Annotated in this window: 110 protein-coding genes, 1 pseudogene and 1 other annotated feature (2 of these 112 cut by a window edge); of the genes and pseudogenes, 87 read left to right on the forward strand and 24 right to left on the reverse strand. The window is 37.3% G+C overall.

Annotated features, from left to right (window positions below; genetic code table 11):
* From VCHSUH03_RS06425 to VCHSUH03_RS06630, 42 genes are all read left to right on the forward strand, one after another.
* A protein-coding gene (locus VCHSUH03_RS06425) for an LptA/OstA family protein (protein WP_105094434.1) crosses the window boundary here: on the forward strand, positions 1-37 show its end. The gene continues 1,517 nt to the left of window position 1, outside the view; 37 of the gene's 1,554 nt are visible here — the last part of the coding sequence; its start codon lies off the left edge, out of view; its stop codon occupies positions 35-37.
* Positions 38-50: 13 nt separating this feature from the next.
* Positions 51-914, forward strand: coding sequence for a UTP--glucose-1-phosphate uridylyltransferase GalU (gene galU, locus VCHSUH03_RS06430; protein ID WP_105094435.1), 864 nt, complete (start codon positions 51-53; stop codon positions 912-914).
* Between the two features lie 189 nt (positions 915-1,103).
* Positions 1,104-1,670: a hypothetical protein gene (locus tag VCHSUH03_RS06435; protein ID WP_105094436.1), complete on the forward strand. Its 567-nt coding sequence runs from the start codon at positions 1,104-1,106 to the stop codon at positions 1,668-1,670.
* 8 nt (positions 1,671-1,678) lie between these two features.
* Complete coding sequence (locus VCHSUH03_RS06440) at positions 1,679-2,191, forward strand: biotin transporter BioY (protein ID WP_105094437.1); 513 nt, start codon at positions 1,679-1,681, stop codon at positions 2,189-2,191.
* 66 nt (positions 2,192-2,257) lie between these two features.
* Positions 2,258-3,364 (forward strand): thiolase family protein, encoded by a 1,107-nt coding sequence (locus VCHSUH03_RS06445; RefSeq protein ID WP_105094438.1) that lies wholly within the window; start codon positions 2,258-2,260, stop codon positions 3,362-3,364.
* A gap of 1 nt (position 3,365) precedes the next feature.
* Positions 3,366-4,661, forward strand: a complete 1,296-nt coding sequence (locus VCHSUH03_RS06450; protein WP_105094439.1) for an AMP-binding protein — start codon at positions 3,366-3,368, stop codon at positions 4,659-4,661.
* A 27-nt stretch (positions 4,662-4,688) separates the two neighbouring features.
* Positions 4,689-5,687: a nucleoid-associated protein gene (locus tag VCHSUH03_RS06455; protein ID WP_105094440.1), complete on the forward strand. Its 999-nt coding sequence runs from the start codon at positions 4,689-4,691 to the stop codon at positions 5,685-5,687.
* 86 nt (positions 5,688-5,773) lie between these two features.
* The gene (gene ybaK, locus VCHSUH03_RS06460) at positions 5,774-6,265 is read left to right on the forward strand and encodes a Cys-tRNA(Pro) deacylase (RefSeq protein ID WP_105094441.1); all 492 of its coding nucleotides are present in this window, start codon (positions 5,774-5,776) and stop codon (positions 6,263-6,265) included.
* 9 nt (positions 6,266-6,274) lie between these two features.
* On the forward strand, positions 6,275-6,985 hold the full coding sequence (locus tag VCHSUH03_RS06465) for a ribonuclease H1 domain-containing protein (protein WP_105094442.1): 711 nt from the start codon (positions 6,275-6,277) through the stop codon (positions 6,983-6,985).
* A 20-nt stretch (positions 6,986-7,005) separates the two neighbouring features.
* Positions 7,006-7,929: an NAD-dependent epimerase/dehydratase family protein gene (locus VCHSUH03_RS06470; RefSeq protein WP_105085408.1), complete on the forward strand. Its 924-nt coding sequence runs from the start codon at positions 7,006-7,008 to the stop codon at positions 7,927-7,929.
* A 20-nt stretch (positions 7,930-7,949) separates the two neighbouring features.
* Positions 7,950-8,228 (forward strand): DUF1294 domain-containing protein, encoded by a 279-nt coding sequence (locus VCHSUH03_RS06475; RefSeq protein WP_105094443.1) that lies wholly within the window; start codon positions 7,950-7,952, stop codon positions 8,226-8,228.
* Positions 8,229-8,312: 84 nt separating this feature from the next.
* Positions 8,313-9,749, forward strand: a complete 1,437-nt coding sequence (locus VCHSUH03_RS06480) for a glucose-6-phosphate isomerase (RefSeq protein ID WP_105094444.1) — start codon at positions 8,313-8,315, stop codon at positions 9,747-9,749.
* A 9-nt stretch (positions 9,750-9,758) separates the two neighbouring features.
* Positions 9,759-10,748 carry a UDP-glucose 4-epimerase GalE gene (gene galE, locus VCHSUH03_RS06485; protein WP_105094445.1) on the forward strand — a complete coding sequence of 330 codons (990 nt, stop codon included), beginning with the start codon at positions 9,759-9,761 and terminating at the stop codon, positions 10,746-10,748.
* Positions 10,749-10,877: 129 nt separating this feature from the next.
* A complete protein-coding gene (locus VCHSUH03_RS06490) occupies positions 10,878-11,708 on the forward strand; it encodes a hypothetical protein (protein ID WP_105089000.1) in 831 nt (276 codons plus the stop codon).
* A gap of 89 nt (positions 11,709-11,797) precedes the next feature.
* On the forward strand, positions 11,798-13,078 hold the full coding sequence (locus tag VCHSUH03_RS06495) for a type II secretion system protein GspD (protein WP_105094541.1): 1,281 nt from the start codon (positions 11,798-11,800) through the stop codon (positions 13,076-13,078).
* Positions 13,079-13,105: 27 nt separating this feature from the next.
* Positions 13,106-15,025 carry an ABC-F family ATP-binding cassette domain-containing protein gene (locus VCHSUH03_RS06500; protein ID WP_105094446.1) on the forward strand — a complete coding sequence of 640 codons (1,920 nt, stop codon included), beginning with the start codon at positions 13,106-13,108 and terminating at the stop codon, positions 15,023-15,025.
* Positions 15,026-15,134: 109 nt separating this feature from the next.
* A complete protein-coding gene (locus VCHSUH03_RS06505; RefSeq protein ID WP_105085415.1) occupies positions 15,135-16,283 on the forward strand; it encodes an ABC transporter substrate-binding protein in 1,149 nt (382 codons plus the stop codon).
* A gap of 17 nt (positions 16,284-16,300) precedes the next feature.
* Positions 16,301-17,182, forward strand: a complete 882-nt coding sequence (locus tag VCHSUH03_RS06510; protein WP_105085416.1) for a branched-chain amino acid ABC transporter permease — start codon at positions 16,301-16,303, stop codon at positions 17,180-17,182.
* Entirely contained in the window at positions 17,182-18,195 is a 1,014-nt protein-coding gene (locus tag VCHSUH03_RS06515; protein ID WP_105094447.1) for a branched-chain amino acid ABC transporter permease, read from the forward strand. Before VCHSUH03_RS06510 ends, VCHSUH03_RS06515 begins: the two co-directional genes overlap by 1 nt.
* An 11-nt stretch (positions 18,196-18,206) precedes the next feature.
* Complete coding sequence (locus tag VCHSUH03_RS06520; protein ID WP_105085418.1) at positions 18,207-18,968, forward strand: ABC transporter ATP-binding protein; 762 nt, start codon at positions 18,207-18,209, stop codon at positions 18,966-18,968.
* 1 nt (position 18,969) lies between these two features.
* Positions 18,970-19,680, forward strand: coding sequence for an ABC transporter ATP-binding protein (locus VCHSUH03_RS06525; RefSeq protein WP_105085419.1), 711 nt, complete (start codon positions 18,970-18,972; stop codon positions 19,678-19,680).
* 420 nt (positions 19,681-20,100) lie between these two features.
* Entirely contained in the window at positions 20,101-20,844 is a 744-nt protein-coding gene (locus tag VCHSUH03_RS06530; protein WP_105094448.1) for a polysaccharide biosynthesis/export family protein, read from the forward strand.
* 36 nt (positions 20,845-20,880) lie between these two features.
* A complete protein-coding gene (locus VCHSUH03_RS06535; protein ID WP_105094449.1) occupies positions 20,881-22,707 on the forward strand; it encodes a polysaccharide biosynthesis protein in 1,827 nt (608 codons plus the stop codon).
* A gap of 120 nt (positions 22,708-22,827) precedes the next feature.
* Entirely contained in the window at positions 22,828-24,273 is a 1,446-nt protein-coding gene (locus VCHSUH03_RS06540; RefSeq protein ID WP_105094450.1) for a GumC family protein, read from the forward strand.
* A gap of 1 nt (position 24,274) precedes the next feature.
* Positions 24,275-24,886, forward strand: coding sequence for a CpsD/CapB family tyrosine-protein kinase (locus VCHSUH03_RS06545; RefSeq protein ID WP_105094451.1), 612 nt, complete (start codon positions 24,275-24,277; stop codon positions 24,884-24,886).
* Between the two features lie 69 nt (positions 24,887-24,955).
* On the forward strand, positions 24,956-26,161 hold the full coding sequence (locus VCHSUH03_RS06550) for a DegT/DnrJ/EryC1/StrS family aminotransferase (protein WP_338153070.1): 1,206 nt from the start codon (positions 24,956-24,958) through the stop codon (positions 26,159-26,161).
* Positions 26,155-26,841: a sugar transferase gene (locus VCHSUH03_RS06555; RefSeq protein ID WP_105094453.1), complete on the forward strand. Its 687-nt coding sequence runs from the start codon at positions 26,155-26,157 to the stop codon at positions 26,839-26,841. The genes VCHSUH03_RS06550 and VCHSUH03_RS06555 overlap by 7 nt, the downstream gene beginning before the upstream one ends.
* Positions 26,842-26,852: 11 nt before the next feature.
* Positions 26,853-27,719, forward strand: a complete 867-nt coding sequence (locus tag VCHSUH03_RS06560) for a LicD family protein (protein WP_105094454.1) — start codon at positions 26,853-26,855, stop codon at positions 27,717-27,719.
* Positions 27,720-27,728: 9 nt separating this feature from the next.
* Complete coding sequence (locus VCHSUH03_RS06565; protein WP_105094455.1) at positions 27,729-28,451, forward strand: IspD/TarI family cytidylyltransferase; 723 nt, start codon at positions 27,729-27,731, stop codon at positions 28,449-28,451.
* Entirely contained in the window at positions 28,444-29,493 is a 1,050-nt protein-coding gene (locus VCHSUH03_RS06570; protein WP_105089013.1) for an NAD-dependent epimerase/dehydratase family protein, read from the forward strand. Before VCHSUH03_RS06565 ends, VCHSUH03_RS06570 begins: the two co-directional genes overlap by 8 nt.
* The gene (locus VCHSUH03_RS06575) at positions 29,490-30,557 is read left to right on the forward strand and encodes a glycosyltransferase (protein WP_105089014.1); all 1,068 of its coding nucleotides are present in this window, start codon (positions 29,490-29,492) and stop codon (positions 30,555-30,557) included. The genes VCHSUH03_RS06570 and VCHSUH03_RS06575 overlap by 4 nt, the downstream gene beginning before the upstream one ends.
* Positions 30,558-30,576: 19 nt before the next feature.
* Complete coding sequence (locus VCHSUH03_RS06580; protein WP_105089015.1) at positions 30,577-31,818, forward strand: O-antigen ligase family protein; 1,242 nt, start codon at positions 30,577-30,579, stop codon at positions 31,816-31,818.
* A complete protein-coding gene (locus VCHSUH03_RS06585; RefSeq protein ID WP_105094456.1) occupies positions 31,796-32,728 on the forward strand; it encodes an ATP-grasp fold amidoligase family protein in 933 nt (310 codons plus the stop codon). The genes VCHSUH03_RS06580 and VCHSUH03_RS06585 overlap by 23 nt, the downstream gene beginning before the upstream one ends.
* A complete protein-coding gene (locus tag VCHSUH03_RS06590) occupies positions 32,706-33,845 on the forward strand; it encodes a CapA family protein (RefSeq protein WP_105094457.1) in 1,140 nt (379 codons plus the stop codon). Before VCHSUH03_RS06585 ends, VCHSUH03_RS06590 begins: the two co-directional genes overlap by 23 nt.
* On the forward strand, positions 33,845-35,296 hold the full coding sequence (locus VCHSUH03_RS06595; RefSeq protein WP_105094458.1) for a lipopolysaccharide biosynthesis protein: 1,452 nt from the start codon (positions 33,845-33,847) through the stop codon (positions 35,294-35,296). The genes VCHSUH03_RS06590 and VCHSUH03_RS06595 overlap by 1 nt, the downstream gene beginning before the upstream one ends.
* Before the next feature lie 26 nt (positions 35,297-35,322).
* Positions 35,323-36,420, forward strand: coding sequence for an NAD-dependent epimerase/dehydratase family protein (locus VCHSUH03_RS06600; RefSeq protein ID WP_105085434.1), 1,098 nt, complete (start codon positions 35,323-35,325; stop codon positions 36,418-36,420).
* Positions 36,421-37,587 carry a nucleotide sugar dehydrogenase gene (locus VCHSUH03_RS06605; RefSeq protein WP_105085435.1) on the forward strand — a complete coding sequence of 389 codons (1,167 nt, stop codon included), beginning with the start codon at positions 36,421-36,423 and terminating at the stop codon, positions 37,585-37,587. It abuts the gene before it with no gap.
* Between the two features lie 34 nt (positions 37,588-37,621).
* Complete coding sequence (locus VCHSUH03_RS06610) at positions 37,622-38,068, forward strand: VanZ family protein (protein ID WP_105085436.1); 447 nt, start codon at positions 37,622-37,624, stop codon at positions 38,066-38,068.
* A gap of 266 nt (positions 38,069-38,334) precedes the next feature.
* Positions 38,335-39,138, forward strand: a complete 804-nt coding sequence (locus VCHSUH03_RS06615) for a CpsB/CapC family capsule biosynthesis tyrosine phosphatase (protein ID WP_105085437.1) — start codon at positions 38,335-38,337, stop codon at positions 39,136-39,138.
* 243 nt (positions 39,139-39,381) lie between these two features.
* On the forward strand, positions 39,382-41,532 hold the full coding sequence (nrdD, locus tag VCHSUH03_RS06620; RefSeq protein WP_105085438.1) for an anaerobic ribonucleoside-triphosphate reductase: 2,151 nt from the start codon (positions 39,382-39,384) through the stop codon (positions 41,530-41,532).
* A gap of 144 nt (positions 41,533-41,676) precedes the next feature.
* Positions 41,677-42,174, forward strand: coding sequence for an anaerobic ribonucleoside-triphosphate reductase activating protein (nrdG, locus tag VCHSUH03_RS06625; RefSeq protein WP_105094459.1), 498 nt, complete (start codon positions 41,677-41,679; stop codon positions 42,172-42,174).
* Between the two features lie 2 nt (positions 42,175-42,176).
* Entirely contained in the window at positions 42,177-43,415 is a 1,239-nt protein-coding gene (locus tag VCHSUH03_RS06630) for a chloride channel protein (RefSeq protein WP_105085440.1), read from the forward strand.
* 167 nt (positions 43,416-43,582) lie between these two features.
* On the opposite strand, the gene VCHSUH03_RS06635 is transcribed toward VCHSUH03_RS06630, so the two are convergent.
* Positions 43,583-44,131 (reverse strand): gamma carbonic anhydrase family protein, encoded by a 549-nt coding sequence (locus VCHSUH03_RS06635; protein WP_060924757.1) that lies wholly within the window; start codon positions 44,129-44,131, stop codon positions 43,583-43,585.
* Between the two features lie 17 nt (positions 44,132-44,148).
* Positions 44,149-45,102, reverse strand: a complete 954-nt coding sequence (locus tag VCHSUH03_RS06640; protein ID WP_105085441.1) for a nitronate monooxygenase — start codon at positions 45,100-45,102, stop codon at positions 44,149-44,151.
* 532 nt (positions 45,103-45,634) lie between these two features.
* Here VCHSUH03_RS06640 and VCHSUH03_RS06645 point away from each other — a divergent pair.
* The 20 genes from VCHSUH03_RS06645 to uvrC all read left to right on the forward strand — a co-directional run bounded on the left by VCHSUH03_RS06645 (position 45,635) and on the right by uvrC (position 68,736).
* On the forward strand, positions 45,635-45,769 hold the full coding sequence (locus VCHSUH03_RS06645) for a rubredoxin (protein ID WP_004693422.1): 135 nt from the start codon (positions 45,635-45,637) through the stop codon (positions 45,767-45,769).
* A 101-nt stretch (positions 45,770-45,870) separates the two neighbouring features.
* Entirely contained in the window at positions 45,871-46,383 is a 513-nt protein-coding gene (locus VCHSUH03_RS06650) for a YceD family protein (RefSeq protein ID WP_105085442.1), read from the forward strand.
* A gap of 25 nt (positions 46,384-46,408) precedes the next feature.
* On the forward strand, positions 46,409-46,585 hold the full coding sequence (gene rpmF / locus VCHSUH03_RS06655) for a 50S ribosomal protein L32 (protein ID WP_004693428.1): 177 nt from the start codon (positions 46,409-46,411) through the stop codon (positions 46,583-46,585).
* 320 nt (positions 46,586-46,905) lie between these two features.
* Positions 46,906-47,466, forward strand: a complete 561-nt coding sequence (fapR, locus tag VCHSUH03_RS06660) for a transcription factor FapR (RefSeq protein ID WP_105085443.1) — start codon at positions 46,906-46,908, stop codon at positions 47,464-47,466.
* Positions 47,467-47,469: 3 nt separating this feature from the next.
* Complete coding sequence (gene plsX, locus VCHSUH03_RS06665; protein ID WP_105094460.1) at positions 47,470-48,498, forward strand: phosphate acyltransferase PlsX; 1,029 nt, start codon at positions 47,470-47,472, stop codon at positions 48,496-48,498.
* Entirely contained in the window at positions 48,482-49,477 is a 996-nt protein-coding gene (locus VCHSUH03_RS06670) for a beta-ketoacyl-ACP synthase III (RefSeq protein ID WP_060924752.1), read from the forward strand. The genes plsX and VCHSUH03_RS06670 overlap by 17 nt, the downstream gene beginning before the upstream one ends.
* 15 nt (positions 49,478-49,492) lie before the next feature.
* Positions 49,493-50,437 carry an enoyl-[acyl-carrier-protein] reductase FabK gene (gene fabK / locus VCHSUH03_RS06675; RefSeq protein ID WP_105094461.1) on the forward strand — a complete coding sequence of 315 codons (945 nt, stop codon included), beginning with the start codon at positions 49,493-49,495 and terminating at the stop codon, positions 50,435-50,437.
* A 10-nt stretch (positions 50,438-50,447) separates the two neighbouring features.
* Entirely contained in the window at positions 50,448-51,389 is a 942-nt protein-coding gene (fabD, locus tag VCHSUH03_RS06680) for an ACP S-malonyltransferase (protein WP_039969254.1), read from the forward strand.
* A gap of 1 nt (position 51,390) precedes the next feature.
* Positions 51,391-52,134, forward strand: coding sequence for a 3-oxoacyl-[acyl-carrier-protein] reductase (fabG, locus tag VCHSUH03_RS06685; RefSeq protein ID WP_105085447.1), 744 nt, complete (start codon positions 51,391-51,393; stop codon positions 52,132-52,134).
* A 51-nt stretch (positions 52,135-52,185) separates the two neighbouring features.
* Positions 52,186-52,416, forward strand: a complete 231-nt coding sequence (locus VCHSUH03_RS06690) for an acyl carrier protein (RefSeq protein ID WP_004693441.1) — start codon at positions 52,186-52,188, stop codon at positions 52,414-52,416.
* A gap of 77 nt (positions 52,417-52,493) precedes the next feature.
* Positions 52,494-53,450, forward strand: coding sequence for an NAD(P)H-dependent flavin oxidoreductase (locus VCHSUH03_RS06695; RefSeq protein ID WP_005386972.1), 957 nt, complete (start codon positions 52,494-52,496; stop codon positions 53,448-53,450).
* A 36-nt stretch (positions 53,451-53,486) separates the two neighbouring features.
* Positions 53,487-54,731 carry a beta-ketoacyl-ACP synthase II gene (gene fabF, locus VCHSUH03_RS06700; protein WP_024066702.1) on the forward strand — a complete coding sequence of 415 codons (1,245 nt, stop codon included), beginning with the start codon at positions 53,487-53,489 and terminating at the stop codon, positions 54,729-54,731.
* On the forward strand, positions 54,731-55,468 hold the full coding sequence (gene rnc / locus VCHSUH03_RS06705; protein WP_105094462.1) for a ribonuclease III: 738 nt from the start codon (positions 54,731-54,733) through the stop codon (positions 55,466-55,468). The genes fabF and rnc overlap by 1 nt, the downstream gene beginning before the upstream one ends.
* 203 nt (positions 55,469-55,671) lie before the next feature.
* On the forward strand, positions 55,672-56,814 hold the full coding sequence (locus tag VCHSUH03_RS06710) for an elongator complex protein 3 (RefSeq protein ID WP_105094463.1): 1,143 nt from the start codon (positions 55,672-55,674) through the stop codon (positions 56,812-56,814).
* Positions 56,815-56,859: 45 nt separating this feature from the next.
* Positions 56,860-60,414: a chromosome segregation protein SMC gene (smc, locus tag VCHSUH03_RS06715; RefSeq protein WP_105094464.1), complete on the forward strand. Its 3,555-nt coding sequence runs from the start codon at positions 56,860-56,862 to the stop codon at positions 60,412-60,414.
* On the forward strand, positions 60,414-61,349 hold the full coding sequence (ftsY, locus tag VCHSUH03_RS06720; RefSeq protein ID WP_024066706.1) for a signal recognition particle-docking protein FtsY: 936 nt from the start codon (positions 60,414-60,416) through the stop codon (positions 61,347-61,349). The genes smc and ftsY overlap by 1 nt, the downstream gene beginning before the upstream one ends.
* Positions 61,339-61,722, forward strand: a complete 384-nt coding sequence (locus VCHSUH03_RS06725; RefSeq protein ID WP_105094465.1) for a hypothetical protein — start codon at positions 61,339-61,341, stop codon at positions 61,720-61,722. The genes ftsY and VCHSUH03_RS06725 overlap by 11 nt, the downstream gene beginning before the upstream one ends.
* Entirely contained in the window at positions 61,722-63,896 is a 2,175-nt protein-coding gene (uvrB, locus tag VCHSUH03_RS06730) for an excinuclease ABC subunit UvrB (protein WP_105094466.1), read from the forward strand. Before VCHSUH03_RS06725 ends, uvrB begins: the two co-directional genes overlap by 1 nt.
* 117 nt (positions 63,897-64,013) lie before the next feature.
* Positions 64,014-66,866 carry an excinuclease ABC subunit UvrA gene (gene uvrA, locus VCHSUH03_RS06735; protein ID WP_105094467.1) on the forward strand — a complete coding sequence of 951 codons (2,853 nt, stop codon included), beginning with the start codon at positions 64,014-64,016 and terminating at the stop codon, positions 66,864-66,866.
* Positions 66,867-66,909: 43 nt separating this feature from the next.
* Positions 66,910-68,736, forward strand: a complete 1,827-nt coding sequence (gene uvrC / locus VCHSUH03_RS06740) for an excinuclease ABC subunit UvrC (RefSeq protein WP_105094468.1) — start codon at positions 66,910-66,912, stop codon at positions 68,734-68,736.
* A 54-nt stretch (positions 68,737-68,790) separates the two neighbouring features.
* Here the strand turns inward: uvrC and VCHSUH03_RS06745 are convergent, their stop codons facing one another.
* Complete coding sequence (locus VCHSUH03_RS06745; RefSeq protein ID WP_105094469.1) at positions 68,791-70,128, reverse strand: MATE family efflux transporter; 1,338 nt, start codon at positions 70,126-70,128, stop codon at positions 68,791-68,793.
* A gap of 290 nt (positions 70,129-70,418) precedes the next feature.
* On the opposite strand from VCHSUH03_RS06745, the gene VCHSUH03_RS06750 reads away from it, so the two are divergent.
* The 21 genes and pseudogenes from VCHSUH03_RS06750 to VCHSUH03_RS06850 all read left to right on the forward strand — a co-directional run bounded on the left by VCHSUH03_RS06750 (position 70,419) and on the right by VCHSUH03_RS06850 (position 90,686).
* The gene (locus VCHSUH03_RS06750) at positions 70,419-71,078 is read left to right on the forward strand and encodes a TerC family protein (protein WP_024066711.1); all 660 of its coding nucleotides are present in this window, start codon (positions 70,419-70,421) and stop codon (positions 71,076-71,078) included.
* Between the two features lie 146 nt (positions 71,079-71,224).
* Entirely contained in the window at positions 71,225-71,893 is a 669-nt protein-coding gene (locus tag VCHSUH03_RS06755; protein WP_105085458.1) for a TerC family protein, read from the forward strand.
* Complete coding sequence (rlmD, locus tag VCHSUH03_RS06760) at positions 71,893-73,377, forward strand: 23S rRNA (uracil(1939)-C(5))-methyltransferase RlmD (protein WP_105094470.1); 1,485 nt, start codon at positions 71,893-71,895, stop codon at positions 73,375-73,377. The genes VCHSUH03_RS06755 and rlmD (VCHSUH03_RS06760) overlap by 1 nt, the downstream gene beginning before the upstream one ends.
* Before the next feature lie 156 nt (positions 73,378-73,533).
* Positions 73,534-74,307, forward strand: coding sequence for a PhzF family phenazine biosynthesis protein (locus VCHSUH03_RS06765; protein WP_105094471.1), 774 nt, complete (start codon positions 73,534-73,536; stop codon positions 74,305-74,307).
* 99 nt (positions 74,308-74,406) lie between these two features.
* Positions 74,407-75,048, forward strand: a pseudogene (rlmD, locus tag VCHSUH03_RS06770) (23S rRNA (uracil(1939)-C(5))-methyltransferase RlmD); the annotation flags it as partial.
* A gap of 124 nt (positions 75,049-75,172) precedes the next feature.
* Complete coding sequence (locus tag VCHSUH03_RS06775; RefSeq protein WP_105094472.1) at positions 75,173-75,880, forward strand: hypothetical protein; 708 nt, start codon at positions 75,173-75,175, stop codon at positions 75,878-75,880.
* Positions 75,881-76,062: 182 nt separating this feature from the next.
* Positions 76,063-76,557, forward strand: a complete 495-nt coding sequence (locus VCHSUH03_RS06780; RefSeq protein WP_241567147.1) for a YadA-like family protein — start codon at positions 76,063-76,065, stop codon at positions 76,555-76,557.
* Between the two features lie 378 nt (positions 76,558-76,935).
* Positions 76,936-79,227 carry an AAA family ATPase gene (locus tag VCHSUH03_RS06785; protein ID WP_105094473.1) on the forward strand — a complete coding sequence of 764 codons (2,292 nt, stop codon included), beginning with the start codon at positions 76,936-76,938 and terminating at the stop codon, positions 79,225-79,227.
* A gap of 14 nt (positions 79,228-79,241) precedes the next feature.
* Positions 79,242-80,681 carry an LlaJI family restriction endonuclease gene (locus VCHSUH03_RS06790; protein ID WP_105094474.1) on the forward strand — a complete coding sequence of 480 codons (1,440 nt, stop codon included), beginning with the start codon at positions 79,242-79,244 and terminating at the stop codon, positions 80,679-80,681.
* A 227-nt stretch (positions 80,682-80,908) separates the two neighbouring features.
* Positions 80,909-81,610, forward strand: coding sequence for an ADP-ribosylglycohydrolase family protein (locus VCHSUH03_RS06795; protein ID WP_277620752.1), 702 nt, complete (start codon positions 80,909-80,911; stop codon positions 81,608-81,610).
* Between the two features lie 98 nt (positions 81,611-81,708).
* A complete protein-coding gene (locus VCHSUH03_RS06800) occupies positions 81,709-82,770 on the forward strand; it encodes an ankyrin repeat domain-containing protein (RefSeq protein ID WP_105094475.1) in 1,062 nt (353 codons plus the stop codon).
* A 28-nt stretch (positions 82,771-82,798) separates the two neighbouring features.
* Positions 82,799-83,218, forward strand: coding sequence for a bacteriocin (locus VCHSUH03_RS06805; protein WP_105094476.1), 420 nt, complete (start codon positions 82,799-82,801; stop codon positions 83,216-83,218).
* Positions 83,211-83,570, forward strand: a complete 360-nt coding sequence (locus tag VCHSUH03_RS06810; RefSeq protein WP_105094477.1) for a hypothetical protein — start codon at positions 83,211-83,213, stop codon at positions 83,568-83,570. Before VCHSUH03_RS06805 ends, VCHSUH03_RS06810 begins: the two co-directional genes overlap by 8 nt.
* Positions 83,571-83,617: 47 nt before the next feature.
* Positions 83,618-84,076 carry a glycosyl transferase family 4 gene (locus tag VCHSUH03_RS06815; protein ID WP_105094478.1) on the forward strand — a complete coding sequence of 153 codons (459 nt, stop codon included), beginning with the start codon at positions 83,618-83,620 and terminating at the stop codon, positions 84,074-84,076.
* A gap of 42 nt (positions 84,077-84,118) precedes the next feature.
* Positions 84,119-85,633 carry an SMI1/KNR4 family protein gene (locus tag VCHSUH03_RS06820; protein ID WP_105094479.1) on the forward strand — a complete coding sequence of 505 codons (1,515 nt, stop codon included), beginning with the start codon at positions 84,119-84,121 and terminating at the stop codon, positions 85,631-85,633.
* A 454-nt stretch (positions 85,634-86,087) separates the two neighbouring features.
* Positions 86,088-86,666: a hypothetical protein gene (locus tag VCHSUH03_RS06825; protein WP_105094480.1), complete on the forward strand. Its 579-nt coding sequence runs from the start codon at positions 86,088-86,090 to the stop codon at positions 86,664-86,666.
* A gap of 126 nt (positions 86,667-86,792) precedes the next feature.
* Positions 86,793-87,815 (forward strand): DMP19 family protein, encoded by a 1,023-nt coding sequence (locus VCHSUH03_RS06830; RefSeq protein WP_105094481.1) that lies wholly within the window; start codon positions 86,793-86,795, stop codon positions 87,813-87,815.
* Between the two features lie 78 nt (positions 87,816-87,893).
* On the forward strand, positions 87,894-88,379 hold the full coding sequence (locus tag VCHSUH03_RS06835) for a prolyl-tRNA synthetase associated domain-containing protein (RefSeq protein ID WP_105094482.1): 486 nt from the start codon (positions 87,894-87,896) through the stop codon (positions 88,377-88,379).
* 21 nt (positions 88,380-88,400) lie between these two features.
* On the forward strand, positions 88,401-89,168 hold the full coding sequence (locus tag VCHSUH03_RS06840; RefSeq protein ID WP_105094483.1) for an antibiotic biosynthesis monooxygenase: 768 nt from the start codon (positions 88,401-88,403) through the stop codon (positions 89,166-89,168).
* 135 nt (positions 89,169-89,303) lie between these two features.
* Positions 89,304-90,086, forward strand: coding sequence for a protein-ADP-ribose hydrolase (locus tag VCHSUH03_RS06845; protein ID WP_105094484.1), 783 nt, complete (start codon positions 89,304-89,306; stop codon positions 90,084-90,086).
* Between the two features lie 102 nt (positions 90,087-90,188).
* Positions 90,189-90,686 (forward strand): methylated-DNA--[protein]-cysteine S-methyltransferase, encoded by a 498-nt coding sequence (locus VCHSUH03_RS06850; RefSeq protein ID WP_105094485.1) that lies wholly within the window; start codon positions 90,189-90,191, stop codon positions 90,684-90,686.
* A 197-nt stretch (positions 90,687-90,883) separates the two neighbouring features.
* Here the strand turns inward: VCHSUH03_RS06850 and VCHSUH03_RS06855 are convergent, their stop codons facing one another.
* Positions 90,884-91,549 (reverse strand): fumarylacetoacetate hydrolase family protein, encoded by a 666-nt coding sequence (locus VCHSUH03_RS06855; RefSeq protein WP_105094486.1) that lies wholly within the window; start codon positions 91,547-91,549, stop codon positions 90,884-90,886.
* A gap of 158 nt (positions 91,550-91,707) precedes the next feature.
* Here VCHSUH03_RS06855 and VCHSUH03_RS06860 point away from each other — a divergent pair, with 158 nt between their 5' ends.
* Entirely contained in the window at positions 91,708-92,937 is a 1,230-nt protein-coding gene (locus tag VCHSUH03_RS06860; protein ID WP_105094487.1) for a hypothetical protein, read from the forward strand.
* Between the two features lie 140 nt (positions 92,938-93,077).
* Positions 93,078-94,100: a branched-chain amino acid aminotransferase gene (locus tag VCHSUH03_RS06865; protein ID WP_105094488.1), complete on the forward strand. Its 1,023-nt coding sequence runs from the start codon at positions 93,078-93,080 to the stop codon at positions 94,098-94,100.
* Positions 94,101-94,274: 174 nt separating this feature from the next.
* Here the strand turns inward: VCHSUH03_RS06865 and tnpA are convergent, their stop codons facing one another.
* Together tnpA and VCHSUH03_RS06875 are read right to left on the reverse strand one after the other, a co-directional pair.
* On the reverse strand, positions 94,275-94,736 hold the full coding sequence (gene tnpA, locus VCHSUH03_RS06870; protein WP_005380067.1) for an IS200/IS605 family transposase: 462 nt from the start codon (positions 94,734-94,736) through the stop codon (positions 94,275-94,277).
* Positions 94,737-94,952: 216 nt separating this feature from the next.
* Entirely contained in the window at positions 94,953-96,173 is a 1,221-nt protein-coding gene (locus tag VCHSUH03_RS06875) for a hypothetical protein (protein ID WP_105094489.1), read from the reverse strand.
* Positions 96,174-96,284: 111 nt separating this feature from the next.
* Here VCHSUH03_RS06875 and VCHSUH03_RS06880 point away from each other — a divergent pair, with 111 nt between their 5' ends.
* Positions 96,285-96,521: a hypothetical protein gene (locus tag VCHSUH03_RS06880; protein ID WP_105094490.1), complete on the forward strand. Its 237-nt coding sequence runs from the start codon at positions 96,285-96,287 to the stop codon at positions 96,519-96,521.
* A gap of 122 nt (positions 96,522-96,643) precedes the next feature.
* On the opposite strand, the gene VCHSUH03_RS06885 is transcribed toward VCHSUH03_RS06880, so the two are convergent.
* The 5 genes from VCHSUH03_RS06885 to infC all read right to left on the reverse strand — a co-directional run bounded on the left by VCHSUH03_RS06885 (position 96,644) and on the right by infC (position 99,235).
* Entirely contained in the window at positions 96,644-97,285 is a 642-nt protein-coding gene (locus tag VCHSUH03_RS06885; RefSeq protein ID WP_105094491.1) for a PdaC/SigV domain-containing protein, read from the reverse strand.
* A 142-nt stretch (positions 97,286-97,427) separates the two neighbouring features.
* Entirely contained in the window at positions 97,428-97,979 is a 552-nt protein-coding gene (locus VCHSUH03_RS06890; RefSeq protein ID WP_105094492.1) for a hypothetical protein, read from the reverse strand.
* Between the two features lie 121 nt (positions 97,980-98,100).
* Positions 98,101-98,451 (reverse strand): 50S ribosomal protein L20, encoded by a 351-nt coding sequence (rplT, locus tag VCHSUH03_RS06895; RefSeq protein WP_005376311.1) that lies wholly within the window; start codon positions 98,449-98,451, stop codon positions 98,101-98,103.
* 46 nt (positions 98,452-98,497) lie between these two features.
* The gene (rpmI, locus tag VCHSUH03_RS06900) at positions 98,498-98,695 is read right to left on the reverse strand and encodes a 50S ribosomal protein L35 (protein ID WP_004696338.1); all 198 of its coding nucleotides are present in this window, start codon (positions 98,693-98,695) and stop codon (positions 98,498-98,500) included.
* Positions 98,696-98,716: 21 nt separating this feature from the next.
* On the reverse strand, positions 98,717-99,235 hold the full coding sequence (gene infC, locus VCHSUH03_RS06905; protein ID WP_005386139.1) for a translation initiation factor IF-3: 519 nt from the start codon (positions 99,233-99,235) through the stop codon (positions 98,717-98,719).
* A gap of 486 nt (positions 99,236-99,721) precedes the next feature.
* Between infC and VCHSUH03_RS06910 the strand changes: the two genes are divergently transcribed.
* Positions 99,722-101,215, forward strand: a complete 1,494-nt coding sequence (locus tag VCHSUH03_RS06910; RefSeq protein WP_105094493.1) for a DASS family sodium-coupled anion symporter — start codon at positions 99,722-99,724, stop codon at positions 101,213-101,215.
* A 149-nt stretch (positions 101,216-101,364) separates the two neighbouring features.
* Here the strand turns inward: VCHSUH03_RS06910 and VCHSUH03_RS06915 are convergent, their stop codons facing one another.
* From VCHSUH03_RS06915 to VCHSUH03_RS06975, 13 genes are all read right to left on the reverse strand, one after another.
* Complete coding sequence (locus tag VCHSUH03_RS06915; protein WP_105085856.1) at positions 101,365-101,922, reverse strand: MarR family winged helix-turn-helix transcriptional regulator; 558 nt, start codon at positions 101,920-101,922, stop codon at positions 101,365-101,367.
* Positions 101,923-102,441: 519 nt separating this feature from the next.
* Positions 102,442-103,647, reverse strand: a complete 1,206-nt coding sequence (locus tag VCHSUH03_RS06920) for an MFS transporter (RefSeq protein ID WP_105085857.1) — start codon at positions 103,645-103,647, stop codon at positions 102,442-102,444.
* A gap of 115 nt (positions 103,648-103,762) precedes the next feature.
* Positions 103,763-105,673 carry a threonine--tRNA ligase gene (gene thrS / locus VCHSUH03_RS06925; RefSeq protein WP_105094494.1) on the reverse strand — a complete coding sequence of 637 codons (1,911 nt, stop codon included), beginning with the start codon at positions 105,671-105,673 and terminating at the stop codon, positions 103,763-103,765.
* Positions 105,674-105,747: 74 nt separating this feature from the next.
* Positions 105,748-105,980, reverse strand: a binding site (T-box leader).
* 113 nt (positions 105,981-106,093) lie between these two features.
* Positions 106,094-107,083 carry a hypothetical protein gene (locus VCHSUH03_RS06930; protein ID WP_105094495.1) on the reverse strand — a complete coding sequence of 330 codons (990 nt, stop codon included), beginning with the start codon at positions 107,081-107,083 and terminating at the stop codon, positions 106,094-106,096.
* A gap of 61 nt (positions 107,084-107,144) precedes the next feature.
* On the reverse strand, positions 107,145-107,420 hold the full coding sequence (locus tag VCHSUH03_RS06935) for a DUF4911 domain-containing protein (protein WP_060923942.1): 276 nt from the start codon (positions 107,418-107,420) through the stop codon (positions 107,145-107,147).
* 96 nt (positions 107,421-107,516) lie between these two features.
* A complete protein-coding gene (locus VCHSUH03_RS06940) occupies positions 107,517-108,758 on the reverse strand; it encodes a peptidase U32 family protein (protein ID WP_105085861.1) in 1,242 nt (413 codons plus the stop codon).
* On the reverse strand, positions 108,758-109,366 hold the full coding sequence (locus VCHSUH03_RS06945; RefSeq protein ID WP_105094496.1) for an O-methyltransferase: 609 nt from the start codon (positions 109,364-109,366) through the stop codon (positions 108,758-108,760). Before VCHSUH03_RS06945 ends, VCHSUH03_RS06940 begins: the two co-directional genes overlap by 1 nt.
* 23 nt (positions 109,367-109,389) lie before the next feature.
* The gene (mltG, locus tag VCHSUH03_RS06950) at positions 109,390-110,796 is read right to left on the reverse strand and encodes an endolytic transglycosylase MltG (RefSeq protein ID WP_105094497.1); all 1,407 of its coding nucleotides are present in this window, start codon (positions 110,794-110,796) and stop codon (positions 109,390-109,392) included.
* A 170-nt stretch (positions 110,797-110,966) separates the two neighbouring features.
* Complete coding sequence (locus tag VCHSUH03_RS06955) at positions 110,967-111,263, reverse strand: DUF1292 domain-containing protein (RefSeq protein WP_005386121.1); 297 nt, start codon at positions 111,261-111,263, stop codon at positions 110,967-110,969.
* Between the two features lie 28 nt (positions 111,264-111,291).
* A complete protein-coding gene (gene ruvX, locus VCHSUH03_RS06960) occupies positions 111,292-111,711 on the reverse strand; it encodes a Holliday junction resolvase RuvX (protein WP_005386119.1) in 420 nt (139 codons plus the stop codon).
* Positions 111,711-111,971, reverse strand: a complete 261-nt coding sequence (locus VCHSUH03_RS06965) for an IreB family regulatory phosphoprotein (protein WP_009351224.1) — start codon at positions 111,969-111,971, stop codon at positions 111,711-111,713. Before VCHSUH03_RS06965 ends, ruvX begins: the two co-directional genes overlap by 1 nt.
* Positions 111,972-112,125: 154 nt before the next feature.
* Entirely contained in the window at positions 112,126-114,741 is a 2,616-nt protein-coding gene (gene alaS, locus VCHSUH03_RS06970) for an alanine--tRNA ligase (RefSeq protein ID WP_105094498.1), read from the reverse strand.
* A 216-nt stretch (positions 114,742-114,957) separates the two neighbouring features.
* Positions 114,958-115,343 carry the 3' end of a C40 family peptidase gene (locus VCHSUH03_RS06975; RefSeq protein ID WP_105094499.1) on the reverse strand. 424 nt of this gene lie beyond the right edge of the window, so only the last 386 of its 810 coding nucleotides appear in the window; its start codon lies off the right edge, out of view; the stop codon is at positions 114,958-114,960.

Raw genomic sequence — 115,343 nt, forward strand, 5'->3', positions numbered from 1 at the left:
TCAATGGAAAATCAAATTTGTTGGCAAAGACTTTTAATTAGGAGATAATTATGCAACGTATTAGAAAGGCCGTTATTCCAGCAGCTGGCTTTGGTACACGGTTCTTACCAGCTACTAAAGCACAACCAAAGGAAATGCTTCCTATTGTAGATACACCAGCTATTCAATATATTGTAAAAGAAGCATTAGATTCTGGTATTGAAGAAATCCTAATCATTACAGGTCGTAATAAACGTGCTATTGAAGACCATTTCGATAGCAGTGTTGAATTAGAATTACTGTTACAAAGCCAAGGTAAAAATAAACAGTTGGCTATGATTAAGGATTTAGCAGATATTAAGGTTCACTTTATCCGCCAAAAGGCACCACGTGGTCTTGGTGATGCTGTACTATGTGCTAAAGCTTTTATTGGTGATGAACCATTTGCTGTGTTGCTTGGTGATGATATTGTATATAATCCTGAAAATCCATGCTTAAAACAGTTGATTGAGTGTTATGACGAACATCCTGGTATTATTCTAGGGGCTCAATTTGTACCGGAAGATAAAGTTAGCTCTTATGGTATCGTATCTGGTGAAGAATTGGCTGATAATTTATATCGCGTTCATAACTTGGTTGAAAAACCAAAAAAAGAAGATGCTCCATCTAGACTTGCTGTATTAGGTCGTTATATTTTAACGCCAGATATTTTCAATATTTTGGAAAATACAAAACCAGGCGTAGGTAATGAGGTTCAATTGACTGATGCGTTAGCAGCATCTAAAACTGACACGTATGCATTGGCCTATGAAGGCATTCGTTACGATACAGGTGATAAACTAGGTTACTTGAAAGCTACTGTTGAGTATGCATTGCGCAATGAAGAATTAGGTGAAAACTTCAAGGCATACTTAAAAGAGCTAGATCTTAAATAACAAATCTATAAGATTTAACCTTATGAAAGAACCTATGATATATCATAGGTTCTTTTCTTTTGGTAGTACATTTAGCTAATATAGATATATTATTTTATATTTGTTAACAAATGGATAATGACTTTTGTTGACGAATGAAAAGATGTTGATTATAATCAATTTATTGAATAAATAAAGGACTGTGATTATATGAGAACATTATTTAAAGCATTATGTAATAATGACTTAGATCTACCAGGACATAGTGTTATTAAGCATATGCATTATGATGCTTCAGGAAGTGATCAATCTATCTGTGGTATTTTATATCAAATCGCTAAAATTACTACTATCGGCATTATGGACAAATCCGGATTCTTGATGGTTGATTTACGGCCCGTGCCGAAACAATTTAACATTCGTACTACAATATATCAAGAGGAAATTAGTGGCGCTATATCGTTCTCTAAGAATGATATAGTACAATTCGTAAATGATATTAATGATACGAATCCAATTCATCGAGAGGACCCTTACGTTGTACCTGGGTGCATGATTCTTGAAACATTGTGGAATTATTGGAATATTAGTAAATCTGCGCTGCAAATGGCGATTTACTTTCATGCCCCTGTCATTGCAGAGGATATGGTGACCTTAGTGGAAGTTCCTGAGGATGCTCATGTAGAAGGATATGTAGGTGACACATTAGCATTTTCTGCTACTTTTTTTGGTGAAAATGAAGATTCTACATCTTTGAAACAAAAATTTATTAGTTAGAGGTAATTATGGAAGCAAGACGTTTAACAAAAATGGCTTTATTGACAGCCTTATTATGTATTTCAGCTTATATTTCGTTCCCATTGCCATTTAGTCCGGCAATGGTAACCGCATTGACTTTGGTGGCGACATTAACAGGCTTATTATTGCAACCAAAGGATGCTTTTATAGTATTTGTCGTGTATGTTCTGCTAGGCGCCGTTGGTCTACCTGTATTCGTTGGTGGCACAGCTGGTCTTGGTAAATTATTGGGACCTACGGGGGGATTTATTTTCTCTTGGCCAATAGCATATACTTTACTAAGTGTATTTAAAGGGCCTAAAAAGAGCTTTTTCTCTTATGCATGGCGCTCTCTTGTAATTACAATTCCTGTAGTATACCTATTTGGTGTGGCAGGCTTTATGATTGTTACCAAAACAGAACTTTGGGCGGCGTTGCCTGTAGTTATGTTCCCATTTATTCCTGGGGATATCGTAAAATGTCTCGTTGCATCCTGGCTAGCAACTAAAATTAAAATTTAGCATGTAATAATGAAAAGAGGCATTCCTTAGAGTGCCTCTTTTGTGCATTTTGTTATAGGAGCTTATATGTCAGTATATATTCATGGTGGGCTTAGAAGCCCTATAGGCGTGTTAAACAGCCAATATAAAAATACAAGACCTGAGATATTGGGTGCACAATTGATTAATGAATTAATTAAAGGATATAAAATTAACTCTGTAGATGGTATTTTTTGTGGTAATGCAGTTGGTACAGGTGGAAATATTGGACGATTAATGGGTTTAATGTCTAATTTATCGGTATCGACGCCTGCTGTAACAATTGATATGCAATGCGTTTCAGCATTGATGAGTATTGAAATGGCTTATACACATATTGCGTCAGGAGTGATGAATTCTGCTATTGCTGGTGGCATTGAAAGCTCTTCATTACAACCAGACCGAATCTATGCAACTGGAGATAATCGAGACGGTTTATATAAGGTGGCTCAATTTACTCCTCAAGATCGGTCTCCTTTAGCTATGTTAGAAGGGGCAGAAAGAACCATCCATAAGCACAATATAACTAAGGAAGAGTTATATCCATATATTATTGGAAGTCATCAGAGAGCTACTAAAGCTTTAGACAATTCATTTTTGCAATCTTATATAATGCCTTTTTCTATAGATGGAAAAGAGTGTGTAGACGAATGTATTAGGCCAAAGATGAATGAAAAACTTTTATCTAGGATGAAACCATTATTAGGTAAGGACTCTATTACAAATGCTGGCAATGCTTGTTTAACTCATGATGGTGCTGCTTTTGTATACATATCTAATGAAAAAGGGCCATTTAGAATTCATAGTATCATGCCTTGGGCTGGAAATCCTCAGTTTAGTCCAGAAGGTGCTCTTGAAAGTACTAAAGCTATTTTAAAACAGACAGATTTGACCATGGATGATATGGACGTGGTGGAATGGAATGAAGCCTTCGCCATTATTGATGCTCTCTTTGAGAAGTCCTACCCTGATCATATGGGAAAATATAATATGCTTGGTGGTGCATTAGCCTATGGGCATCCTTATGGTTGCTCTGGGGCTATTTTAGCTCTTCATTGCATGGCTGCCTTAGAATCCTGTAATGGTCGATACGGTTTGTGTGCTATTGCCGGCGCAGGCGGTACAGGAACTGCTTTAATTATGGAACGAATGTAAAATGACAATTATTGAACGTTTACGACAATATAAAGAATTAGATCCTCACAAGATTGCTCTAATTATAGATGATAAAAAGTATACATATGCTGATTTGTATGATGCTATTTTATCCATAGATATTAATGATACTAGTCGTATAGTAAATGTTGCTCAAACTAAAGAATCACCGAAATATATAGTTGCTTTAATTCAGAGTCAATCATTCGTGGAACAACTTGTACAGTGGTTGGGGGTATTGTATACAGGTTATATTCCTATGGTATGCCATAACGAGATGGATACAGAGTATGTAGAGGAATTGGCTCGTATTATAGCATATAAAGGGGTAGCGCCTTTAGCTGATTTTGGTGTACTTACCTCTGGAACTACTGGGCGTCCAAAACCTTTATGGCGTAGTGAGAGCTCGTGGAGAGAGTTCTTTGATATCCAAAATGATATTTTTCATATAAACAAAGATACAAAAATATTCTTACATGGTAGCTTTAGCTTCACTGGTGTTAGTAATATGGTTGTCGGTGTGCTGTGGGCTGGTGGAACAGTGATTACAACGAGTACGTTACGTCCAAATCGATGGATACAGCTGATTAAGAAATATCATGTGGACCATATATATGCATTACCAACAAAATTACGATTACTAGTACGTCATTGCAAAAGTAAACTAGACTCTATTAACTATATCATCGCAGGATCGCAAGTATTGGATCGACAGTTGATGAAACAGCTAGAACTAATATGTCCGAACATGGAGTTTATTCTCTATTATGGTGCATCTGAGCTTAACTATATAACATATTGTACAGGTAAAGAGTGGTTAGACAGAGAAGGTACTGTGGGAAGGCCGTTCCCATCTGTCAGAATTGCAGAGCAGAACGGCGTTATTTATGTGACCACAAAGTATCATATTGAAGGCATTCCCGATACATATACTGTAAATGATTGCGGATATATTGATAGTGATGGGTATCTCATGTTTAATGGGCGCCAAGGTGATGTCATCAATAAAGGAGGATATAAAATTTCTATTCCTGAAATGGAATCGTATTTACAATCCTTACAGGGCGTTTCTGAAGTCGCAGTTATTACGATTAATGATGATATACGTGGGGAAGACTTTGTTGCTTATATGGTATTAGAGGATAATGTTGAATTAAGTAAAATTATTGAACGTATTCATCACGAAAGACCTTCAATTGAATGGCCAAAAGCAGTTCTAGAAATTCCTATGTTACCTCTTACAGAATGCTCAAAAGTTGATAAACAAAAGCTAAAAGAGTGGTATAATAAAGGGTAATCGTTTTTTCTATAAAAAGGAGGCATCATGCAGATTAATAAGGCTGCGCTAGAGATTTTTGACTTTACGTCCTCTTTAGCCGTATATTCTGAACATGAACTAAAGGTTGGCGATCAAGCTATACAAGATTATATTGCAAATCATGTAGCTAAGGCTTTCAAAGACCCAGGAGCTAGAACAGGTACCTTACATGATGCAAGTCCATTTGGTAAACAGCTAGTGGAATATAAAAATGGAAACCTCAAGTTTATAGATTTATCTAAGAACTTAGGTGAAAGCTTGTTTACCTATATGAAGCAAGCAACGGATTCCGTTGTTATTGATACGATTATCTGTGAAACTATTACAGATGCATCTTATATTTGTATTCTTTTGTGCCAAGCGCATGATGCTTTTACACATCAACTATTTAGTGAGGATGATGGCAGTTTAGCCACAGAACTTGTTTCTCATAAGGCTGTGTTGCCGATGCCATCACAGAAATTACGAGCTTTTGCATCAATTAATTTACATGATTTTAGTGTTCGTATTTTTGAACCGAAAGGTGAGTTTGACGGTGAAGTATCCTATATCTTAGCCGATAAGGTATTACAATTAGGTACTAATCAATCCTCCCGAGATACAGTGAAAAAGGTAAAAGCTATTGTAGACAAGGTAGCTCAAGCACACGAGTCGGATGGTGTTGTTGAATTGACGACGGCAAAGTCTATGATTGCTAAAAATGCTGAAGTATCTGATACAGTAGATCCTGTTCGTATTGTGGAAGAGGTATTTAAGGCGAATCCCATTCAACAAGAGGCGGCTAAGAAAGAATTAGCTGATGCAGATATGATGCGGCCATTACCGGTGAACCGTGAGTTTGCTACAAAGGTTGGAGAACATCACAAGATTAAAACAGATACGGGCATTGAAATCTCTTTCCCTGTGGAATATATGAAAAATCGCGAATTCATTGAAATTAAAACTAATGATGATGGAACTTTACGCATTGAATTGAAAAATATTAATAAAATTGTAAATAAATAAGAATAAGGCTATTTCTATTGATATATAGAAATTTATTATATATTGATAAGATTTATTTGTTACGCTAATATATAAGGTGGAATATAGTGAGTAAAGAGAAACATAAAAAAACAAATGCATTACGTATTTTAGACACCCATAAGGTTCCTTATAGTATTAGTGAATATGAGTGGTCTGAAGAGCGGGCAGCTGGTCTTCATGTAGTGGACGCATTAGGGCTTGATGAAAAACAAGTTTTTAAAACATTAGTTGGTAAGGGTGACAAAACAGGATATGTAGTATTTTGCATTCCTGTTGCAGCTGAATTAGATATGAAACAAGCTGCTCGTGTCAGTCATAATAAGTCTGTAGAGCTTGTTCATGTCAAGGACCTGCTAGGTATTACTGGCTATCTACGAGGAGGATGTTCTCCAGTGGGAATGAAAAAATTATTTCCCACATATTTTGATGCTACTATGGAGCCTCAAGATTTTGTATATGTAAGTGCTGGTCTCCGAGGGATGCAAATGAAGGTAAATCCAAAAGATTTGGCATCTGTTGTAAATGCTGAATTTATAGCACTTACAATGGATCATTAAGAGGTACGTATGGCAAAGAAGTATTATGCAGTTCGTCAGGGTCGTGTACCAGGTGTATATACCACATGGGCTGACTGTGAGAAACAGGTAAAAGGCTTTGGTGGGGCTATCTACAAGTCTTTTCTTACGGAAGCAGAAGCTCGTGCCTTTGTAGAAGATTCAGGTTTATCCTTAAGTGCTTTTATGAGCGCTCATAAGAGTGAATCAAAATCTTTGCAAGGGATGAAGAAGATAACTACAAAGGTTAGTTCTGGCATTCAAAATAAGGTGTCCTCAGGTGAGGCAAAACTAGATTTTACTCACCGAAATCATGTAGTTGCTTATATTGATGGTAGTTATAATAAAGGGACTAATACTGTTGGCGCAGGTGGCGTTATCTTCTTGAATGGGAATAGGGAGACCTTTTCATTTCCATCTACGGATGAACGATATACATCATTTTGGAATGTAGCTGGTGAGCTATTAGCTGCTATGTATGTTATGAAATATGCTGTTGATCGCGGCGTTTCTGAATGTTCACTTTATTATGACTATATGGGCATTGAAATGTGGGCTACGAAGGGCTGGAAAAGAAATAATGCGCTTACTCAACAGTACGCAGCATTTTATGACTCTATAAAAGACCGTGTGCGCGTACACTTTCACAAGGTAGCTGCTCATACAGGCGATACATATAATGAAATGGCCGATGCACTAGCTAAACAAGGTGCAGGTATTTAGAAAAAAGAAGGGAGGGTACTATGAATATATGTGTTACAGGTGGGGCTGGATTTATTGGCTCTCATCTCGTTGATCGATTAATTGAATTAGGGCACAATGTGCTTGTTATAGATAATTTATCTACTGGTATGCGTTCTTTTGTACATGAAGCAGCTCAATTTATTGAGATGGATGTACGAGATCCAAAGCTAGTATCTATTTTTGAAGAGTTTAAGCCCTCTATTGTATTCCATGAGGCAGCGCAAACTATGGTTCAATCCTCTATGGAGAATCCTAGTTATGACTGTGATGTGAATCTATTGGGGCTTATTAATGTTTTAGATGCATGTCGTCAGGTGAAAGTTGAACAATTCTTAATGCCTTCGTCCGCTGCTGTTTATGGGGATTTAGCAGTATTGCCATTAACTGAGGAATTAAGTGGGATGCCTTCTTCCTTTTACGGACTAACAAAGCTTACTGCAGAAGGTTATTTACGTATTTATCGTGAAGCCTTTGGATTAAATACAGTGTGCTTTAGATATGCCAATGTATATGGACCACGTCAAGGTGATGGTGGTGAAGGTGGCGTTATCAGTGTCTTTAACCGTTTGATCGTTGAAGGTCAGCCTTTAACCGTATACGGTGATGGGGAACAAACTAGAGACTTCATTTATGTAGATGATGTGGTAGATGCTAATATTAAGGCTATGAGGAATAGTCAATGTACAGGTATTTATAATGTATCTACCAATAAGGGAACATCTGTTAATGAGTTGATTACGCGATTCCGTGCTATTAGTGGTGCAGACTTTATGGTGCACTATGAGGCTGAGCGGGTTGGGGATATCAAGCATTCTCGTTTAAGCAATGTCAAGGCGGAACGCGATTTTGGATTTGTAGCGTCCACAACATTAGATGAAGGCTTACAAAAAACATTAGAGTATTTTAAAGCTCATCATAAGTAAGGGATACAAGGTTTGGGGATATGAGTGATACACAATTTTGGGTAACTGTAGGTGTCTGGAATCTTATCGTATTTAGTATGTATGGATATGATAAATTATGTGCCATCAAGGGATATGGACGAATTTCAGAGTTTACTTTATTATTTTTAGCATTTGCCTTTGGTGGTGTAGGTGCTTTATTAGGCATGGTTCTGTGGCGCCATAAGATATTAAAGGTTAAATTTAAGCTGGCTATCCCTATCGCATTGTTGTGGTCTGTTTATGCAGTGGGTTTTGGCTATGGTTTGTGGGTGAAATGATTGTATAAACTAATATTTTATTCATTGTTTTATGGTATAATGAGTAGAATATTGTACATAAAATGTCAGTAAAGGAGATATTTGATGTTGCGGTTACAATCGGGGTTCGAGTTAGATTACGCTAACATATATAATGAAAGTTGCATACAAGAACGAGACGTAAATAACTTTGAGCGTGCTATACAAAATGTTTGGCGTCATACAAATATTTTGCGTTCTACAGGCTTTGAAGAAGGACATGTTTCTAAGGATGGCTTGCCTGAACCGGTATTGTTTTACCAACTTCCTTATATTTCAGAAGATGGTATCAATACACCTGCAATGTTGAAACGACTTTATGAACTGCGGGACTATGCTCGCCATAATATTGACACAGTTGTATCTGTAGGTATTGGTGGCTCTTACTTGGGTAGTAAGGTTATTTTTGATGTCCAATGTGGGGCGTTTTGGAATAATCTCAGTTCGGAAGAACGAAACGGATATCCACGGATGTATTTTGCAGGCTTTAATGTAGATGGTGATTATTTAGCTGGTCTTATTCGCACTTTAGAGTACCAAGCACAGACAAAAGGATCAGACTATAAGGTGATGCTCGTTATTACATCTAAGTCAGGTTCTACCATCGAGCCAATGGCTAACTTTATGATTTTGGAAAAAGCTTTACAAGATCGTAATATAAATTATGAAGTGGTAGCTGTTACCGATATGTCTGATGATGAACATCCTACAGTTTTACGCTCTATGGCAATAGAGAATCATTGGAAGACCTATAGTATTCCTTATGGTGTAGGTGGTCGTTTCTCTGTATTTACTGAAGTAGGTTTTGTTACAGCTGCTCTAGTAGGATTTGATATTGAAGGTTTCTTGGCAGGTGCAGCTTCAATGGATGCGGCCTGTCAAGAAGAGGATATTTTTAAAAATCCTGCTTTATTAAGTGCTTTACTAAAATATATTGCGTCTGAACGGTACGGTCGTATTATTGAGGTGTTTATGCCTTATGGTGAAGCTCTTCACTCCTTATCTGATTGGTATGTACAACTATTATCCGAATCTTTAGGGAAGATGAGTAATACTTGCTTACCATATGGTCGTACGCCGGTTGCTGCAGTAGGGACTATGGATATGCATGCTCAAGTACAAGAGCATCAAGAGGGTCGTCTTAATAAGGTGGTTCAATTTATTAAGGTTAAGGATTGGAAACATAATCTCGTAGTGCCTAATACACATAGTCAATATGAAAGATTACAAGCACTTGGAAATGTAGGTATTTGTGATATTTTAAATATTGCCTTAGATGCCAATAGAGAGGCCTTATCCAGTGATAATCGCTTCAACATGACTATAACTGTACCAACGCTTAATGCATTCCATTTAGGGGAAATTATGTTTATGCATTGTTGGGCGGTTTATTTCGAGTCTATTTTTGCTGGTGTTGATGCTTTTGACCAACCAGGTGTTGAGGTCTATAAACGTCTCATCGGGCCTAAATTAGCTCGTGCAAAGGATACACATAATTCATAAGGGGGAACTATGAATATTTTAGTAACAGGTGGTGCTGGTTATATTGGGAGTCATACTGTACGTGCCTTACAACAAGCAGGTTATACACCAATCATTGTAGATAATTTATCTCGCGGACATGTGGAATCTATTCCTGAAGGGGTTACATTCTACAATATGGATATTGCAGATCCTAAGTTAGTCGATATTATGAAAGACCATAACATCATTGGTGTTATGCATTTTGCAGCCCATTCTCAAGTTGGAGAATCAATGGTAAATCCAGCTATTTATTATGAAAATAATGTAGTTGGCTCCTATCACCTTATTGAATCTGCTCGTACTGCGGGTGTAAAACATTTTGTGTTTTCTAGTACTGCTGCTGTATATGGCGAACCAGAGGTAGTGCCAATTCGTGAAGATGCTCAATTGCATCCTACAAATGTATATGGTCGTACTAAGTTAATGATTGAAGAAATGTTATCTGACTATAGTTCAATTTATGGTTCCACTTATGTTGCATTGCGTTACTTCAATGCTGCAGGTGCCGATCCATCTGGTACGATTGGGGAAGACCATCATCCAGAGACTCATTTGATTCCACTTGTGCTCGATGCAGCTCGTGGTAAAAGAGAACATATAACTGTATTTGGCACTGACTATGATACAGCTGATGGTACATGTGTGCGCGACTATATTCATGTTAATGATTTGGCAACTGCTCACGTATTAGCTATGGACTATTTAAGTAAAGGTGGGGAATCCCAAGTATTTAATCTTGGTAGTGGAAATGGCTTCTCCGTAAAAGAAATCATTGAAACTGCAAAAGAAGTTACAGGCATCGATATTCCTGTTCAATATGGTGATCGTCGTGCAGGGGACCCTGGTACATTGATTGCTTCTTCTGAAAAGATTAAAAACTTACTTGGTTGGGACCCTAAATTTAGTAATGTAGCTGATGTTATTAAGGATGCTTGGAAATGGCATACATCTCATCCTGATGGTTTTAAAAGCAAATAAAACAAGAACAAATCCTTTTGATTTGTCAATATAATGAATGACTCTATTAGTCACCTAGGTGACTGGTAGAGTCATTTTTTTGTAGGAATTTAAAAGGACCTCCTAGAATATGTCAGCAGGAGGTGGAATATGAACTTACAAGATTATATACAACGCATTAAATTATGGATTGATAAACAGTATTTTATTATTCGTCACTATAAAATTATTATTTCTATTTTTCTTGTAATTATAGTTGGCGTATTAATCGTTGGTGCTTTATATCCTCACGAAGAAGAACGTGTTCATGTACAACCTAAGCATGTTAATAGTGAGGAAAATAATCAGACCCGATTAAGTTCAAAAGAATCATCAGACGGAGTTTCACATAATAGACAGAAACATCATAACAGTGATGCTATAGAAACGAGAAAAGATGACGATCTAAAAACTAAAAGTGAGGGCCGTTTGTTATATGATGTGAGCAGCGTGGAACGCGGGCATCCTTGGAGAGAGGTTTTTAAAGATTTACCAGATAATGATGTACATGGTAGACATGAAGATACTAAGGATGTAGATGAAGTGGCTGATAGCATTAATGATATGCAAGGGTTTAATAATAGTAAGTACTCAGGCAGGGATACATATAAAGGACGGACTAATAGGTATAAAACCAGGAGAACACAGAATAAGAATAAACACACAGGGGATAAAACCATTAGTGATAGCAGTGATGATTTTACTAATAATCAAATTAATTCAAAGTCTCATAGTAGGTTAAATTCTTCGAGTATGGAACAGCCTGTTGAACTTGTTGGTATTGTTGAGGGCAATGAGATTATTGCTATTTTACGAAAAGGTACAGAGGAGCAAATGGTTACTGTTGGGATGGTTTGGCATGGCGTTACTGTCTCTAATATAAGTGCAAGTGGTGTAGAAATCGTTGAAGGAGGTTCATCACGGTGGTTAAAAATCAATTAGGTAAGGATTGCTTACGTAGTAGAGTGACCATAGTAAGAAAAAAACTATTCAAAGCTAGCATACTACTAAAAATAATTATAATAGTGGTTATGTTTCTATATGCATCATTAGGGGAATCTTCTATAGTATTAGCGAGTAATACAGGGCCAGCAGTAACTACTAATCTAGAAAGCGATAGGGACTCACTAGATAGAGAAATTAGTAATGGTAAATCAAATAATAATAATGACATAGAAAAGGATAACGTAATTAATGAAAAGGGCGAGCTGAGAAAATCAAAAGAATCAATTACGATATCCGTTCGTAATGCTTCTCTAAAAGAAACAGTATTAGGGATTTGTCGGAGTTATCGTATATCTGTTATGGGTGTAGAATCTTTAACAGGTAACATTACGGCTACTGTGCAAGGTGAAACACCAGAGGATCTTATAAAAGAATTAGGAAGGCTATATCATTTTTCCGTTTCAAAACAATATAATACGATTCTTATTGAGCCAGATGACAAAGCACTTGAAAATAGAGAATTATATGTTATAACACCGGAGCATTTGCCAGCAGAGTCTTTAAAAAATATAATGGGCACTGTTGTGAAACATGATAAAATGGCGGTACTTTCAGAACAAAATGAAGTGATTATGCATTTGACCAGTGGAGAGAAACGGCGTGTAGAAACACTGGTTAAAGCTATAGATAAGGAGCCTAAGCAAGTACAATTAGAAGCGACAGTCATTGCTATGGAACAATCTTATGCAAAGGAGCAAGGCATTCGGTGGTCGTGGCTTAGCTTGACAGGACATGGTGAAGATAAAACTAATTCTTACGGGGCCGTTACCTTTGGTAAAACACCCGGTGGTGAAGCCTATAAATTTTTTGTGAAACCCGAGTTGAGTCTTATGGAAAGTTCCGGTAAAGCCGCGCTAATTGCTAAGCCATCTATTATGGCCTTAAATGGTGAAACAGCACATATCTTGATCGGTGAACGTATCCCTGTTATAGAAGAGTCCGAAGTGAATGGCGAACGTAAGCGTTCTACACGTTATGAAGAGGTGGGGATTAAGTTAAACTACACGCCTATTATTACTGGGGATGGCGGTGTAGATGCAAAAATTCACGCTGAAGTAAGTACACCTATCATGGTATCCGAAATGAAAGCTTATAAAATTAGTACGCGGCAAGCACATACACGGGTGCGGTTACAACCTGGAGAGGTACTCGTTATAGGTGGACTTATGGATAATCGCAATCAACATCAAATTCAAAAAGTACCTATTTTAGGAGATATTCCTTTACTAGGTAAATTATTCCGACATAGTAGAAAAACAAAAGATTCTATAGAGATGCTAATATTAGTTCGGGCAATTGTGGTATAATAAAGGGTAATGATTAGGAGGTTATGAATGGAACGCATTCGAATGATAGGCCTTGGGAAATCATTTGGGGTGCGCCAAGTATTTTCCAATGTGTCCTTTGAGATAAAAGAAGGTGATCGCTTAGCCTTAGTAGGTCCTAATGGGGCTGGGAAATCGACCTTATTAAAATGTATATTAGGCTATGAAGATCTTGATGAGGGTAATGTAGTTAAGTCACCTGTTGCAAGCATTGGCTACTTACAACAAGATGTAAATCTTGGTGATGATAGTTTAGCTACTGAGATTGAAAAGGCATGGGCTGATGTACATGCATTGGAAGAACAACTTAAAGAACTTACCACACGCTTAGAAACAGAAGAGGCGAGTGAATCTGATTTACAACGATTAGATTATTTACAAAATCGTCTTGAATGGTTAGGCGGCTATGATTACGAGCAAAAGACTAAGCGCATCATTTATGGTCTTGGCTTTACTGATGAGGATTTAGATAAACCAGCAAGCGCTTTTTCTGGTGGTCAAAAGACTCGAATTAATTTAGCTAAAGCATTGGTACGGCGCCCAGACTTTTTATTCTTAGACGAACCAACTAACCATTTAGATATGGACATGTTAGAGTGGCTTGAAGGGTATTTGTCTGCCTATCATGGCGGGATTCTCATTGTCAGCCATGACCGTTATTTTTTAGACCGTATTGTTACTGGCGTTGTAGAATTGGATAACTATAAGGCTACAACGTATCGTGGTAATTATAGTCGTTATATTCAACAGCGAGATGAACGGTTGAAAGCGGATATGATGGCCTATGAGAAACAACAGGAGTACATCAAAAAGACAGAGGCTTATATAGATAAATACCGCGCCGGTATTAAATCTAAAATGGCTCGTGGTCGTCAGTCTCAACTTAATCGTTTAGAACGACTTGATGCACCGGTAACTTCACATCATTTACAATTTTCTTTTCCCCCTGCTGCAATGAGTGCCGATAAGGTTCTTGTTCTAGATCATTTATCGGTAGGATATGGTGAAAATCCTATCATTGATGATATATCACTCGTAGTGCGACGAGGGGAATCAGTAGCCCTTATTGGACCTAATGGGGCTGGCAAATCGACTCTGGTAAAAACTATAGTAGGTGAATTATTCCCTGAGAATGGTCACGTAGATATCGGTAACCGCGTACAAGTGGGATACTTCTCACAAGAGCATGAGGAATTACATGATTCTTGGCAGGTAGTAGAAGAGGTTATGAACCATTTTAACTATACTGAAGAAAAAGCCCGCAATGTATTAGGCTCATTCCTATTTAAAGGGGATGATGTATTTAAGCTAGTAGGAGACTTATCCGGTGGTGAAAGAGCTCGGTTAGCATTGTTAAAATTATTCCTTCAAGGAGATAATTTTCTTATCTTAGACGAACCGACAAACCATTTAGATATTCCAACGCGTGAAATTGTGGAAGAAGCATTACAACAATTTGAAGGTACTTGCTTTATTATTTCTCATGACAGATATTTTTTGGATCAAGTTTCTACAAAAACCATTGTTCTAGATGATGGAAAAATTACTGAATATCTCGGTAATTACTCGTACTACAAAGAAAAGTTAAAAGAACAGGAAGATTTGTTAGCCATTGCTAACGAGCAAAACTTAGAAAACCGTGTTAGTGACAATAAACATACTTCTATTAATGAACCTATACTTTCAGTAGAAGAATCTACAGAGGCATCACAGAAGAAACCGAATGCCTATATGATAGAAAAGCAATTAGCTGAGGTGGAATCTGAAATTGCTCGATTAGAAGCAACTATGAAAATGTATGAAGTTCAATTAGCTAATCCTGTAGTACAGCAAGATTTAGATGAAATGTCCAAAATTTCCATACAAATTGAATCAACACAAAGTGAGTTAGATGCATTGTATGAAAAATGGGAACGATTATCTGAATAACTTATAATAGTATATATTATTATAGAGTTATTTTAATTGACAAAGGATTAAAAACTCTAATAATATAGATATAGATTTAAAGTTTTATGTTTCAAAGGAAGGGTGTAGCATGAATAAATCCATGTTAAAAAAAGCGGCCATTTTTGGTCTTGCTGGTGTAATGGCAGTTGCTGCTGGTTGTGGCAGTAATAAAGATGCAGGTAATGCAAATAGTAATGAAGCTAAAATTGCATTGTTAACAACAACAACTGGTGGCGCAGCAGCATATGGTGAATCCATTAAAGCTGGTGCAGAATTGGCAGTAAGCGAAATCAACGCTGATGCAAATGCTGTGAAAATCAACTTGTTAGTAGAAGATACTAAAGGTGATAAAAACGAAGCTATCAATGCAATGAATAAAGTAATTTCTAAAGATAAAGTTGTAGCTGTTATTGGCCCAATGTTATCTGGCGAAATGATGGCAGCAGGTCCTGTAGCAAACAAAAGCAAAATCGTAGCTCTTGGTACATCTACAACAGCTGAAGGTATTACAGATATCGGCGATTACATTTTCCGTAATGCTGTACCAGAATCCTTGGCAGTAGATACTGCAATTAAAGAAGCACATAAAGTTTTAGGCTTCAAAACTGCAGCTATTATGTACTCCAACAACAATGACCAAATGGTATCTGTAAATAATACAGCTCGTAAAGCATTGGAAGCTGAAGGTGTACAAATCGTTGATACTGAAACATTTGCAGACAAAGATACAGACTTCTCTGCACAATTAACTAAGATTCAACAAGCAAAACCTGATGTAATTGTAGTTGCTTCTCTATACCAAGAAGGCGCATTGATCATGAAAAAAATGCGTGAAATGGGTATGAATCAACCTGTAATTGGTTCTAATGGTTTCAATAGCCCTGAATTCATTAAAATTGCAGGTGCTGCAGCGGATGGCGTTATCGTAGGTACACCTTGGTTCCCTAACAAAGACGATCAAAAGGTAAAAGACTTCCGTAAAGCTTACAAAGATAAATATGGTAAAGAACCAGACCAATTTGCAGCGCAAGCGTACGATGCAGTTTACTTGTATGAAGCAGCATTGAAAAAATCTGGCTCCACTACAGATCGTGAAAAATTCCGTGAAGCATTGAAAAATATTGCAGACTTCGTTGGTGTAACAGGTCAATTCAAATTCAACGAAAAACGTGACCCTTCCATGGAAGTTCAAGTTTTACAAATTAAAAACGGTCAATTTGACGCATTAAAAAAATAAAAAGTTGAGGTAGTATAGTGTTTTTACAACAATTAGTTAACGGGTTAACCCTCGGTAGCTTATATGCTGTACTCGCTATTGGCTTAACACTTGTGTTTGGCGTTTTAAATATCATCAACATGGCACACGGAGGCATCTTTATGATAGGTGCCTTCGTTGGTCTTTTTATGGTAACTGTTTTTGACGTTAACATTTTTGTAGCCCTTATCGTAGCTATGGCTGTCGGTGCTATCCTCGGTTATCTATTAGAATTTGTGGCGCTTCGTCCACTACGTAAGAAAAAGGTGTCTCACTTGGCACCACTTATTAGTACCATTGGTGTTTCTATTTTTCTTGAAAGTTTGGCATTATTGCTTTGGGGCCCTCAAACAAGATCTTTCCCACCAGACTATATTGGTGGCCTAATCGACTTTGGAGTTTTCAAAATTTCCATGGTACAAATTATTGGTTTAGGTGTTTCTGTTGTTTTAATGCTAATTCTTAATATAGTTATTAAGAAAACTAAAATTGGTAAGGCTATTCGTGCCGTATCTATGAGCACAGAAACAGCGGCTCTCTTGGGCATTAATCCAACAATGATTATTTCTGTTACCGTTATGATTGCATCTGCCTTGGGTGCAGCAGCAGGTGTATTGGTAGGCTTGTCCTTTAATGCTATTGAGCCTACTATGGGTGTTATTATTGGATTTAAAGGCCTTGCTGTACTTATCTTAGGTGGTCTTGGTAATATTACAGGCGCCATGGTTGGTGGTTTTATTTTAGGTGTAGCAGAAATCTTCTCTGTTGCATATGGGGCCTCTACATTCCGTGACGCGGTGGCCTTTGGCCTCATTATCTTATTATTATTCTGGCGCCCACAAGGCTTGTTTGGTTCTAAAGATAAAGGGGGTAGACCTTAATGGATTTATTAAACCCGTATTATCTACAGATCGTGATGTTCTTCATCATCAATGCCATCATGGGTATTTCTATTTACTTCACACTTGCAAGTGGTCAGCTTTCTTTAGGGGCTGCTGGTTTTATGAGTGTTGGTGCATACGTAGGGGCTATCCTTTCTTTGAAAGCTGATTTGCCTATTGTTCTAGGCATTATTATTGGTGGCCTAGTTGCTAGCCTTGTAGCCGTTATTATCGGCTTACCAACAACACGTCTTCGCGGTTTATATCTTGCCATTGCTACTCTTGGTTTTGGTGAAGTTGTGCGTGTTATTTTCTTGAATTTGGATATTACTAATGGTGCGTTAGGCCTTTCTGGTATTCCATCTATTCCTCAAGAATTAACAAATTTAGCCTATGAACTTGATATGGATGGTTTAATGGGCATCGATGCTGTTGCATGGGGCAACTTAATGGCTATTATTATTTTGCTAATCATTTTAGTATTGATTATTGCCTTCTGTGTACGCATTAATAATAGTCGTGTTGGTCGTGCCTTTGCAGCGATTAAGGCGGATGATCATGCAGCAGAATTAATGGGGATTAACGTTGTATACTACAAGATGATGGCTTTTATCATTGGTGCTTTCATTGCCGGTATTGGCGGTGGTTTGTATGCTCATATTACAAACTTTATCAATCCTACAGACTTTAGCTATCACAAGGTAGTACAAATCTTATTATTCCCTGTATTTGGTGGTTCTAATGTAGTATGGGGCTCCGTTTTAGGTTCCTTTATTCTTACATTATTACCAGAAGTATTACGCTTCTTATCCGATTATCGGGACATTATCTACGGTGCATTACTAGTTATTTTGATGGCAGTTCGCCCGGATGGTATTTTAACAGAATCTATGGTAGACAAAATTAGTCGTAAGTTAGGCTTTAAAAAGGCTCCATATATTCCTGAATCACAAGTATTAACAGAACGTTTTGAAGCGTATAAACGTAAACAACAAGAAGAAAAACAAGGATAGGAGGGAACTGAATGCTATTAGAATTAAATGACGTAAGTAAAAGCTTTGGTGGCGTTGCAGCTCTCACCGGTGTATCCTTTGGCGTTAAACAAGGTGAAGTGTTTGGTGTTATCGGTCCAAATGGTGCCGGTAAGACTACTCTCTTTAACTTGATTACTGGTGTATTCCCTGTAAGTTCTGGCGAAATCGTTTTTGACGGTATGTCTGTAGTAGGTATTAAGCCTCATAGAACTGTTGAAATGGGGATTGCTCGTACGTTCCAAAATATTCGTCTTTTTGGTAATATGACAGCTCTTGAAACTGTATTAACCGGCATGCATTGTCGTACTGGGTCTGGATTCTTGTCTAGTTTCTTAAAGACAAAACGTCAACGCATCGAAGAAGAGCGTTGTCGTGGTATTGCTTATGAGTTTTTAAAACTTGTAGGTCTTGAAGAAGATGCTGAAGAGGTAGCTACATCATTGCCATATGGTAAGCAACGTCGCCTTGAAATAGCTCGTGCTTTAGCAACACATCCACAATTAATTTTGCTCGACGAACCAGCAGCGGGTATGAATGATAGTGAAACTGAAGTTCTTCGCCAACTAATTGGTAAGATTCGTGATTTAGGTATTACTGTTGTAGTTATTGAACATGCCATGGAATTAATGATGAACATCTGTGATCGTATGGTGGTTCTTAATTTTGGTAAGAAAATTGCTGAAGGTACACCTCAAGAAATTCAAAATAACGAGGCTGTAATTGAAGCATACTTAGGTAAAGAGGAGGTGTAATATGTTAAAGCTAGAAAACATCGTGGCTGGTTATGGACATATTACAGCCTTAAAAGATATTAGTTTAGAAGTACCACAAGGTTCCATTGTATCTTTGATCGGTGCTAATGGGGCCGGCAAGTCTACTACGATGAAGACTATAATGGGCCTTGTAAAGCCTACATCTGGAAAAGTATTGTTTGAAGGTCAAGATATTACTGGTCATAAAACACATCAAATTGTACATGGCGGTATTTCTTTAGTTCCTGAAGGTCGTCAAATCCTTCAAGATATGACCGTTTATGAAAACTTAGAAATGGGCGCTTATATTCGCAATGATAAGGAAATCGAAGAGGATATCAAAAAAGTATTTAAACGCTTTCCAATTCTTGATGAACGTAGTTATCAATTAGGTGGTACACTATCTGGTGGTCAACAGCAAATGTTGGCTATTGGTCGCGCCCTTATGGCACGTCCAAAATTGTTATTATTGGATGAACCATCTATGGGTCTTGCACCATTAGTAGTAAACGAAATCTTTGAAACTATCAAAGAGATTAGTGCTGAAGGAACTACTGTTCTCTTGGTAGAACAAAATGTACGACAAGCATTAAAAATAGCTGATTATGCGTATGTATTGGAAACAGGTAAGATGGTATTATCTGGTCCTGCTGACGAAGTACGTCATGATCCTCGCGTTATGGAAGCATATTTAGGCGGTCGTGTTGAATAATTAATACTTTAAGTCGATAGTGCTTATCTAAAATTTTTAATAAGGTATATATACTAGAACACTAGTATATATACCTTATTTTTTTATTTAATCAATAAAATTGATGAGTATTTGATGATTTTATGAATCGACCATGAATTAAGTTTATATATTTTTTATTTATATATCTAAATTTAATGAAAAAATCGAGTGAAATATGAGTGAAATGCGTAAAAAAATACACATAATAAAATGGTGAAATCCTTATATTTACGCGATTTATTCTTAAAGGTTTAATGAAGTTAGCTCAGAACGGGCTGTGTTTATGGAAGAAAGTTTAAAATAATGATAAAATAACTTAACCGATTTTTTAGGATTAATAATTCTAAAAAAATATAGTGTTGTATTGAGTGAGTTGAATGTAAATTAAAGAGGTAAAATATGAATAAAAAACAGTATATGATGATGGCCGCATTCTTATGTGCCACAACAACATCCATGGCTGCACCTGTTAATGTAACAGCTGAACAGTCTTACAATTCTAAAGTATTACAAACTGAAGGACACGCACCACTAGAAACTAGTGCATCTGTAGTGAGTTCTGATAAGGTGTATCGTCTACGACAAGGTGATGAACTAACTATTCAAGTTGTACAACAACCAGATCTTGGTACACGTAATGGTAACGATATTATGTACACTGTTCGTCCTGACGGATATGTATCATTCCCTATGGTGGGACCGGTAAAAGCAGATGGTTTAACCGTCGATGAGTTCACCGCCCAATTACAGCAAGGTTTAGCTCGGTACATTATTAATCCGGAAATTACTGTAAATGTTACAAAACTCGGAGGAGTTCGGGTGTATGTATTCGGTGAGATTAATAAGCCTGGTGCTTATACATTGACTAAGTCTAGTACTGTTATTGATGCGATTGGTGCGGCTGGTAGCTTTAACTGGGATACAGCTAAAAAGAAAATTTACTTAATTCATCAAGACAATCCTGAAAAACCAATTCCTATTAATTTAAATCGCATGTTACAAACTGGAGATATGTCCGAAAACTATATTATGCGAGAAGGGGATGTTCTTTACTTGACTAAAAATAGTCGTATTAACTTTGCTCGTGATATTGCTCCAATTTTGACTAGTGCATACATGGTATCACGTATCGGTAAGGATTAAGGATAGGGTTTATCTCACATATAAGGGGGCGTTCTTTTGCGTTCATATTTATTACCAGCCATACTGTTTATTGCCGATATTGCGACGATTGTTATTGTTGCTTTCATTAGTTTATTTATTAGATTTGATGGCTATATTGAACCTCGATATATTGACCAAATGGTAGACGCATTGCCAATATTGCTTATTTCGTATATGTTGATGTTCTTGCTTATGCATTTGTACACGCGTATTTGGCGTTATGCAGGGATGCGAGAGGTATTGGCAGTATTTGTCGCTACGACAGTAGGTACAGCAATCTTTTACTCCTCTATGTTTGTATTTGGTAAATCATTACCAAGATCAATCTATTTTATTACTTGGTTCCTTACAACTGGTGCAGTAGGTATGGGACGTATGTTGCTACATTATGTGGCGCTTCACTATAGTAATGGGGATGATGGTGAAAGTGGCCAAGTAAATACACTCATTATAGGTGCTGGTGATGCTGGTGCAATTATAGCTCGTGAAATTGAACGGTATCATAAGCGTTCAAGACGTATTATTGGCTTTGTTGATGATGATATGTATAAACATAACCGGTTGATGAATGGTTTTAGAATTTTAGGGAATCGTGAAGATATTCCAATGCTTGTAGCAAGATATAAGGTTGAAGAAATTATTATTGCTATGCCATCGGTAAAACGTGATGTTATTCGAGAAATCATGGAAATCTGCTCACCTCTAAAATGTAAAATCAATACATTACCTGGGATGTACCAATTATTAGATGATGAGGTTTTAGTATCTCATTTGCATCCTATTTCCATTGAAGATTTATTGGAACGTGATGAGATTCATCTAGACACATCAAAAGTAGAACCATATTTGAAAGATAAAGTCGTTATTGTTACGGGTGCAGGTGGTTCTATTGGCTCTGAAATTTGTCGTCAAGTATTACGGGTAAGACCTAAAAAACTATTGTTACTTGGTCATGGTGAAAATAGTATTTATCTTATTCACCAAGAGTTGCGTTCAATTGTGCCTGAAGGTACATTGGTTCCCATTATTGCTGATATTCGAGATAAAAATCAGTTAGACCAAATCTTTACCGATTATGAACCAGATGTAGTATTCCATGCAGCCGCTCATAAACATGTACCGCTTATGGAAATCCAACCGATTGCAGCGGTGTTAAATAATATTTATGGCACTCGTAATGTGGCAGATGTAGCGGGAGCACATGGTGTTGAGCGATTCGTTATGATTTCCACAGATAAAGCGGTAAATCCAACAAGTGTTATGGGGGCTACGAAACGGGTGGCAGAAAAGGTCGTACTTGGTATGAATCACAAGTACGATACAAAGTTTATTACCGTTCGCTTTGGTAATGTTCTTGGTAGTCGCGGTTCTGTTATTCCATTATTCCGCAAACAAATTGAAGCTGGTGGACCTGTAACAGTTACAGATCCTGAAATGACTCGTTACTTTATGACTATTCCAGAAGCAAGCCAACTTGTATTACAAGCTGGTGCAATGGGAAATGGTGGTGAAGTGTTCTTATTAGATATGGGTGAACCAGTAAAAATTGTTGATTTAGCGAAAAATATGATTCGTCTTTCTGGATTTGAGCCTGATAAAGATATTCGCATTGAATTTACTGGTTTGCGTCCAGGTGAAAAGCTATATGAAGAATTATTAACTGCTGAAGAAGGTACTAATACAACTACACATAAGAAAATCTTTGAAGCTGCCTTAGAAGATGTAAATCAAGAATGGTTAAGCCGTGAAATTGATCGCTTTGAAACATGTAAATCTGACTTGGATGTAATCAATGTATTACAAGACATCGTTCCTACATATCATCCAAATCATAATGTATAACAATTTAGTTACAATCATTTATTTAGAGCTGTAGTCTACGTGAGAGGGAGATATACAGTAACTATTCCTAAGAGGGAGAGACCCTGTTGTTTGTATACTTTCACAGAAAGGGGTATATGGGTGGAACAAATTATTGATTTAAAAGAGGTCGGTAGAGTCCTCGTTAAACGACGTCGTAAGATTATCAATATTACGGTAGCATGTATAGTATTGGGTGGTGCATATGCTTTCCTAGCACCATCTACATATCAATCTACATCTATGTTGCGCATTAAACAATCTCAAGGATTAAGTAATTCTGTTTTATCAAGTACTAATGGTTACTCTGACTCTATGGCGCGTCAATTGATGAATACAGATGCTGAAATTTTAAAGAGTCGTAATGTTGTAGAACCTGTTATTGCAGCGATTGAAGATCCAGAAGGAACAGGTAAAGCACCTACATACGAAGAGTTTGTTAAAACACGTATTGAAACAAAACCATATAAAGAAACTGAATTATTACAAGTTAGTGTAACTGGTAAAAGTCCAGAACAAGCACAAGAGGCTAATCAATTATTAATTGATACATTCTTAAAGCGCTTGGCAGATATTTCCCATGTTGAGCAACGGACGACACGTGAATTTTTACAAAAACGTGTGGTAACTGCAAAAGAAGAATTGGGTCAAGCAGAAAAGAAATTACAACAATTCCAAGTGGACAATAAGGTATATTCCACGGCGGATCAAATGAAGGGGCTAACAGATAAGATTACCCTTATTGATCGTGAGAAAGCTCAAAACCAATTGGATTTGGAAACGGCGCAAGCAGCTTTAGGCAGTATTAATGAGCAATTAGGCTCTGCAGGTAAAAGTATTGCGGATAGTGCAACTGTTCAAGCATATAAAGGACAATTAGCTGACTTAGAATCTCGTAAGGCCTCTTATGTTGGTAAATATACTGATGAGCATCCGGCAATGAAAGAGATTAACCAACAAATCGAAGAAGCTAAGAGTGGTTTAAATGCTGAAATTAATGCTATTGCATCTCAACAAGCTCCATCTAGTAACTCTGCACAGCAAGGTTTGTTAGCAGATAAATTCAAAAATGAAGCGGCTTTAGCTGTAGCACAAGGTAAAGAATCTACATTAGCTGAACTTGATAAAGAAAATGAGGAGGCTATGAAAGGTTTGCCTGAAAAAGAACGTGGCTATATCCAGGCAAAACGTGATGTTGATGTAGCCCAAGACATTTACGAAATGCTATCTAAGCGTTTGGAAGAAGCTAAAGTAGCTGAAGTAATGGTACCAAATGAAGTTCAAATTGTAGATGCTCCTACATTACCAGAAAAGGCTATTGCACCTCGTAAAATCCTTATTTTATTAGGCTCTGCAATTTTGGGTATTATCCTAGGCTGCCTTTACACATTGGGTCAGTTCTTCTGCAACCGCAAGGTTCAATCGGTACAAGAAATCAATGATATTCTTGGCATTGAAAATTTAGGTGTCATTCCAAATCATGAAGAAAAGGAATATGAAGAACCAAGCAATCGTATTGTAGCATTGTGGCGTAAAGTGAGAGGTTAATATGATTAGACTAATTTCTAATGAGCGTGGTGATACACCACTTGTAGAAGCATATCGTACATTGCGTAGCAATTTACAATACGTATGTAATCAACATAAATATAAGATCATTTGTATTACCGCTGCTACTAGTGGAGAAGGAACATCTGAGGTAGCGGCTAATACGGCATTAGCTTTATCGAAGAATAATAACAAAGTTCTTTTAGTAGATGGTAATTTACGTAATCCAGTTCAGCATGTAGCATTCAACGTGCAAAATAAAGGTCTTACTAATGCAGTTATTATGGATGAAGATTTGACGATTCATCGCAATATTGTGCCTCATTTAGATGTGCTTACTGCTGGTGAAGTAGTTAGCCATCCTTCAGAGGTAGTTGATTCAAGTAAATTATCTACAATATGGGATTATATCCGCGACGAATATGATGTAGTTATCATTGATACACCACCAGTATTAGATGTTACGGATGCCATTGTATTAGCTGAAAAATCTGATGGTGTCATGCTTGTTGTTAAAAATGAAGTAGCAGGTCCTAAAGATTTAATAGAAGCTAAGAAACGACTTACTCAAGTTGGAATTCCTTTATTAGGTTCTATCGTCATTGATGTGTAGTCAATAATTTAATATATATTCCATTAGATAAATCAAGCGTATCGACAAGGTACAGAAAGTAATGAGGTGATGTATATGAAAATTAATTTTTCCCCTCCTGATATTACAGAGTTAGAAATCAATGAAGTTGTTGAAGCCTTAAAGAGTGGTTGGATTACAACTGGACCGCGTACTAAAGAATTAGAAAAAAAGATTGCGGCACAATTAGGTACACCTAAAGCTGTTTGTTTAAACTCTGCTACCGCGGCGCTTGAGATGTCTCTCCGTGTATTAGGTATTGGACCTGGCGATGAAGTTATTACCAGTGCTTATTCCTATACTGCTAGTGCAAGTCCTGTTGTTCATGTAGGGGCTACACTAGTTATTGTAGATACCCAAAAAGATTCATTTGAAATGGATTATGATGCAGTGGCTCGTGCTATTACGCCAAAAACAAAGGCAATTATTCCTGTAGATATTGCAGGGGTACCTTGTGATTATGACCGTTTACGCTCTATTGTAAAAGAAAAGAAATCGCTATTTACACCTGCCAATGATATTCAAAAAGCATTGGGACATATTCCTATCGTAGCGGACTGTGCCCATTCCTTTGGTGCTTCATACAAAGGTATACCAACTGGCAATGTAGCTGATTTTAGTAGTTTTTCCTTCCACGCAGTGAAGAACTTTACGACTGCCGAAGGGGGCTGTGCTACATGGCGACATATAGATGGTATTGATGATGAAGTCATTTATAAGCAATTCCAATTATTATCTTTGCATGGACAAGATAAGGACGCCCTTGCTAAGACAAAGGCTGGTGCATGGGAATACGATATTAAGGGTACATATTATAAATGTAATATGACCGATATTATGGCGGCTATTGGTTTGGCTCAATTTGAAAGATACCCAAAACTATTAGCACGACGTAAGGAAATCATCGCAGCTTATGATGCAGGTTTTAAAGATTTACCTGTTACAGTATTAAGTCACTATACTGATGATCATCAAAGTAGTGGCCACTTATATTTAGTACGATTAGATGGTCAAGATGCTGAATACCGTAATAAGGTAATTGAGGCTATGGCTGAAGCTGGTATTGCAACCAATGTTCACTATAAGCCAATTCCTATGCATACGGCTTATAAGAACTTAGGATTTACTATTGATGATTATCCAAATGCTTATAATCAATTTAAAAATGAAATCACATTGCCTCTTCATACATTGCTAACGAATGAAGAAGTGCAATATATCATTGAAACATTTAAAAGGATTATTACCGAATGTTAGTAAAAAACTTTCACGATCTACCACAAGAGTTGCAGTGTGAAGAGGTGCGTCCATACTTTGAAATATTGAATCAAAGACGAACAAGCCTTCTTTTTAAAAGCATATTTGACCGTGTTATAGCCGCTGGTATGCTCATTGTATTAAGTCCTGTATTTTTGGTGTTAGCCCTCATGATTAAACGAGATAGCGAAGGGGAGGTCTTCTTCCGCCAAACTCGGGTGACGCAATATGGTCGTACCTTTGGTATCTATAAGTTCCGCACTATGGTAAAAAATGCGGAATCATTAGGTGCTCAGGTGACATCACAAAATGATATGCGCGTTACAAAGGTAGGCAACATGCTTCGTAGCTATCGTCTTGATGAATTGCCTCAGTTAATCAATATCCTATTAGGAGATATGAGCTTTGTTGGTACAAGACCAGAGGTGCCTCGATATGTGGCGGCTTACACAAATGAAATGAAAGCAACCTTGTTATTACCAGCAGGGGTAACAAGTATTGCAAGTATTGCTTATAAAGATGAAGATCAACTTTTACAAAATGCTCAAAATGTTGATGAAGTCTATATTAATGAGGTATTACCAGGCAAGATGGCTTGGAATTTAAAGAGTATTAAAGAATTTTCTTTTCTACAAGATATTAAAACGATGGTTGATACAGTATTAGCTGTATTACGTTGAAAGAGGTCCCTATGAGTACATCTATGACAAAGGAAATACAAGAAAAAGAGCTTACTATGTTGCTGTACTTTAAAGAGTTTTGTGACAAACATAATTTGCGCTTTTATCTCTGTGGCGGTGGCCTCATTGGGGCGATACGTCATAATGGCTTTATCCCTTGGGATGACGATTTAGATTTATTTATGCCCCGTCCAGATTACGAAAAATTAGCTGAATTATGGCCTAAGTATGCAGATACAGAACGGTATACATATTGTCGAACTGATCGAAATCATATTTATCATGATGCAGGTGCTTCTATTCGAGATAACAACACGACATTTATTAATCGTCATAGTATGCACGAAGATATTTGTCACGGTTTAGCTCTTGAAATCATGCCTATTGATGGATGTGCACCAGGAAAAATTAGTCGTACACTGCAATTGATGTGGGCCATGACCTTTGCACTTTTTAATGCTCAACGATTGCCTGATAATAAAGGACCGATGTATCGTGCATTAGCAGGATGTATTTACAAGGTATTTTCTAGTCAGTCGTTACGTTATCATATTTGGCGTTTTGCGGAAAAGCAAATGACTAAATACGATTTCAATACGAGTAAGGAGTGTACTGAATTAATTGGTAGTTTGAAGGGTATGAAGCTGCGTCATCCTCGAGAAGACTTCGAATCTGTTGTATATAAGGATTTTGAAGGTCATCAAATACCAGTTATGAAAGGGTATGAAAGATATTTACGTCTCATTTGGGGCGATTATATGCAACTACCACCAGTAGAACAGCGCGTAGCTAAACATGATGCTGTATTTGCTGATTTGCATACACCTTACAAGGAGTATAGAGGCATACATTATGCCAAAAACGAAGCTCAACCTTAAGGAGGGCCTATGAAACGAATAGCAGTAATCTTTGCGGGTGGCGTAGGTGCTCGTATGAATAACAGCAAGACGCCAAAACAGTTTCTTGAATGGAACGGTAGACCTATTTTGATTCAAACTTTAGATGTATTTGAACAAACGGACTTAATTGATGCCATTGTTCTAGCCTGCAAAGCAGAGTGGATTGATCACACCAAGAACCTCATCAAAGAGGCTGGGTTACAAAAGGTTCTATCCATTGTTCCAGGTGGAGAAAGTGCTTTAGATTCTCAATATAATGGATTGGCAGAAGCGAAGTGTTTATTTCCTAATGAAGATGTTACTGTATTGATTCACGATGGTGTTAGACCGCTTGTAGATAAGGAAACAATAGAGAGAAATATCGAATCTGTAGAAACAAAGGGGTCTGCTATCACTGTTACACCTGCTATTGAAACCGTTATGGTTACGGATAATGGTTCTATCAATCGTATTTTAAATCGCAGTGAATGTCTTATGGCAAAAGCACCTCAAAGCTTTAAACTAGACGATATTCTATCGGTTCATGATCGAGCAAAAGTAGAAGGTATCCATGATTTTATCGATTCTGCGTCCATGATGATGCATTATGGTTACACATTGTATCCAGTATTAGGGGAGACAGAAAATATAAAAATTACGACACCATCTGATTATTATATGTTCACAGGTATTATAAAGAACCGTGAATTAGGAGGATTACAAGATGAGTAATTCCGTTATTAAACGCGAGTTAGCAGCTTTACTACAAGATAAAGAGCACTTTGATTTCCTCCGCCATCAGCGTATTCTCGTGACAGGCGCGACGGGACTCATTGGCTCTATGTTTATAAAACTGCTTATACTTGCCAATGAGACATATAATCTGGATATAAAGGTAATAGGCCATGTTCGTAGTCATGACAAAGCACAGGCTATTCTAGGTGATTATTTAGATAATGATTCTATTACACTTATCGATGGTTCTTTAGAATCTATTGATGTGCCTTGTGACTATATTTTACATGGTGCAGCACCAACACAATCTAAGTTCTTTATGGAGCATCCTGTAGAAACGATTCGTACTTCGATTCATGGTACGGAAGCTATGCTTGAACTAGGCCGTCATAAAACGGTAAAGAAACTTGTATACCTATCGAGCATGGAACAGTATGGTGTTCCTTATGAATCGGGACAGGTGATGACTGAAGAGCGATTAGGATATTTAGATCACTTAAATGTGCGTAGCTCTTATTCTGAAAGTAAAAGATTATGTGAGTGTTATTGTAAATCGTATGCCGTAGAATTTGGCGTTCCAGCTGTTATAGCTAGATTGGCTCAAACTTTTGGACCTGGTGTTCCTGTTTCAGATAATCGCGTATTTATGCAATTCACTAAGAGTGCTCTAAAAAATGAAAATATTGTACTTCATACAAAGGGTGATTCTATGTCTAATTATTGCTATATTACTGATGCATTAACGGGCATTTTAACCCTTATGAAGGATGGAGAAGCTGGTGAAGCATACAATGTCTGTCATGATGAGGAAACTCGCTCCATAGCTAGCATTGCTCATTTAGTAGCGACCCATGTAAGTCATGATAAGAGTGAAGTCATTTTTGATATTCCAGAAGATGTACAAGGCTTAGGCTATGCGCCGACAGTGCACATGTTCTTAAGTTCAAAAAAATTAAAGTCCTTAGGATGGCAGCCTAAGGTAACAATGGCGCAGGCTTATGTAAGACTTGCAGAATATATCCAAGAGGAAAGCCTATGAAAAAGGAAATAATCATTGTTACTATCTCCCTTGGTAATGATGGAGCTGAACGAATTTTAACAGAGTTAGCTCGTCAATGGGTGCATGATGGTCATCATATTACGGTCATCCAAACTAGTCCCAATTGTTATGGTAATGAATATGCCTTAGAAAATGGGATAGAGCAAATTGAAATTCATACCACAAGTTCTAATAAAGTGATTCGCTTTATGCAGGAAATAAAAGAGCTAATTAAGATTTTAAAGACTAGACCGAATGCTACATGTTTATCATTCTTGTCTGCATCTAGCTTTATATTGGCTATTAGTTCCTGGTTTGTAAAGAATCGCATTGTCTTTTCAGAACGAAATAATCCGCGTAAGGTACCTATCGGTTGGCATCAACAAGCGCTGCGTAATTTTGCTTTTCGCTTTGCTGATGCCTTAGTATTCCAAACGGAAGATGCACGTTCATATTTTCCTGAATCTGTACAAAAGCGTGGTGTTATCATTCCGAATCCTATTAATGGTAAATTGCCACCACCAATTGAGGGAGAACGGGAAAAGACGATCGTTACAGCATGTCGCTTGCATCCGCAAAAGAATTTGCCTATGATGATCAATGCATTTAGTATGCTATCAGATGAGTTTCCAGAGTATAAACTCGTTATTTATGGGCAAGGCGTTTTAGAGGATGAACTACGAGCTCAAATAAAATCTCTTAATTTAGAGGATAGAATTTTATTGCCTGGCTTTGCTAGTAATATTTTAGAGAAGGTCGCACCTTGTTCTATGTATGTTTCATCATCTGATTTTGAAGGTATTTCAAACTCTATGCTTGAAGCGCTAGGCATGGGCTTGCCTACAGTTGTTACAGACTGTCCAGTAGGTGGGGCTCGTATGGTCATAACAAGTGGAGAGAATGGTATCTTGGTGCCTGTAGGAGATATACAGGCTATGTATGAAGCCATGCGTAGCGTTCTAAAAGATCCTGCACTAGCAGCTAAACTTTCACAAGAAGCCATTAAGGTGCGTGACAAATTCCCACTATGCAAAATTGCTAAACGTTGGTTAGATGTTTTATGAGTTGTAAGGAGGAGAACCATTGAAGTTAAATATTACGGCTATTGCTGACCGCATGATATGGTTCATAACTCTAATTTTTTTAGTGTTGTCGTTGACCATTTCCTTTGCCCTTGGCGATGCGAATTATGGTGCCTATGTATTATTTGTATGCCTATTTGGACTTATTATTTGTTATCTCATTCGAGAGCGGGGAGTTATTAAATTTAGGCTTACCTGGATGCATGGTTATATGCTCCTCTTCATTGGAGCCTGTTATCTGAGTACTATTAATGCTATAGAGCCATCTGTAGCACTCAGTCGAAGCTTTGATATCGTCAAAATATTCTTTATGCTTATCATTTTATACATGTGTTATCAAGATAAAACATCAGTGGACACATTATTAAAAATTGGTATGTGGACTGGTTATATAGTTTGTTTTTACACGGTATATTTCTATGGCTTAGATTACTTTATTATGGTTTTGTCATCTTCTGCACGAATTGCAAATGATGCATTAAATGCGAATACTGTAGGTTTATTAGGTGCCAATGCTATCGTTATGACATTGTATTACATGTTATACGATCGACCTCGTTGGTGGAATATTATAGCCTTACCTACATTGGGGATTCTAGCAGCTACTGGTAGTCGTAAAGCGTTAGTATTTGTTGTTGTTGGTACAGTATTACTATTTGTATTTAAAAGTTTACGTAGTGCCAATGTAGTAAATTCTATTGCTAAGATTATTGGCTCATTGTTAGCTCTTACTATCATTGGTATTGCAGTTCTACAATTACCTATGTTTTCAGAGGTTCTGGATCGTATGTCGAGTATGGTGGATGCTTTCTCCGGTACTGGTGGTGATTCATCTACCATTATTCGTTTAGCCTTGGTTGATATAGGGTGGGATTTATTTTATCAATCGCCCATCACTGGGGTGGGGGTAAATAATCCATCTGTACTTACCTATTTTTTATATGGTAAAGAGAATTATTATTTACATAATAATTATATTGAACTATTAGCAGGTACAGGGGTAATCGGCTTATTGGCGTATTACTCAATGTATATATACATTGCCTATAACTTAATTCGTTATCGGAACTTTCATAGTAATGAATATGTAATGGTACTGATTTTGTTCCTTTCTCAAATCGTTATGGATATGGGCATGGTTTCTTATGAAAGTAAGAGTACATATTTTTATATGATGATGTTTTATTTAGAGGTGCAATTGCTCCGGAAAGGACGTAAAAATGAAGCTCAGCAAGTTGTGTAAAGTTGGCATGTCCTTTTTAACAAAACCTTACTATCGCACGAGAGTATTGATCAAATTAGGTTATTATGACTCTTTATCTGATGAAGAGTTTTTAAAGAAGGTATTTCCTAAATATATGGGGTATCCTCTAGATTTAGAGAATCCTAAAACTTTTAGCGAAAAGTTACAATGGCTAAAGGTTAATTACAGAGAATCTATACAAACTGTAATGGTTGATAAGCATGAAGCTAAGAACTTTATTGCTCAACGGGTGGGCGAACAATATATAATTCCCACACTTGCTGTTTGGGATTCTGTAGAGGATATTGATTTTGATGCATTACCTAATCAATTTGTTTTGAAATGTACACATGATAGTGGGGGCATCGTTATTTGTAAAGATAAGTCATCCCTTGATCGAGAGGCAGCTAAAGCAAAGTTAAGAGCATCTCTAAAACGTGATTATTCTAAAATTGCTAGAGAATGGGCTTATCAAAATGTACCGCGTCGTATTATAGCAGAAGAATATATTTCTGAATTGGGCAATGATGATTTATTAGACTATAAGATGTATTCCTTCCATGGAGAACCAAAGCTAACTGTAGTGTGTTCAGAGCGCTTTTCAAAGACTGGAACGCGTATGAACTTCTATGATATTGATTGGGAGCCTATGGGGATTCATTTTGGTCATTATCCTCCATTACCTACGGAATTTCCGAAGCCAGCTACGTATGAGGAGATGAAACGTCTCACAGCTGAGCTAAGTAAGGATTGTCCGTTCTTACGTGTTGATTTTTACGAAATAAAAGGGCGCCTATTTATTGGAGAGTTAACGTTCTTCCCTGGTGCTGGATTTGAGAAGTTTCGTCCTATGTCAAAAGATTATGAATTAGGGGAGTGGTTACATCTTGAAACTGTACATCGGGGCTGATTTTGTCCCTACGGATATAAATAGAGAATTATTTGAATCTGGTAATGGAGAGGCTTTGGTTGGTAAGGAGTTACTGAGACTTCTAAAAAAATCTGATTTAAATGTATTTAATTTAGAGGTGCCCTTAACAGATGCAGCTACTCCGATTAATAAATTTGGTGATAATTTAAAATCTCCTACAAAAACAATCTATGGTTATAAGGCTTTAGAGCCTATATTTTTAACATTGGCTAATAATCATTCCTTAGATCATGGTGTAGAAGGGTTAACAACTACATTAGAGCTATTAAAAAAGCATGATATTAAAAATGCAGGTGCTGGTGCTAATGTAAAAGTAGCTAAAAAGCCATTTATCTTTGAAAAAGAAGGTATACGTATAGGATTTTACTTATGTGCAGAACATGAGTTTACCGTTGCTTCTTTTCATACAATGGGGGCTAATCCATTTGATGTATTAGAGAGCTTTGATGATGTAGAAGCTTTAAAGAAAACATGTGATTATGTTATCGTCCTATATCATGGTGGGAAGGAGTTTTATCGCTATCCATCGCCAATGTTACAAAGATATGGCAGAAAATTTGTTGATAAAGGAGCAGACCTTGTAATTTGCCAACATAGTCATTGTATAGGTTCTCGTGAGGACTATGGTAAGGGGACTATTATTTATGGCCAAGGTAACTTTATCTTTAACTCCGAATCCTATATACATCATAAGGAGTTTGTAAAAGATTCCTTATTAATCAGTGTGGAGGCTACAAAGGATACCTTTATTGTATCTGAAGTGCCAATTCGTGGTACCGAAAGGGGCACCCGTTTGGCTACTGAATCAGAAGCCATTGAAACATTGACGGAATATAAAAAGCGAAGTGAAAACATTAGAGATGCTCATTTTGTAGCTCAAGCATATAAGGACTTTGCTGATACTCATGTAAAGCGATATTTGCGTGAATTTTTAGGTAGATCTTTTATTATCCGCGCAATAAATGGATTATTTGGACGAAAATTAATGCAACTTATTTTAGGAAAAACAAGTTATTTAGCAATTCAAAATTACTTGGAATGTGAAGCTCACCATGAATTATTCTTGCGGGGCATTAAGAATATCAATAAAAAATAATGGATACAAAAATAGTAGCTGCTGCTAAATGGTCTGTCATAACAGAGGTTTTAGCAAAGCTTATTACACCACTAACAAATATAATATTGGCCCATATGCTAGCACCTACGGCATTTGGGATATTGGCAACAATTATGATGGTTATATCCTTTGCAGAAATGCTAGCTGATGCGGGATTTCAAAAATTTCTTGTACAGCATGAGTTTCAAAGTGATAAAGAAAAACAGGAGGCTACAGATGTAGCTTTTATTGCTAACTTAGTTCTTTCTTTACTCTTGTGGGGGGCTATTATAGTCGGTCGTGATGAATTGGCCGTATTAGTTGGAAATGATGGCTTAGGCATACCGTTAGCCATAATGGGGGCCATGATTCCGCTCTCTGCTTTCAGTAGTGTACAAATGGCCTTGTATAGACGGGACTTTAACTTTAAGTTTCTTCTTAACATTCGGCTCATCACAATTCTGACTCCTATATTGATATCCATACCTATGGCGCTCATGGGATATGACTATTGGTCATTAATCGCTGGTATGCTAGGGGCTCAGTTATTCACGGCTTTGGCTTTATTGAAGAGTAGGAAAAATCAAATCCATCTCTTCTTTAGTTCTCGAGTCTTTATGAACATGTTTAGTTATAGTGCATGGTCATTGGCTGAAGCATTTTCTATTTGGCTTACCGCTTGGGTGGATACCTTCATTATTAGTCGCTTTTTAGATGCCTATTATTTAGGGATATACAAAATGCCTATGGCTATTGTTACAACTGTCATGGCCATGGCTACTTCATCTTTAGCGCCTGTATTATTTGCCGCATTAAGTCGAGTTCAACAGGATGAACAGGCATTTTCAAATACATTCTTTACCTTCCAACGCTATATGGCTCTTTTTTTAGTACCTATAGGGATAGGCTTGTTTGTATTCCAAGATTTTGTTGTTGATCTTTTATTGGGACCACAATGGAAGTTAGCAGGTATTGTATTGGGATCTTGGTCCTTGAGTTCCGCTATTATGACAGTAACAGCGAATTTGATTTCTGAAGTGTTCCGTGCAAAAGGAGTTCCTAATTTATCATTCTGGACTCAAATATTACATTTAGTTGTATTAATACCGGTAATTTATATTTGCATTCAGTATGACTTTAGTACATTTGTCTATGCTCGTTCAATAGTACGCATGGAAATGTTAATGGTTGCCATGATTTTCTTAGCATTATTTATACATATGAGTGCCCTTCGGGTGATTACTAATATAGGTGTATATTTAATTACCGCATCTATTGTTGGTGCTCTTGCATATAGTATTTTACATTTATATGATGCGGTATGGTGGACTATAGCTTGTATGATTTTATGCGTTGTATTGTATGTGGTTATCTTATATCTCATACCATCTGAGCGCACTATTATCACTTCTGGCGTTGATAAATTATTAAGTAAAGTAAGACGCTCATAATTAACAGAACTATGAAAGGAGTACATATGCTTTCAAAAAATGTAGACTTAAACAATACGGTAATTCTAGTAACGGGAGCCGCTGGATTTGTAGGGGCGAATCTTGTTATGTCCCTGTTATCTGAAGCAGAAGGAACTCAAATTATCGGCATAGATTCTGTTAATGATTACTATGACGTGGCCTTAAAAGATTATCGATTGCAACAAATTGATGAGATGAGCAAAGATAATAAAAATACGTGGATATTTAAAAAAGGGAATATTGCAGATAAGACCTTTATTGAAGAAATTTTCTCTACTTATAAACCACGAGTTGTTGTTAATTTAGCAGCACAGGCTGGTGTGCGTTATTCTATTACGAATCCTGATGCTTATATTGAGTCTAATATTATTGGTTTTTACAATATATTAGAGGCTTGTCGGCACTCTTATGATAACGGTGGAAGTGGAGTAGAGCATTTAGTTTATGCATCATCGTCTTCTGTATATGGAGCGAATAAACAAATTCCATACTCTACAGATCATAAAGTAGATAATCCGGTATCTCTTTATGCGGCTACAAAAAAATCAAATGAATTATTGGCTTATTCTTATGCCAAGTTATATAACATTCCTAGTACAGGACTTCGTTTCTTCACTGTATATGGTCCTGCAGGGCGTCCTGATATGGCATACTTTGGTTTTACTAATACATTGCGTAGTGGCGGTACCATAAAAATCTTTAACTATGGTAATTGTAAACGTGACTTTACCTATATCGATGATATTGTAGAAGGCGTATCTAAGGTTATGTGTGCAGCACCAGAGCGTCGTAACGGAGCTGATGGATTGCCAGTACCACCATATGCTATTTATAACATTGGTAATAGTCATCCTGAAAATCTTCTCGATTTTGTGCGTATTCTTTCAGAGGAATTAGTTTCTGCTGGTGTATTACCAGAAGATTATAATTTTGAAAACCATAAAGAATTAGTGGCAATGCAACCCGGTGATGTACCTGTAACTTATGCAGATACAAGTGCTCTAGAAGAAGATTTTGGATTCAAACCGAATACATCTTTACGCGAAGGGTTACGGAAATTTGCTATATGGTATAAAGAGTTTTATATGACGGAGGGCAAATAAATGAAGATTGCAATTGCTGGGACTGGCTATGTAGGCCTTTCAAATGGTGTTTTATTAGCACAACATAATGAAGTAGTAGCCCTCGATATTATTCCTGAAAAGGTAGAAATGTTAAATCGCAAAGAGTCACCTATTGTAGATGCAGAATTGCAAGAGTATTTGACTACTAAAAAATTAAACTTTAAAGCTACATTAGATCCTGTGGAAGCATTTAAAGGTGCGGATTATGTAATTATTTCTACACCTACCAACTATGATCCACAAAAGAATTTCTTTGATACATCTTCTGTTGAGCAAGTCATTAAAACTGTTTTAGAAATCAATCCTGATGCTGTTATGGTTATCAAGTCAACAGTACCAGTTGGGTATACAGCTCAAATGCGTAAAGAATTCGACACGGAGAACTTGATTTTCTCTCCAGAGTTCTTACGTGAAGGTAAAGCTTTATATGATAATTTACATCCTTCCCGTATTGTGGTAGGTGAAGTCTCTGAACGTGCTCGTTGCTTTGGTCAACTATTAGCTGATGGTGCTATTAAAGAGAATGTACCACAGTTATATACGGATTCTACAGAAGCAGAAGCTATTAAATTATTTGCTAATACTTATTTAGCATTGCGCGTTGCTTACTTTAATGAGTTAGATTCTTATGCCGAAGTTCGTGGTCTTAGTACAAGTCAGATTATTAATGGTGTTTGTTTAGATCCTCGTATAGGAGACTTCTATAATAATCCATCCTTTGGTTATGGCGGTTATTGCTTACCAAAAGATACTAAGCAATTATTAGCCAACTATAATGATGTTCCACAAAATTTGATTTCTGCTATTGTCGATGCTAATAGAACTCGCAAGGATCACATAGCAGATGTTATTATAGGAAAGAACCCAAAAATTGTTGGCATCTATCGCTTGACTATGAAAATGAACTCTGATAACTTTAGAGCATCTGCAATTCAAGGTGTAATGAAACGAATCAAAGCTAAGGGGATTGCCGTAGTTGTGTATGAACCTACTCTTGATGCAGAAGACTTCTTTAATTCCCCTGTAATTCGTAACTTTGAAGACTTTAAACGTGTTAGTGATGTCATAGTAGCTAACCGTTGGGATAAGAGTTTAGAGGATGTGAAGGATAAAGTTTACACCAGAGATATTTTTGATCGCGATTAAGATAGATATGTGCTATGGCGTTTAGGAGAGTACTATGAAACGTTGGATGCTATATATCCTGTTAGGGCTAATAGTATTTTTTATATGGGATAATTCGATGCAGAATGGTGGATCATCAGATGGATTTAGCTTACTTTTTGCAGAAACTTTTGCTCCTATAGCAAATAAGTTAGGCTTTCATGGAAATATATGGACCTTGAATAGGATTGTTCGAAAATTAGCACATCTCACGGAGTTTACAATCCTCGGTGGCGTTTTATATGCAATCTTACGTCGTTATATTAAGTACGGAACTGTATTAAAAACGACTGGTCTAGGGATGGCTATAGCTATTCTTGATGAATTTATACAAAGATTTTCACCAGGTCGAAGCTCTCAGTTCTCCGATGTTGTTATTGATACAATAGGTGTGATTGTTGGTATATTCTTAGTAAAGTTAGCCTATAGGATAGGTCAGGAAAAGAGCATATATAAAAAATAAACTGTTACTAATATGCAACATGACTATAAAATGCCTCATAATCAAAAGGATTATGAGGCGTTTTTAATGAAAATAAAATGAAAATATAAATAAATTATTAAATGAACACATTATAATTTATCTATTTTTATATAAAAACCACTATACAAGCGACTTTTACCCTGTTATAATCATGAATAGAAAATGAAGCTTAAATGAGATAAACATGAACTTTATAAAAGAGGACGATTTCTGTAAGGGGTTATCGTAAGTAGAAGGGAAAGATTATGAATCGCGTGGTTGATTTACATGGTTGCATTTTGCCAGCTGTGTTAGGTCCTCAAGGGCCACAAACAATGGCAGAATCAGTAAAAATGATAAAATCTTTGGCTGAACAAGGAATTACAGATATTTTCAGTACACCTGATGTAATAGTATCTATGGATATGAATACTTGGAATGAAATGGAAACAACATTGAATGATGTAAAACTTGCAGTAGGTGAGCAACAAGTAGATGTTACTATACACAGTGGTGCTCGCGTTTTACTTTGTGATGAAATGGTTGAATATATCGTTGCTCATCGCAATCAGTATTTGTTGGGTAATAGCCATTTTATGTTAGTAGCATTACCTGAAAATAGTAAGGTTCACCATATTAATGCATGGTTGCTAAGCTTACTAGATATGGGCATTGTTCCTATCATTAGTGAAGTAGAAACGCATCGCCAATTATTTACAAAACCAGAACAGTTATTGGAATGGGTAGATAAAGGGATTTTAATTCAATGTAACATGGCATCCTTTAATCATAGTAATGCTAATTATCATAGAGCAATCGAATTGTATCGTAATGGATTAATTCACTTCTTTGGCACTGGTTATTGCAATGAAAATGATGTACAAGCGCATCAAGGGTATGTAGAAGCTATTTCTAAATTAGACAGTACATACAAAAAAGATTTGTTGCCAAATATTCATCTCAATGAACGCGATCTTTTAGCTGATCGCACATTCTATCCTACTGTTCCTTCTAGTTGGGTAGGTCAAAAATCTAACTTCTTGACTCGTCTATTTGGGTTTACATTATAATTTAAATAGGTTCTTTTATTCATGCTATATTAGCATGGCTAAAAGGACCTATTTTTACTTTATATAGTATTTGTTCTTGAAAACAACCACCATATATAGTATACTGAGTTAGCGGTAAAAATAGAGAATTTACTAATAATTCTTTACGTTTTTACATATAAATTTATAAAAGTATGGTATACCATACTTTTTTCTTTGTCATAACATATATTTCAGCGGTAACAAAATGGGGAGGTTGCCAATATGTTGCAGGTCATTAAACGGGATGGTACAAAGGTACCTTTCGACAAGAACAAAATTGCTTTAGCTATAGAAAAAGCTGAGCATAGTAGTACAGGGTTGTACGAAGAGGGGTTGGCACAGCGTATTGCTGATGAAATTGAAGAATATGCTACAAAGCTCCAAAAGGACATGACAATTTATGCTATTGAAGATCAAGTGTATTATAAGTTGATTGAGTATCATAATCCTGCAACGGCACGTGCCTATGAAGGTTACAAAGCTGTTCAAGCTTTTAAACGTCGTCAAAATACTACAGATGATGATGTAATTGGTTTATTAGACCGTAGTAATGTTAGCGTTCTTGACGAAAACTCTAATAAGGATGCTGCGATTGTATCTACACAACGCGATTTAATTGCCGGTGAAGTATCTAAGGATATTGCGCGTCGTAAATTAATTCCTACAGATATTTTAGAGGCCCATGATAGTGGTGCCATTCACTTCCATGATATGGATTACATTATCCAGCCTATGTTTAACTGTTGCTTAATCAATTTGGAAGATATGCTTACAAATGGTACAGTTATCAATGGTAAGAAGATTGATACACCTAAGTCTTTCCAGGTTGCATGTACAGTGACAACACAAATTATTGCTCAAGTTGCATCTGGGCAATATGGCGGTCAAAGTATTAATGGCATTGATCGCATTTTAGCACCATTTGTACGTAAGTCTTACGAAAAGATTCTTAACAATGTTATTGAAGAACAAGTTGAGATTTACGGTATGGAGCCAAATATGGAAAAGGCTCGTGAAATCGCATGGAAACGTACGCGTAAAGAGGTTAAGGATGGTATTCAAACTATCCAGTATCAAATCAATACATTGATGACTACAAATGGTCAGTCTCCATTTGTTACGTTGTTCATGTATTTTAAACCTGATTATGAATATGCTAAGGAAGCTGCTCTTATTACAGAAGAGATTTTGCGTCAACGTATTAAAGGTGTAAAAAACGAAGCTGATGTATATATTACACCGGCATTCCCTAAATTGATTTATGTTCTTGATGAACATAATGTAACGCCTGATAGTCCGTATTATTACTTGACTGAGCTCGCTGCACAATGCACTGCTAAACGCATGTACCCAGATTACATCTCCGCTAAGAAGATGAAGGAAAACTATGAAGGGAATGTATTTAGCCCAATGGGATGCCGCTCTTTCTTATCTCCTTGGAAGGATGAAAACGGAAACTACAAATTTGATGGACGCTTTAATATGGGCGTGGTGAGCTTGAATTTACCACAAATCGGTATTTTGGCTCGCGGTAGTGAAGAAAAATATTTTGAAATTTTAGACAAACGTCTTGAATTAGCAGAAAAAGCATTGTTATTACGCTATAATCTTTTAAAAGATGTAGTGAGCGATGTGTCTCCAATTCACTGGCAACATGGTGCCATTGCACGCCTTAAAAAAGGTGAAAAAATTGGTCGATTCCTCACAGGTGGCTATGCAACAATCTCTCTTGGTTACATTGGTATCTACGAAGCTACTCGCTTGATTACAGGTGAGTCTAATACAGGCGAAAAAGGCCGTGTATTTGCAATGAAGATTATGGATCGTTTAAATGCAGCTATTGATTTATGGCATGATAAACATAATCTTGGCTTTGGCTTATATGGTACTCCTGCTGAAAGCTTAACAAATCGATTCTCTTCATTAGATCGTGCTCGCTTTGGTGTAATTGAAGATATTACTGATAAAGGCTATTACACTAATAGTTATCACGTAAATGTTCGCGAAGAGATTAATGTATTTGATAAATTTGCCTTTGAATCTGAGTTCCAAAAGAAATCTACAGGCGGCTGTATCTCCTATGCGGAAATTCCGAATATGACTAATAATATTCCAGCCGTTTTAACTATGATTCAATATATTTATGACCATATTTCTTATGCTGAATTTAATACCAAGTCTGACTACTGTCACGAATGTGGTTTTGATGGTGAAATTAAGGTCAATGAAAATAATGAGTGGGAATGTCCTCGTTGCCATAACACAAACCGTGATAAATTAACTGTTATTCGTCGTACTTGTGGTTATTTGGGTGAGAACTTCTGGAATGAAGGTCGTACGAAAGAAATCAAAGATCGTGTAATGCATATCTAATAATAGATAGCATCACTGTTTATTATTATAATTCTATACATGGTAAAAGCTGTGCCCAGGGCACAGCTTTTACTATACATGTGAAAAATTGAAATATATCTATATAGTGTTGATCATTTGATATGCACTACTATGGAGGTAATTATGAGATATGGGCAAATAAGACAATATGATATTGCCAATGGAGAAGGAATTCGTACATCTATCTTTGTGACTGGATGTACGCATTGTTGTTATAACTGCTTTAACGAAGAATACCAAGATTTTAATGCCGGTAAAGAATGGACTCAAGCTGAAACTGATTTAGTTGTTTCCTATGTGAAAAATCCTACATGCTCAGGTTTAACTTTATTGGGTGGAGAGCCTTTCCAAAATGTACAAGGTTTATTACCTGTAGTAAGAGCTGTACGAGGGGCTGCACCGGAAAAGAAAATTTGGGCCTATTCAGGATATGAAATAGATAATATTTTAGGGGATGAGTTGAGAAGTGCTTTATTACACGAAATTGATATCCTTGTAGATGGACGATTTGTAGATGAACTTAAAGATCCAGCATTACGATTTAGAGGTTCATCTAATCAACGTATTATAGATGTTAAGAAAACATTAGAAACTGGTGAAGTTGTGTTAGCAATGGAGTAAGTATGGCATTTGATAAACGTTTAATAGGTCTCATAATTGTTGTTGGATTTATAGCGGGATTAGTAGGGGCTTCTTATACACATTTAATGCATAGTATTCAGCATTTTGTATATAATTATTCTTCTGCAGATCATATGAGCTTTGGTGCTGCTGTAGCGCGAGTATCTCCAGTAGAACGATTGATACCACTTATTATTTGTGGTCTCATAGGTGGTGTGGGCTGGTTTCTTATTCACCGATATGGTAAAGGTGTTGTAGATATTAAAACTGCGGTTTCCGGTAAGATGGATATGAATCCCATCACTACTGTTTTTCATGCAACCTTACAAATTATTACGGTAGCTATAGGTTCACCTTTAGGGCGAGAAGTAGCCCCTCGTGAAGCAAGTGCGGGGATTACAACTTTTTTAGTTAAGCACTTTGACATAAAACAAGAAGATCGCCAATTATTGATTGCTTGTGCTGCAGGCGCGGGCTTAGCAGCAGTTTATAATTCACCATTATCGGCGGCAATCTTTACGTTAGAAACCTTGCTCCTTACTTGGAATATACGCGCCATGAGTGCTGCACTTATATGCTGTGGATTAGCAACTTTTGTAACTCGACAAGCTGGTGTAGGGGATGTCATTCAATATACAATGGCTCAACCTAGCTTGGGCAGTCATTATGTAGAATTCTCTATCGCCTTGGGCGCTATTGTTGCTTTAGGTGTAGTTTTATTTAATATTACTCAAGGTAAGTTACCTTCTATTCATCGTAGCAGTCCTATTATGATCCCAATATCTATCGTTGCGTTTACAATTATTGGTGCGTTAGCTATGTATTTCCCTGAAATTCTAGGGAATGGTAAGGCAGGGAACGAATTAACATTTGCTAATGATATTACCTGGACCTATGCATTAGGATTATTTGGTTCTAAGTGGGTAGCGGTATTACTCGCATTAGCAGCTGGAGCTTATGGTGGGCGTATTACTCCATCTATGATGTTGGGAAGTACGTTAGCTATAGTATTTGGTACTTTTTGGTCTATTGCAGTAGCTCCTATATCATTAGGGATGGCTGCCTTTATCGGTGCTGTAGCATTTTTAGGACTAGCACAGAAAATGCCTATGACATCTTGCGTATTTATGCTTGAGTTGACTAGATTTTCCGTAGAGATGTTCTTCCCTATAGCGTTGACCATGGGTACAGCACTTCTGGTGGAACAAATTGTTCAGGCCAAATTAAAAACGAGTAAATAGTTTTCGAACTAGAGTGTTTATCAATGTATCGTTTTAGATATTCTACTAACTTATAAGGCTATATTTAGTTATATTGAAAGCTAAGTCTAGTTCGCAATAAAAATAAAAGCGGATAGTTGTTTATCAACTATCCGCTTTTGCTATTTGTGTAACTTTTTTATATGCATTTATACGATTTTAGCGTTTTTATCGTATTCTTCGCCACCTGCATCAGGAAGCATACCGTACTCAATTGTCCACAAGTGTTTATATTTTAAAGCTTGATTGTGAATGCGTTCGATTTGTGTTTCGTCTGTGCGAACAACACGGGCTGGAATACCAACTACTAAGGAGTTTGGAGGGATTACAGTATTTTCTTTTACTACTGCACCAGCCGCGATAATGGAGCCAGATCCAACATGACAACCGCTCAACACAATAGCTCCCATACCAACTAAAACATTATCTTCGATTGTGCTTGCATGAACAATTGCACCGTGGCCGATTGTTACATAATCGCCTAAGATACATGCTTTATCGTCGTCTACATGCAAAACAGAGTTATCTTGTACATTAGAATAACGACCTACTACAATTTTGTTTACGTCGCCACGAAGTGCACAGTTTTGCCAAATAGATGCATATTCTTTAAGCTCTACATCACCAGCAAGTTCAGCACCGGGCATGACGCAACTTTTAGGATCTAATTTTGGATATTTTCCATGAAATGGTAACATATAGTACTCCTGATTCATTAAACAATTTCAAGAAGGCGTTGAGCCTTACGAATAGACATAATTGCTTCGTTCATTACAGTTTGAACAATTGTATGAGCTGGTTCGATAGCGACAAGACGATTCAAGGCTTGTCCAACTTGTACCGCACCATTTACAACATCGCCATCAATTGCGGCGCGTTTATTAGTGCCTTGAGACATTTTTGTACGCTCTTCAGGTGTAGTAACACCATCAGTTTCTGCTGCTAAATAGCGAGTAGTAAATTCATTTTTTAAGCTGCGAACACCGCCGTGGCCAGAGAGAAGACCAGTTACAACAGAATCAGTATCGCTTGCTTTGATAATTGCTTCTTTCATATTTTGATGTGCTTGACATTCTTCCGCTAGCAAGAAGCGAGAGCCCATTTGTACCCCTTCGGCACCCATTAATAATGCAGCTGCAAGACCGCGACCATCTACAATAGAACCAGCTACTACTACAGGAATAGAGATTTCTGGCAAAATATTCTCCATTAAGGACATTGTTGTTTGGCTACCAATATGACCACCAGCTTCCATACCTTCTACAATCATCGCATCAGCACCTGCTTCTTCGATACGTTTAGCCAATTTAAGGGAAGGTACTACAGGGATAACCTTAATACCAGCCTCTTGGAGCGGTTTGATATATGGTACAGGATTACCAGCACCGAGTGTTACAAATGCAGGTTTTTCTTCGATAATAACATTTACTAACTCATCTTTATTAGGTGCCATTAACATAAGGTTAACACCGAAAGGTTTATCTGTTAATTCTTTACATGCACGAATTTCATTACGAGTCCATTCAGCATCGCGGCCACCAAGGGCGATAACACCTGTTGCACCTGCATTAGCAACGGCAGCAACTAATTTGTGTTCAGATACCCAAGCCATAGCACCTTGGATAATAGGGTATTCAATTTGTAAAAGTTCCGTTAAAGCTGTTCTCATAAATCCTCCTATGATAACAAAATAAATGATGATTTCTCTAATCAATAGTTCATAGTAAGATAGTAAAATTCTTATTATACGTATATCGCATAGAGAAGTAAGTGTTCATAAGTACATACTTATATAATAAGTTATTAGTTTATTTGTTTTGAAATATAATGTAACTATATTCTCTTATATATAATAGTATAATATATAAATTATGTACACCTTAGGTAGTTGATTTATTTAATACTCTAACAATAATTGGTATAATAATAACTGTTTTTAGTATTGAAACAGCGTAGTGATGAAGTAGTGTGTTACTTTATATTTAAGTCTAAATTCATCTAATTGATAATGCATTTCAAATTTTCATATAGCACAAATCCGCATATTATATATGCTTTATAAATATTATAAAAAATGAGAAATTAAGAAAATGAGTATTGAAAAGTTTCGATATCTTTGATATACTACATTACAGATAGAGTATCTGAATTATAAAAGATAAACATTAAACAATAATTTTCAAGTGAAGGAGGAAATACTCATGGAAAAATACGTATGCGTAGTATGTGGTTGGGTTTATGACGAAGCTGTTGAAGGCGTAAAATTCGAAGATCAACCAGCTGATTATGTTTGCCCAATTTGCGGTGTTGGTAAAGACCAATTCGAAAAAATGTAATTGACTTACCAAAAAGACTATCTTGAGTCCGCTTAAGATAGTCTTTTTTATTTGACAAAGCACTATGTCATGTTTATAATATTATGAGTCGAGGTAAGATTATGAAACTGCAAGTAGAGCAAGCAAAAGAACATATAGGAAAGAAATTTCCTTATAGCTATACGATACCAACCTCTGAGCTTGGTGACGTAACTGCTTTTCCTTGGAGCCGTCATGATATAACCATTAATGGTGAGTTTTGGTTTGATGGTCAAAATTACATCGTTCAAGGTTCGATAGAGTCTAAAGGTGATTACGAGTGTTCACGTTGTTTAACTACAACAGAGCATGATCGTAAGGATTCCTTTGAGGAAATCTTTAGTGATTCTAGAGACGTTGCTGAAGATGTGATTCCTTTCGATGGAGAGGAAATTGACTTAACCGAACTAATTAGGGATACATTAATCATCAATGAGCCCTCTCAAGTGTTATGTCAGGATGATTGCAAAGGATTGTGCGTTCATTGCGGAGCAAATTTAAATGTTTCACCTTGTTCTTGTGAATCCTTTGTGGTGGATCCTCGATTTGCAGAGTTACGTGCTTTGCTTGATGAGAAAGATGATAGATTGTCCTAATGATTGTACTAAGGAGGTGCAGATAATGGCAGTACCTAAGCGTAGATTGTCTAAATGCCGTCGCGATCGCCGTCGTGCTAATTGGAAATTAGAAGCTCCTGGTTATGTAGCATGCCCACAATGCCACGAACCTAAGATGCCTCATCGTGTTTGCCCTACATGTGGTCACTATAAAGGTGAGCAAGTAGTAGCTAATGCTTAATATGTGAGCGGAAAAAAGACGCCTACTGTAGTAGTAGGCGTCTTTTTTGTATGCTTTTGTATACTTTTAGTAATATATATAACTTAATATACTTCATATGCATTAGTCAGTGCCGCTATTTTATAGTAATATAAAGCTGTAGAATAGTGGCATTTTTTTATACTTTTATAAACAAAATGATACTTAAACATAAAATAATATCTATATTTAGTATATATGAGTAAAATCTGTTACTATATATATGAAAAGCCTTGCCAATAGGGGAATTATTGTATATACTTAGGATGTAATATTAATACTAGGTCATAAAAGGTGGTCCCATGAGTCGGTTAAAGAAGCAAGAGCGCCAAAAGCAGTTACAAGAAAAACTGAATATTACGCCATTTCTTACTGATGAAGAATTGGCTACACACTTTAATGTAAGTGTGCCAACGATTCGTCTAGATCGTCTAGAGTTGGGCATTCCTGAATTGCGTGAACGCATACGCGTCATGGCTACAGGTCAATCACAAGAAGCGGTAGAACATGTACCGTACGAAGTGGTTGGTGAACTGATCGATGTTACGGAAGGACAACAAGCATTATCAATGCTACGTACTACTTCTGATATGGAAGATCGATTTGGACATGTAGAGCCACAGTATTTATATGCTCAAGCAAATTCCCTCGCAAAGGTAGTCATGGGGACTACTGTTTGTTCTGCGGAGGTTGGAAATATAAAATATAAAAACCCAGTTGGAGCTGGTACTAATCTGGTGGCAAAAGCAGAAATTGTGCGTCGCCGTGGTAATAAGTTCTTTATTTGGGTCATTATAAGAGATAAAATAAAAGAAGTATTTCGCGCAAAATTTATTATGGAATCCGTAGAGAATAGGGTGTAGATTATGAAAATTGCAATAGACGCCATGGGTGGCGACTTTGCTCCATTGGAGACTGTACTAGGATCCATTGAAGCCGTACGAGCAAATGCACACATTGAAGTGGTGCTCGTCGGCGATGAGCAGCAAATTTTTAATATATTAGAAGCTAGGAATGAAGCTAAGAATCCACGCATTTCTGTACACCATGCCAGTCAAGTTATCGGTATGGATGAGCATCCAGGACAAGCATTGCGTAAGAAAAAGGACGCATCCATTGTGGTAGCAACATCTTTAGTTCGTGATAATGCTTGCGATGCCGTGATTGCTCCTGGTAGTACAGGTGCAGCTGTAGCAGCTGCATTGTTTGGTCTCGGTCGTATTAAGGGGGTTGATCGCCCGGTTATTGCAACTCCGATGCCAACAGTTAGTGGTATTACTGTTATGTTAGATTCTGGTGCTAACTCAAATAGTAAACCAAAACATCTTGTACAAGGTGCATTGATGGGTTCTGAATATGCAAAACTTTTATTAGGTAAAGAAGAACCTACAGTAGGGTTATTAAATATTGGCGAAGAAGCCACTAAGGGGAACGATGTCGTTCTAGCTACATATCCAATTTTGGAACGTATGAAAACTATTAACTTCAAAGGTAATATTGAAGGCCGTGATATTCCAAAAGGGGTCGTAGATGTTGTTGTTTGCGATGGTTTTGTGGGTAATGTGGTACTTAAATTCGCAGAAGGTTTGGTAACTGGTCTTACACAATTAGTAAAGGATAGCATTATGGCCGGTAGTATTTTTGCCAAAATTGGTGCTATGCTTGTAAAGCCAGCTTTAAAAAAGATGGCAAAACGCTTAGATCACACAGAAAATGGTGGTGCTCCACTCTTAGGGGTTAACGGGGTGTTTATGATTGCTCATGGTAGCTCCAAAGCTAAAGAGATTAAAACTGCTATTGAAATTGCTAGTGATTTAGTGGAACGTAAAATTATTCAACACATAAGAGAAACAATGGATATTGAAGGAGCCTTGAAGTATGACTATGATGAGTAAACCGGTTGGAATCATTGGTACTGGGAGCTTCCTTCCTGACAATGTAGTAACAAACTTTGATCTAGAAAAAATGGTTGATACCAATGACCAATGGATTAGAGAACGTACTGGTATTGAGGAACGACGCATTGCACCGGAAGGTATGAATACATCCTATATGGCGACTGAGGCAGCAAAAAAAGCTATGCAAATGGCTAAGGTTAGTGCCGAAGATATAGACGTGATTATTTTTGCTACCTTAACACCGGATATGATTATTCCTTCAGCCGCTTGTGTATTACAAGCGAATTTAGGCGCTAAGAATGCAGCGGCCTATGATTTACAAGCTGCATGCTCTGGCTTTGTATATGGATTGATTACTGCAGCTAGCTATATTAGCTCCGGTTTATACAAAAAGGTGCTCGTTGTGGGCGCTGAAATTCTCTCCCGTCGAGTAAATTGGAACGATCGTAGTACAAGTATCCTCTTTGGTGATGGCGCTGGTGCCGCAGTAGTATCTGAAGTCCCTGAAGGTTATGGCATTAAAGGTGTTGATATGGGTGCCGACGGTACTGGTGGTCCATCTCTTTGTATTCCTGCAGGTGGTACAGCCGTAGTTGCCAATGACCAACGCATTGAAGAAGGTTTAACATTCATTCATATGGATGGTTCTGAAGTATATAAATTTGCTGTTAAAACGATGGGGCGTACTGTTTTAAAATCTTTAGAACGAGCTGGAATGGAACTTAATGAGTTGGATTTCTTTATTCCACATCAAGCAAATATTCGTATTATTGATTCGGCTGCAAAACGCTTACATATGCCGATGGAAAAAGTATTTGTTAATTTACATAAGTATGGTAATACATCTGCCGCGTCTGTAGCGATAGCTTTGGACGAAGCTAATCGTGAAGGGCGTTTCAAACGCGGCGATAATGTTGCGTTTGCAGGATTTGGTGCAGGCCTTACATGGGCTAGCCTTGTCTTGAAATGGTATTAAGGAGGACACATCAAGATGATTAAGACTGACATTTGTGATTTATTGCAGATTGAGTACCCAATCTTACAAGGTGGTATGGCTTGGCTCGGTACTGCAGAATTAGCGGCAGCTGTTTCCGAAGCTGGTGGCCTTGGTATCATTGGGGCTGGTCATATGCCTCCTGATATTTTCCGTAATGAAATTCACAAATTAAAAGAGCGCACAAACAAACCATTTGGTTGTAATATTATGCTCATGTCTCCATTTGTTAAAGAAGTTATGGAAGTAGTTGTGGAAGAACGCGTTCCTGTAATTACAACAGGTGCTGGTAATCCTGGCGTGTATATTCCAGCTTTAAAAGAAATCGGTACTAAAGTAATCCCTGTAGTTGCTTCCGTATTACTTGCAAAACGCTTGTTGCGTGGTGGTATTGATGCAATTATCGCAGAAGGTACAGAATCTGGTGGTCACGTAGGCGATATTACTACTATGGCATTGATTCCACAAGTAGTAGATGCTGTAGATGTTCCAGTTATCGCAGCTGGTGGTATTGCTGATGGCCGTGGTATGGCTGCAGCCTTTGCATTAGGCGCTCAAGCAGTACAAATGGGTACGCGCTTCGTATTATCCGAAGAATGTATTGCTCATGAAAATTATAAAAATGCAGTATTGAAAGCAAAAGATCGTGCTACTGTTATGACTGGTTTAACAACAGGTCACCCTGTACGTATCATTGATAATGCATTAGCTCATAAATATAAATCCCTTGAATTTAGCGGTGGTTCCAAAGAAGATTTAGAAAACTTAGGTGCAGGCACACTTCGTAAAGCTGCTATTGAAGGTGATGTAAAAGAAGGCTCTGTAATGATCGGTCAAATCTCTGGCATGTTAACAGATGTTAAACCATGTGCAACTATTATCAAAGATATCATGGCTGAAACTGAAACTGTAATTAAAAAACTTCAAGGTCTTGGTAAATAAGGAGGCCCTTATGAAAACGGCATTTGTTTTTCCTGGTCAAGGTTCCCAAAAAGTAGGCATGTTACAAGATTTGTACAATGCATATCCTATTGTAAAACAACGTTTTGAAGAAGCTGACGAAGCGCTTGGTTATTCTATTTCCAAATTGTGCTTTGAAGGCCCTGATACTGAACTTGTTAAAACAGCTAATACACAACCGGCTATCTTAACTGCATCTGTAGCTTGCTATGAAGTTCTTAAAGAACAAGGCTTTACACCTGATATCGTAGGTGGTCATAGCCTTGGTGAATACAGTGCTCTTGTAGCGGCAGGTGTATTGAACTTTAAAGATGCTGTGTATGTTGTTCATAAACGCGGTGAATATATGCAAGAAGCTGTTCCATTGGGCAAAGGTGCTATGGCAGCAATTCTAGCTTTACCTCGTGAACAAGTTGTAGAAATTTGTAAAGAGGTTAACGATTCTGTTGGTTCTGTACAAGCAGTCAACTTCAACTGCCCAGGTCAAATTGTTATTGCTGGTGAAACAGCAGCGGTAGAAACTGCAGCAGAAAAAATGAAAGAAGCTGGTGCAAAACGTGCTGTTATGCTTCCTGTAAGTGCTCCATTCCATAGCCGTTTGATGGAACCTGCAGCTCTTCGTTTAAAAGAAGAGTTGGATAAAATCCAAGTGAGCGATGCTCAAATTCCTGTAGTGGCAAATGTGACAGGTAAAATTTTGACTAATGCAAACGATATTAAAGAATCCTTAGTTACACAAGCTGCAAATCCTGTATTGTGGGAAGACTGCGTAGCTGAAATGGTTAACTTTGGTGTAACTCGATTCGTTGAAGTAGGTCCTGGTAAAGTACTTACTGGCTTTACTAAAAAGATCAATAAAGATATGGAATTAGCCAATGTTGAAGACATTGCATCCTTAGAGAAAACGCTTGAATTTTTGAAAGGGGTTCGATAAAATGCATTTAGAGGGTAAAGTAGCCATTGTAACTGGCGCATCCCGTGGCATTGGTCGCGCTGTAGCTATCAATTTAGCACAATCTGGTGCTGATGTGGTGGTTAACTATAGCGGTAGCGAAGGTGCAGCTCAAGAAACTGTTGAAGCTGTACAAGCTTTAGGCCGTAAAGCCATTAAAATTAAAGCCAATGTAGCTAATGCTGATGAAGTTGCAGCTATGGTGGAAGAAGCTCATAAAGAGTTTGGTCACATTGATATTCTCGTAAATAATGCGGGTATTACGCGTGATGGTTTATTAATGCGTATGAAAGACGAAGATTTTGATGCTGTTATAGATATCAACCTTAAAGGTGTATATTTAGTAACTAAAGCAGTATCTAAAATCATGATGAAACAACGTTCTGGTCATATTATCAACATGACATCTGTTGTAGGTGTTATGGGTAATGCGGGTCAAACTAACTACGCAGCATCTAAAGCTGGTGTAATTGGTTTTACTAAATCCTGTGCTAAAGAATTAGCAAGTCGTGGCATTACTGTTAATGCTATTGCACCAGGATTTATCAATACTGATATGACTGATGTATTACCAGAAAAAGTTAAAGAAGCTATGGTTGCAGAAATTCCATTGGGCCGTATGGCTAATGCTGAAGAAGTAGCGACAGTAGCAACATTCCTTGCTAGCGATTTTGCTAACTATATTACAGGTCAAGTCATCAATGTAGATGGCGGTATGGTGATGTAGTTTCAAAATTAGACTATATATAAATACACTTTGAAAGGAGGTGAACCACCAATGAACACTTTCGATAAAGTAAAAGCAATCGTTGTGGAACAATTAGGCGTTGATGAAGCTGAAGTTACCATTGATTCTACATTCATCGACGACTTAGGCGCTGACTCCTTAGATATCGTTGAATTGATCATGGCATTCGAAGAAGAATTCAATGTTGAAATCCCTGACGATGTTGCAGAAAAAATCAAAACCGTTAAGGATACAGTAGAATATATTGATTCTGCTAAATAAGCTGTAAAGCTGACAATTCAGCCGTACGGGAGGCCGAGTGGCCTCCCAACCGGTTTTATTTACAGGAGGATTTGATAGTGAAGCTCCCTGAACTTCGCATTGGGAATCTAGTGGCCAAAGTACCTATTATTCAAGGTGGTATGGCGATTAGATTGTCTACAGCTCGCTTGGCAGCAGCCGTTGCAAATGAAGGTGGTATCGGCCTTATTGCAGCATCCGGTTTGCCGTTTGATGAATTACGATACGAAATACAATTAGCTAGAAAATTATCACCTACGGGTATTATTGGTATAAATGCGATGGTAGCCGCAACACAATTTGCTGGCTTAGTTAAAACTGCCATCGAAGAGGGCATTGATCTTGTAGTAGCAGGTGCTGGTTTTTCAAGAGATATGTTCGCAATGGGCAAAGAGTCTGGTACGCCAATCGTACCAATTGTTTCGTCCGCAAAATTAGCTCGCATTTCTGAAGGTTTAGGTGCAGCAGCAGTAATCGTAGAAGGTTGCGAGGCTGGTGGTCACTTGGGTACGGACCGTTCTGCTCGAGAAATCGTTCCAGAGGTTGTAGCTGCCGTTAAAAATATTCCAGTTATTGGTGCTGGTGGTGTTCTTGATGGTCGTGACATCGTAGAAATGTTGAAATTAGGTGCTAGTGGCGTTCAAATGGGTAGCCGTTTTGCTGCTTCTGATGAATGTAATGCATCTGACGAATTGAAAAAAATGTATGTACGGGCTACTAATCCTGAGGATATTGTATTAATTCAAAGTCCTGTAGGTTTACCTGGACAAGCAATTAAAAATAAATTTGCTGAATCTGTATTAGACGGTACTGTAGCACCTCCAACGGTGTGTGATAACTGTTTGAAACATTGTTCCCATAAATTCTGTATCATCCGTGCCCTTTCTCGTGCACAACAAGGTGATGTGGAAACAGGTTTGGTGTTCTCTGGCAATAATATGCGAAAAGTCGACAAAATTATGCCAGTTAAAGATATCTTTGCTCAACTAAAACAGCAAGTAGCAGAGATTGATTAATTTAAAAGGGCTGTATAGCTATAAGAGGTGGAATAATTGGAAAAACGTGTAGTAATTACTGGCTTAGGGGCAGTGACGCCTGTAGGTATCGGTAAAGAGAACTTTTACAATGCGTTATTGGCAGGTCAATCTGGTATTGGGCCAATTACACGCTTTGATGCATCTGAATATGCAACGCGTATTGCTGGTGAAGTAAAAGATTTTGATGTTACAAACTATGGCGTAGACAAGAAAGAAGCTCGTCGTATGGACCGTTCTGTAGAATTGGCTATCGGTGCTGCTGTTCTTGCTTGTGAAGATGCTGATCTTGATTTAGATAAACAAGATTTAGATCGTTGTGGTACTGTAGTTGGTACTGGTATTGGCGGTATCGACTCTATCCATGAAGTATATGAAACATTATTCGAAAAAGGTCCTGGCCGTGTAAGTCCATTTGCAGTTCCTATGATGATTGCAAACATGACATCTGCACGTGTATCCATTCGTCTTGGCCTTAAAGGTCCTGTTATTACAGACGTAACAGCTTGTACTTCTGGTACAAATGCTATTGGCGATGCTTTCCGTATCATCCAACGTGGTGATGCTGATATCATGTTTGCCGGTGGTACTGAAGCAGCTGTATCTCCTGCAGCTGTAGCTGGTTTTGCAGCTATGAAAGCTATGTCTACACGCAATGACGAACCAACAAAAGCATCTCGTCCATTTGACCGCGATCGCGATGGTTTCGTAATGGGTGAAGGTTCTGGTATCGTTGTTCTTGAAGAATTAGAACACGCAAAAGCTCGTGGTGCTCATATCTACGCTGAAGTTGTAGGTTATGGTACTAATGGCGATGCTTACCACATTACTGCACCAGCTCCAGGTGGTGTACAAGCTCGTAAATGTATGGAATTAGCAATTAAAGATGCAGGTATCGATCCTAAAGACGTTAACTACATCAATGCTCATGGTACATCTACTGGCCTTAATGACAAAAATGAAACATTGGCTATTAAAGAATTGTTCGGCGATCATGCTAAAGACATCGCTGTTAACTCTACAAAATCCATGACAGGTCACTTGTTAGGTGCTGCTGGTGCTATCGAAACTATCGTTATGGCGATGGCTATCGAAACTGGTAAAGTTCATCCTACAATTAACTGTGACAATCCTGATGAAGGTTTGGATCTTGACTATGTTCGCGAAGGTGCACGTGACCTTCAAGTTAAATGTGCTCTTTCCAACTCTTTCGGTTTTGGTGGTCATAACGGTACACTTTGCGTACGCCGTTATGAAGGCTAATGGTAGCTGTTGAAGCGCATAAGAGTAAGATGACACAAGCTCGTGAAGAATCTCTTCATGGGCTTGTTGCTCGTTTAGACATACCTGTGTCAGATATATCCATTTTAGATTGTGCTTTTACACATACATCTTATGCGAATGAACATAAATCAAAGCATATTAATCACAATCAGCGATTAGAGTTTTTAGGCGATGCTGTTTTGGATCTTATTATTGGAGAATACCTATTTAAGACTTATCCAGACATGGCCGAAGGTGATTTGACGAAAATTAAGGCCGCTACAGTGTGTGAGGATTCTTTAGCATCTGTAAGTCGTTCTTTACAATTGGGGCAATATTTATTGCTCGGTCATGGTGAACGTGCTTCTGGTGGTAATAATCGTAATTCTATTTTAGCGGATACCTTTGAGTCTCTCATTGGTGCTATCTATATTTCTACAGATTACCAAACGGCGATGGACTTCGTTTTAAAACATCTCATTACTTATATCAAGCAAGCTTTAGAAGGTAAACGGGGCAAGGATTATAAAACCTTATTACAAGAATATGTGCAACGGGATGGTGATAAACATATCGTCTATCGTTTGCTCAGTGAAAGTGGTCCCGACCATGCTAAGACCTTCCATATGGTGGTTGAAATCAATGGTGTTACTTACGAGGCAGGCTCTGGTAAAAGTAAAAAAATTGCAGAACAACATGCGGCTCAATTAACGTTAGAAAAGTTAATGGCCAAATAGAAAAGCGCCTAATGGCGCTTTTTTCTGTATAATAGTATATAGAATAGTAAATATATTTATCTTATGATTGTTTGATCGTTGTATCGAAAGCCTTATATCTTAATATATTAATTACATATCATAAGGAATAAATACATGGATATTAATATATTAATATAAAAGGTTTTGGCTGAGTTTACTTTATATAAGAAAGGAGGGTGACTATGAAACCATTTGGTATGATACCTTTTTTTATACCTCATGTAGGGTGTCCTTATGTATGTACATTTTGTAACCAGTCCCGTATTACAGGCCAATCGGGTATTAGTCACCTAACACCGGATTATATTAAAGCAACGATTACAGAGTATGTGGGAAGTAAACGAAATGATAAGTTTTGGGAAGTCGCCTTTTATGGTGGATCATTTACAGCTATCCATAAAGAGTTACAACATCAATTATTAGCTCCTGCTTCTGAGATGCTTAAGCGCGGCATAATTGATGGTATACGTTGTTCAACGCGGCCTGATGCTGTAGGTGATGAAGCAATTACCTTGTTACAGTCTTATGGGGTAAAAACAGTAGAACTTGGTGTGCAGTCCATGAATGACGATATTTTAGTAGATGCTAAGCGCGGTCATACCGCACAAGAGGTAGTAGAGGCTGTGGGGCGACTAAAACAGCGTGGTATGACTGTAGGTGTTCAGCTTTTACCAGGATTAAAAGGTGAAACTTGGCATACAATTCTAGAAACAGCTATTGCTGTAGTTAAACTAAAACCAGATTTTGTACGAATCTACCCTGTTCTTGTTATAGAAAATACGGAACTAGCAGATCAATATAGATCTGGTGAATATAAGCCATTAAGTACCGAGCAAGCTATTACATATTGTGCATTCTTAAAGGAATGGTTTGAACAGCATAATATTGAAGTTATACGTACAGGATTACAAAGCACGGAAGAGCTCGATTCAGGCAATAGTTTGGTAGCAGGTCCCTATGAACCTGCTATGGGTGAGCTCGTTGTAAATGAACAATATAAACAACGTATTGAAAGATGTATTGATGAACATCTTTCTTCAGAAAATTTATTAGGAAAGCAAAATAGTTACAATTTTTCTCATTTTGATTATTACCATACTCATAAGGTAGGATGTAGATTTTATTCGGATAGTGGTGATATTTTGATGAAACATAGAATTGTAATTTCTTATCCCAGAAGCAGTACATCAAAGGTGCGAGGTCTCAAAAATCGCAATATTTTATATTTCCAAGAAACGTATCCTCAATTTAGCATAGATTGGTTTGAAGATAGTACGAGAAATACTGTTCGTTGCTGTATTGATGGCCTACAATATGTGTTATAATAAAAGATATGATTAATTGGGGTTGTTAGTAGAAAGGAGGCAGTCATGCAATTACTTCGGTTAGAATTAAAGGGCTTTAAATCGTTTGCAGATAAAACGGTTGTAAAATTCTCGCCAGGAATGACTGCCGTTATTGGACCTAACGGAAGTGGTAAAAGTAATATTACGGATGCTATGAAATGGGTTTTAGGGGAATCCAATGTCCGTAACTTACGTGGTCAAAAAGCAGAGGATATTATTTTCTCTGGTACGGAAAAACGTAAACCAATGAGTGCAGCTGAGGTTACACTTGTATTTGACAATAGTGACCATCAATTAGATGTAGATATGGCTGAGGTTGCTATTACACGCCGTATTTATCGCACTGGTGAAAGTGAGTTTCTTATCAATAAACGCTCTTGTCGTTTAAAGGATATTCACCTTCTATTAGCTGATACAGGCCTGGGGAAAGATTCAATGGCTATTATCGGTCAGAACCGCATTGATGCTATTTTGAATTCAAAGCCTGAAGAGCGTCGATTGATCTTTGAAGATGTAGCAGGTATTTCTCGTTTTAAAATCAATAAAGAAGATGCATTGCGTCGTATTGCTAGCACAGACCGAAACATGGAACGCGTACGCGACGTTATGGCTACTATTGAAGAACAACTTGGACCTTTATCTGAAAAGGCGGAAAAGACTAAAAAATATATGACCCTAAGTCGTACAAAGCGCGACTATGATGGAGCATTAGGCTTTCATAATTACAAGACATCAGACCGGCTCTTAACGCGTTTTGAAAACGATAATATCGCCTTTAAGGATGAAGAGATTGAGCTTCAAACGGAGTTGTCTAAATTAGAAGCTCGCCGTCATACCTTGCAATCCGCATCAACAAAAGAGCAAGAACAGCTCAAGTTGTGGGAAGCTCAGTATACGGAAAAGCAACGTGATGAAGAACGTTTAGCAGGTCATTTACGTCTGTTAGAAGAACAATTAAAAACGGCTCACCGTGAATTAGATGAAACGTCTATGCGTATTAGTGAGCTAGAGGCGACTCAAAAAGGTGAAGAACAACAATTACGCATTTTAAATCAATTGATTCAAGATGAAAGTGCTCAACTAGTAGAGAAAGAATCCAAACTAGAAGCGTTAGAGGCGAATTATAAAAAAGCTGTTGAAGATGTTAGCGCCGAGCAAGCTAAGTTCCAGTCCTTGCAGTCTAATCGAGAAGCCTTTGAGCAACGTCAATTAGAACTTGTGAGTGCCATTGAAATGGCAAAAGCTAGTATTCGTAGCTTAGAAGCTCGTAAGGAAGAGTCTACAAAACAATGTGAGGTTTTAAAGGCTGAAATAGGTCAAGTAGATAGTGAATTACAAGTAGCTCGCGGTGAATTTGACATATTAGGCCAACAGTTTAATGCTATTTCTGCACAACGACAAGCCCTCGTTGATGGCGGCAAAGAAGCAGCCTTACAAGCTCGTGAAGAACGCAAAGAATTACAAAAATTACGTACTCAAGAGCAACGTGTTAAAGGTCGTATCGAACTATTAGCCCAATGGGAAGAACAACATGAAGGCTATTTAGAAGGTACTAAGAATATCCTAAACAGTAAAGGATCTTGGCGCGAACAAATTACAGGTGCTGTTGGTGATCTCTTTACGGTAGAAGATAAATATACGACAGCTATTGAAACGGTATTAGGCGGTAGTGTTAACCATGTTGTCACTACTACGGCTCGTGCAGCTGCAGAAGGTGTTAAGTATTTGAAATCTATTCAAGGTGGTCGCGTAACCTTCTTGCCGATGGATTCTGTAAAAGGGAAACCCTATGATACACCGGCTTTACATGAAAGTTGTGTAATTGGTACTGCTGTTGATTGTATTTCCTTTGATAATACATATGCTCATATTTTTCAATATCTATTAGGGCGCACCTTGGTAGTATCCTCCATGGATGATGCTATTGGTCTGCAAAAAAAATATAATCAACAATTGCGTATCGTTACGCTTACAGGGGAACAATTCCAACCTGGTGGCTCTTTAACTGGTGGTGCTACAAAGCGCAAGCGTGCCTCTGTATTGAGCCGTAAGGAAGAGGCGGCTAGCCTTGAACAAGAGCTTGTACAAATTGAAGAACAAATTCGTTCCTTAACAGCTAGCTTGGAAAACCTTGAAAAACGGGTTGACGAAGCTGAAAAAGAACGAGGTGCCCTTGATGAAAGCTACCAACATACAAACTTACTGTATGTGGCTAGCGAAACAAAGGTTCAAAATATTCAAAATCAAATGGATCGTAAGAAACGTGTTCTCCGTGAAGAAGAGCAACGTTTATTACAAATCGATATTGATTTAGCTAGTACAACGGCTAACTTGAAAGACCAAGAAACAGCATTGGCATCTTTGCAAGAAGACCACGGTGTAGATGGCAATCAAGGGGCCTTAATGGAGCGGTTAACTGTATTACAAAAGGTACAGCAAGAGGCTTATGAAGCTTTCACAGAGGCTCGCCTCACCTGTGATACGTTGCGACAAACCATTAAGGAACGTGAAGCTCAGCGAGAACAACGTAATCAATCCATTACTAACATTGTAGAGCGCTTAACACCGTTACGTAATTTGCTGATTAGCACTACAGAGCGCTGTGAAGTAGAACTACCAAAGGCTAAAGAATTGGCTGACCGGGAACTATCTGTGGTTACAGCAGAGGTAGAACGATTGCGCGCACTTCGCGATGAGGCTTATGATAAAACATCTACAGGACGTGAAGAGATGGAATCTATCCTCGGTGAGCAAGATCGATTGAACCAACGATATAAAGTCGTTCAAGGTCGACTCGTCGATATGGAAGGTAAGATTACACGTCATCGCATGGATTGTGAGCGCTTTGTAGAAGAACTACAAGAGTTAGGCTTTACCTTAGAAGATGCGCAGGCTCTTCGCATTGAAGGCTCTGTAAACGATTGGAAGGATGAGCAGGCTCGCTTGATGGCAGAAATTGCCGAACTAGGCCCAGTCAATCCGAACGCTGTTGAAGAATACGAAGAAACTAAAGAGCGTTATGACTTCTTAAGTACTCAGTTAGCAGATTTAGATACAGCGAAAGAGCAATTGCAAGCGGTTATTGCTGAAATGGACAAGGCTATGAGTACACAGCTATACGATGTATTAGATGTAGTAGGTCGTAGATTCCAAGAGGTATTTAGCCAACTATTTGGCGGTGGTACGGCTCAAATTGTATTGACTGATCCAGATAATATCTTAACTGGTGGTATCGATTTCTACATTCAGCCGCCAGGGAAGAAACGTCAACAATTGACATTGTTATCCGGTGGAGAACGTGCTCTTACGGTTATTGCTTTATTGTTCTCGTTCCTAGACTATCGTCCTGCGCCGTTCTGCGTGCTTGACGAAGTTGATGCAGCCCTTGATGAAGCTAATGTAGAAAGGTTTAGTTCTTACCTAAATCGGGTAAATAAAGAAACACAATTTATCGTAGTATCACACCGTAAAAAAACGATGGAAGCCGCCGAAGTATTACAAGGGGTAACCATGGTTGAACGGGGCGTATCGCGATTATTAACAGTAGCATTTGAAGATGTGAAGGAGGATCTTGCATAATGGCATTCGGATTCTTTAATAAAATTAAAGAGGGCTTAGAAAAGACTCGTAAGTCCTTTGTAAAAAATGTAGAGACAGTTATCATTGGTTATGCAGAAATTGATGATGATTTCTTAGATGATTTAGAAGCAGTTATGCTTACTAGTGACCTTGGTCCTAAAACGACAGAATATTTGATGAAAGAAATTCGTCGTGGTGTAACAGAAGGTATTATCAACAATACTGGTGATGTAATGCCATTTATGGAAGACCGCATTACAGAAATGCTAGTTGACCAAGAGGACGAAATTACACTACACCATCCAGAGGTTATCCTTGTTGTGGGGGTAAACGGCGTTGGTAAAACAACAACTATCGCTAAATTGGCTAATTACTACACAAAAGAAGGTAAAAAGGTTATCATTGCTGCAGGTGATACATTCCGTGCCGCTGCAGCTGACCAATTATCCATTTGGGCAGATCGCGTAGGTGTGCCTATCGTTAAACATAAAGAGGGCGCTGATCCAGCAGCCGTTGTATACGATGCTATGGAAGCGGCAAAAGCTCGTAATGCAGACCTTGTTATCGTCGATACTGCAGGTCGTCTACACACTAAAGTTAATCTTATGGAAGAACTTAAGAAGATGGGCCGCGTAGCTAATAACCACGTAGAAGGGGCACCGCATCAAACATTGCTCGTTCTCGATGGTACGACAGGTCAAAATGCTGTAAGCCAAGCTAAATTATTTGGTCAAGCAGTACCAGTAAATGGTATTGTTGTGACTAAGCTTGATGGCACAGCAAAAGGTGGCGTAGTTATCTCTATTAAAGAGGAATTAGGCGTACCTGTTCGCTGGATTGGCGTTGGCGAAGGCATGGATGACTTACGTCCATTTAATGCGAAAGAATTTGCTAATGCACTATTTAATAAAGGAATGATTCAAGGTGACAAATAAATATAACCGGGAATTCTTACTTGAATATGTAGAATCTGAAAATAAGAAAAATGAATGTAATGTAAGCCTAGATAATATGGAAAAGATTGTTGGCTTAATCGAGTATTTCGGCATTGAATTATATCGACCTATTACAAGATTGCTACTTTCAAACTGGGAAGAGATTACAGAACGTATTAATAACTATACTGAATCAGATTGGATGATGGCTGATGAAATCCAAAAGACTACGCCTACATTAGATCGTTTCTCCATTGCTATGCTCATCGAAGTATTAGAAGGTGAGGATACGTTGAACCAAGCAGAAAATGCAGGTCGCCGTCTATCAGAGGAAGAGCTCAAAGCTATCCGTAAACATCAGGATGAACAGTAATGAAACATAATACATATAATTACGAAGGGGGCCAACCATTTAAAGTGGAGGCGCCCTTTACGCCTACAGGGGACCAACCAACTGCGATTCAGTCTTTAACAGAAGGCATTGAACGCGGTGAATGGGCCCAAGTTTTACTCGGTGCCACTGGTACAGGTAAGACTTTTACTATGGCTAAGGTTATAGAGGCCGTTCAAAAGCCAACGCTGATTATTGCTCATAATAAAACCTTAGCTGCGCAGTTATGTAGTGAGTTTAAAAGTTTCTTCCCAAATAATGCGGTAGAATACTTTGTGTCTTATTACGATTTCTATCAACCAGAAGCATATATTCCTTCCAGTGATACGTATATCGAGAAGGATGCGTCTATCAATGATGAAATCGATAAACTGCGACATAGCGCTACGATGAGCCTCTTTGAGCGCCGCGATGTTATCATCGTTGCCTCTGTTAGTTGTATTTATGGCTTAGGTGACCCTGAGGACTACTCTGAACTCGTGTTGTCCTTGCGCTTAGGGCAGACGAAATCTCGTGATGAAATTCTGTCTAAACTCGTAGATATTCAATATACGAGAAATGATATGAACTTTATCCGCGGTACCTTCCGTGTACAAGGGGATACTATCGAGATTTTCCCTGCTGCGTATAGTGAAAGAGCCATTCGAGTGGAACTCTTTGGCGATGAAATCGATCGCCTCGTTGAGGTAGATGCTTTAACAGGTGAAGTCATTGCAGAGCGTAAGCACGTTGCAGTCTATCCAGCATCTCACTATGTAACAACGAAAGATAAGATGCGTATTGCTGTAGAGCGTATTGAAGCTGAATTAGACGAACAATTAGCTAAGTTGAAAGCTGCTGACCGTCTATTGGAGGCTCAACGTCTTGAACAGCGTACCCGTTACGATATAGAAATGATGCAAGAAATGGGTTATTGCTCGGGCATCGAGAATTATTCCCGCCATATGTCTGAACGTAAGGCTGGAGAAGCTCCATATACATTGATAGACTATTTCCCAGATGATTTCCTCATTATGGTGGATGAGTCTCATGTAACGATTCCGCAAATTCGTGCCATGTATAATGGTGACCGTGCTCGTAAAGAATCACTGATCGAATATGGCTTCCGTCTGCCGTCTGCGCTTGATAATAGACCGCTTCAATTCGATGAATTCGTGGAGCGTATCAATCAAATCGTTTATGTATCGGCAACGCCTGGTCCATACGAAATGGAAGTACAAACGAATATTGCAGAACAAATCATTCGTCCTACAGGTTTATTAGATCCATCCATTGAGATTCGTCCTATTAAGGGTCAAATGGATGACTTACTAGGAGAAATTCATAAGCGTGCTGCCAAGAACGAGCGTGTTCTCGTTACGACCTTAACAAAGAAAATGGCAGAGGATTTAACAGAGTTCTTGAAGGAAATGGGCGTCCGTGTTCGATACCTTCATTCTGATATCGTTACTATCGAGCGTGCCGAAATTATTCGGGACTTACGAGCTGGTGTATTCGATGTACTAGTTGGTATCAACTTGCTTCGTGAAGGTCTCGATATGCCAGAGGTTTCTTTAGTGGCTATCTTAGATGCGGATAAAGAAGGTTTCTTACGCTCCGATACAGCCATGATTCAAACTATCGGGCGTGCTGCTCGTAATGTGAATGGTCACGTTATCATGTATGCAGACCGCATAACAGGTTCTATGCAGCGCGCCATCGATGAAACTGATCGCCGTCGTGCCGTGCAAGAGGCTTATAATATTGAACATAATATTACGCCTAAGTCTGTCTCTAAAGATGTAAAAGAGCTTATTGAGTTGACGAAAATTGAAGAAGATATGGTCACCGATGGAAAGGACTTTTCACCAAGGAAAGGGAAAAAGAAATCCTCTACAACGGGTATGGACCATGGACACGAACCATATGCACAAGATATATCTACGCCTAAGGTGGCAGATATAACACCGGAAGAGTTATTCAATAAAATTGAAGAACTAGACCGTCAAATGAAGGCCGCTGCAAAGCAGCTTGAATTTGAAAAGGCTGCAAAACTTCGTGATCAATTAGGGGAACTACGTCAACAATGGTCTGATATGCATAGCGCAGGTGAAAGCAAGTTAAAAAAACCTGCATCAACTAAAGGTAGAAGGCGGACTAGCTCAAAGAGTAAATAGATTGTAATAAAACACATAGATTATATAGACTATATGTGCGATAATATACATATATTATTTCATGTTAGTAAAAAGAGATGATGCCGATTGGTATCATCTCTTTATATAGGGAACATAATGAAAGATCAATTGATAGTAAAAGGTGCGCGTCAGCATAACCTTAAAAATATAGATATATCCTTACCACGGGATCAGTTTATCGTTTTGACTGGCCTCAGTGGTTCTGGTAAATCGTCCTTAGCATTCGATACAATTTACGCAGAAGGGCAACGACGCTATGTAGAGTCTTTATCTGCTTATGCACGTCAATTCTTGGGACAAATGGATAAACCCGATGTAGACTATATTGAAGGTTTATCTCCAGCTATTTCTATCGACCAAAAGACTACAAGCCGTAACCCTCGTTCTACAGTTGGTACTGTAACGGAGATTTACGATTACTTGCGTCTATTGTTTGCTCGCGTAGGCCATGCTCATTGTCCTGAATGTGGTATGCCTATTACACAGCAAACAATACAACAAATGACAGATGATGTAATGAACTTCCCAGAAGGCACTAAGATTTTAGTATTAGCCCCTATGATTCAAGGAAAAAAGGGGGAACATAAATCCGTTTTTGAACAACTTCGAAAAGAAGGTTTTGTTCGTGCTCGTGTAGATGGCGCTGTACGTACATTAGATGAAGAGATTGTATTAGAAAAAAATAAAAAACACTCCATAGATATTGTTGTAGACCGTCTCGTTGTTAAAGAAGGCATTGAATCTCGCTTAGCAGACTCTATGGAGACTGCATCAAAATGGGCAGAAGGCATTGTAGTTATCCAAGAGGTAGATGGACCTGAACACATGTATAGCCAACACTTTGCATGTCCAGATTGCCATATTTCCTTACCGAAAATTGAGCCACGTATGTTCTCCTTTAACAGTCCATTTGGTGCCTGCCCAGCTTGTTTGGGAATTGGCTCTACCATGGAAGTAGACGAAGAGCGCGTTATTCCAGATGGATCTATTACCTTTGCCGATGGTTGTGTACAAGCGTTGAGCTCTAACCCTAATGCGTGGTTTATGCGCCAAGTAGAAGGTCTATTAAAAGCTAATGGATACTCTTTAGATTCTACCTATGATGAATTGCCAAAAGCATTACAGAAAAAAGTAATGTATGGCACTACAGATAAGGTGGCTTTCACGTACGAAAATATGCGCGGCGAAGTGAAGGAATTCTTTACTGAGTACGAAGGTATTTTACCGATGGTAAAACGCCGTCATAGTGAAGCCTCTACAGATTCTATGCGTGAAGAGTTTGAAAAATTTATGTCCATTAAGCCTTGTACTACATGCCATGGAGCTCGTCTTAAACCTGAAGTATTAGCTATAACCGTAGGGGATAAGAACATCAATGAAGTGACCCAATTGACCATTAAAGAAGCACTCGATTTCTTTGGTAAGTTACAGTTAACAGAGCGGGAACAAGTGATTGGGGCTCAAATTTTGAAGGAAATCAATGCTCGCCTTGGGTTCCTCAATAATGTAGGCCTTGATTATCTTACTATGAATCGTAGTGCAGGTACTTTGTCTGGTGGTGAAGCGCAACGTATTCGTCTAGCTACGCAAATCGGCTCTGGTTTAGTAGGTGTATTGTACATCCTAGACGAACCGTCCATAGGGCTACATCAACGAGATAATGATCGACTCATCGATACCTTAAAAGGGTTACGGGACTTAGGCAATACCTTGCTCGTTGTAGAACACGACGAAGATACGATGCGTGCGGCTGATTATCTCGTGGACATTGGTCCAGGTGCAGGTGAGCATGGCGGTCAAATTATTGCCGCTGGTTCTGTTGACGAAGTTATGAAGGTTAAAGACTCTATTACTGGTCAATATTTGAGTGGTCGTAAATTTATCGCTCTTCCAGAACAACGCCGTAAACCAGGTAAGAACTGTATTGAAATTCGCGGTGCTAAGGAAAATAATTTACAAAATGTAAATGTAAAATTCCCTATCGGCTTATTCAATGTTGTTACTGGTGTCAGCGGTTCTGGTAAGTCTACCTTGATTAATGAAATTCTCTACAAAGGTTTAGCTAATCAATTATATCGCTCTAACCACAAAGTAGGGGCTCATAAAGAAATCCGTGGTCTTGAACATATCGACAAAATCATCAATATCGACCAAAGTCCTATCGGCCGTACGCCTCGCTCTAATCCAGCGACCTATACTGGTGTATTCGATGCTATACGCGAGCTTTATAGTCAAACACCGGAAGCAAAGATGCGCGGCTACAAACAAGGGCGCTTTAGCTTTAACGTAAAAGGTGGCCGCTGTGAAGCTTGTCGTGGTGACGGTATCATTAAAATTGAAATGCACTTCTTACCAGATGTGTACGTACCTTGTGAGGTTTGTAAGGGAGCCCGTTATAACCGAGAAACCTTAGAGGTTAAATACAAAGGTAAATCTATTGCAGATGTACTAGATATGACGGTAGATGATGCGGTTGAGTTCTTCAGCGCAATTCCGAAGATCAATCGTAAAATGATTACCTTGCAAGAGGTAGGTTTAGGCTATATTCGTTTAGGTCAAGCAGCAACAACCTTATCTGGTGGTGAAGCACAACGCGTTAAATTAGCTACTGAATTAGCTCGTCGCAGCACAGGTAAAACATTGTACATCCTAGATGAACCGACTACAGGTCTTCACGCCGAGGATATTCGCAAGTTATTACACGTATTGCAACAACTCGTAGAGGGTGGCGATACCGTTGTCGTTATCGAGCATAATTTAGATGTCATTAAGATGGCAGACCATATCATAGACCTCGGTCCTGAAGGCGGTAATCGCGGTGGTACTATCGTAGCTACAGGTACACCTGAGGAAATCGTTAGGGTGAAAGAAAGCTATACCGGCAAATTCTTAGGTCCTGTATTAGAACAGACTAAGAAATTTATGAAAGCAGCTCAAAAGAAGAAATAGTAGTGAGTACAAAGCTTAACAATCTGTGAGGAAAGGAGGACATATGCCATCTGAAGAATTACTAGAGAAGGTCAGTCATTTGCCGACCACACCAGGCGTGTATTTATGGCGCGATCAATATAACCGTATCATCTATGTAGGTAAGGCCATTAATTTGCGCAACCGCGTGCGTTCCTATGTACGCAATGATGCGAACCGAGCGCCGAAGGTTGCGGCCATGATGAAGCGTGCCGTCGATGTGGAGATTATCCAAACAAAGACAGAGATGGAAGCGCTTATCTTAGAGAATACGCTTATTAAGGAGCACGAGCCTAAATACAATATTAGGCTTCGTGATGATAAAACGTATCCGTACGTAAAAATCTCAGTACAAGAGGATTACCCACGGGTATATATGACGCGCCGACTAGAACGCGATGGAGCCAAGTACTTTGGCCCTTTTACAGATGTAACATCTGTACATGTGGTATTGAAATTAATACGCCAGTACTATCCACTCAGGACTTGTAAGTCTATGAAGGTAGAGCGACCATGTTTGCAATATCATATGCATTACTGTGAAGCACCGTGCTTTAATAAGATTTCCGTATCGGATTATGGAAAGTATATCGATGAAATCATAGAGCTCTTTGAAGGTAAGCCTATCCCTTTGCTGAAGGAAATTAAAGAGAAGATGGAGCTTGCTGCAGAAGACTTACGTTTTGAAGATGCAGCACATTATCGAGATCAGTTATCTAGTATTGAAAAGATACAAGAAAAGCAACGCATGGTTACACAGCGTGGCGACTTAGACGTGTTAGGTCTTGCGGTAGACACATCTATGGCCTGTGTACAGTTATTATTCATTCGTGGTGGCCGACTATTAGGCCGTGAGAACTACTTTGTACAACATGATGGAGATAGTCAAGAAACTATCATGACGGACTTTATCAAGCAATACTATGGAGATACAAACTTCATTCCAAAGGAATTATTATTACCTATGGATAGCACCGATAGAGATTTGTTAAAGGAATGGTTTACACAGCTTAAAGGGCAAAATGTAGACGTATCCGTGCCACAGCGTGGTTATAAGATGGACATGATTAAGATGGCTCATGAGAATGCAGAAACCTTCCTAGAAGAGCGTCGTCGTCAGTGGCAACACCAAATTGATAAGACTGGTGGGGCTGTTAAAAAACTAGCTGAAGTCCTAGACTTGCCGCGATTACCAGAGCGTATGGAATGCTTTGATATTTCCCATACACAAGGGGCCGAAACGGTGGCATCTATGGTTGTCTTTGAAGGTGGTAAGCCTGCGAAGAAGGAGTATCGTCGTTTTAAATTGAAAACTACGCAAGGTAAACCTGATGACTTTAAGTCTATGGCTGAAATTATGGAACGACGCTATGGTAATGAAACAGATTGGCCTATGCCTGATCTGATTATTATCGATGGTGGTAAAGGACAGCTCAATGCAGCTTTGCCGTTAATACGTGCCGTAGGTGTTACAGATGTGCCTGTTATCTCTTTGGCTAAACGCATTGAAGAGGTTTTTGTAGAAGGACAATCTGAAAGTATCATCTTAAGCCATCACACACCAGAGCTTCAATTGCTTCAACAAATACGTGATGAAGCCCATCGCTTTGCCATTACGTACCATCGTAAGCTACGTGGAAAACGCAATTTAGAATCTATTCTAGATCATATAGAAGGTATTGGCCCTAAACGCCGCAAAGCCTTGTGGGCACATTTCAATAGTTTAGAGGCTATGAAAGAGGCATCCATTGATGAACTTTCAAAGGTGGACTCTATGAACTATAAGACGGCAGAAACACTATATAATTTCTTCCGCATGTCTAAGGTAGAAAAACAAGATATGTTGAAATAAAAAAGAGCATCTTATTCAAGATGCTCTTTTACTGTATACGTATGTTATTTATTTTTATTGACGCTGAATATACCAAGTACGCCAAGTGAACAATACACCTGCTGCTAGTACGCTAGCGAGTAATCCAATCCATACGCCAAATGGTCCGTAATTAGGATTATTAGCGAGAATATAGGCGGTTGGGAAGCATACGCCCCAATAGGATATGAGGGAGATATAAAGAACTACTTTTACATCTTTATAGGCTCTCAATATACCTTGTAAAGGGGTTCCAATGGCATCGATAGCAGAGAAGAATACACCGTATCCAAGGAAGCTGTAGATAAGCTTGTATACTTCATCATCATTTGTAAAGAGATCTGCAATAGCGTCCATATTAGTAAACGTAAATGTACAAATCATGATAGCCAATACAATGGCTAAGATGCGAGAAATATAAGAGTACTGGATAGCCTCTTGTTTACGACCTGCCCCAAGTTCATAAGCAACTGCAATGGTAGAGGCCATAGCGATACTAAGAGGTAAACAGTAGAATACATTGGTAAAGGAAATAACAGATTGATGAGCAGCTACGACGGCGGATCCAAAGTGAACCATCAAGAGTCCAGCAATGCTAAAAATACTAGCTTCTAAGAAGATGGAAAAGCCAATAGGAATACCTATATGTAGCTGTTCGCGAATGTAGTGAAAACTTGGTTTACTGAAGTCTTTAAAGATACGATATCCCTTTAGCTTTGGATGTAATAGTAATACTAAGCTAAAGAGAATAAAGTTAGTCCAACAAGCACCGGCTATACCATAGCCAGCACCGACACCACCGATCTCTGGAAATCCGAAATGCCCAAAGATGAGTGAGTAGTTCAAAAATACGTTCACAATAAAGCTAGTAAATACGATGGCCATAGAATAATGTGTTAATCCATGACTGTCGACTGTATTGCGCAATGTATTAACCCAAAGTAGTGGGAATAGACCTATAGCAAATGCTTTCAGGTAACTAATACATACCTCAGCTGCAGCAGGTTCCAGATTTAATGCTGTCAGAAGAGGGCGTAAGCCTAAGAGACCAATTATTAAAATGATACATGCTAGGCCTGTACCGATATAAAGACCTTGATAAAAGATTGTTGAAATATCATCGGTTTTCTTAGCTCCCAATAGCTGAGAAATAATTGGAGTAATACCTAACAACGTTCCTTGTGCAAAGATATAGAAGAGGAGCCATAAATTATACCCTGTAGCAACCCCAGCTAAATCTATTGTACTATATTGTCCCGTTAAAAAGATGGCTATAAATGTACCACCTATAAGGGAAAATTGCGTTATGCACATAGGAGTAAATAGCTTAATGAACAACCATAACTTTTGTAATATAGAATATGTTTGATACATATTTACCTCCCTTATTAATGATATATTATACGATATCATAAAGTAGCCTAATTTAATAGATAAATTCCTTGAGAATTGGGAATTAAATATATATTATTGATTAGTCTATTATGAATCTATAATTAATGATTTTTTATATCCTAGAATTTCCATTTGTAGTGTTATGATTCTCATATTAATATGAATGGAGTATGCTAAAAATGAATATATATTTTACAAATTGAATTTTACACTACTGAACTATATCGATTATAATATATATACTATAGTTATATTCTAAGGAGGATACATTGGACATCTTATCTGTACAAGGTTTATTAGCGATGCTTCAGATCATCGTTATCGATATCTTACTTGCTGGCGACAATGCCATTGTAATTGGTATGGCAGCTCGTAACTTGCCAGCACATTTACAGAAGAAAGCCATCTTCTGGGGCACAGCCGGTGCCATTATTTTACGCCTTGTTATGGCATTCCTATTTGTAGAGGCATTGAACAATATTCCTGCACTTCGTTTAGTAGGTGGTATCCTCCTCTTATGGATTGGATACAAGCTCGTTGCTGATGATGAAAGCGAGCATAATATCGAAGCTAAGGATAATTTACGTGCAGCCATTACAACTATTGTTATTGCTGACGGTATCATGGGTATCGATAATGTTATCGGTGTAGTTGGTGCTGCAGGTGGTCATATGACAATGGTAGCCATTGGTATGCTCATAACTGTACCAATCATCATTTATGGCAGTACATTATTTGTGAAAGTCATCGAACGCTTCCCAATTATCCTATACGTTGGCGGCGGTATCCTTGGCTGGGTAGGTGCTGGTATGGCAGTAGAGGATACATTGATTGCTCATAGTGTTGAACCATATGCACTATTCATCAAAATTGCTGCAGTAATCCTCGTAGTAGGGGCATCTTTGGTAGCTAAAAAACTCAAGAAATAATAGAATACATCTCTTCTCCTAATGATAGGAGGAGAGATTTTTTTATGTAAACTAATAGCTCTCTTTTTAGGTGAGAAAATAGAAAAATTATGGTATAGTTAAGGGATAGTTATTGAATTACTCGTTTGAATTGAGGTATGTACAGAATGGAATTTTTAGAAGTTGCCACGTGGGTAACCATTGGTAAGATTATTTTAATTGATATTTTGTTGGCTGGCGATAATGCTGTAGTAATTGGTATGGCAGCAGGTAAGCTAGCTCCAGAACTACAAAAGAAAGCCGTAATTTGGGGTACAGTAGGTGCCATTGTAATGCGCCTTGTATTTGCTACCCTTTTAGTAGAGGCGCTTACTTTAATTCCTCTTATCCACTTAGGTGGTGGCTTTGTACTTGTATGGATTGCCATTCAATTATTAAAAGGTGGAGATGAAGATGCACATATTGAAGCTAAGAATTCATTAATGGGTGCTATTTGGACGATTATTGTAGCCGACGCTATGATGAGTATTGATAATGTCATCGGTGTAGTAGGGGCCGCTAAAGGTCATTTAGAGCTTGTTATTGCAGGTATGTTAATTACTGTTCCAATTATCGTATTTTGCTCTACTTTATTTGCTCGAATTATTAATAAATTCCCTGCCATTCTTTGGGCAGGTGGCGCACTCCTTGGCTGGGTTGCAGGAGAAATGATTGTGGAAGATCCACTTCTTATACCATATATTCAAGGTGAAGAATTACTCGTTAAAATCGGTACTGTATTCTTCGTTCTTATTGTGACAGGTATGATTAAAATTTGGAAGAAAAGAGACGCGTAATGAACGGTACTAATCGTACATCTCGTAAAAAACAATCTAAACAACATAGAAGAAGTAATCGCTCTAATTCACAGCAAGCTATAAACGGCCAATTATCTAAAAAACAACAGGCTATTTTAAATGCGCCTGTTAAGTTTGGTGATGAAGTATTGGTAACTATTCATGGCATCGGTAGTAGCGGTGAAGGGGTAGGTCGTGTAGATGACTTTACTGTTTTTGTGCCTTTTGCTTTACCTGGAGAAACTGTGAAAGTAGCTATTGATATGGTTAAAAAAACCTATGCTACAGGGCGCCTCATAGAAATTGTTACGATGGCTCCCAATCGTATCGATGCAAGTTGTGATCTTTATGGATTCTGTGGAGGCTGCCAACTACAGCACATTACCTATGAAGGACAGCTTTCACTAAAAACACAAAAGGTGAAGGACGTTATCGAGCGTATTGGTCATCAAAATCCAGAACTTGTAAAACCAGCATTAGGACCTAAAGATCCATGGGCATATCGCAATAAGATGCAAATGCCTGTAGGTGGTAGTAAAGGCGATATTCAAATGGGGTTCTATGCTATGGGATCCCACGATATCGTGCAAGGTACAAACTGTCCTATACAAGATGAAGGCAATAATATCATTGCTCAAGCATGTTATCAAATTGCTAAAGAGTTTGATATTGAACCGTATAATGAACATACAGGAAAGGGTATATTGCGCCATGTAATCGGTCGTATTGGCCAATCTGGATGGATGATTATCCTTGTAACTGCTACTGACCATTTACCACACCAAGAAAAGTGGGTAGAAAAATTAACAGAACGCATCCCTCAAGTAGAAACTATTGTTCATAATGTGAATAATAAGCGTACTAATGTTATATTAGGATCTAAGAATCATATCCTCTACGGCGATGGAACGATTACAGACCATATTAAGGATCTACAGTTTACTTTATCCCCACATTCCTTCTTCCAAGTGAATCCAGAACAAACTACAGTATTGTATGACCAAGCATTAGCCTATGCGGACCTAAAAGGGGATGAAACTGTTATCGATGCGTACTGTGGTACTGGTACCATTTCACTCTTCTTAGCTCATAAAGCAAAACATGTTATCGGCATAGAAATTGTAGAACCTGCCATTATCAATGCTCGTGAAAACGCCCAACGCAATGGCTATGATAATACAGAATTTATCGTCGCTGATGCGGCCGTAGAAATGCCAAAACTCTACAAAGCAGGCGTACGACCAGACGTTATCGTATTTGATCCAATTCGTGCTGGCTGTAAAGAAGAAGTACTAACCTCTGCAGCAGGCATGGAACCAAAACGCATTGTCTACGTATCATGTAACCCAGCAACCATGGCAAGGGACATTGAAATCCTTACACACTACGGCTATGAACTCCAAGAAGTACAACCAGTAGACATGTTCCCTATGACAGCACATGTCGAAGCGGTAGCTTTGCTTACTAGAAGTGAAGCGATGTAGTAAGCATTAACACTGGTCAGGAATGTCCAAGAGTTCGAACGAAGTGAAGAATGATTGGAAACAATCAAGGATATTTTGCTGGATGGTTGAGTTGTCAGTTTGCTTATTTTCGAGGCAGGATTGACATTGTGATTTGGATATTGGAGGAATAAGTGTATGAAGCAATATATCGTTGATGCATTTACAGATAAAATATTTTGTGGTAATCAGGCGGCTGTTTGCGTACTGGATCAGTGGCTTTCGGAAGAGCTTATGATGAATATTACCAGAGAAAATAATTTTTCTGAAACTGCGTTTACCGTCAAAACAAAGGATGGTTATGATCTACGCTGGTTTACTCCGGGGGGAGAAATCAATCTATGTGGACACGCGACTCTCGCTACGTCCTATGTGCTGTTTCGTTTTTATGAGCCTGACCTAGAACAGATTATATACCATACCATGAGCGGTGACCTTTTTGTGAGCAGAAAAGATGACTATATCATGATGGATTTCCCTATTTACGAATGTAAAGAAGTCCCTGTCACAGAACAGATGGTAGCGGTTATGGGAGCTGCACCGGAAAAAACGTTTCTTGACCGAGATCTACTACTCGTATATGACGATGAAAGGGTAATACGTGGATTACAGCCGGATTTTGAAGCAATGAGACTGCTCGATGGTAGCGGTGTTGGCGTTACTGCACCGGGAATAGAATATGATTGTGTGTCACGGTTCTTTGCTCCGAAGCTCAAGGTAAATGAAGATCCTGTGACAGGATCGGTACACTGTATGATCGTGCCGTATTGGGCAGAACGTCTTGGCAAGCATAATATACGAGCGTATCAGGCATCCGAAAGGGGCGGCGAACTTTTCTGTGAATTAAACCGAGATAGGGTGATTATCGCAGGCAAGGCAGCACTGTATGCTGTTAGCGAACTAAATCTATAACAAGAATGTAGGCATCTATAGTATTAATCGGTACGTATCCTATACATTGGAAAGAATACTCCAAAGTTGATGATACTAATAGTGGTACTTTTATGTATCGTTATCTTAGGGCCTAAAAATAATATCCTCTATGGGGATGGAACGATTACTGATCACATCAAGGATTTACAGTTTACCTTATCCCCACATTCCTTCTTCTAAGTAAATCCAGAACAAACAACAGTACTGTATGAGCAAGCATTAGCTTATGCGGATTTAAAAGGGGATGAAACAGTTATTGATGCGTACTGTAGTACAGGCACTATTTCACTATTCTTAACACATAAGACAAAACATGTTATCGGTATTGAAATCGTAGAACCAGCCATTATTAATGCTCGTGAAAACGCCCAACAAAATGGCTATGATAATACAGAATTTATCGTCGCTGATGCAGCCGTAGAAATGCCAAAACTCTATAAGGCTGGTGTACGACCAGATGTAATCGTATTCGATCCAATCCGTGTAGGCTGTAAAGAAGAAGTACTAACCTCTGCTGCGTGGATGGAACCAAAACGAATTGTTTACGTATCCTGTAACCTAGCAACTATGGCGAGAGACATTGAAATCCTTACACACTACGGCTATGAACTCAAAGAAGTACAACCCGTAGATATGTTCCCCATGATCGCACACGTTGAGGCAGTGGCTTTGCTTACTAGGAGTGAAGTGACGCAGAGAGTGATAGCACTGCCCATGTGATAGGCGTCCAAGAACACGAGACGAAGACTAAGTGTGATTGGAAACGCCGAACCACTGATCAGATTATAGATGTCTAAATTTTTTTTAGCTGATTTTTAAAAGTATATGTTTTGTAGGTGAGACTATGAATTTTAAGAAACAAATTATTTTATTTTCAATTTTAGCTATGTCTGTTATGGCAGTATCTGCAGAAGATATTAGTACTTATAATCCTCAAGTTATTGAGAAACACCAAATAACAAATGAAGATATTGCATCAGCAACATCTTATGGACAGTCTTTAGTAGAAAAGAAAAATATTAAAATGATATCTACTGCTAAGAAAAAGTTTATTAAAAGGCGTTATGGTGGAATTTTCCCAAGAAATGAATTGCAAGGTATCGTATATGTTCAAACTCCATTTGCAATTTATGCCAATACGGCATTGGAGGATGCTAGAGGTGTAGCAAGTAATTATTCAACAAGAAATGCTAATAATATATTACAGGTTAGATCTTTCCTTTATATGCCGGAAAGTAAGATTTATAATGATACTAATAATGTGGTTATATCTATAGTACAAAATGGAAATACATATTATCCAACAGAGACCGTACGTGGCGATGATCAATTTGAAGGTCCTGGTATGTGGGTAACAGTAGGTTATCAATCATTATTTGATTTATCTAATATCGATACTAATAGCTCTTTTGAAGTTCATATTAAGTCTGATGCAGTTAAAGTTGGAGATGCGGTAATTCAGTTTCCAGCATTAAATGCGTCTGATAAGTATGTTTTAGATGATTCATATTCACTTTATAGAGGTGATGCAGTTTTTATTGATAAGAAATAATATTTATTTAAGTGCATTGTTCAAGAACTGAATAAATCTAATTTTTTATTTATACCCAATATAAAAGCGTAGCTACAGAAGAAGGCACAATTGCATTTGGTCATAATGCTGGTGATGTTTCTGGCTATACAGTTAAATATCCAGATAAAGAAATCACCACACACTTAGGTTATAAAAAAACTGTGCCAGATTATGATAAAGCGCCTACAGTAACGCCTACTACATACTCAGATGCTAAATATAATCGTTTGGTGAAAGTAGCTGATGGCGTTGATGCACATGATGCAGCAACAGTGGGTCAATTGGAAAATGCTATTAGCCAAGTGCAATCTGTTGGTACAAATATAGAAACTACAGTTAATAAAGCAACTGCATCTAGCTATGCATTAGCTGCATTACAACCAAATTTCTCAGAAGGTGAAACTGGATTGGGTGTAGCCGTTGGCTTTGGTCATTATCATGGCAAAACAGCAACTGCTTTAGGTGCATACTACCGCCCAAACCACAATATACAATTTAGTGTAGGTACTGTAGTAGGCAATGGTAACCAAGGCTTTAATGGTGGTCATAGCTTTAAAGTAGGCCCTGAATCTAAAACAGTTCCATCCTCTACAGATGCTAGAATTGCTCAATTGGAAAAATGTATTCAAGAACTAGAGCAAGCTAAAAATAATTAGAAAAAAATAGATAAGATAAAAGCATCTATATACGTTTTTATCAAGTGGTAGGCAAAAATTCTTAATCTATATAGCACTAACTATGAAAATGGTTAGTGCTATTTTATTTGCTTATACAGAGGTAGCGTTTTATTGTTTTAAACTAGTATATTTTGGAAAATACTGGTCATCATCTATGGTTTAGTATGGTTATTTAATATACACTCTATCTTATAAATGTAATATAATTAAATTAATAAATATCATATTGAATTAATATGTTATGGGAAACTAACTAGGGTTAATTTACAAATATATTGATAACACGTGGGGAAAATGTTGTTGTTTACGTTAGCTTTAAAATGTATTTAATAAAATAATGGGAGTGAAAAGTAGATTATGAATGAATATCAAAGAGCAGTTGAGATTCTTAAAGATTATGTTGAATTTGAAGGTATTGAATTATTTTCTCAAGATATTTTAATAAGCGAATTAGATGCATTTAAAGGTATCTTTTCTCCAGAAAAGTTAGAAGAGTTAGATGATACAAATCTTTTATCCACTATGTTCTATTCATTAGGTGATAATAAGAATACCTTATGCTATTGGCTTGAAATGAATAGTGATTGCAGAGAGAATTTTGGCAGTATCGCAGGTGGATCCGCTTATAAATTTGGCCTATTTCAAAGTCAAAAATCTGGTACTTGGTCAACAGGATATTCACAAAAACCAGTAGAGTTAACAGTAGAAAATGCATTAAACCTTGGTAAAGAAATTCGTAATGTATTGGTAATTGGGGCTAATATAATACGTAACGCAAAATTAGAAACTGTTAAAGATTATGAAGACTTAGATGATAGACTAAAAACTGAAATTGGGGAAAAATATTATGAATTAGGATGGGTACATAAATATTTCTCTATGATTTGTAATGATAAATTAAGCGGATTTCATTCTTCCGATTGGCAAAAGCATGTACTTAGAGCTTTAAAAATTAAACCAAGTGAAAAAGCATATGGTCGAAGTGGTCAGATTTCAATAATACAAAATTTGGCTGGATGGTATTATAAGCAATTTTTAGATATATTCAGAAAGCGTTTTGGTGAGGTACGTCAATTTATCCGTTTGGGGTGTTCTGATTCAGCAAAGAATTATATAAGTGAATGGTATAAACAAGGTGTTGTTGGATTTGGATATCCTAATATAGGTGATTTGACACAGACAAAAATTAAAAAAGATATAGATAAAGCTTTTATTCAACGAGAGCTTGAAAGGCATTATAATTTGTCAGAAAAAAGATTTGCATCTAGAATAGCTGGGGAGCTATTTAGATTTTATAAAAGTGATAATAATACAGTATTTGTTATCATGGAAGGCGAGAAGTTAATTGCATGTGTTGATGGAATAGGAGAATATTCATTTAATTCATCGTCAGAGATGCCACATCAGAAGAAAGCAAATTGGAAATTGTTTTTTGATGCTGGGGAGAAACTGCCAGAAAAGACTGAAGGGTTGCGCACAATCTGTTATCCTTTCCATAAATCTGATAATCTATTATTTTTATATAATCGATATTATTATGGTAAAGAAAATAGTGAAATCGTAAAAGATAAGGATAAAAGGAATATACACCACGAAAAGGTTATTAATTTTTATACTAAAATTCAATCCTCTTTTGAACGCAATCGTATAATATTTGGAGCACCAGGTACAGGAAAGAGTTTTAATTTAAATAAGGATGCTGAGGAATTACTGCAAGATGATTATGATGATAATTTAGAGCGAATAACTTTCCACCCAGATTACTCATATGCAAATTTTGTAGGAACCTATAAGCCAGTTCCTATTAAAAGCGATGAGAAGGATGCAATTACGTATGCATATGTTCCAGGACCTTTTATGCGTATTTATGTGGAGGCTTTAAAGAATAGTCGTACAGATAGAGTTAAACCGTTCTTATTATTAATAGAAGAGATTAATCGTGCGAATGTAGCAGCTGTTTTCGGGGATATTTTTCAGCTGTTAGATAGAGATTCTAATAATGTAAGTGAGTACCCTATTCATGCCTCTGAAGATATAAAGAATTATTTAGCATATGAACTTGGAGGAAAGCCTGAAGATTATAGTAAGTTGAGGCTTCCAGATAATATGTTTATATGGGCGTCTATGAATAGTGCCGATCAAGGTGTATTCCCAATGGATACGGCATTTAAAAGACGTTGGAGCTTTCAGTATTTAGGTATAGATGATGGGGATAAGGACGTAAGTGGAAAGTATGTATATCTTGGGGGTAAAGAAAAGCAAAAGATAGAGTGGAATCAACTCCGTAAAGCAATAAATGAGTTTCTTGCAAATGAAAATATTAATGAGGATAAACAGCTGGGCCCTTATTTCATTTCTAAACATAGCTTACTATCAGATAATAATAAAATTGATAGTGATAAATTTTGTGAAGTTTTTAAACATAAAGTACTTATGTATTTATTTGAAGATGCTGCGAGACAAAAACGATCAAAGCTATTTGCAAACAGTAAATATGGACACACTAGATACTCAAAAATATGTGAAGCTTTTGATGAACAAGGTATAGAAATTTTTCATAAAGATATTCAAGCTAATATTAATATTGAAAGAATTAAGCCGGTATCTTCTGAATTAGATAATAGTGATTTATTACAAGCGGATAATTAGGAGCGAGACTAATTATGATTTCTGTATTTTTAAGAGAGCAGAAACGATATTCACAAAAAGAGCTTCTCGAGATATTTGATTGTTCCGAAGAGCAGTTAGATTTAATTATTAGTAAGTTAAAAGAATTTGGAATATTGAAGATAGTAAGGAAATCGAGTCCTCAACTTAATATGTCTGATCTTGTTGATGAGTGTGTAGAAATTATTCCTGTAGAAGCTATTGGTAAAGATTATTATTATGTATTTGTTTTTGTTGGTATTTTAATAGTTGCTAGCCGAATTATCAAATGTTATCCTAAGTATTTATGTAATGTTGATAATCCGATAAAGGAATTACAAGTTGTTTGTAAAGTTATAGAAAAGTATAGTTCAAAAGAACAAATCATATATATGTTAAATGATTATACGAGAAATAGCTCCTTTAATTTATTAGCACTCCTATTGTTCCTTATGCATGATTACTTTGAGAATGGTATCTATAATAATTCAAAAAATATATTTGAAATTAATGGTTCAGGAGAAGTTTTTTGGGATAAAACAATAAATGAAACCTTCTCAATACTTTCAAATAATAGACCATATTATATTGAAATACAGACAAAAAAAAGAGTTAATAATGATTTTGATTATTTTAAACGTCTTCATGAATGTATTTTGACACTAATATCAAAAGAGTTGATGGAGGCAGATCTCCTATCTTTATTTGAACTTACTCCAATTGAGTTAACTGATGAGTGTTTAACTGAGTTTGGCGATAGGGAATATATATTATATAGACTCGAAAATGAATTAAATATACAGTTTAATACTAGGAAGCAATTAGTATTAAAGGGGATTTACTCATATATTAAGCATGGCGGACAGTTAGACTACAGAGACGGATTTTCATTTTTCGGAACTAATTCTTTTAATCTAGTATGGGAATGTGTTTGTAGTGAAATTTTGAATAATCAATTAGATATTCCCTTAGGACAATTAAGATTGCCCGTTACGTTAAATAAAGAGTATAATTCACAAACTAAATTGATTAATTTAATAGAGAAACCATTTTGGTCAATAATTGATAAAGAAGCTAAAGATACGCTTACTCCTGATTTGATTACAATATTTAAGAATCAATTTTATATTTTTGATGCAAAATACTATACTCCAAATTTGAAACATGGAGAATCACCTAAAGGACAACCCGGTATTGAATCAATTTCTAAACAATACCTTTATCAATTAGCGTATAAAAAATTTATAGATGCTCATGGTTTTGAAGGGGTTAAGAATTGCTTTTTACTTCCAACAGAAGAGGATACTATCATAGATTTAGGAGAAGTATCTATGAAAATGTTTTCAAATCTAGGATTAGAAAACATAAGAGTTAGATGTATTCCTGCAAGCCTTGCATATGATTTTTATCTTTTAGGCAAAAAACTAGATATAAATATGCTTAAATTAAATAATTGATAATTCTTGAGCGATTTTAAATTTTAAACAACGGTAAATATAATATTAATATTAAAGATTAAATTATATTAGAGAGAGTTTTTAGATATTAACTTTATAGATATCATGAAGTAAAAATCAAGGGAGGGATTAACATGTTAGGAGCAATCATTGGTGATATAGTCGGTTCACGATTTGAATTTAATAATTATAGACACAAGGACTTGGATTTTTTTATAGATTAATGCGTGTTAACTGATGATAGTATCATGACACTTGCCATAGCAAAGGCAATTCTTATGAGTCAACCAGATTACAGTGATCTTTCTAAGAATGCAGTGGAATGTATGCAAACGATTGGAAGATGCTATCCCGGCTATGGATATGGTAATCGGTTCTATAGATGGATCTTCGCAGAGGATCCTAAGCCATATAATAGCTATGGTAATGGTTCTGCCATGCGAGTTAGTGCTGCTGGATTTGTGGCACATAGTTTGGATGAAGCAAAGCTTCTATCTAAATTAGTTACTGAGGTCACTCATAACCATCCTGAAGGTATGAAGGGGGCGGAGGCGACTGCAGTTGCCATATATCTAGCTAAAACCGGAAAGGATCTACTCGAAATCAGAGATTATATTAACAAGTATTATTACACGATGGATTTCACACTGGATGAAATCAGAGACACCTATAGATTCGATGAAAGTTGCCAAGGCACAGTTCCACAAGCACTGCAAGCCTTCTTTGAATTCACTGATTTTGAAGATGCTATTCGTAATGCCATCTCAATAGGTGGTGACAGTGATACTGTTGCTGCTATTTGTGGTGGTGTAGCACAGGCCTATTATGGTATTCCAACGGATATTAGAAAACAGGCTATGTCGTTTTTAGACACTAAGCTACTAGGCATATTGACGTCTTTTGAAGAAAAGTATCTGTCTGCTATATAATTTATGTTTCAATAATGATGACTCATATAGATGTATAATAAAGATACATATGTCGAAATAGCGTTATATTTAATTGAAAATTTGTTGAAAGGTTTCATATGATACATCTTAAGGACTTAGGCAGTTTTGAATCTGTGCCAAAGTTAGTGACAGATATTATAAATGGAAATATAACAGCACTTGAAAGCGCATTAAATAGTGGTTGGGATATTCATAAACCTATACAATTGGGTAAGTACAGTGAGTATTCCCCTCTAGAATTGGCATTAGTAATGAACTGTTTACCAAGTGTTCGATGGTTAGTTGAACATGGAGCAGATCTAAATGATGAAGAAAATCCAAGCTTCTTATTAGCTGTACGGTATGCTGATCAAAAGGTAATAGATTATATTGTGGATAATGGTGCTAATATTCACGCATTGAACTCTGTGGAGGTAGATGCTTTTCAAGCTGCCTTATATGGCAAGAAATATGAGAACCTACAACTGATTCATGACTTAGGCCATACAGTACATAAGTATGGCGGTAAAGCTTTTAGAAATGCTATTACAGATGAAAATTATGAGGTTCTAGATTTCTTTATTCATAATGGTGTAGATATTAATTACAACAAGCCTGATTCTGTATATCCCTTTAAACCGACACCATTGTGCGTAGCAGCGCGGTATGTTGATTTACAGATGTGTAAATATTTGGTAGAACATGGTGCAGATGTGACTATTGCGGAAAAGGATGGTATGCGTCCTTATAGCATTGCCATTGAAAAGGGCGATATGGAAATGGCGGGGTATTTTAAAACATTAGAGCCTGCTGAGTACCATGATAAACAAAATAAAATGGATCAATTAAAACCATTTAAATTACCAAAGGGGTTAGTAACGTTTTTAGAGGGAGATACACTCTATTTTGAATTGCCAGACTCTGATTTTATATCGGTTGAGTTTTTACCTTTACTTGATACTGTTCCATTTAAAGTGGGACGTCGTAAATTATTACGACTATCTAAAGAGCTAGGCGAGTATAATGATTATCAAATTGTATGGGATCCTAGGTCTAAAAAAATCGGTTGTTATGATATAGAGCATCAAGAGTTACGAGAGCTTTGTAAGTTTGATGAGTTTATAGCAGATATGTCAAGTCAATTAGAGACCTTATTCTAATGTATATTGTAAAGTTGAGGAGATACATATGGCAGATGCAGTTGAGAAGACTTATACAGACTGGTCAATTGATGTAGGTAACTATAAGTATGAAGGAATTACATTGAATGAGGTTGAGCAAAATCTCTACGCTATTGAGAATCAAGAGCAGGATTTTGTAGTTATCTCTCCAGCAAAGGCAATTTCCATAGATAATAAAATGTATAACTTTGTACAAGTTTGTAGTGATCAAGATACCGATTTATTACATATAGAGCTTAGTGTAACTAATGATGGTGAGCAGGGTGCGATAATATACGGTAAAAATGAGCTAGGCCCTCAAGAGGCATTACAGATTATAGAAGAATTTATTGCACATCATAAGGCTCCATCATTAGATGATTGGGAAGTCGTACTAGATTTAAGACCGAAGATGGAAAGCTATGTAAAGGGTACAAACGATGATTAATCCTGTAATTTATGATGAACAGTTAAGGCAATATACCATATTCTATGAAGGAATACAGTTTTGCTGGGATGAGAAACCAACAGATACTAATTTAGATACGGCAAAGCTATTAGCTGTTAATTACCATAAAAATATAGATGCAATTGTAACTTTCATTTATAACGAAATACGAGATTGGTATGGTGATATAACTATTGATGACATGAAATCACGCATTGGTATGCCTATTATTGAACCAGAACGTGATGCTGTAACCTATTGCGAGCAAACCTTTGATGATACCCATATCTTTTCTTTTACATTTTGGGATGATGAATTCAAAGATTTACATTATTTTGCCATAGATGGATGATATATTTTCCATGATTTTGCTAGCATGACTTATATGTGGAGTCTATTATGTTATATACACCGAATAACATTTTGTATAAGTATATTCGCTATCGATTTAGACGGATTCAGATTCAGTGCAATATGTTATATGATATAGCACCAGAGGAAGAAGATGAGATTTGTCGTAATCTATTAAAAAAGCGAGCGAAGATATTAATTCCCGTTGGCATAGTATATTTTTTGCTTTTTGGGGTTATCTTCGCTTGGCTAGTAGGAACATGTGAGGACTTAAATCCATTAATGCAATGGGAATTAAGAGTGATAGACTATGTGATACCCATTTTAAATACCATAGATATTAAGTGGTATGCATATCCTCTAGATCTATTATGGGTGGCAATTATATTAGCGCCTATAGCGATTATAAATGCATCTCCTTATATCATTGTTTCCTATATTGTAGATACTATTTTGATACGACGTGAGGTAAAAGCTTTAATCAAAACTTATTTTATGAATGAGTAATTAAAATTTAGATTATATTGGTTTAAACTAGGAGAGAGTATTATGAGTAATCTAAAAGACTTTGATTGGACCGGATTTTGGAACGATGTTGATTATGCCTTTGAATCCTATATTGGTAAACCTGTTACCGATGAGGATATTAAGGATACTGAAGCTGAGCTTGGCTATACATTGCCTGCAGCCTATATTGAGCTACTTAAAAACCATAATGGTGGTGTAGTAAAGAAAAATTGTTTTATTAACGATAATGACGATTGTGTTTATGTAACAGGTATATATGGTATCGATAGAGATAAAAAATACTCTCTTTTAGGTGAGATGGGAAATGAGTTTTGGATTTCAAAAGTAAAATATCCCCCTATCGGTGTCGTTGTAGCCGATACGATTTCTGGTGGGCATGATATGATTTTCCTTGATTATCGTGAGTGCGGTCCAACCGGTGAACCTAAGGTTGTACGGGTTGATCAAGAATGTGATTACTCCATGACTCCCTTAGCAGATAACTTTGGTGAATTTATTAAGAACTTATATTTCAATATAGAAGAAATTACGGATGAAGAGTTTCAAGTATTAAGTGATACGGAAAAGGTTAAGCTCCTTAATGAACAAGAGGGCATCGATATTAAGCGTGCGATGGAGCTATTGACGAACATAGGCATTGATAATTTGTCGCCTATACTATTAAGTACCTTAGGACGTATGTATAACAATAATGGCCGTGCGTCAGAGGCTATCGAGTTGTTTGAACGAATCGATGAGGCACATCGTGATTGGTCTTGGTACTATCGTTGTGGTTATGCTCATGGGATGTTAGCTATTGGTGAAAGCTACGAATCTGAACATGTGCAGAAAGCATTACAGTTAATAGAGACGGGCATAAAAGTGACGAAAGAAGCTCACTTAGATAAACAGCTTGTTTGGTGCTGTGAAGTAGTAAAATATCACCTATCTAAAATTAAGCCAAAAGAGTACAAGGTGGATTATCCTTTGGTATATGAAACTATTAAGACTGTGTTTGATAAGAAAAATAGCAAAGATGCTACAGAAGGTAAAGATATTAAAGACGTTACTGAATGCGATGAAGATAACTATCCTACATATGATGTAGTACATTGGGTATTTAATAAGCAAACATATAGCAGAGAAGAGTTTTCCAAAGAATACAATGAAAATGTAAAGAACTATGTAGATGATGATCAAGAAGATGACGACGATAGATTAGAAGAACCAGAAATTCTAGTAACCTATGAGGCTTGGATTGAAAGTAAAGACCAACTCTTTGACAATGAACGTGTAACCGATGAGGAGTTACGCGAAGAAGATAAAGAAGATGGCATGTGGCAGGTAGAAATTATGGCTCATCTTGTGGCGGATAATGGTACATATTTTACAAGAGAAGAATTGCTCTTTAAATTGCACAATTTGATGGCCAATAAAGAATTAGGAGATCACGTATTCTTTGAAGGCATTGAATACGAAGGCCATGAATGTGAAGGTTACGGACTTATAGATAATAAAGATGGCATACCTGTATTCTATATTGTGTGTGGTAGCTAGTTAGTATACAACATTATAAAAATTAATAGATTAGCCCTTCGCTTATGCGAAGGGCTTTTACTATACACGCAAACTTATAACAGTAATAAAATAGATTGAATTATTATAATTTTGTGCTTTGGGCTACGTTATTTTATATGAGATTAGTTTACAATATTGAGGAATATATTATGAATAATACAATCAAAGCATGTTGAAGAGAGAGAGTTGATGCCCATGATAGAAAATGAACTCATATATGATGAGAAATATTGTGAATATAGACTTCTTTATGAAGGATTAAAATTCTGTTGGGATGAGAAAACTTCTAAACTACTTTGCTATTGATGGCTAATATATTGCCATAAAAACGGTAAAAAAGCTACTTTAGATAACTAGATTAGGTTGGTGTTGTGAAGTAGTCGAGTATTTATTAAGTTCTATTAGTTTAAAGAATTATAAGGAGGATTATTTTATGATTTTTGATGTGATTAAGAACCTGTTTAAGAAGGATGAGAATACTGAGCAGATTGAATATCTCGGTGTTGATAAAGATGGTAATAAAATATATGAAGGTTATTATCATGAGTTTAAGGGAATTCCTTGGGTGTTCAATAAAACTACTTATACTAGAGAAGAGTTTCTTAAGGAGTTTTATGAATGCTTAGAAGAGCATAACGTTAATCGTGATAATTTACCGCCATTAGTAGAGCCTGAAATTTTAGTGAGTTATGAAGCTTGGATTGAAAGTAAAAGTCAGCTTCACCCTAATGAATACTTATATGAGGATGATGAATTAGAAGAATACGATAAAGAAGACGGTATGTGGCAAGTTGAAATCTATGCTCGCCTAAAAGCAGATAATGGACAGTACTTTACTACTGAAGAGCTTCTTTTCAAGCTACATAACTTAATGGCCAATAAAGAGCTCGGTGATCATGTATTCTTTGAAAATCTAGCCTATGATGATCACGAGTTTGAAGCTGACGATGCCGAAGATGTCGACGATGATGATGAAGGTACTCCTGTATTTGTTGTATGGCTCGGTAGCTAGTTAAATAGCTGTTTTTGTCATTAACTATTATTTTAAAATCTGTAACCCATAGTTTTGTGTTGTTTGTTATAATTATCTTAAGATGATTTCATATACATATTTATGCTATGAGGGGACGTGTATTGTATGTCTTTAAGTGTTGAACAGTTTTTATCTTTGTCTGATGCTGAACAGTTGCAAACTATTAAAGATCTTAATGATATTGGACAAGAGGAAATTATTATCGATGTATTGACGGATGCCGGCATTGATAACTTATCTGTACCTTTATTAGGAGAGCTTGGTAGAGCCTATAACAATAACGATAAACCGGAAGAAGCTGTTAAAGTATTTAAGACCATTGATAAAGAACATAGAGATGCAGTGTGGCATTATCGCTGTGCTTACTCTTATGGATCTATTGCTTCTACTAATCATGAGGCTTATACATCAGAGAACATGCAACAGATGTTAGCTTTAGTAGATAACGGGGTACAATTAGCTACTAAGGAAGGTCGAAATGATATAAGGGAATACTGCTTTGAAATCATGGATATGTGCCGTTTACAAATGGACTTTGAACAATGCGAAGTTGACTATCCTGATTTATGCTCTGCCTATAGCAAATATATAGCAGAGAAAAAGAAGAAAAGAGAAGGTGTACCTCGTCATCGAACTATCACTGTAGAAGAAATTTTAGCTACAGACGATATGTGGACTATCAATGAGCCTGCTTATTGGACTATCAATATTTATGGTTCTTATGATGACTATTTAGAATCTGCTAAAGGTTTTACCTTAGAGCAACGATATCTTAATGCTATATCGTGGTACTTTGCAGAGGTTAATAATGGTGGACATCATCAGTTCTTCTATAACTCTACCGGTATTGTATGGGAGGATGCTCTTGCTGGCTTACGGCTCTTTAAGATGGATCCATTAGCAGATAATTTACAATCTGTAGTCGATTACTTTGGTGGAACAATTCCATTTGATCGAGCTGAACGATGGACTATTTTACAAGACTGGGAGAATGAAGATGAATTATTCGATTTCCTAGATGGCAAAGATGATGTAGTCTATGAATATGATGGCATCTTTGAAGATGTATTTGTACATGAACATCCTGAATTATTTGTATTTGATGGAACTTATACAGTCTCAGAATAAGATTGGTGTATAATTAACACATATATAGTTGCTTTCACTATGATGTTTACTTTCACCAAATTATATGAGAGGTATTACATGTTAGATAAACAAGGTGTATATGATTGTTTACGTGACCATCATATCGATTTTGAAGTTACGGATCACGCACCGCTATTTAGTATGGACGATAAGCCTAATGTAGAGTTACCATATCCTGAGTGGGATGCGAAGAATCTATTCATCCGAGACCATAAACGGGAACACTATTATTTGATTACCGTTCGCGGTTCTAAGCGTGTGGATCTAAAACAGTTCCGTAAGGACCATAAGCTGAAAAAGATTTCCTTTGGCTCCGAAGAAGAGCTATGGGACATTTTGAAAATTAAACCAGGTCACGTATCTCCATTCTGCTTGCTCCACGATGAAGAGCGAAAGGTACATTACTATATTGATGCGGATTATAAAGATAATCTAATCGGTATCCATCCAAATCAAAATGATGCTACCGTATGGCTACAGGGAAAAGATTTAGTTAAACTCATTGAAGAGCATGGTACAATAGTAGAATATATTACATTGTAATTTAGTAGAATCGGAGCTTGTATGAATAGAAAACTATTAAAATGCATTCTAGTAACATCTGCTATAGCCGTATTAGGCGTAAGCACATCCTTTGCAGCTCTCGTTATGGAACGTGATGAAGGTGTAGACACAGCACCTAGTGTAGGCATGTATCGCTATCAAGTTCCTACAGAGTTACAGGACACATATAACAGTGCAGGTGTTGCCAATCTAACAGCATCTATGGAGAAAGAACCTAATACATTATCTATGAATGTAGCGCATGTAAAAGGTAATCCATCTGAGTCTTATGTAGTAGAGGTTTATAAAGATTTAGCCGCTATTGAAACACATCGCAAATCCGATCATTATCAAGCCTTTGTTAATGAAGTAGGTTCTAAATTAACAAATCGTAAAATGTATGACGTACAGTCTGTACTATTGTTTGAGAAAAAAGATGCTTTATCTATTGTCAATGATGGTAAAGCAGTAGTGACTTTGACAGAGTTTACTGTTAATAGCAATGATATCGACACAGTACAACGTCAATACCAACTCGATATTGAACGGGCCGTACGCGATGATGCGGGTTATAAGGCTGGCTATGTGCTTCGTGAAAGAAACGCAAAAAATCATTGGTATGTCATCCAAATTTATAGTGATCAAGAGGCCTTAACAAAACATCTAAATAGTCCTGGTTATCGATTCATGATGAGCCAAATCCAAGGTAGTCTACAAAATGTTACCACAAAGGTTTTAGATGGGGATGTCCTCGTCAACCATGGGGGGCAAGCGTTTGTAAGACCTTAATAGTGGATATAATATAATTACAAATTTAACTACAATTACTATTACAGTAAAGTTACTGCTAGCATATACATATGTGCTAGCAGTTTTTTTGTTATATAATAAGAAAAAGTCTTTATAGACTATAAGGAGTTACAAATGACACAGCAAGAACGTTTATCTTATCTTGTAAAAGAATTAGTAGAAGAATATACAGAGAAATATAAAGACGAACATATTGAAATTCCTAATGATGAAGCAGAACGGTTTACACTTTTTAGGGCTTTATGTAATATTCGTGCTGCTGGTGCTATGCCGATTGAATGGATGAAGGTACAAGATGAATATTTAAATATATTAGCCCATGAAAAAGGGATTGTTACCATTAGAGCTATGGAGGAACGGGAACCTCAGATATATCTATGGCAAGGTGATATCACTCAATTAGCTGTAGATGCTATTGTAAATGCGGCCAATAATCAATTGCTCGGATGTTTTGCGCCTAATCATAAGTGTATCGATAATGCTATCCATACCTTTGCTGGTATTGAGCTTCGTATGGAGTGTGCTAGAATGACTGAGTATATGGAAATGCCTGAGAAAACAGGTGTAGCTCGTAAGACTTATGCTTATAATTTACCAGCCAGTCATGTTATCCATACAGTGGGGCCTATTGTTTATGATACTGTTACAGAGTTAGAAAAAGAACAATTGGCATCGTGTTATAGATCTTGCTTGGAGCTAGCTAATGCTTATAGTTTGAAGTCCATTGCTTTTTGCTGTATTTCTACAGGTGAGTTTAGATTCCCTAATGAATTGGCGGCCCAAATTGCTATCGATACGGTGCGTACCTATTTAAAAGAAACTAATAGTAAAATACAAGTGGTATTTAATGTATTTAAGGATATAGATTATGAAATCTACAACAAATTATTGGGATAAATAATATACTCCTTTTGAAATTCATAAAAATACTGTATCATTTAATAATGACATACAAAAGGTTATGAATGATTTGTTATCTTAAGAAGGAGTTAATGTACTATGAATTATAAATACACCTATGAAAGCCCATTAGGAACTATGGTTATGCTTGGTACATTATCATACTTAACAGATTTATTTTTTATCGATGAGGATCATGCACCAACTTATGATGATGCGGAGTATATAGAGCAATTAACAGGTCCATTTGAAGTGACAATTATGTGGCTAGATCAATACTTTAATGGTAAAAAGCCTTTTATTACACCTCCTATCCAGCTAGAAGGTACTGAATTTCGTAAGTCTGTATGGTCTATATTACAAACCATACCGTATGGTAAAACTACAACATATGGAGATATAGGTAAACAGATTGCAAAGCAACAAGGTAAAGAGAAATTTTCGGCTCAAGCTGTAGGCGGTGCAGTAGGTCATAATCCTATTTCTATTATCATTCCATGTCACCGTGTTATTGGTAGCAATGGTAAATTAACAGGCTATGCAGGGGGCATTGAACGAAAGAAATATATGCTAGATTTAGAGGCAAAGCATAAATAAAGTAATAGTAAATATAAAACTTAGAGAATAATAAAAGAGATTACTTCTATGTATAGTCATATATACATAAAGGTAATCTCTTTTTTATTTATATTTACTTGTAATATAAATGGATATAGTTATAGTTATGGTTATGTAAATAGATATGGTAATAATTAGAATATGAGTAAATACAACACTTTAACTATATACTTACTTTAAATAAATTTGTTTTCTAAGGTTCCAATACCGCTTATGGAGACTGTAACAGTATCTCCTGATTTTAACCAAGAATACTTACTTTCATTTTTACCTAATACTACACCACTAGGTGTACCTGTAAAGATGATATCACCTTCTTGGAGTGTCACATAGGATGATAGAAAGGCAATAATGTCATAAGGCTTAAAAATCATCTGTTCTAGCTTAGCTTGTTGACGTATTTCACCGTTGACTGTTGTTGTAATAGTGGCACTTTCAAAGTCAAAATCATCAGGAGACACCATAGTAGGGCCAATAGGGGCAAAGTGATCAAGGGATTTACCAAGAATCCATTGGGAGCCTCTAAATTGTAAGCTACGGGCGGAAACATCATTGCCTATTGTATATCCTAAGATATGATCTTTCGCATGGTCTGGAGATATATTTTTGCCAGATTTACCAATGATGATAACTAGCTCGCCTTCATAGTCATAATGGAATGCTTCGTCTTCGATGGTAATGGTATCATGATTATTTGCAAGAGCATTTGATGTTTTCATAAAGATTTCTGGGAAATCATGTGTAGCTAGACTAGTTTCGGCAATATGATCAGCATAATTAAGGCCTATACAGATAATATTTTTAGGATTTGGAATTAGTTCATGTTTAGTAGTTGATTTCATAAGAGTTACCTCCTTAAGAGATGGGATACATATATCTTATGCTAATTATAATATAAAACAGTATGTAAAAAATATTTTTGACTAAATAATTTTATAGAGGCATTTTTGTCACATTCTATTTGTTATACTTTAAAAAAGTAATAAAAGGAGGAGACCCTATGTATATGAAAAGAAATGTGACAGATAAATTTACAGGTGCTGCAGTATCTTGTGACATTATAAGTACTGGTAGTTGGTACGGTGATTTACCAGATTGTGTTCCAAGTGAAGTGAAAGTAAATCGTGAAGATTATTATATTGATGAGATACAACATATTTCTATTAAGGAAACTATAAGTGTTACATATGACATTAAATGGAATCATATTTCAAAACCTATAGAGGGTAAAATAGAGTCCCTTACTACTAAGAAGTATTCAATTGAGGAAAATCAAAAAAATTATTTGTTAGAGCTTATGGGGCGTCGCTTTTCCGATAATTGTATCCTATATGATGAGGATGAGTGTTCTGTTCAAGTACAGCTTATCAACACTGAGGAGGAAAAATTCACATATGCATTCCCCTTTGATAATGATATGAGGTCCATGTCTATATTGTTTAGACAAATCTTGGGTGAGCCTACATTACTTTTATTCGATGGGAATCGGGAAAAAGATAGAATTCAAGAGATTTATATTGAAGTGCAAAAAAATATATATCAAGACTATGGTGATGTAAATACATTATGTTTTCGTTGGAATGAGGCGTCTATTTCCATTGATTGTAATAGTACACAATTTGGATATTCTAGCCATAGTCATAGTGAGTATGTAGATGCTCAAATGATTCATCAGTTGAAACGAGACATTAACTTTCACCTAGGTGATACGTTATATAATTTAAAGGCCTTTAGTTTTAGTAAGAGTCATGAGCTTGATATGGATCCTGCTCGTGGTGGTATTGTAACAGTACGAATTAAATGGGCGCATAAAGAGGATACGTTATTTATAGGGAATCTAACAGATCAGTATGTGCCTACATGGTATAAAAATCTAATTAGTTTTATACGTACTCATTCAAGAGATAAATCTGTAGAAGCGTTTTTACAATCTAATCATAAATCCGATAGGAGCCTTTATACGTATTGCTCTGTATATATTTTTAAGGCTCATCAAGAGTTTTATTATCGTACCGATAGAAATGACATATATGAAGGGGATATTGTAAAAGTTCCTTTTGGATCAGATAATGCGGTTCGTACTGGTCGTGTAGAATCGATTTCCTATCATACGTGTTATGATGTACCTTATAATTTAAATCGGACAAAGTTTATTATAGATAAAGATGTAGAAGTTATTTATGATAAAAATCCTTATGGTTTCGATGCTATATATGACGAACAAAAGTAACATAAGTACTAATCTATATTAATATATACGAGTACTTAATTTATTATATATATGACTTATAACCTCTATAGAATCTATTGAAATTACAAGATGATAGTGATAAGATTAAATGTATATCAATATAAATGGAGGTAATTGTTATGAGCAAGAATATCGATTGGGATAATCTCGGTTTTGGTTATGTAGAAACCGACTACCGTTATTTGACTACATATAAAGATGGTAAATGGGACGAAGGCGGTCTAATTACTGATGCTAACGTTGTCCTTAATGAATGTGCTGGTGTATTCCAATACGCTCAAACTGTCTTTGAAGGTTTAAAAGCATACTATACAAAAGATGGTCATATCGTATGCTTCCGTCCAGATTTGAATGCAGAACGTTTGAATCAATCTTGTGAACGCCTTGTAATGCCTACATTACCTGAAGGTAGTTTTATCGAAGCTGTAAAAGAAGTTGTAAAAGCAAATAAAGACTTTGTTCCTCCATATGGTCATGGTGCAAGCCTTTATATTCGCCCTTACATGATGGGTACAAACTCCGTTATCGGTGTAAAACCTGCTGATGAATATCAATTCCGTGTGTTTACAACTCCAGTAGGCCCTTACTTTAAAGGCGGCGCTAAACCAATTAAAATCCGTATCACTGATTTTGATCGTGCAGCTCCCCATGGTACTGGTCATATTAAAGCTGGTTTGAACTATGCTATGAGTTTGTATGCTATCACTGATGCTCATAACAAAGGCTATGCAGAAAATATGTATCTTGATGCGGCTACTCGTACACATGTAGAAGAAACTGGTGGTGCTAACTTCATCTTCATTACTAAAGATGGTAAATTAGTTACACCTAAATCTGATAGTATCTTGCCATCCATTACACGTCGTTCTTTGATGTATGTAGCAGAACACTATCTTGGTATGACTGTAGAACATCGTCCTGTTCATAAAGATGAATTAAAAGACTTTGCTGAAATCGGTCTTTGTGGTACAGCAGCTGTTATTTCTCCAGTAGGTCAAATCGATACTCCAGAAGGCACTATTAATGTTCCTGCTGGTATGGATGATATGGGTCCTATCACTAAAAAATTATATGACACATTACTTGGCATTCAACATGGTGAAATTGAAGCTCCTGAAGGCTGGGTAGTTAAAATTTGCTAATCTTTTAATAGATTATATAATTTAACATGTAAATCAGAACCACCCGTAAAACGGGTGGTTTGCTCACGGGCTATAAGCCCGTAGTACTAGGCCAGCGGCTAAAGGCGCTGGCTTTCACTACGTTCAAGCCGCATAGCCATTGACTCGTAACGTTCCCCTTAAAGGGGATGTGTATTACTTGCTACCCTTAAAAGGGTCCTCATATTCTTTTACACTAAGTTTATCTTTCATTTGGTCATGTAACTCTTGCTCACGTATATATTTCTTTACTGTAGCCTCATTTAAACCTACTGTACTAACATAATAACCCTCGGACCAAAAGTGTCTATTTCCAAATTTATACTTTAAGTTTGCGTGTTTATCGAACATCATTAGTGCACTTTTCCCTTTTAAGTATCCCATAAAAGATGATACTGATATTTTAGGCGGGATTAATACTAGCATATGCACATGATCAGCCATAAGCTCCCCCTCTATAATCTTGACGCCCTTATATTCACATAAACGTCTCAATATTTCACGTAAACTATTTCTGTATTGATTATATATAACTTTACGTCTATACTTAGGTGTAAATACTATGTGGTATTTGCATAACCATTTTGTGTGCGCAAGGCTCTGTGTCTTTGTTGCCATATAAAATCACCTTTCTTTTGCATATAATGCGGCTTGAACACCTACATTATACTTAAGCAAGGTGATTTTTTTGTATAACTTTCGTTGCCGCACCCGCATAGCGGGTGGTTTAATGATTCGCGACTACGTCGCGAACCAGTCTAAAGACAATAATCAAAAAGCCTGTGAAACTGATTCTTCAGTTTCACAGGCTTTTACGTTTATTAATGACTTACCTTATTTAACAGTTAATCTTTCATACATTCCCTTTGGTATAGCACTCATACCTGCCATTCGCTTTGAATATTGTTCTTTATCATTTGAATTTTCGGCATATTGAACAACATCCCTTAATTCTTTTGATGGAATTTTAATATCTAAGTCTGTCATTATAAAGTGGGTATATAAATATTTATCATCATATAGAGATTGAATATACATTTTCGATGCAGATCGTTCTACTTCCATATAAATAGCTGGAGTAGCATCATTCCATACAGTAGCATATTGGATTGGTTTATATCCTGAATAAGGCTTATACATTGTAAAGAACTCTATTACTTGCGCAAATAATTTATGTTTATTAGCTATCTCTGTTGGAGTTAATTCTCTTACCATAACACCCTCACGATACCCTTTACCATCATAACTATAGATAGCATCAGCCTCAGTACCGCTGTACGTTAAATTACTCGATTTAAGTGTTTGGAATGTAAATCCCTTTACAGTAAAAGGCTTAGTTTTTGAAAGTAGTTGTTTTGCTGGTTCAATTGAAGGTAATACATAATTAACTAGTGGTGACATTAGCTCCTTATATACATATTCTTGATTATGATTCTTTAGCAATTCTAACTCTCTAGACTTACTTAAATCATAAGCAACTTGGTAAGATAATGAAGGATCAGCTTTCATTCTAAAGCTTAGGACTCCTTCTAAAGTTCCCTTTTGATTTTGGCTTACTTCCCATGAACCATTTTTAATAGTTGGATATGAGAATGTATTGACCTTAGATTTTCCTTCTTTTTCCTTGTGAATCGAGTATTTTAAATTACCTTCATTAAAGATAAAATTGCCCCGTTTTACTTCTGTAGTCATAGGATCTCCTTTAATAGTTACTCCAAATCGACTACTTGAAGGAATGGTAAATTTTATATTTGCTCCATCATTCTTTAAAATAAACACAGAAGATGAAAAGCCTGCAGAATGATTTAACTCCTCTGCAAAGTAAACTAATTCATCTATAGTCCAGGTTTTAGGCTTATTGTAAGCATATTGTTTTCTTATCATAGTATTTACGTCAGACTCCATTTTCTTAGCAGTAGCATCTGACTTACGATAGTTTTGATATGCATCCTTTGATATTGTAGGATCTGCACCGGGTATATTAATATCAATTGCTTGACCACCCAATGTAACACAACTTAAAAAGAGCGTAGCCATCAATACACGTTTCATCATAAACTCTCATCCTTTCACATAATGTCTCCCCAATATTATATATATAGAATATCATATTTTATTTGACTCATAGTAGTATAATATAAATATAGGAACAAGGAGGTGACATCTATGAAATTTACAAAACGTATAATTGTCATGACATTCTTAGCCGTAACTGCTGCTGTATCTACAGGATTTGCTTACGATTATGTATGCAATAACTCTCAGTACAATTGCAACACTAACACACAATACAACTCCGATAACAATACGGACAATACTAACTATGCACCAAGCAACAATAACAACCAAAATTATTGCGGTCCAAACTCTAATACTAGAGGGTGCGGTGGATATAGAAGATAATATGGTAAATACGATAAAGGCCTATAGTACTAAACATGTACTATAGGCTTTTGTCGTATATTACAAGAATACTATTTAATTCATCAAAATACAGTTAGGCTCAATATGTTAACATACTTTTATCAGGAGTTCATTCTGTTAAAGTATTCAATAGATTTTGGTGTAAAGCCAATATAAGTATTACCAGCTGCGTACGGACCTAATTCATATGGTTGGTAAACTAAATCTATATTCCCCTTACCGCGTAAGCAGTAATTATCTGTCACATATTTGACACTCCATCCACTTGGAATATAGCTCTTTGTATGATTACCAGTATAATAATTTAACACATGGGATCGTAGTCCATTATCCAATTGTTCTGCATTTGCAATTTTCACATAGTTATATAATGGAATACGTTGACCTGTTATTTTATTATATACAAGACCTCTTGTATTATACATACCATGAGCTGCTCCGGCGTAGTAATAATAGGTCGTTAGTAGGATTGAAACAACTTGACTATCCTCATAGGTAACCTTATAGTTTTGAGAAACTTGATAAATATGTTGATTGTAATACATATCCTTTGCTTCGAGTACATAATTTGCAATATCTGTATTAATAACTCTTTGAGCATAAGCATGATCTGTATAAACTAAAGGATACTTTAAATCTAAATTTACATCAGATTGACTACCTGTTACAACAGTTGCATAGGTAGGTACAGCAATCATAACACCTAACATAGAGGTCATACAAAGCTTTTTCAACATTCCCATAATAATGTCTCCTTTTAACAAACACCTTCAAATAGGCTCATTATTGAGTTAGTTCTACAAGCTATGATAAAACTCCTCTTTTGGTATTTCACTTTTCTGATAATGTATTCATTATATAAAATAGCCAAAACGATCTACTATTTCACACTAAAGTGTTAGGAAGAACTCCGCCTAATACAGCAATAATAAGTCCAAGTGCAATCATCCAAATTGATATAAACCTTAAAACAAAGGAAGTATGTGTACAGATTTGTATAGTAAATTGATTATAATCAACCGCTCCTTTAATCACCTTATCGCCTACTTTTTTCATTACTGTATCTAGTACAAAAGGATCTTCTGTAATGGACAGTCTATAGGTACCTGGACCCGCATCAAATGTATATAGTTCCATTCTTGAGTGAGTAAAACTATTAACCCGGGCACGCATAATAGATAGAAATAAAGGAATTGTCCTTCCCGTTGTTTCATCAACTAAGTTAAACCCAAATTCGCCAATAGGCGCCTTTGTAAACATTTTTCCACTAAGCCACACCCCATACGTTCCTGCTCGCTCTAAAGTAAAAGTGCCTTCTTTATTTACATAAGGCATCTCATAGAGCATCTTAGCTCTACCAAAGCGAATCGTGTATTTAATACCTAAATAGAACAAACAAAGTCCTAACGGTATCAACAAATAAAATAACTGTTCCATTACCTACTCCTCCTCTCTGCTCCCGCTTTTACACAACACAATTGTATTTTCACTATAGCATACTGTTACTATACAAAAAAGGACCCTCCAAAGAGAGTCCTTAGTCTGTATTGTTATGCTATTAAGCGTTTTTAGCTACTTCAACAAGTTTAGCGAATGCTGCTGCATCGTTAACTGCCAAGTCAGCCAACATTTTACGGTTAACTTCAACGCCTGCTTTAGTCAAACCAGCGATGAAACGGCTGTAAGTTGTGCCATTGATGCGAGCCGCTGCGTTGATACGAGCGATCCACAATTGACGGAATTCGCGTTTTTTCGCACGACGGTCACGACGAGCGTAGTACAACGCTTTCATTACTGTTTCGTTAGCTTTTTTGAACAAACGGGAACGTGTACCGCGGTAACCTTTAGCTAATTTTAAAATCTTTTTATGACGTGCATGAGCTGTAACGCCCTTTTTCACTCTTGCCATTGTATATTCCTCCTAAATTACGATATATCGATCTAATAGTTAACGATTAAGCGTATGGTAAGCATTTAGCTACGCGTTTGTGGTCAGCTTTTGCAACCAATGTAGCTTTACGTAAATTACGTTTACGAGCTGGAGATTTTTTCTCAAGAATGTGGCTTTTGAAAGCTTTTGCACGCTTGAATTCACCAGTACCAGTTACTGCGAAACGTTTAGCCGCTGCGCGACGAGTTTTAATTTTTGGCATAATTATAATCCTCCCAAAACATTATTTACTTACTAAAATCATGGTCATGTTACGACCTTCTAATTTAGCTGCTTTTTCAATAGACGCTGTTTCTTTGAGTTCTTCAGCGAAACGTGTCAACACTGCCATGCCTAGTTCTGGATGTGAAAGTTCACGACCGCGGAACATGATAGTTACTTTTACTTTGTTACCTTCACCCAAGAATTTGGATGCGTTTTTCATTTTTACGTAAAAGTCATGGTCTTCAATATGTGGACGTAACTTAACTTCTTTTAAAGTTACGATTTTTTGTTTCTTCTTCGCTTCTTTCTCGCGTTTTTGTTGTTCATAACGATATTTACCGTAGTTCATAATACGAGCTACCGGTGGTTTAGCGTTAGGTGCAATTTCCACAAGATCAAGATGCTTTTCTTCAGCCAATGCCAACGCCTCACGGCCAGACATAATGCCGATTTGTTCGTTTTCAGGACCTACGACACGAAGTTCACGAGCACGAATCTCTTCATTAATGCGTGGTGTATCCTTGCTAATAGCGTTCACCTCCAAGAGAATAAAAAAAACGGACGGCAAACACCATCCGAATAGAGTTCTCTATATTAACCTCATACTTCATGGTATTAGGTGAGTGGCGGATGGCCTCTGCTTCATAAATTACTTAATTATAATAACAAATCGACTGGTGAAAGTCAACAAAAAATATTGAGCTTTTAACAATGAATTTGTTATTACAACTCTTATAGTATAACAGACATTATAAGTTCTGTATATAGGTATACTTACTGACATCTATCTCTCTTTATGTATACAATATTCCTATAAATTATACAACTAATTCTATAGAAAATACGATACAATAATATTTATAAAATAGTCTAGCTTATATAGTGTACTTTATAGAATAGTGTACATTATATGATAGTGTACTTTATATGATAGTGTACTTTATAGGATAGTCTAATTTATATAGTTTACCTTATTTATTATTATACAGTAATAGGTATTACACAAATTGAAAGGAGTTTTATTATGAGTGTAACAACCACTGCCCCTCCTCAAAAGGCACGTACAACTGCTCAAAATATTGGTCTTATTTTATCTTTCATTGTTCTAGGTGGTATTTTATTATTGCCTACACCAGAAACATTATCTACAGGTGGTCATCGCATGATCGGTGTTCTTGCCTTTGCCATTATCTTGTGGATGACCTCAGCTGTTTCCTATCCAGTGAGTGCTACTATGATTACAGCCCTCACCGCCTTATTATTAGGTTTCTCACCAAATCCAGAGGCACCTGCTAAGGCGATGGGTACAGCCAATGCCTTAAAGCTTATCATTTCTGGTTATTCTTCACCAGCCATGATTCTTGTAGGTGCTGCTATGTTTATTTCCGTAGCCATGCGTAAAACAGGTTTAGATCGTCGTATTGCCATGTTAGTACTGTCTAGCGTTGGTACCAAGGTGAGTCGCATTTATTTAGGTGTCATTATTACAGGCCTCATTCTCGCCTTTTTCGTACCAAGTGCAACGGCTCGTATTGCCTGCTTAGCTCCGATTATCATTGGTATTGTTGAGAACTTAGGTATTGAACGTAAAAGCCGCGTAGCCGCTCTACTCATGGTAGGTGCCGTACAGGCCGATACGTTCTGGAATATTATGATTCAAACAGCTGCAGCTCAAAATCTTGTAGCAGTAGGTTTTATGCAAACACAGATGAATACATCTATTAGCTGGATAGATTGGCTCTCAGCAGCGGCTCCATTCTCCATCATTATGGTTATCATCGCCTACTTCTTAACACAAGTATTAATTAAGCCGGAGTTTAAAGAACTTGTAGGTGGCGATGTACAACTCGCTAAAATGCGCCAAGAAATCGGTCCTATGAGTACTGATGAAAAGAAACTGTTATGTATCTCTATCGGTCTTCTCGCATTGTGGGCTACTGGTGGCAAGCTACATTCTATCGATACAACAACTACAACAATTGTAGCCATTGCATTGTTCTTCTTCCCTAAAATTGGTATTATGGATTGGAAATTTGCACAGCCAAATATCGACTGGGGCTCCATCGTTATGTTTGGTGCTGGTATCGGTCTTGGTGCTGTATTACTTAAGACAAAAGCAGCCACTTGGCTTGCTCAAGTATTCGTAAACGCCTTCTCCCTTGAAAGCGCTAGCGTATTCATCTTAATAGCCGTAATGGCAGCCTTCCTCATTGTTATTCACCTAGGCTTTGCATCTGCCACAGCCCTATCCTCGGCCATGATTCCTATTGTGATTTCCATCGTTGTAGGTCACAATGCCGAAGGCCTTAACCCTATTGGAGTGACGATGCTTATGCAATACGCAATCTGCTTTGGTCTAGTGTTACCAGTAAACTCCCCTCAAGGTATGGTAGCTTACGGTACAGACACATTCGACGTAAAAACATTTATGACTACAGGTATTCCATTAACGATCATCGGCTATGTTATGATGCTCGTATTTGCCCTTACATATTGGCACTGGATTGGTATAGCTTAAAACTAACTAACAAAACATCAAAATCCTGCAATTTCTTATTAACAAAAATTGTAGGATTTTTTGTTTTAACTGGTTAACTTACTCCATATCCCCACTTTATCTATTATGCTCACGCACTCTATCGCTTACTTCAATACTTACTCTATTTCTTACTCTATTTTTTCTGGACTAAAATGTCTAAGTATAAATGTTAGATCAGATTTAATATCACTCTTCTTATTTTTGCGCATAGCTGAAAACATATTACCTAATACTTTATCATGCACAACTTGTACTTCTTCAAATAAAAGCTTTCCTTCATAAGTTAAAGCAAGACTTTTAGATCGTCTATCAGTTGAACACACACTACAAGTCAATAAACCTTTCTTTGTTAAATTTTTTACAACTGCAAATAAATTTCCATACGACACTCGTAACTCATCAACAATAAATCCTAATGTTGGCTTACACGAGGAAACATAAACAAACTCCAAAACATTATACTGCATCGGTGTTAATCCAAACCGTTTTAATACGGCTACTTCCCTATCATAAACTACAGTATATATACGCTCAAATAAAAACCATAACTTCTTATCCTCTGGCATAAATACATCTCTAGGAACTTTTTTGGCTAACTTTAACCGTTTACCGTATCGCATAGCTCGCTCTAATCGATTAAAACCTTCTTCACTCTCACTAACCTCACGTAATCGTAATCGCGCCAATAGACTCACTCCTTTACTATTTTACAAATTTTCCATACATAACCTATTTTCCAGATACTACCAGTTAAAAATATTTATTTTTAACTGGTAGTATCTCTAAATCAGCTTATATCTCCGCTTAGCAGAATTACTTTTAACTGGTAGTATCTCTAAGTCAGCTTATATCTCTACTTAGCAAAATTACTTTTAACTGGTAGTATCTCTAAAATGACTTATATCTGTCCTTAAAAATTATTTTTAAATGGTAGTACCAGCAAAATAATATAATTAATTAAAGCTTGCATTGTGTTTTTACATCAAAGTATGAATAACCAAAATAATATTCGACAAAGATTCTAAAACTCCTGCAAAATAACAGTATTATTCCGAATTACTAGAAATATAATTACAAATTAAAATACAAACAAAATTGAAATACAAGCACAAAAAAGCGCCGTCCGAAGACAGCGCTTAATGTAGTTAAATTATTTACTACTCTTATTTACTAGTTTTGTTTATTAATCTTATTTACTCGTTTTCTTATTCTAATTCCTTACCTTTAAGTTCAGGAATCAAGAATAGGGTTGCAAGAATATCAAGTACATAGATAATAGCTAGGAATGCAATTGCTACTTGGTAGGAGTACATAGAGATGATCATGCCTACTACCATTGGGCTAAAGCCGCCTACAGCACGACCGATATTAAATAGTACATTTTGAGCCGTTGCACGAGCAGTTGTTGGATAGGCTTCTGCCATCAAGGCACCATAGCCACCCATCATACCGTTTACAGCAGCACCTAAGATAGCACCAGCAAATAGCATGGCAGTTGGATCAGATAGTTGAGAGTAGATTAAAATAGATGCTACAGCACATACTTGGAATAGAATGAATGTAGGTTTACGACCTATTTTATCAGCCAAGCGACCAAATACCCAAATACCGACCATCATGCCACATACAGTAACAGCAGTCCATAAACCGGATTTTGTGAGGGAGAAACCTAATTGCTTACTTAAGAAATTAGGTAACCAAATCATAATACCGTAATAACCAAAGTTTTGAACAGATGTTAAAATAGCAACACCAATGGATGTCTTTGTAGTTCTTACATCTTTTACTAATAACTTGAAAGAGTTTGTATGTGAATGCTCTTTATCTTCTTTACTTTGTACAAAGATTTCTGGTTCATGTAGTTTCGCACGGAATACCCAAGCAATTAAAGCTGGAATAATGCCAACCATAAACATACCACGCCATCCAATAATAGGAATGAGTAATGGTGTTAACAAAGCAGCAGCCAACACGCCTAATTGCCAACCTAAGGCAACGTAGCTTGTTGCTTTTGCACGGTGTTGAGCAGGCCAAGCTTCAGCAGCGAGCGCCATACCAATACCAAATTCACCACCTAAACCAATACCTGCTATTGTACGGTAGATAAGAAGATCCCAATAGCCTTGAGCAAAAGCACAGAGGCCAGTAAATATAGCAAATAAAACAATCGTCCAAGTTAAAACGCGAACGCGACCAAATTTATCTGACAAGGTACCGAAGATGAAACCACCAAGTACGGCACCAACCAAGGTCCACGTCACAAGAGACCCCGCTTGACCTGTGGTCAAACCTAAATCTCCAGAAATTAGTGTTAGCATAAAGCCAAGAATTAAGAGGTCAAAACCATCCATAGCATAACCAATGGAGGAACCAATAACGGCTTTCCAGCCATATGAATTTACTTCTTTCATAGTATTTCCTTTCGCTACTCACAGGTAACAATTAAAGAGATAGCCCCCACTATACAAATGACCAACTCCTAGACTTAAGTCTAATGAAAGGCTTTAGTATATGGGGGCTAAATATTTAGTTACGTTCTTTGATTTCGATTTTAATAGAATTGAAGAATTCTTCAAATGGTACGGAACCTAATTCGTCACCGCCGTGTTTACGAACGTTAACTGTGCCTTCTTCAACTTCTTTATCGCCTACCACAAGCATGTATGGAACTTTTGCCATTTGTGCTTGGCGGATTTTGTAGCCAATTTTTTCGCTACGATCATCCACTTCTACACGTACATAGTCGCGGTGCATTTGTTTTGCCAATTCTTTAGCATATTCAACATGTTTTTCAGAGATAGGTAAGATTTTAACTTGTACAGGAGCCATCCAAGTTGGGAATGCGCCTGCATAGTGTTCAGTTAAAATACCGATGAAACGTTCCATGGAACCGAAGCATGCACGGTGAATCATGATAGGACGATGTTTTTGACCATCTTCACCAACATATTCAATTTGGAAACGTTCAGGCAAGTTCATATCCAATTGAATAGTACCACATTGCCATGTACGGCCTAAGGAATCTTCGATATGGTAGTCAAGTTTAGGGCCGTAGAATGCGCCGTCGCCAGGGTTGATTACATAAGGAATACCTTTTGCTTCAATAGCATTGCGCAATGCTTCTGTAGCAGCTTCCCAAATGGCATCGTCACCCATTGCATTGTCTGGTTTAGTAGACAATTCAACATGGTATTTCAAACCAAATTGGCTATAAATGCGGTCGAACAATTCGATAACTTTCATCAATTCAGATTGCATTTGATCTGGCAACATGAATACGTGAGCATCGTCTTGTGTGAACGCACGTACACGGAATAAGCCGTGTAAAGCACCGGACAATTCATGACGGTGAACTAAACCAAGTTCAGCATAACGTAATGGGAAGTCGCGATAGGAATGCATTTCGTTTTGGTAAACCAAGATACCGCCTGGACAGTTCATTGGTTTAATTGCATATTCTTCATCATCGATGATTGTAGTGTACATGTTTTCACGGTAATGGAACCAGTGACCAGATGTTTCCCATAATTGTTTATTTAAGATGATTGGTGTACGAATTTCTTCGTAATCGAATTCATGGTGAACTTCACGCCAGAAGTTTTCCAATTCGTTGCGAAGGGCCATACCTTTTGGCAAGAAGAATGGGAAACCAGGGCCTTCTTCTTTGATAACGAACAAACCAAGTTCTTTACCTAGTTTACGGTGGTCCCGTTTAGCTGCTTCTTCAAGCAAGTGAAGGTATGCTTCAAGTTCTTCTTTCTTTTCAAATGCTGTACCATAAATACGTTGCAACATTTTGTTCTTTTCATCGCCGCGCCAGTATGCACCTGCAATGCTTTGTAATTTGAAAGCTTTTACCTTACCAGTAGATGCCACGTGAGGGCCTGCACAAAGATCGATGAAATCACCTTGTGCATAGCAAGAGATAACAGCATCTTCAGGAAGATCTTCAATTAATTCTACCTTGTAGTCTTCATTTTTAGATTTGAAGAACTCAATAGCTTCTTGACGAGACATTACAGATTTAGTGATAGGTAAATTCTCTTTTACAATACGGCTCATTTCCTTTTCGATTTTACCTAAATCTTCAGGAGTCAAAGTGTGTTCCATATCGATATCATAGTAGAAACCTTTATCGATAGCAGGGCCAATAGCTAATTTAGCTTCAGGCCATAAGCGTTTAACCGCTTGAGCCAAGATATGAGAAGCTGTATGGCGTAAAGTATGTTTACCACCATCTTCTTCGAATGTTAAAAATGCTACTTCAGAACCATCAACGAGTTCTTCGCGAAGGTCTGTTAATTCGCCATTTACATTAGCAGCTAGTACTTTTTTAGCCAAGCTGTTAGATAATTGTTTTACTGCTTCCCCAAGAGTAGTGCCAGCAGCATATTCCTTTGCACTACCATCAGGTAAAATGATTTTTACATCTGCCATTTTTCTTTCCTCCAATTTATTATCTAGGATAGACTGGATTTTTGTAATAAAAAAAGACCCTCTATCCCTACAAAACAAGGGACGAAGATCATTCGCGGTTCCACCCTAGTTAACTACCTATACGAATATATGTGTATAGTTAATTCACTTCATTAAGCCCGATAACGGTGGCGGCCGTATTTGCCTACTTAGGTTCGACAAATCAGTTTAAAGGGGGTAACTCTGATATATGTGTAAGGCATTTCCAGCATCTGCCTCTCTCTGGAACACAGGGATATGAGAATCATGTCCTTTGCATAACTTTTACTAGACTATAGTATCATAGGGAATTAAAAAATTCAATACGGTTCAACAGTAAATTTCATAAATCTTATATATAACAAAACGGCCCGAGTATATCGAGCCGTTTAATATTGTATATTAGCGTTTGAAGTTTGTAGACAACATAGCACCAATTACTTTTTCCAATTTACTATTGGAAAGATCTGGGCCTTTGTAGAGTGTTAAAAGTACATCATTAGAGTTATCTTGTTTAGAAACCATCATAACACCGCTACCACGAGCACCGTTATCATCATAGTCTTTTGCTACAATAACGAGGTTCAAGTAATGGTCCTTCATGTATGTGTACACTTTACTTGTACGGGCAGAAGAACCGATCATTTTCGCCATGTTCATACCACGGTTGAATACGATTGTATTTGCATTATGAGGATTTGCCGCCAATTGTTGTTTTTCCTCATCATTGAGAGGCATAAGGTTTACCATGAGGGAGTCGCCCATTTTGCCACGGAACATCGCTGGCATCGTTTCTCTTACGTCTTCCGGAATACCAGTATCAGCAGTCAATTTCAATTCCTTAGGTACAGTCATGTATAGAACGCCCTTGCTATTGCGACCTACCTCTGTTGTACTGAGGTCTACGGCGCTAAGCATAATGGAATCTTTAATGGTTGCTACTTGATTTGCCAATGGCTTTTCAGGAATGCCACGGCTTGCCAATTGTACGTCACCAGATTTAGTTTTTTTCAACGTTTCTACATTCCAGTTAGCACCTTTTTTGTCAGCATCGCTAGCCTCTGTGAAAGCATTCGCCCCATCTTTTGTGCCTACATACACGTAAGTTTGCGCTGGGATAATTGTATCTGGCGCACCAGTTTTATTGAACGCTGCACCATATACAACATTAGGAATCACAGTGGAGCCAACTTGTAAATTATTGTTAGTTTGGCTTTCCACATCAAAGTTGATATTACCCGTGAAGGTCATATCAGGACCATGATTGATGACTACTACATCCCCTGCTTGAGGAATAATAACAGGGCCTACAGGACCTGCCATAGCTACGCCTGCCATAGATATACTTAGACAAGCTGTTAATAATGCACGTTTCAACATAGATTGTTTCATAGATATACTCTCATTTCTCTACTAGGTCTAAACAGTTTGATGTAATGATAAAAATATTATATTAATCCTCGATAGTGACATAGTCCGATAGACTACTTAATAATTCAATAGCCAAGGGCCGTGTTGAAGGTGTACACCTTAGCATACAGCGTCCATTTACATCAATAGATGTCATAACCCCTAAGTATTCATAGCCTTCAATGATGCGATTGATATAGTTCGTATGCTTCGGTTCAAGATGAAAGTACACATACGCCTCTTCCCCAGAGGTTGCTAAATCTGGTACATCAGTAAATGCACCGATAGATTTACTCGGTTCTAAAGATGTACCACTCATAAGTCCTCCTACACATCATTACTATAAAATGTAAATGCTATACATGTTGCTAGTATAGGCATCCATTAGATATGTTTGTCGTTAATATACTACCTACTAAGCTTCTTTTGGTTTGCACTCACGGCGCATCATAGAATACGGCTCAAGTGGTGTATCCATGTAGATACGCACTTTCATTTGCGCATGAGGCGCTACGTCGATTGGATTACCATCTTCGTCTGTCATTTTTTCAATTACAGTTTCCACAAGTTCACCTTTAGGTTGGCAGAATTCTACTTTATCGCCTACCTTGAAGTTATTGCGCTGTTCAAGATCAACGTATTTTTCTTCTTCGTTGTAGCCCATAACTAAACCGATGAAATCATGGCTTTGTGTATTGGTAGATTTACCATAGTTTTGAGCTGTTTCATCAGGACGACCTTCTGCAAAACCATCTGTATATGGACGGTGAGAAATCTTTTCTAATTCTGCAATCCATTCTGGACGAACATACCAGTCTTTGCCTTCTTTAAGATATGTATCGATAGCTGTACGGTATACCTTTGCTACTGTTGCACAATAGTGAACGGATTTCATACGGCCTTCAATTTTAAGGCTATCAATACCAGCTTCATATAAATCAGGAATGCGGTGAATCAAGCACAAGTCTTTAGAGTTAAAGATATATGTGCCATGTTCATCTTCTTCAATTGGATAATATTCACCAGGTCGGTTGGATTCAACAAGGGAATATTTCCAACGGCAAGATTGAGAACATTGACCGCGGTTCGCATCACGGTTGCCTGTCATGTAGTTAGACAATAGACAACGACCAGAGTAAGAAATACACATGGAGCCATGTACGAAGGATTCGATTTCGATATCTACATTATCCTTCATTTCTTTAAGGTCTGCTAAGGATACTTCGCGAGCCGCTACGACGCGTGTAGCACCCAGTTCTTTCCACATTTGCACTGTATGCCAGTTTGTTGTAGATGCTTGTGTACTTACGTGAAGCTCAAGGCCTGGAGCCACGCGTTTAGCAAGGCTAAAGATACCCATATCGGCTACGATGATCGCATCAACGCCGATACTTTCAAGGAATTTCAAATAATCCTCTAAACCTTCAAAGTCCTCATTATGAGGAATGATATTACATGTTACATGGATTTTTTTACCATGAGCATGTACGAATTCTACAGCTTCCTTTAATTCCTCGTCGGAGAAATTAGAGTTACCTGCGCGCAAGCCAAAACGTTTGCCTGCACAATATACGGCATCCGCACCGTAGCGAATAGCCATTTTAAGCTTGTCCATATTACCGGCTGGACAAAGCAATTCCATAAAATGTTCTGCCATTATTTGTTGTGCCCTTTCCACACACTCACACTCATACCATCACCCATTGGATAGATGGTGGTGTTAAACAATTCTTTATTTTCAACATACGTTAAGTATTCTTTTAACCGTTTTACGATAGTTTTAAACCGTTTTGGCGGCTCCTTATCGCCTCTTACATAGCCTCTAAAAAGTACATTGTCTGCAAGGATAACGCCTCCTTCTTTCACATGAGGCAAAATGAGTTCTAATTGTTTAAGATATTGTCCTTTGGGACCATCTAAAAATACTAGATCATATTCACCGGTGAGTTCCGTTAAGACTTGAGACGCATCGCCTTTCAGCAATGTAATTGTATCGGCATAATCAGATTGGTTAATATAATATTTCGCCATTTCGTGACGCACATCATCTAGTTCAATAGATGTAATATGTCCCTCCTCTTCGTCGAGTAGCGGAGCCATCAACAAAGCAGAGTACCCAATGGCGGTGCCCACCTCTAACACAGAGGTGGGCCGGTACAAACCTATTAATTCTTCAAAGAGATGAACCTCAGATTCTCGTAGAATCGGTACATCATTAATCATCGCGTAAATACGCTGTTCATTTAAAATATCATTTAATGTCATGAAAGTAGATTCAATCTCCTACATTATTTATTGCTATTACCACTAGGAATTACCAACGTAGAACGATCCACAGATTCAGCTGGCTTTACTTCAATATGAGGTACTTGTTGTGTACTTGGTACAACATTTTGCATAGATTCTGGAGCAGGTGTTGTAGTTGGCACATAAGAGTTAGAACTAGATGATTGAGTTGCTGGTGCAGATTGTGCTGGTGCTTGTGGAGCTGGTGTTGGTGCTGGAATTTCAGCAGCTGGAACCGTTGTTGGTGTATATTTGTACGTAGGTTCCACATTAACATATTGAGAATCTGCTTCCACCGCTTCTTCAGAGCTGTAATTGTAGTTAGGCTCTGTCGTTGCCACAGCCACGTCATAGTTAGGACCAGCTTGTACTGCTGCCTCTGTATTAGAGGATGTAGCCGTATCATTACCATAGATTTTATGAACTTCCGCTAAATGTTCTTCATATGTTTTAGAGAAGTGGTTATGTCCATCTTTATCTGCTACAAAGTATAAATAATCTGTATCTTCAGAATGCAAAACTGCATCTAATGCTTTTTTACCAGGGTTCGCAATTGGACCAGGTGGCAAGCCTTTAGATACGTATGTATTATACGGGCTTTGCAATTGCGTATCACCAATAGTTACATCTTCTTTTGCATAACCAAGTACATAGGAAATTGTCGCATCAGATTGCAATGGAATACCATGGGCTAACCGTTTTTTAAATACCCCTGCAATTGTTGGACGATCTGCATCAAACAAAGATTCACGTTCAACAATGGATGCCAATGTTACAAAGTCATGAATACTCATGTGTTGAGCTTGAATTTGTTTCTTCACAGCCGGTGTGAGGTAACGATTCATTTCGTCAGCCATCATTTGAATCACTTCACGTGGCGTTGCACCTACTGGAATTTCATAAGTACTTGGGAATAAGAAGCCCTCTACCGGATATGTAGCAGGTCTTGTACCTTTCATATATGGATATGGTACAAAGGTCTTTGCTTCTGCTAAGAAATCCTTTGCCTTCATAATTTGATTTTTTTCAAGAACGATAGCTATATCACCAACTGTGTATCCTTCAGGAATTGTAACACGAATAGATTCTACATGACCTTCTTGTAATAAAGAAATGAGTTCGCGCACAGTTACCTTGTTAGGAATTTGGTAGTGACCAGTTTGAAGTTTATCATTGGTGCCGCTCAAATATAACCAAAGCTTAAAGCCTTGTGTGGAACGAATAAGACCTCGTTCATAGAGCATGTCTGCAATTTCAGTGCCAGTCTGCCCTTTTTCGATGACAAGTACTTGTGTACCATCATCTTGAGCAAAGGTGTTTGGCACTAAATAAATCGCTCCCAAACCACCTGCGATGATTAATACGCCTACAATAATAAGGATTAAAATGTATCTTAAGGCTTTTCTCACGACGTTGAGTTCCTTTCTGTAACATAACAGTATTTATCATCTTATTATACCATAAAGTCCATATTTCCCCTATATAAAAGGACATTATCATATTATGGGGCCCTTAATAAATAGCAAATAAAAATAGCGTATTATCCAAAGACAATACGCTATTTTTATAAAGAAGACGACTACTCGCCATCTTCCATTTCTTCATACAATTTTACTAGAGTCTCAAAAACTTCATCTTCTTCATCTAAAGGTACGTATACTTCTACGCCTTCTTCATTTTTTTCGATGCTAGCCAAGATCATGTATGTGTCATCTTGACCTTCGTGGTCTGCCTCTTCGTCTTGTACATGTACAAGAACTGCATACTCACGACCTTCATGGTTTAGAACAACATCTTCTGTGAAGTATTGTTTATTGCCGTTTTCGTCTTCGAATTCTAAATAATACACTTCACCTTCAAAGTTTTGGTCAACCATTGGAAACCCTCCTTGTGGAAAAAAAGATTTATTTATTGAACTGCAAGCGATCTAAGTATCCTTGCAAAATTACAACCGCTGCCATTTTATCAATAACGGATTTACGCTTTTTACGACTTACGTCAGCTGCAATGAGTTGCCGTTCAGCCATAACCGTAGATAACCGCTCATCCCAATATGAAACAGGTAAATCGATGACTTCTTTCATCTTTTCAACGAATTCTTCAGTCTTTTCAGCTCGTTCACCTTTTGTACCATTCATATTCTTCGGCATACCTACTACAAGCTCATGTACTTCATATTCAGCAATGAGTTCTTGTAAGCGATTAAAATCTTTTTCAAGAGATGTTCTACGAATGGTTTCAATACCTTGTGCTGTCATGAGCAGTGCATCACTACAGGCAATACCGATAGTACGGCTGCCCACATCTAATGACATAATTCTCATTATAGTTGTTTTGCCTTTGCGTATTCTTTCAACAATTCCTCAATCAAGTCATCCCGCTCTAAACGACGGATATCAGAACGTGCATTATTATAGCTTGTAATGTACGCTGGATCTCCAGAAATAAGATACCCTAAGATTTGATTGATTGGATTGTAACCTTTTTCTTGAATAGATTGATAAACACGAGTAAGAACCTCTTCAGCTGTCATCGGTTCATCGTCTACTTTACGGAATAACATAGTTTCATCAGAAACCTTCATCGTATCCCTCCTTTTTATTACATTGGCAGGTTTCACTGTAAAAGTGAAACCTCGCCTACTATTATACTTGAATTAAAGCTACAAAGTCAGTAACTTTTTATGCATCATAAAATTTTTCTATAACAGATACAAGTATAATTATAAAATTATATGCCTATTGTAACATAGATGTTAAAGCTTCACCACCAGCTTTTAATGCTTCCACCAATTTAGCTGGTTCTTTACCACCTGCTTGAGCCATATCTGGACGGCCACCGCCATTACCACCAGCTACTTGAGCTGCTGCTTTTACGATGTTACCAGCTTTTGCACCTTTAGCAACAACGTCTTTAGATACTTTACATACAAAGTTAACCTTATCGTCACCCATAGCAGCACCTACGAGCACTACGCCAGAACCAGCCAATTTATCAAGGCCCATATCAGCTAGGTCACGTAATTCATCAATAGAGGAAGCTTTTACAGCAGCCGCTACAAATGCTACATCGCCAATCATAACTTTACCAGCAATGATATCTGCCGCACCAGCTGCAGAAACCTCTTTGCGAATTTGTTCTAATTCTTTAGCAGTTTCTTTTGCTTCTGCCAATACTTGATGTAAACGTTCTTCTACTTGAGGTGCTTTAGTTTTAAGTTCGCCTGCCATACGTTCGATAGTCAAGCGATCATGTTTTGCTGCATCAAGAGCTGCGCGACCTGTAATTGCTTCAATACGACGTACACCAGAGCCGATACCCGCTTCAGATGTTAAGCGGAATGAACTAATGAAAGCTGTATTACCCACATGAGAACCGCCACATAATTCAACGGAGAAACCAGGAACCTCTACAACGCGAACTACATCGCCATATTTATCGCCAAAGAGCGCCATCGCACCTTTCGCTTTTGCTTCGTCCATGGACATTTCAGCAATAGCTAAATCTGTAGCTTTTAAAATCTCTTCATTTACAAGAGCTTCAATTTGATCAAGTTCCTCTTGTGTTACAGGAGAGAAGTGAGTGAAGTCGAAACGCAAGTAATCTGGAGTTACTAAGGAACCAGCTTGGTTAACATGCTCGCCTAGAACCTTTTTCAATGCTGCATGTAACAAGTGTGTTGCTGTATGGTTACGAGCCATAGCAGCACGGCGATTTGTATCTACTTCAAGCGCTACATCATCGCCTTCGGAAATGGAACCTTCCACAACAGTACCGATATGGTATACAGTGCCTTCAGGTAAACGTTTTGTATTATGAACCTCTACCTTACCCATTGGGCCAACGATAAAGCCTGTATCACCTAATTGACCGCCCCCTTCAGCGTGGAATGGTGTGGTGCGTACGATAACAGTAATTTCATCGCCATCAGCAGCTGTTTGCAAACGTTCAGAGCCTTTGCCGATCATTAATACGGAAGAAGCAGTTACAGCTTCATCTTCAAGAAGCTCTTCGTCTTTCAAGAATGTGATGTCAGGTGTTGCTACCTTAGCATCTTCTTTTATACGAGCTTCACGAGCGCGTTCACGTTGTTCCTTCATAGCTGCTTCAAAACCTTCATGGTCGATTGTAAAGCCGCGTTCAGAAGCGATTTCTTCTGTTAATTCCCAAGGGAATCCGTATGTATCATATAGTTTGAATACTTCTGTACCAGGCACAACAGTTGCTTTTTCAGCAGCAAGTGTATCAATCAAAGAATTCAACAATTCAAGACCTTGTTCCAAGGTTTGGTTGAATCGTTCTTCTTCATTTTGTACAACCCGTTTAACGAAGTCTTGTTTCTCAGCAATGGATTTAATACCAGGGCCAAGAATATCTACTACTACATCAATAAGTGGTGTTAAGAAGATACCTTCAATACCAAGTAAACGGCCATGACGTACAGCACGACGTAAAATACGACGCAATACGTAACCACGACCTTCATTAGATGGCAATACGCCATCGGAAATCAATGCAGTTACAGCACGAGCATGGTCAGCGATAACCTTTAAAGATACATCAGTATTTGGATTTTCGTTATATGTAACACCAGCGCATTTAGCTGTAGCTTCAATAATTGGGAAAATCAAATCTGTTTCAAAGTTTGTTTTACAACCTTGTAATACGGAAGCCAATCGTTCAAGACCAGCGCCGGTATCGATGTTTTTATGTTGCAATGGTTCATAAGAACCATCTGGCATTTTATTAAATTGAGTGAATACTAAGTTCCAGATTTCAAGATAGCGATCACAGTCACAACCTGGTGCACAGTTAGGATCATCACAACCATGTTCAGGACCTTGGTCGAAGAAGATTTCACTATCAGGACCACATGGTCCTTCACCGATTTCCCAGAAGTTATCTTCAAGGCGTGTAATATGACTTTCTTCTACGCCACAATCATTGTGCCATGTATCATATGCTTCTTGGTCATCTGGATATACAGTAACATACAATCTATTTTTGTCGAGTTTAATAACTTCAGTTAAGAACTCCCACGCCCAGTGAATTGCTTCTTTTTTGAAGTAGTCACCAAAGGAGAAGTTGCCAAGCATTTCAAAGAATGTATGGTGACGAGCTGTGCGACCTACGTTTTCAAGGTCACCTGTACGCATACATTTTTGGCTTGTTGTAATACGATGACAAGGAGGTACCAATTTACCTGTAAAGAAAGGCTTTAATGGCGCCATACCTGCCCCAATCAATAATAGAGATGGATCGTTTTCTGGTATAAGAGAAAAACTATCTAATTTTAAATGTCCTTTGCTTTCAAAAAACTGCAAGTATGCTTGACGCAGTTCATTACCCTTCATGTGTATATTCCTCCTAAAATTATTTACTCTTCATTATATCGTAAAAATGACATAAAATCTATTAAAAACATTGAGATTATGCGGAATTTACCGACTTTCACAATAGCAAATATAAGGATAAAATTCAATATTTCTAGAAATGAGAAAAAGAGGTTATACAAATCAACAGAACATAATTGATTCGTATAGCCTCTTTTAAAGCTAATATGTATTGGTTTATACAACGCGTTTTGCGCCGATATAGCGTTCACCCCAATAGCCAGTATCAAGATCTGCTACTGCTACACCACGACTGGAAGTGGCGCTGATGAACTTGCCATCACCAATATAAATACCGGAGTGAGATGGACCTGGTTCATATGTTTCAAAGAATACCAAATCCCCTGCTTTTAAGTTTGCACGAGAAACCTCAACACCTACGTTATATTGTTCATCTGCTAAACGTGGTAAAGAAATACCTTGTTTTGCAAATACATATTTAACGTAACCAGAGCAGTCAAAACCACTTGGTGTAGTACCACCAAATACATATGGTACACCGCGGTATTTGTCCGCTTCAGCCAAAATAGCATGAATGCTATTTGGTGTTTCGTTTTTCGTAA

It is taken from the genome of Veillonella infantium, assembly GCF_002959895.1.
GTDB classification, from domain to species: domain Bacteria; phylum Bacillota; class Negativicutes; order Veillonellales; family Veillonellaceae; genus Veillonella; species Veillonella infantium.

Excerpts from the sequence above, each read along its gene's own strand:
- VCHSUH03_RS06955 (WP_005386121.1), bottom strand. The coding sequence starts at position 111,263 with ATGGTTGACCAAAACTTTGAAGGTGAAGTGTATTATTTAGAATTCGAA.
- VCHSUH03_RS06820 (WP_105094479.1), top strand. The coding sequence starts at position 84,119 with ATGAGTAATCTAAAAGACTTTGATTGGACCGGATTTTGGAACGATGTT.
- VCHSUH03_RS06935 (WP_060923942.1), bottom strand. The coding sequence starts at position 107,420 with ATGAGTGGTACATCTTTAGAACCGAGTAAATCTATCGGTGCATTTACT.
- VCHSUH03_RS06545 (WP_105094451.1), top strand. The coding sequence starts at position 24,275 with ATGATTAGACTAATTTCTAATGAGCGTGGTGATACACCACTTGTAGAA.
- rpmF (WP_004693428.1), top strand. The coding sequence starts at position 46,409 with ATGGCAGTACCTAAGCGTAGATTGTCTAAATGCCGTCGCGATCGCCGT.
- plsX (WP_105094460.1), top strand. The coding sequence starts at position 47,470 with ATGAAAATTGCAATAGACGCCATGGGTGGCGACTTTGCTCCATTGGAG.
- VCHSUH03_RS06840 (WP_105094483.1), top strand. The coding sequence starts at position 88,401 with ATGAATAGAAAACTATTAAAATGCATTCTAGTAACATCTGCTATAGCC.
- VCHSUH03_RS06565 (WP_105094455.1), top strand. The coding sequence starts at position 27,729 with ATGAAACGAATAGCAGTAATCTTTGCGGGTGGCGTAGGTGCTCGTATG.
- VCHSUH03_RS06575 (WP_105089014.1), top strand. The coding sequence starts at position 29,490 with ATGAAAAAGGAAATAATCATTGTTACTATCTCCCTTGGTAATGATGGA.
- VCHSUH03_RS06520 (WP_105085418.1), top strand. The coding sequence starts at position 18,207 with ATGCTATTAGAATTAAATGACGTAAGTAAAAGCTTTGGTGGCGTTGCA.
- rnc (WP_105094462.1), top strand. The coding sequence starts at position 54,731 with ATGGTAGCTGTTGAAGCGCATAAGAGTAAGATGACACAAGCTCGTGAA.
- VCHSUH03_RS06805 (WP_105094476.1), top strand. The coding sequence starts at position 82,799 with ATGGCAGATGCAGTTGAGAAGACTTATACAGACTGGTCAATTGATGTA.
- alaS (WP_105094498.1), bottom strand. The coding sequence starts at position 114,741 with ATGAAGGGTAATGAACTGCGTCAAGCATACTTGCAGTTTTTTGAAAGC.
- VCHSUH03_RS06455 (WP_105094440.1), top strand. The coding sequence starts at position 4,689 with ATGCAGATTAATAAGGCTGCGCTAGAGATTTTTGACTTTACGTCCTCT.
- fapR (WP_105085443.1), top strand. The coding sequence starts at position 46,906 with ATGAGTCGGTTAAAGAAGCAAGAGCGCCAAAAGCAGTTACAAGAAAAA.
- rpmI (WP_004696338.1), bottom strand. The coding sequence starts at position 98,695 with ATGCCAAAAATTAAAACTCGTCGCGCAGCGGCTAAACGTTTCGCAGTA.
- VCHSUH03_RS06440 (WP_105094437.1), top strand. The coding sequence starts at position 1,679 with ATGGAAGCAAGACGTTTAACAAAAATGGCTTTATTGACAGCCTTATTA.
- rlmD (WP_105094470.1), top strand. The coding sequence starts at position 71,893 with ATGAACGGTACTAATCGTACATCTCGTAAAAAACAATCTAAACAACAT.
- VCHSUH03_RS06690 (WP_004693441.1), top strand. The coding sequence starts at position 52,186 with ATGAACACTTTCGATAAAGTAAAAGCAATCGTTGTGGAACAATTAGGC.
- VCHSUH03_RS06745 (WP_105094469.1), bottom strand. The coding sequence starts at position 70,128 with ATGTATCAAACATATTCTATATTACAAAAGTTATGGTTGTTCATTAAG.
- VCHSUH03_RS06755 (WP_105085458.1), top strand. The coding sequence starts at position 71,225 with ATGGAATTTTTAGAAGTTGCCACGTGGGTAACCATTGGTAAGATTATT.
- VCHSUH03_RS06555 (WP_105094453.1), top strand. The coding sequence starts at position 26,155 with ATGTTAGTAAAAAACTTTCACGATCTACCACAAGAGTTGCAGTGTGAA.
- fabD (WP_039969254.1), top strand. The coding sequence starts at position 50,448 with ATGAAAACGGCATTTGTTTTTCCTGGTCAAGGTTCCCAAAAAGTAGGC.
- VCHSUH03_RS06945 (WP_105094496.1), bottom strand. The coding sequence starts at position 109,366 with ATGACATTAAATGATATTTTAAATGAACAGCGTATTTACGCGATGATT.
- fabG (WP_105085447.1), top strand. The coding sequence starts at position 51,391 with ATGCATTTAGAGGGTAAAGTAGCCATTGTAACTGGCGCATCCCGTGGC.
- VCHSUH03_RS06785 (WP_105094473.1), top strand. The coding sequence starts at position 76,936 with ATGAATGAATATCAAAGAGCAGTTGAGATTCTTAAAGATTATGTTGAA.
- nrdD (WP_105085438.1), top strand. The coding sequence starts at position 39,382 with ATGTTGCAGGTCATTAAACGGGATGGTACAAAGGTACCTTTCGACAAG.
- VCHSUH03_RS06490 (WP_105089000.1), top strand. The coding sequence starts at position 10,878 with ATGAACTTACAAGATTATATACAACGCATTAAATTATGGATTGATAAA.
- VCHSUH03_RS06940 (WP_105085861.1), bottom strand. The coding sequence starts at position 108,758 with ATGGCAGAACATTTTATGGAATTGCTTTGTCCAGCCGGTAATATGGAC.
- VCHSUH03_RS06585 (WP_105094456.1), top strand. The coding sequence starts at position 31,796 with ATGAAGCTCAGCAAGTTGTGTAAAGTTGGCATGTCCTTTTTAACAAAA.
- VCHSUH03_RS06495 (WP_105094541.1), top strand. The coding sequence starts at position 11,798 with ATGTTTCTATATGCATCATTAGGGGAATCTTCTATAGTATTAGCGAGT.
- VCHSUH03_RS06845 (WP_105094484.1), top strand. The coding sequence starts at position 89,304 with ATGACACAGCAAGAACGTTTATCTTATCTTGTAAAAGAATTAGTAGAA.
- VCHSUH03_RS06515 (WP_105094447.1), top strand. The coding sequence starts at position 17,182 with ATGGATTTATTAAACCCGTATTATCTACAGATCGTGATGTTCTTCATC.
- thrS (WP_105094494.1), bottom strand. The coding sequence starts at position 105,673 with ATGGCAGATGTAAAAATCATTTTACCTGATGGTAGTGCAAAGGAATAT.
- VCHSUH03_RS06800 (WP_105094475.1), top strand. The coding sequence starts at position 81,709 with ATGATACATCTTAAGGACTTAGGCAGTTTTGAATCTGTGCCAAAGTTA.
- VCHSUH03_RS06875 (WP_105094489.1), bottom strand. The coding sequence starts at position 96,173 with ATGATGAAACGTGTATTGATGGCTACGCTCTTTTTAAGTTGTGTTACA.
- smc (WP_105094464.1), top strand. The coding sequence starts at position 56,860 with ATGCAATTACTTCGGTTAGAATTAAAGGGCTTTAAATCGTTTGCAGAT.
- VCHSUH03_RS06645 (WP_004693422.1), top strand. The coding sequence starts at position 45,635 with ATGGAAAAATACGTATGCGTAGTATGTGGTTGGGTTTATGACGAAGCT.
- VCHSUH03_RS06880 (WP_105094490.1), top strand. The coding sequence starts at position 96,285 with ATGAAATTTACAAAACGTATAATTGTCATGACATTCTTAGCCGTAACT.
- nrdG (WP_105094459.1), top strand. The coding sequence starts at position 41,677 with ATGAGATATGGGCAAATAAGACAATATGATATTGCCAATGGAGAAGGA.
- VCHSUH03_RS06480 (WP_105094444.1), top strand. The coding sequence starts at position 8,313 with ATGTTGCGGTTACAATCGGGGTTCGAGTTAGATTACGCTAACATATAT.
- VCHSUH03_RS06815 (WP_105094478.1), top strand. The coding sequence starts at position 83,618 with ATGTTATATACACCGAATAACATTTTGTATAAGTATATTCGCTATCGA.
- VCHSUH03_RS06475 (WP_105094443.1), top strand. The coding sequence starts at position 7,950 with ATGAGTGATACACAATTTTGGGTAACTGTAGGTGTCTGGAATCTTATC.
- rplT (WP_005376311.1), bottom strand. The coding sequence starts at position 98,451 with ATGGCAAGAGTGAAAAAGGGCGTTACAGCTCATGCACGTCATAAAAAG.
- VCHSUH03_RS06595 (WP_105094458.1), top strand. The coding sequence starts at position 33,845 with ATGGATACAAAAATAGTAGCTGCTGCTAAATGGTCTGTCATAACAGAG.
- galU (WP_105094435.1), top strand. The coding sequence starts at position 51 with ATGCAACGTATTAGAAAGGCCGTTATTCCAGCAGCTGGCTTTGGTACA.
- VCHSUH03_RS06910 (WP_105094493.1), top strand. The coding sequence starts at position 99,722 with ATGAGTGTAACAACCACTGCCCCTCCTCAAAAGGCACGTACAACTGCT.
- VCHSUH03_RS06920 (WP_105085857.1), bottom strand. The coding sequence starts at position 103,647 with ATGAAAGAAGTAAATTCATATGGCTGGAAAGCCGTTATTGGTTCCTCC.
- VCHSUH03_RS06470 (WP_105085408.1), top strand. The coding sequence starts at position 7,006 with ATGAATATATGTGTTACAGGTGGGGCTGGATTTATTGGCTCTCATCTC.
- VCHSUH03_RS06630 (WP_105085440.1), top strand. The coding sequence starts at position 42,177 with ATGGCATTTGATAAACGTTTAATAGGTCTCATAATTGTTGTTGGATTT.
- VCHSUH03_RS06890 (WP_105094492.1), bottom strand. The coding sequence starts at position 97,979 with ATGGAACAGTTATTTTATTTGTTGATACCGTTAGGACTTTGTTTGTTC.
- VCHSUH03_RS06550 (WP_338153070.1), top strand. The coding sequence starts at position 24,956 with ATGTATATGAAAATTAATTTTTCCCCTCCTGATATTACAGAGTTAGAA.
- VCHSUH03_RS06570 (WP_105089013.1), top strand. The coding sequence starts at position 28,444 with ATGAGTAATTCCGTTATTAAACGCGAGTTAGCAGCTTTACTACAAGAT.
- ruvX (WP_005386119.1), bottom strand. The coding sequence starts at position 111,711 with ATGAGAATTATGTCATTAGATGTGGGCAGCCGTACTATCGGTATTGCC.
- VCHSUH03_RS06450 (WP_105094439.1), top strand. The coding sequence starts at position 3,366 with ATGACAATTATTGAACGTTTACGACAATATAAAGAATTAGATCCTCAC.
- VCHSUH03_RS06965 (WP_009351224.1), bottom strand. The coding sequence starts at position 111,971 with ATGAAGGTTTCTGATGAAACTATGTTATTCCGTAAAGTAGACGATGAA.
- VCHSUH03_RS06635 (WP_060924757.1), bottom strand. The coding sequence starts at position 44,131 with ATGTTACCATTTCATGGAAAATATCCAAAATTAGATCCTAAAAGTTGC.
- VCHSUH03_RS06930 (WP_105094495.1), bottom strand. The coding sequence starts at position 107,083 with ATGAAACAATCTATGTTGAAACGTGCATTATTAACAGCTTGTCTAAGT.
- VCHSUH03_RS06465 (WP_105094442.1), top strand. The coding sequence starts at position 6,275 with ATGGCAAAGAAGTATTATGCAGTTCGTCAGGGTCGTGTACCAGGTGTA.
- uvrA (WP_105094467.1), top strand. The coding sequence starts at position 64,014 with ATGAAAGATCAATTGATAGTAAAAGGTGCGCGTCAGCATAACCTTAAA.
- VCHSUH03_RS06435 (WP_105094436.1), top strand. The coding sequence starts at position 1,104 with ATGAGAACATTATTTAAAGCATTATGTAATAATGACTTAGATCTACCA.
- VCHSUH03_RS06615 (WP_105085437.1), top strand. The coding sequence starts at position 38,335 with ATGAATCGCGTGGTTGATTTACATGGTTGCATTTTGCCAGCTGTGTTA.
- VCHSUH03_RS06530 (WP_105094448.1), top strand. The coding sequence starts at position 20,101 with ATGAATAAAAAACAGTATATGATGATGGCCGCATTCTTATGTGCCACA.
- VCHSUH03_RS06525 (WP_105085419.1), top strand. The coding sequence starts at position 18,970 with ATGTTAAAGCTAGAAAACATCGTGGCTGGTTATGGACATATTACAGCC.
- tnpA (WP_005380067.1), bottom strand. The coding sequence starts at position 94,736 with ATGGCAACAAAGACACAGAGCCTTGCGCACACAAAATGGTTATGCAAA.
- VCHSUH03_RS06835 (WP_105094482.1), top strand. The coding sequence starts at position 87,894 with ATGTTAGATAAACAAGGTGTATATGATTGTTTACGTGACCATCATATC.
- VCHSUH03_RS06640 (WP_105085441.1), bottom strand. The coding sequence starts at position 45,102 with ATGAGAACAGCTTTAACGGAACTTTTACAAATTGAATACCCTATTATC.
- VCHSUH03_RS06610 (WP_105085436.1), top strand. The coding sequence starts at position 37,622 with ATGAAACGTTGGATGCTATATATCCTGTTAGGGCTAATAGTATTTTTT.
- VCHSUH03_RS06505 (WP_105085415.1), top strand. The coding sequence starts at position 15,135 with ATGAATAAATCCATGTTAAAAAAAGCGGCCATTTTTGGTCTTGCTGGT.
- VCHSUH03_RS06850 (WP_105094485.1), top strand. The coding sequence starts at position 90,189 with ATGAATTATAAATACACCTATGAAAGCCCATTAGGAACTATGGTTATG.
- VCHSUH03_RS06670 (WP_060924752.1), top strand. The coding sequence starts at position 48,482 with ATGACTATGATGAGTAAACCGGTTGGAATCATTGGTACTGGGAGCTTC.
- VCHSUH03_RS06860 (WP_105094487.1), top strand. The coding sequence starts at position 91,708 with ATGTATATGAAAAGAAATGTGACAGATAAATTTACAGGTGCTGCAGTA.
- VCHSUH03_RS06650 (WP_105085442.1), top strand. The coding sequence starts at position 45,871 with ATGAAACTGCAAGTAGAGCAAGCAAAAGAACATATAGGAAAGAAATTT.
- VCHSUH03_RS06865 (WP_105094488.1), top strand. The coding sequence starts at position 93,078 with ATGAGCAAGAATATCGATTGGGATAATCTCGGTTTTGGTTATGTAGAA.
- VCHSUH03_RS06830 (WP_105094481.1), top strand. The coding sequence starts at position 86,793 with ATGTCTTTAAGTGTTGAACAGTTTTTATCTTTGTCTGATGCTGAACAG.
- VCHSUH03_RS06765 (WP_105094471.1), top strand. The coding sequence starts at position 73,534 with ATGAAGCAATATATCGTTGATGCATTTACAGATAAAATATTTTGTGGT.
- VCHSUH03_RS06790 (WP_105094474.1), top strand. The coding sequence starts at position 79,242 with ATGATTTCTGTATTTTTAAGAGAGCAGAAACGATATTCACAAAAAGAG.
- galE (WP_105094445.1), top strand. The coding sequence starts at position 9,759 with ATGAATATTTTAGTAACAGGTGGTGCTGGTTATATTGGGAGTCATACT.
- VCHSUH03_RS06810 (WP_105094477.1), top strand. The coding sequence starts at position 83,211 with ATGATTAATCCTGTAATTTATGATGAACAGTTAAGGCAATATACCATA.
- VCHSUH03_RS06560 (WP_105094454.1), top strand. The coding sequence starts at position 26,853 with ATGAGTACATCTATGACAAAGGAAATACAAGAAAAAGAGCTTACTATG.
- VCHSUH03_RS06445 (WP_105094438.1), top strand. The coding sequence starts at position 2,258 with ATGTCAGTATATATTCATGGTGGGCTTAGAAGCCCTATAGGCGTGTTA.
- VCHSUH03_RS06855 (WP_105094486.1), bottom strand. The coding sequence starts at position 91,549 with ATGAAATCAACTACTAAACATGAACTAATTCCAAATCCTAAAAATATT.
- VCHSUH03_RS06775 (WP_105094472.1), top strand. The coding sequence starts at position 75,173 with ATGAATTTTAAGAAACAAATTATTTTATTTTCAATTTTAGCTATGTCT.
- uvrB (WP_105094466.1), top strand. The coding sequence starts at position 61,722 with ATGAAACATAATACATATAATTACGAAGGGGGCCAACCATTTAAAGTG.
- VCHSUH03_RS06885 (WP_105094491.1), bottom strand. The coding sequence starts at position 97,285 with ATGGGAATGTTGAAAAAGCTTTGTATGACCTCTATGTTAGGTGTTATG.
- VCHSUH03_RS06600 (WP_105085434.1), top strand. The coding sequence starts at position 35,323 with ATGCTTTCAAAAAATGTAGACTTAAACAATACGGTAATTCTAGTAACG.
- ftsY (WP_024066706.1), top strand. The coding sequence starts at position 60,414 with ATGGCATTCGGATTCTTTAATAAAATTAAAGAGGGCTTAGAAAAGACT.
- uvrC (WP_105094468.1), top strand. The coding sequence starts at position 66,910 with ATGCCATCTGAAGAATTACTAGAGAAGGTCAGTCATTTGCCGACCACA.
- VCHSUH03_RS06500 (WP_105094446.1), top strand. The coding sequence starts at position 13,106 with ATGGAACGCATTCGAATGATAGGCCTTGGGAAATCATTTGGGGTGCGC.
- VCHSUH03_RS06825 (WP_105094480.1), top strand. The coding sequence starts at position 86,088 with ATGATTTTTGATGTGATTAAGAACCTGTTTAAGAAGGATGAGAATACT.
- VCHSUH03_RS06710 (WP_105094463.1), top strand. The coding sequence starts at position 55,672 with ATGAAACCATTTGGTATGATACCTTTTTTTATACCTCATGTAGGGTGT.
- fabK (WP_105094461.1), top strand. The coding sequence starts at position 49,493 with ATGATTAAGACTGACATTTGTGATTTATTGCAGATTGAGTACCCAATC.
- VCHSUH03_RS06605 (WP_105085435.1), top strand. The coding sequence starts at position 36,421 with ATGAAGATTGCAATTGCTGGGACTGGCTATGTAGGCCTTTCAAATGGT.